Genomic DNA, 115,343 nt, shown 5'->3' with positions numbered 1-115,343 from the left:
CGAAGAGGCCGATGAGTTGGAAGAAGACTATCTTGATAGAGCGTGGGGGCTGGAGCCGACGTCGCGCCTGAGCTGTCAGGCAGTCGTTGGGACTGAAGACCTCACCGTTGAAATTCCGAAATACTCGCTTAACCATGCTGCCGAAGCGCCGCACTGACTGGTAGAACTGTCATGAGTTACGGTTGGAATGATGTACAACGCATTGCTGAAGAACTGGCTGAAGCCAAGCCGGATGTCAGTCCGCTGACGGTCAACTTCGTCGACCTGCAACGATGGATCATGGAACTGCCTGATTTCGACAATACCTCCGGCCGCTGCGGCGAGAAGGTGTTGGAGGCGGTCCAAGCGCTCTGGATCGAAGAAATAGACTGATCATTCCCGCAGGTTAGGCAATACCCAAGAACCCGCGTATAATTCGCGGGTTTAATTTTTCGTAAATTACCGTTTCTGGAGTTACACCATGGCTGTTCAACGTACTTTCTCCATCATCAAGCCTGACGCTGTTGCAAAAAATGTCATCGGCGAGATCACCACTCGTTTCGAAAAAGCCGGCCTGAAGGTTGTAGCTTCGAAACTCAAGCAACTGTCCAAGGCTGAAGCTGAAGGCTTCTACGCTGAGCACAGCGCTCGTGGCTTCTTCGGCGACCTGGTTGCCTTCATGATCTCCGGCCCTGTTGTTGTCCAGGTTCTGGAAGGCGAAAACGCCATCGCTCTGAACCGCGAGCTGATGGGCGCTACCAACCCTAAAGAAGCTGCAGCCGGCACCATCCGTGCTGACTTCGCAGAATCCATCGACGCCAACGCTGTACACGGTTCGGACTCCGAAGCCGCTGCTGCTCGCGAAATCTCGTACTTCTTCGCAGCTACTGAAGTAACCACTCGCTAAGCATTGGCTTAAGAGTGAAGGTGAATCCATGACTACATCGACTGTAAAAACCAACCTGCTGGGTCTGACTCAACAGGAAATGGAAAAATTCTTCGACTCAATCGGGGAGAAGCGTTTCCGTGCCGGTCAGGTAATGAAGTGGATTCACCACTTTGGCGTCGATGATTTCGACGCCATGACGAACGTCAGCAAGGCCCTGCGTGACAAACTCAAGACCATTGCCGAAGTTCGCGGTCCGGAAGTTGTCAGCGAGGACATCTCCAGCGATGGCACCCGTAAGTGGGTGGTGCGCGTGGCGTCCGGCAGTTGCGTCGAGACCGTATACATTCCCCAGGGCAAGCGCGGCACTTTGTGCGTTTCGTCCCAGGCAGGCTGTGCCCTGGATTGCAGTTTCTGCTCCACCGGCAAGCAAGGCTTCAATAGCAACCTCACCGCCGCCGAAGTCATCGGCCAGGTGTGGATTGCCAACAAATCCTTTGGCAGCGTCCCGGCGACCGTCGACCGTGCCATCACCAACGTGGTGATGATGGGCATGGGTGAGCCGCTGCTGAACTTCGACAACGTGGTTGCGGCCATGCACCTGATGATGGACGACCTGGGTTATGGCATCTCCAAGCGCCGTGTGACCCTGTCGACGTCCGGCGTGGTGCCGATGATCGATGAGCTGTCCAAGCACATCGACGTCTCCCTGGCGTTGTCGCTGCACGCACCCAATGACGCATTGCGTAACCAATTGGTGCCGATCAACAAGAAGTATCCGCTTAAGATGTTGCTCGAATCTTGCCAGCGCTACATGTCGTCCCTGGGCGAAAAGCGCGTGCTGACCATCGAGTACACGTTGCTCAAGGACATCAACGACAAGGTTGAACACGCGGTCGAGATGATCGAGTTGCTCAAGAACATCCCGTGCAAGATCAACTTGATTCCGTTTAATCCGTTCCCCCATTCTGGCTACGAGCGACCGAGCAACAACGCCATCCGCCGTTTCCAGGATCAACTGCACCAGGCTGGCTTCAATGTCACCGTCCGCACCACTCGCGGTGAAGATATTGACGCCGCGTGTGGCCAATTGGTGGGACAGGTGCTGGATCGCACCCGTCGTAGCGAACGTTATATCGCCGTGCGCGAATTGAGCGCTGACAGCGATGCGGCGCAGAACGCCGCGACTCGAACCTGAGAGAGGAACTCTATGCCCTTGCGCCTTGCGCCGCTTTTGCTTGTTGCCAGCCTGATGGCTGGCTGTGTTTCATCGGGCGCGGACAGCCCGTTGCAAACCGACAAGGGGCGTGATGAGGCGCGCGCTGCCTATGTGCAGTTGGGGTTGGGTTATCTGCGCCAGGGGCTGAGCGAGCAGGCCAAGGTACCCTTGCAAAAAGCCCTGGCGCTTGACGGCCAGGACGCCGATACCAATGCAGCGTTGGCCCTGGTATTCCAGGCCCAGGCCGAGCCTGAGCTGGCAGAACAGTATTTCCATAAGGCACTGGCCGCGCGGACCCATGATCCACGCCTGCTCAATAATTACGGCAGTTTCCTGTTCGAGCAGGCACGGTATGCCCAAGCATCCGATTATTTTCAGCAGGCTGCGGCCGATACCCTCTATCCTGAGCGTTCTCGGGTTTTCGAGAACCTGGGCGTGACTTCGGTGCGTCTCGGCCAGCGTGAGATCGCTCGCCGGCAACTGGAAAAAGCCTTGCACCTGGACCAGCGCCAGCCCAGAGCCTTGCTCGAAATGGCTGAGTTGTCCTTTGAAGACAGGCATTATGTGCCTGCACGTGACTATTACGAGCGTTTTAGCCTGCTCAGCGGGCAAAATGCACGTAGTCTATTGCTCGGCGTGCGCCTGGCAGTGGTTCATGAAGAGCGCGACAAGGCCGCACGTTTTGGCCAGCAATTAGAGCGACTCTATCCCGGTACGCCGGAATATCAGCAATACCTGTCGGAGCAATGATGAAAGCCGCGCACCCGGAAGTTGTAGCCGCTAATCGTGTTAATCCAGGCGAGACCTTGCGTCAGGCCCGCGAAAGCAATGGCTGGTCGCTGGCCGAAGTGGCCCTCAAGCTCAATTTGACCACTACCTCCCTGGACAATCTGGAAACCGGTGCGTTTGACAAGCTGCCGGGGCACACTTTTGCCCGAGGCTACATCCGTGCCTATGCCAAGTTGCTGGGCATTGACCAGGCGGTTCTGGTCCAGCAGTTCGACCAGTTTACCGGCACCGACTCCCAAGGCAGCAATGTTCACGGCCTGGGTCGTATCGAAGAGCCTGTACGGGTTTCCCACACCATTTTGCGCATCGTCAGCCTGTTGCTGTTGATCGCGGTAATCGGCGGTGGCTTCCTCTGGTGGCAAGATCAGACATCCCTGCGCAGCAAGGATTTGATCAGCAACGCGTTGGAGCATGTCGAGGTCGAAAGCGCTGACGGCACGACCCAGATCCATCCCTTGGACGAGCCGGAAGACCAGGCTGTTGCCCAGGGCCAGGCTGCGCCGCAAGGCCAGAGCCTGGACCTGCAGTCCAGCCAACCGGCTGCCGAGGCTAGCGCCGACCCAGCAGTGACCGCTGCAGTGCCGGCACCTGCCGCTCCGGCTCCTGCTAGCGCTACCCCGGTTGTCCCCACGCCTGTGCCGCCTGCTCCGGTCCAGGCCCCGGTTGCCCCGGCGGCGGCTGCGCCTGCCGTTCAAGCGCCCGTTGCAGCAATGGGTGATGGTCGTATCCAGATTACCTACGTTGCGGACTGCTGGACACAAGTCACCGATGGCAATGGCAAGGTCCTGTTCAGTGGGCTCAAGCGCAAGGGCGATACACTGGATCAGGCCGGCAAGCCTCCTTTGACGCTGCGTCTGGGCTTTGCCCGTGGCGCGCAAGTGGCCTACAACGGCCAGCCTGTGGACGTGGCGCCGTTCACCAGTGGCGAGACAGCTCGCCTGAAGTTGGGACAATAGTCATGCACGGCGAATCTCCAATCAAACGTCGCGTATCGCGCAAGATCTGGGTCGGCTCGGTGCCAGTGGGTGGCGATGCCCCCATCGCGGTACAGAGCATGACCAACAGCGACACCAATGACGTGGCCGCCACCGTTGCCCAGATCAATCGTCTGGAAGCGGCTGGTGTCGACATCGTGCGGATTTCGGTTCCGGATATGGACGCTGCCGAAGCGTTTGGCCGTATCAAGCAGTTGGTAAAGGTGCCATTGGTCGCGGATATCCATTTCGACTACCGGATCGCGTTGCGCGTGGCCGAACTGGGCGTTGATTGCCTGCGGATCAACCCGGGCAATATCGGTCGCGAAGACCGGGTTCGCGCCGTGGTAGATGCCGCCCGTGATCGCGGGATTCCGATCCGCATCGGCGTGAATGCCGGTTCCCTGGAAAAAGACCTGCAAAAGAAATATGGCGAACCGACGCCGGCAGCGTTGGTTGAGTCTGCGTTGCGCCACGTTGAACACCTTGAGCGTCTGAATTTCCAGGACTTCAAGGTCAGCGTAAAGGCTTCCGACGTGTTCATGGCGGTAGAAGCCTACCGCCTGCTGGCCAAGGAAATCGTCCAGCCGCTGCACCTGGGTATCACCGAAGCCGGTGGTTTGCGTTCAGGCACAGTGAAATCTGCGGTGGGTCTCGGTATGCTGCTGGCCGACGGGATTGGCGATACCATTCGCATCTCCCTGGCGGCGGACCCCGTAGAGGAAGTGAAAGTCGGCTACGACATTCTCAAATCCCTGCATTTACGCTCCCGTGGTATCAATTTTATTGCCTGCCCGAGCTGCTCGCGGCAGAACTTCGACGTGGTGAAAACCATGAACGAATTGGAAGTACGCCTTGAAGACCTGCTGGTACCGCTGGATGTCGCGGTGATCGGCTGTGTCGTCAACGGGCCGGGTGAGGCCAAAGAGGCACATATAGGCCTGACTGGCGGTACACCGAACCTGATCTACATCGACGGCAAGCCGTCGCAGAAATTGACGAATGACAACCTGGTGGATCAGTTGGAAAGACTGATACGCGAGAAGGCGGCCGAAAAGGTCGAAGCTGACGCAGCGCTGATCGCGCGCGGCTGATTGAACGAATTTAAGGACTAGATGTGAGCAAGTCTCTGCAAGCCATTCGTGGCATGAACGACATCCTGCCCGAGCAGACGCCGCTGTGGCGCTACTTCGAGAGCACGGTCGCGCGCCTGCTGGATAACTACGGTTACAAGCAGATCCGCATGCCGATCGTCGAGTTCACCGAGCTGTTCAAGCGCTCTATCGGTGAAGTGACCGACATCGTCGAAAAAGAGATGTACACCTTTGACGATCGCAACGGCGACTCCCTGACCCTGCGCCCAGAAGGTACCGCCGCGTGCGTGCGCGCCGTGCTGGAGCATGGTCTCTCCGGTGGTGGCCAACCGCAGAAACTGTGGTACATCGGCCCGATGTTCCGTCACGAGCGTCCGCAGAAGGGGCGTTATCGCCAGTTCCACCAGATCGGCCTGGAAGTCTTCAACCTTGACGGCCCGGACATCGACGCCGAACTGATCGTATTGACCTGGCGCCTCTGGGGCATGTTGGGCATCCGTGATGCGGTCAAGCTCGAGCTTAACAGCCTGGGTACCAGCGAATCCCGTGGCCGCTACCGTGAAGCCCTGGTTGAATTCCTGTCTGCGCGGCTGGACAAGCTGGACGAAGACAGCCAGCGTCGCCTGAAAACCAACCCGCTGCGCGTGCTTGATACCAAGAACGCCGATACCCAGGCTGTACTGGTCGACGCGCCAAAAATGGCCGACTACCTGGATGACGAATCCCGCACGCACTTCGAGGGCCTCAAGGCTCGCCTGGATGCGGCCGGTATTCCTTATGTCATCAATCCCAAGCTGGTGCGCGGCCTCGATTACTACAGCAAGACCGTCTTCGAGTGGGTTACCGACAAGCTCGGCGCCCAGGGCACTGTGTGTGCCGGTGGTCGCTACGACGGCCTGGTCGAGCAAATGGGCGGCAAGCCGACTACGGGCGTGGGTTTTGCCATGGGGATCGAGCGGCTGATCCTGATGCTGGAAACCCTGGAGCAGGTACCCGAAGAAATTTCCCGTCAGGTAGATGTATACCTGTGCGCTTTTGGTGAAGCGGCCGAACTGGCTGGCCTGACCTTGAGCGAAAAACTGCGCGACCAGTTGCCGAACCTGCGCCTGCAAGTCAACGCTGGCGCTGGCAGCTTCAAAAGCCAGTTCAAAAAAGCCGACAAGAGCGGTGCGTTGTTCGCGCTGATCCTGGGCGATGATGAATTGGCCCAGCAAGTGGTAAGTTTCAAGCCCCTGCGTGGCCAGGGTGAACAACAGAGCATTGCCTTTGATGCGCTTGCTGCGCATTTGGCCACCTGCATCGTGCAGGGTTGAAGCTGTCCAACAGCCGAATTTAGCGATTGAGGAGTATTGGGGTGTCGAGTTCTGATGATGATCAACTGGCCGATTTCAAAGACTGGTGGCAGCGTAACGGCAAACCCCTGGTTACTGGCGGCCTGCTGGCGTTAGTTGTGGTGTTCGGTTGGCAGGCGTTCCAGAAGTATCAGGGCAATCAGTCGCAAGGCGCCTCGATACTCTATCAGCAACTGCTGGAAACCACGCTGACCCCAGATGGCAAGCCCGATCCCGCGCAAGTTGCGGACCTGGCAGGCAAACTGAAGAACGAGTTTGGCGGTAGCACCTACGCCCAGTACGGCAGCCTGTTCGTCGCAAAAGTTGCGGTCGACACCGGCAAGCTGGATGACGCGGCTTCCGAGTTGAAAGCCATCGCTGACAAGCCGGCCAACGCAACCCTGGGTGAAATTGCACGTCAGCGCCTGGCTCAGGTTCTGGCCGCACAGAACAAGGCCGACGAAGCACTGAAACTGCTCGACGGCGATGCTGACAAGGCATTCCTGGCTACTCGCGAAGAGCTCAAGGGCGACCTGCTGGTCCAATTGGGTCGTACCGACGAAGCCAATGCTGCGTACCAAAAAGCCAAGGCGGCGCTGTCTGATGAAGCAGCTGTCGGTGGCTTACAAATCAAGCTGGACGACCTGGCCAAAGGGGATGCGTGACGTGATCCGTTGGAAACATGCAGCATTGCTGGCTCTGGCCGTTTTGGCCGCGGGTTGCAGCAGCAACAGCAAAAAAGAACTGCCTCCGGCCGAGCTGACCAGCTTCAAGGAAGAAGTGGTCCTGCAAAAGCAGTGGAGCCGCTCCATCGGCGATGGCCAGGGCGAGACCTACAACATGTTGGTTCCGGCTATCGACGGTGACAACATTGTGGCCGCTGACGTGACCGGCGTGGTGATCTCCATGGATCGCATGAACGGCGACGTCAAGTGGAAGAAAGACCTCGAGCTGCCAGTATCCGGCGCGGTTGGCGTGGGTTATGGCCTGGTGATGATCGGCACGCTCAAGGGCGAAGTCGTGGCACTGGATTCGAGTAGCGGTGAAGAGAAATGGCGCGCTCGCGTGACCAGTGAAGTCCTCGCACCGCCTGCCACCAATGGTGACATCGTGGTCGTGCAAACCCAGGATGACCGCGTAATTGGCCTTGACGCCAACACCGGCGAACAGCGCTGGTTGTACGACAGCACGCCGGCGGTCCTGACCCTGCGCGGTACCAGCGGTCCGGTTGTGACCAATAACCTGGCACTGGCAGGCCTGTCGACCGGTAAAGTGGTCGCCCTGAACACCCAGAATGGCGTGCCAGCCTGGGAATCGCGGGTTGCGATTCCGCAAGGTCGCTCCGAGCTGGACCGCGTAGTGGACATCGATGGCAGCTTGCTGCTGTCGGGTGAAACCCTCTATGTCGCCACTTACCAGGGCCGCGTCGCGGCGCTGGACCTGCAAAGTGGCCGCGTGCTCTGGCAGCGTGATGCTTCCAGCTACGCAGGTGTCGCCCAAGGGTTTGGTAGCGTCTACGTCAGCCTGGCATCTGGCACCGTTGAAAGCGTCGACGAGCGTTCCACCACAGCACTGTGGAGCAATGACTCGCTGGCTCGCCGTCAACTGTCGGCACCTGAGGTGTTCTCCAGCTATGTGGTAGTAGGTGACCTGGAAGGCTACCTGCATCTGTTGAGCCAGGTAGATGGTCGTTTTGTCGGCCGCGAACGTATCGACAGCGATGGCCTGCGTGCCCGTCCGCTGGTCGTAGGCAATATGCTTTATGTTTTTGGTAACAGCGGCAAGCTGGAAGCCCTGACCATCAAGTAACGAACTATGCTTGAGGGCTGGTCCCTCAGGTTGCTGCACCTGCAGGAGCGAGCAAGCTCGCCCCTGCAGTCGAGCACCAGCCGCTGCCTTGCAGCGGCTTTTGTATTTTCTGAAATAACGAAGTGGAGAGCCGCATGGTTCCCGTAATCGCCCTGGTGGGCCGACCTAACGTCGGCAAGTCCACCTTGTTCAACCGCCTGACCAGGACTCGCGACGCCATCGTCGGCGACTTATCCGGTCTGACCCGTGATCGCCAGTACGGTGAGGCAAAGTGGCAAGGGCGCTCCTACATTCTTGTCGACACTGGCGGTATTTCCGGTGACGAGCACGGCATGGACGAAAAGATGGCCGAGCAGTCGCTGCTGGCTATCGAAGAAGCCGATGTCGTGTTGTTCCTGGTGGATGCCCGTGCGGGCTACACCGCTGCTGACCAGATGATCGGCGAGCACCTGCGCAAGCGCAACAAGCGTTCCTATGTGGTGGCCAACAAGATCGACAACATCGATCCTGAGCTGGCGCGTGCCGAATTCAGCCCGATGGGCCTGGGTGACGCGATCCCGATCGCCGGTGCCCATGGTCGTGGCATCACTCAGATGCTGGAAATCTGCCTGCGTGACTTCCCTCGGGATGACATTGAGGAAGAAGAGGGCGAAGGCGAAATCGTCGCCGAAGGCGAGGAAGCCAAGCGCATTCCTGGCCCGAGCGAAAAAGACGGTATCAAGATCGCAATTATCGGTCGCCCCAACGTGGGCAAGTCGACCCTGGTCAACCGCATGCTCGGTGAAGACCGGGTAATCGTATATGACCAGCCCGGCACTACCCGCGACAGCATCTACATCCCGTTCGAGCGTAACGACGAGAAGTACACGCTGATCGACACTGCCGGGGTGCGCAAGCGCGGCAAGATCCACGAGGAAGTTGAAAAGTTCTCGGTGGTCAAAACCCTGCAGGCGATCAAGGACGCCAACGTAGTGATCTTCGTCATGGACGCCCGCGAAGGCGTGGTCGATCACGACCTCAACCTGCTGGGCTTTGCCCTGGAGGCCGGTCGGGCACTGGTGATCGCGATCAACAAGTGGGACGGCATGACCCCAAGCGAGCGCGACTACGTCAAGGTCGAGCTGCAGCGTCGGTTGTTCTTCGTCGACTTCGCGGATATTCACTTTATCTCCGCGCTGCACGGCACCGGTGTAGGCAATCTCTACGCTTCGGTCCAGAACTCCTTCAAGTCTGCGGTCACCCGCTGGCCGACCAACCGCCTGACCCAGATCCTCGAAGATGCGGTGGGCGAGCACGCGCCACCCATGGTCAACAACCGTCGGATCAAGCTGCGGTATGCCCACCTGGGTGGTGCCAACCCGCCGATCATCGTGATCCACGGCAACCAGATCGAGAAGGTGCCGAAGTCCTACGTCCGTTATCTGGAAAACACCTACCGTCGAGTCTTGAAACTGGTCGGTACGCCGATCCGTATCGAGTTCAAGGGTGGCGAGAACCCGTACGAAGGTAATAAAAACAGCCTGACTGACCGCCAAGTGAACAAGAAGCGTCGCTTGATGAGTCACAACAAAAAGGCCGATAAAAAGCGTAAAGATCGGCGGTGACACGGCGGCAAGTTTTAAGCGGCAAGCCGCAAGCAGAAGCAAATTTGCTTGGCTTGCACCTTGAGGCTCATAGCTTGCAACCGCATCGCCAAGCACAAAAAAGGGCTCATCCAGAGCCCTTTTTTGTGCCCGGTGATTGACCCCTTGCAGCTTGCAGCTTAAAACTTGCAGCTCGCCCGGAGGGGGATCCCATGATCACCAGCAAGCTGCCGAATGTCGGCACCACGATTTTTGCCACCATGTCGCAACTCGCCGCCGATACCGGGGCTCTGAATCTGTCCCAGGGGTTCCCCGACTTCAATGGCCCCCAGGCCTTGCTCGATGCAGTGGGTAGACACATCGCCAGTGGCCACAACCAATACGCACCAATGACCGGCTTGCCGGCATTGCGTCAACAGGTGGCGGCCAAGCTTGCCCGCAGCTATGGCGTCACGGTTAATCCCGACAGCGAAGTGACCATCACTCCGGGCGCTACCCAGGCGATTTTCTGTGCAATCCAGACGGTGATCCGCAGTGGTGACGAAGTTATCGTCTTCGACCCTTGCTATGACAGCTACGAACCTTCCGTAGAGCTGGCTGGCGGTCGCTGCGTACACGTGCAGTTGGGGCTGGAGGATTTCAGCCTGGATTTCGAACGGATCAAGGCCGCGCTGTCACCGCGCACGCGCATGATCATTCTCAATACACCGCACAATCCCAGCGGCGCCTTGATCAGCCGGGCCGAACTCGACCAGTTGGCCGAGCTGATCCGTCATCGCGATATCTACCTGGTCAGCGATGAGGTCTACGAACACCTGGTCTTCGACGGTGTGGCCCATGTCAGCGTATTGGCTCATGAGGAGCTGTATCAGCGCGCTTTTGTCGTCAGCTCCTTCGGCAAGACCTATCATGTCACTGGCTGGAAGACCGGGTATGTGATCGCACCACCGGCCCTCAGCACCGAGCTGCGCAAGGTGCACCAGTACGTTAGTTTCTGTGGGGTCACGCCGTTGCAATACGCCCTGGCGGACTACATGGCCGAACATCCGGAACATGTCGAAGCGTTGCCGGCGTTCTATCAGGCCAAGCGCGATCTGTTCTGTGATCTGCTGGCGTCGTCACGTTTCAGTCTTACGCGGGTGACCGGCACCTATTTTCAACTGGTGGACTATTCACAGATTCGCCCAGACCTGGATGACGTTGGCATGTCACTGTGGATGACCCGCGAACATGGTGTGGCTACCATTCCGGTCTCGGTGTTTTACCAGAACCCACCCCAAGGCCAGCGCCTGGTGCGCTTGTGCTTTGCCAAACGCGAGGAGACGCTGCGCCAAGCAGCCGAGAAGCTATGCGTGATCTGAGTGCGTTACCTGATCTGACGATTGCCCTTGTGCAGACGACCCTGGCGTGGCACGACCGACAGGCTAACCTGGAACATTTCGAGTCGTTGCTGGATCAGGCCGGCGGCGCGGATTTAATTGTGCTGCCGGAAATGTTTACCACTGGCTTTTCCATGGAGTCCCAAGCCCTTGCCGAAGCGGAGCGCGGCCCCACCCATGAGTGGCTCAAGATCCAGTCGCATAAACACAATGCTGTGATCACCGGCAGTGTGATCATCCAGGCGGCTGACGGCAGCCACCGCAATCGCCTGTTGTGGGCACGGCCTGATGGCGAGGTGTTGCATTACGATAAGCGTCACTTGTTCCGTATGGCTGGAGAGCACAATCACTACACGCCAGGTGAGTGTCAGGTGCTGTTCGAACTCAAGGGTTGGCGGATTCGACCATTGATCTGTTACGACCTGCGCTTCCCGGTGTGGAGCCGTGATGCCCAGGATACCGACCTGCTGCTATACACCGCGAATTGGCCGGGGGCGCGGCGCCAGCACTGGAACCGCCTGTTGCCGGCGCGGGCCATCGAGAACTTGTGCTATGTGGCGGCGGTAAACCGGGTAGGGACGGACGGCAAGGGGTTTGCTTACACGGGGGGCAGCCAAGTCCTCGACTTCCAGGGCGAGAGCCTGTTGAGTGCAGGGGAGGCGGATGGGGTGTTCCAGGTCTGCCTGGAGGCGGCGCAGTTGGCGGAGTATCGCCAGAGGTTTCCGGCGAATCTCGACGCTGATAGTTTTCAGTTTATTTGACGGATATCCATCGTTCGGGAGATGGCTATCGCGAGCAAGCCCGCGATAGGGCCATCAGCATCGCCCCAGCCCCAAAGTAAAAAGGCCCCTGGATTCGCATCCAGGGGCCTTTGGCTTTTCAGCGGTAAGTTACGCCGCTTTCGCTTCCTGCTGGCTCAACGAGCGGTTCAGTGCGCTGAACACGGCCTTGAAGCTCGCAGTGGTGATGTTTTCATCAATCCCCACGCCATGTACCGGGCGCTCGCCGTTCACCCGCAGTTCGATGTAAGCCGCTGCCTTGGCATTGGTGCCGGCGCCGATAGCATGTTCGTTGTAGTCCATGATCTCGACACCAATCGGCAGGCCGGCGACCAATGCCTCCAGCGCGCCGTTACCCTTGCCATGCCAGCGCAGGTTGGTTTCGCCCTGGCCCTTGCCGGAAACTTCCACTTCCACCGAGCTATTGCCGTTTTCTTCCTGCAAACGATGGCTGACCAACGCGTACGGGGTGTTGGCTTGCAGGTATTCACGCTGCAACAGTGCATAGATCTGTGAAGCGGTCATTTCCAGGCCTACGCGGTCGGTTTCGGCCTGTACTACCTGGCTGAACTCGATCTGCATGCGACGCGGCAAGCTGATGCCGTATTCCTGCTCCAGCAGGTAGGCGATGCCGCCCTTGCCCGATTGACTGTTGACGCGAATCACCGCCTCGTAGCTGCGACCAATGTCGGCCGGGTCGATTGGCAAGTACGGCACTTCCCACAGGGCATCCGGTTTCTGCTGGGTGAAGCCTTTGCGGATCGCGTCCTGGTGGGAGCCCGAGAATGCGGTGTGGACCAGGTCGCCCACATACGGATGACGAGGGTGGACCGGGATCTGGTTGCACTCTTCGACGACTTTGCGCACGCCGTCGATATCCGAGAAGTCCAGTTCTGGGTTGACGCCCTGGGTGTAGAGGTTCAATGCCACGGTCACCAGGTCGACGTTGCCGGTGCGCTCGCCGTTGCCGAACAGGCAACCTTCTACGCGGTCGGCCCCGGCCATCAGGCCCAGTTCAGTGGCTGCAACCCCAGTACCACGGTCGTTGTGGGTGTGCAGGCTGATGATCACGCTGTCACGACGGTTGATGTGGCGGCCGAACCACTCGATCTGGTCGGCATAGATGTTGGGGGTGGCGCATTCGACGGTGGCAGGGAGGTTGAGGATCATTTTGTGCTCGGGTGTCGGGTTCCACACCTCGATCACCGCATCACAGACTTCCTTGGCGAACTCCAGTTCGGTCGCGCTGAAGGTTTCCGGCGAGTACTCGAACGTCCACTGGGTTTCTGGCTGCTGGGCTGCGTATTTGACGAACAGCTTGGCCGCGTCGACCGCGATAGCCTTGATTCCGTCCTTGTCCTGGTTGAAGACAATGCGGCGGAACGATGGCGAGGTCGCGTTATACAAGTGAACGATGGCTTTCTTCGCCCCGCGCAGGGATTCGAAGGTACGGGCGATCAAGTCTTCACGGCCCTGGGTCAGCACCTGGATGGTGGTGTCCTCGGGGATGTGGTTGTCTTCGATCAGGGTGCGCACGAAGTCGAAGTCGGTTTGTGAGGCGGCCGGGAACGAAGCTTCGATTTCCTTGACGCCGACGGCGACCAGGGTCTTCCAGAAACGCAGCTTCTTCACTGCATCCATGGGTTCGATCAGCGATTGGTTGCCGTCGCGCAAGTCGGAACTGCACCAGATCGGCGCGGCGGTAATGGTCTTCGACGGCCAGGTACGGTCCGCAATATCAATGGTCGGGAACGCGCGGTATTTCGAAGATGGGTCTTTGAGCATGCTCATCAGAAAATCCTTGTTGTAGGGCCGAAAAGAGGCGGCCTGCCGTAAAACTGTTGTTGGGGGATAAAACCGGGACGAGGCAGATCGATTCAGCCTGGCAGTCGTGCGCTGACCAGGCACAGGCTGCGGTGCTGACGAAGCTGAATGAGGGTGTGAGAGGTTTTCATAAGCCCAACCCTAACCGCAGGGGTTAAAGATCGCAAGCTGTCGCGAAAAATTGAGATAAGTTCTGCTATTTCTGATGTAAGCGAGATTTTGTGCTTTTAATATTGAATTAAACGAATTTTGTTTGCGCACCCGTTGCAGGGTGCGCAATCCAGCTCATGGGGCGAATGCGCCAATGAAAATCGCCGGATCCACCCGTGCATCGTTCAAGCTGACATTCCAGTGCATATGCGGTCCGGTCGCGCGGCCGGTCGAACCGACTTTCCCTACCACGGCGCCACGCGCCAGTTGCTGGCCCACCTTCACATCGATCTTCGACATGTGGCAAAACATGCTGATAAAGCCCTGGCCGTGGTCGACGAATACGGTGTTGCCATTAAAGAAATAGTTGCCGACCAGGATCACCTTGCCCCGCGCCGGGGTCTTGATCGGCGTGCCTGCCGGTACCGCAAAGTCCAGGCCGGAATGAGGGTTGCGCTCCTCGCCATTAAAGAAACGACGTACACCGAACTTGCTCGACAGCGGGCCGTTTACCGGCTTGTCCAGTATCAGGTTGCTGGGGATGGTCGGGCTGAAGGTGCGGTAAGCCTTGATCTGGATCGCCAGCTCGCTTTCGATGCGTTTGAGCTGCGCAGGCGCCGGGTTGACCTGGCTTTTGTTTTTCAGCGTGATGCGTTGTTCCGGGTACTTCTTGAAGCCCACGATAAAAGGCAGATTGCTGCCGCCGCTGTTGATCTGATGAGTACCCGGCTGTGTGGTCAGTGGGATGCCAACGATGGCAAGCCAATTGTCCTGCTCCTTGACCACCAGTACCGGTTTGCCCTGATAAGTGGCTTTTGGTGCCGCGGCCGCGGCGCCCAGGACAACCACCGCCACACCTCCCGGCACCGGTTTGTTCAGCGCTCGGGTGATAAAGCTGTCGGCATGGGCGGTAAAGGTCAGGCACAACAAGATCAACAAGCTTAAAAAGCGCGGCATGAATCAATCCAGTAATGAGAGGGTGACGGGTGTCAGGTGGTTGTCTTCCACCCGGACCTGTAGTTGGCCTTCGCCCAACCGTGCGGTGAGGCGCTGGCCGGTATGGGTTTGCGCCGCGTTGCGGATCGCCTGGCCGCGTTCGTCCAGAAGAATGCTGTAGCCACGCCCCAGGGTCGCCAGCGGGCTGACCACCTGCAACGTCTGCACCTGGCTTTGCAACTGCAGGCGACGGGCCTTGAGGCCCTCGCGCATGGCGCGTGGCAGGCGTTCGGCAAGGCTGTCCAGACGTTGGCGCAGCATTGCCAGTTGTCGGCCCGGATGCTGGCCGGCCAGGCGCGTTTCCAGGCGGATCAAGCGTTCGCGACGGGTATTGAGGCTGCGCTCGAAAGCACGGCGCAGGCGCATATCCAGATCGTCCAGGCGCTGGGCTTGCTGGCGCAGGCGCTCGCCGGGGTGGCGCAGGCGGCGGGCCATGCCTTCCAGGCGCAGGCGGTCATGCATCAAGCGGTTACGCATGCGCATGATCAGGCGTCGGTGCAGGCTTTCAACCTGGCGCACCAGATCGCTGGCGTCCGGCGCGAGCAGCTCGGCCGCAGCGGAAGGCGTGGGTGCGCGTACGTCGGCCACGAAGTCGCTGATGGACACATCGGTTTCATGGCCGACCGCGCTGACGATGGGCGTCACGCAAGCATCCACGGCCCTGGCCACGGCTTCCTCGTTGAAACACCAGAGGTCTTCCAGCGACCCACCGCCACGGGCCAGGATCAGTGCATCAAAGCCTCGTGCGTCGGCCAGCTTGAGGGCGCGAACAATCTGCGAGACGGCTTCGCGGCCCTGGACGGCGGTGGGGATCAATGTCAGTTGCACCTGCGGAGCACGACGGCGGAATACACTGATGATGTCGCGAATCACTGCGCCAGTCGGTGAACTGATAATGCCGATACGCCGAGGATGGGCCGGCAGCGGCACTTTTCGCTCGGCACTGAACAGGCCTTCGGCGCTCAGCTTCTCTTTCAGGGCATCGAACGCCAGGCGCAAGGCGCCGTCGCCGGCAGGCTCTACAGTGTCGAGAATCAATTGATAGTCGCCACGGCCTTCAAACAGCGAGACCTTGCCCCTTACCTTGACCGCCAGGCCATCTTTCAAGGCTTGGCGCACCCGCGCGGCATTTTGCCGGAACAGCGCGCAACGCACCTGCGCACCGCTGTCCTTGAGGGTGAAATACACGTGGCCGGAGGCCGGGCGGGCGAGGTTGGAGATTTCGCCTTCGACCCAGATATTGGTGAATACGTCTTCCAGCAACACCCGCGCGCGGCCGTTGAGCTGGCTGACAGTCAGGACTTCGCGGTCCAGGCCCAGGCGGGCAAAGGGATCTTTAATCATGGGCGGCAGTTTATAGGCATTCGCCCAGTGTTTGGCAGAATTGCGCGACCAGCGCGCTCGGAGCCTGCGCGCAGGCCATGGCCACGGTGCTGTAGCAATCGGGACCGGCCAGGGGACGGAAGTGAATGTTGGCCGGCGCGATGTCACGCATCGACTCGGGCAACAGCGCAATGCCAAACCCAGCCTGGATCAGTTGCAACTGGGTGGTCTTGCGGGACATCACCCGCGCAGCCTTGGGGAAGAATCCCGCGCGCATGCATAGCTCGGCTGACAGGTAACTCAAGCCGCCGCGCTGCGGGTGGGGGATCGAGATAAAGGCTTCGTTTTGCAATTGCGCCAGTTCAATGGCCGATGAGCTTCTGGCCAAAGGGTGGGCAGGCGGGACTGCCAGCAATAGTGGCTCCTTATATAAAGGCACGATGCGTACCCCTTCGCGCTGGCGCAGAACCGGCAAGCGCAACAGGCCGACTTCCAGCCGACCATCGGCAATGTCTTCCAGCTGCGCTTCAGAGGACAGTTTGATGATATCCATTGACACACCGGGACACTGTTCCAGCCAGGCGCTGATCCCACGCAGTACGCGCCCACTCATCGGCACGGTGCTGGAATGGCTCAGGCGCAGGGTGCCGAGTTGGCCGTGGCCCACCTGGGTCGCCAGTTCACTGGCCTTGTGCAACTCCCCCAGCAGGCTGCGCGCCCTTGGATAAAACGCTTCGCCGGCTGCCGTCAGGCGCGGTTGACGGGCAGTGCGCTCGAACAACGGTGTTTGCAGGAGAATTTCCAGTTCCTTGATCTGCCGGCTGAGGGCCGATTGCGCGACGAATAGCCGTTCGGCGGCGGCGCTGAAGCTGCCGCTCTCGGCGATTTCTACGAAGTAACGCAGTTGTCGGGTGGAAATCACAAGCCATGCCTTTTCGAGATGGGTGGAGGGTATTGAAGATATTAGTCGCAACACATCAGCTTGGCTAAAGTGAGGGCCTTGCTGACAAGGAATATTTCATGAGCCTGGTTGAATTGATGGGGCAGTGGTCGTTTGGAGTACTGGACTGGCTGGTGATCGGCCTGGGGATTGCGCTGGCCTATATCGTGTTTGGCATCGCCGGTTTTGGTACGGCGCTGGTGGCCGGGCCGATCCTGATTCTGTTCATGCCGCTGTCGAAGGTCATCCCGTTGCTGGTGTTGCTTGATTTCGTCGCGGCTTTTGGCAACCTGCTGCAATCACGGCGGGATGTGGTCAAGCCAGAGCTGTTGCGGTTGTTGCCATGCATGGCCATTGGCTGCACCCTCGGTGTGATCTTCCTGCTCAACCTGCATTCGGACCTGCTCCTGCTGTTGATGGGCCTGTTTATCAGTACCTATGCGATCTACAGCCTGGCGGTAAGGGCCAAGCCCACAGCCCTGGCTGCCGGCTGGTCGGTGCCGATGGGCGTGGTGGGCGGGTTGTTTGGTGCCTTGTTCGGCAGCGGCGGTTTTTTGTATGCGATCTACCTCAACAGCCGTTTGCCTAAAGACTCGGCGCGGGCGACCCAAAGTGCGTTGATCAGCGCCAGCACCTTGGTACGCCTAAGTCTGTTTTTGATCGCCGGGGTTTATACCGAACTGCCGTTGCTGATATTGGCGGTGTGCCTGCTGCCGGCGATGGCCCTAGGGTTGTGGGCGGGGCGACGACTGACCCAGCGCATGTCCCGGGAAGCGTTTGTGCGGTTGGTGACCTGGCTGGTGCTGGTCAGCGGCATTGCATTGATTGGACGGTATTTGAGTACTTGACCTGTGTCGGGCAGGGATTAAGCTGCCTGCCTTCAGGGCCTCATCGCGGGCAAGCCCGCTCCCACATTGGAATGCGATCGAATGTGGGAGCGGGCTTGCCCGCTATGGCGCCAGTAGCCACACCGCAGGACTCCCATGAATTCCCAAAGCATCCTTGTCCCGAAAATCTCCACCTTACCCGTGCATGAACCCCGCGCCCGGGCAATCGTGCGCTGGCTGGTGCGCAAGAACATCATCAAGGAAGAGCTGAGCACCTGTGGCCGCACTGGTAATCGCATGGGCTATGCACTGGCCGACGGTGCCCGCGCCGTGGTGCTGCACCCCGAGGCGCTGCCGTTCAACGAGCCGGTCAATGGCCTGGAAATCATCTACAAACGCTGCATCTATACGCCGGCCAAGGGCTTTCTCGAAGAAGCCGGCTGCCCGGAATGTCTTAAAGAAGTCGGGGAGGCGCTGTTCGATAGCCTGGAAGACTGGATGCCCGGCCACACCGATAATTTCACCTGTCCGCTGTGCGGTCATGAAGATGACATCAATGGGTTCCTGTTCTTGCAGGAGTGTGGGTTTTCCAACCTGGGGTTCATCTTCAACAACTGGGCGGAGGCGGGGTTCAAGCAGAGCTTTATCGACGAGTTTGCCGATTGGCTCGACCAGAAGATCAGTTGGGTCAAAGTCGAGCTGTGATTGCCAATACGGTCTTGGGCAGGAGGCCGGTTTATCCTTCTATCAGTATTACCAAGTTTGTCAGAGTTTTACATTGAGCCCGACAGGGTGCATGTATATAATGGCGCGCTTCCATTTTCCCGCTCGGGAGCCCCCGCGATGCTGCGTATCAGCCAAGAAGCTCTGACATTCGACGACATTCTCCTAGTGCCCGGTTATTCCGAGGTGCTTCCTAACGAAGTCAGTCTCAAGACCCGCCTAACCCGTGGCATCGAGCTGAACATTCCCCTGGTTTCTGCCGCCATGGACACCGTCACTGAAGCCCGTCTGGCAATCGCCATGGCTCAGGAAGGTGGCATCGGCATTATCCACAAGAACATGACCATCGAGCAGCAAGCTGCCGAAGTACGCAAGGTCAAGCGTTACGAAGCCGGTGTGGTGAAGGATCCAATCACCATCGAAGCCGACGCCACCGTGCGTGATCTGTTCGACCTGACCCGCATGCACAACATCTCCGGTGTTCCGGTGCTGCACGATGGTGACCTGGTCGGTATCGTCACTTCCCGTGACGTGCGTTTCGAAAACCGCCTTGAAGTCACCGTCCGCGAAGTGATGACGCCCAAAGAACGTCTGGTCACGGTCAAGGAAGGCGCCGACAAGAACGATGTGCGTGAACTGCTGCACAAGCACCGCATCGAGCGCGTGCTGATCGTCGACGACAAGTTCGCCCTCAAGGGCATGATGACCGTCAACGACATCGAAAAAGCCAAGGCTTATCCGCTGGCCAGCAAGGATGACCAGGGTCGTCTGCGCGTTGGCGCGGCTGTTGGTACTGGTAAGGACACTGGCGACCGCGTCTCGGCGCTGGTCGCTGCCGGTGTTGACGTGGTGGTGGTCGACACTGCCCACGGTCACTCCAAAGGCGTGATCGATCGCGTGCGTTGGGTCAAGCAGAACTTCCCTGAGGTCCAGGTGATCGGTGGCAACATTGCTACCGGCGCTGCTGCCAAGGCCCTGGCCGAAGCGGGCGCGGATGCGGTCAAGGTCGGTATCGGCCCAGGCTCGATCTGCACCACCCGTATCGTTGCCGGTGTCGGCGTGCCGCAAATCAGCGCCATCGCCAATGTCGCCGCTGCCCTTGAAGGCACTGGCGTACCGTTGATCGCCGACGGTGGTATCCGTTTCTCCGGTGATCTGTCCAAGGCCATCGTGGCCGGTGCTTCCTGCGTGATGATGGGCTCGATGTTCGCCGGCACCGAAGAGGCGCCGGGCGAGATCGAACTGTTCCAGGGGCGTTCGTACAAGGCTTATCGCGGTATGGGTTCGCTGGGCGCCATGTCCCAGGCTCAGGGCTCTTCCGACCGTTATTTCCAGGACTCCTCGGCAGGCGCCGAGAAGTTGGTTCCGGAAGGTATCGAAGGTCGTGTCCCTTACAAGGGCACCCTGAGCGCCATCATCCATCAACTGATGGGCGGCCTGCGTTCCTCGATGGGCTACACAGGCAGTGCCGATATCGAAGAAATGCGCACCAAGCCAGAGTTCGTGCGGATCACCGGCGCCGGCATGGCTGAGTCCCATGTCCACGATGTGCAGATCACCAAGGAAGCGCCTAACTATCGGGTCGGCTGACGCCGACAGCTAGAAGCCACAAGTTATAAGCTGCAAGCGGGGCTGTGTTGGTGCAGCTTCCGCGCAGCCCCCGATTACTTGCAGCTTGCAGCTTGAAGCTCGCAACTGCTCTTTTAGAGTTTCTTTCATGGCCCTCGACATTCACGCCCACCGCATCCTGATCCTCGATTTCGGTTCCCAATACACTCAACTGATCGCTCGCCGCGTGCGTGAGATCGGCGTGTATTGCGAACTGCATCCGTTCGACATGGATGACGAGGCGATCCGCGAATTCGCTCCAAAAGGCGTCATCCTCGCCGGTGGCCCCGAGTCCGTACACGAAGCCAACAGCCCGCGTTGCCCGCAGGCGGTATTTGACCTCGGCGTACCGGTCTTTGGTATCTGCTACGGCATGCAGACCATGGCCGAGCAACTGGGCGGCAAGGTCGAAGGCTCTGAGCTACGTGAGTTCGGTTATGCCCGTGTCGACGTAGTCGGCAAAAGCCGCCTGCTGGACGGCATCGAAGATCACATCGATGCCGACGGCCTGTTTGGCCTCGACGTGTGGATGAGCCACGGTGACAAGGTCACCAAGATGCCGGAAGACTTCCATATCCTGGCCAGTACCCCGAGCTGCCCGATTGCCGGCATGTTCAGCGACGAACGTCGTTACTACGGCGTGCAGTTCCACCCGGAAGTGACCCACACCAAGCAAGGCGGCCGCATTCTTTCGCGTTTCATTCTCGACATCTGCGAGTGTGAAGCCCTGTGGACTCCGTCGAAAATCGCTGAAGATGCTATTGCCAACGTGCGTGCCCAAGTCGGCACCGACAATGTCCTGCTCGGCCTGTCCGGCGGTGTTGACTCCTCCGTGGTAGCTGCCCTGTTGCACAAGGCCATCGGTGACCAACTGACCTGCGTGTTCGTCGACAACGGCCTGCTGCGCCTGCACGAAGGTGAGCAGGTTATGGCCATGTTCGCCGAGAACATGGGCGTCAAAGTGATCCGCGCCAACGCCGAAGATCAGTTCTTGAACAATCTGGCCGGCGAGTCCGACCCGGAGAAAAAGCGCAAGATTATCGGTCGTACCTTCATCGACGTCTTCGATGCCCAGTCCAACAAACTGGACAACATCAAGTATCTCGCCCAGGGCACGATTTACCCTGACGTGATCGAGTCGGCCGGCGCCAAGAGCGGCAAGGCCCACGTGATCAAGTCCCACCACAACGTGGGTGGTCTGCCTGAGGAAATGAACCTCAAGCTGGTAGAACCGCTGCGCGAACTGTTCAAGGACGAAGTCCGTCGCCTGGGCCTGGAACTGGGCCTGCCGTACGACATGGTCTACCGCCATCCATTCCCGGGCCCGGGTCTGGGCGTGCGGATCCTTGGTGAAGTGAAGAAGGAATACGCCGACCTGCTGCGTCGCGCCGACCACATCTTCATCGAAGAACTGCGCAAGGCCGACTGGTACCACAAGGTGAGCCAGGCTTTCGTGGTGTTCCAGCCGGTGAAATCGGTCGGTGTAGTCGGCGATGGTCGTCGCTACGCCTGGGTCGTGGCCCTGCGTGCGGTAGAAACCATCGACTTCATGACCGCCCGTTGGGCGCACCTGCCATACGAACTGCTGGAAACCGTCAGCGGTCGTATCATCAATGAAATCGAAGGTATTTCGCGCGTGACGTATGACGTGTCGAGCAAACCGCCGGCGACCATTGAGTGGGAATGATCCTGCAATAGCAGGTGAGCGTTGAATAACAAAACCCCGGCCGTTGAGCCGGGGTTTTGTGTTTTGTGACCCCGATAAATCAACTACCGCTGGTCAAAGTGTGGGAGAGAGCTTGCTCGCGATAGCAGAGTGTCAGTCGACAAATTTCGTGCACACGTAGCGCTATCGCGAGCAAACCCACATTTTTTAATCTTCGCTGGGCCTTACCGCCGCGCAATATCCGAAAAGTAGAACTTATCCAACGTATGCCGCGACTCGGTGTATTCGAACTGCCTGCCGTCCTGCAAAAACGTCTGGTTACTGACCACGATCACATGGCTCTGGCCGTCGAGGTCCAGATGTGCCTGGTCGTCCTTGCCTCGGGGCAGGGCTTCGATGGTGCGCTGGGCGTAGCTGATTTGCAGCTGCAACGTCTGTTCGATAAACGCGTAGATCGACTGTTCGGCAATGTCCCGGTCCAGGCCAGGAATCATATCGGCGACGAAGTGGTTGATGTCGAGGATCACCCGTTTGCCACCGATGCGCCGTACTCGCTTGATCCGGGTGATCAGGCTGCCGGGCTCGGCTTCGATATGTTCCAGCAGCGAACCTTCCAGTGGGAACTGGCTGAACTCCACCACTTCGGTGCGCACGTCATCCCCCAGGTCGGCATGGGTTTCAAGAAAGCTGACGATCCCGCCGAGCTGGAATTCGATGGGATTGGGCGATAACACAAAGGTGCCCTTGCCATGGATCTTTTGCGCAAAACCCCGCTCCTGTAACTGCTCGATGGCCCGACGTACCGTGCCACGACTGGCCTGATAGGCGTCCATCAGTTCGGTTTCGGAGGGGAGGCGCGTGCCGCGTTGCAGGCGTTCGGTGGTGATGCTGGCAAGCAGATCGGTATAGATCTGGTTGTATTTGCTCATGGGGAAGGACTCTGTGCAGCGTTTGCATTCAAGGCAGGAACCTTAGTGGCAGAGGTGGGGTTTGTCTATTGGGCCCTTGGGTATCGTCCTGCGAGGCGTGGGAAATCCATGCATTTGTAACTCGTCTGTACGAGTTGTTGCTTTAACTCGTCTGTACGAGTACTTTTGCCCTCGGCGTGCTGCCAATGACTGACCCCAAATAAAAAAATCAAAGTGGAAACCAAGCATGAGCCACGACTATACGAATATTGCCAGCGAGATTCTCGAGCACCTCGGGGGCAGCGATAACCTTGAGCAAGCCGCCCACTGCGTCACCCGCCTGCGCCTGGCGCTCAAGGACCCGAGCCTGGTCAACAACAGTGCGTTGAACCAGGTCGATCTGGTCAAGGGCTCGTTCTTCACCGGTGGCCTGTTCCAGGTAGTGATCGGCCCCGGCGAAGTGGAAAAAGTCTATGCCGCGTTGCGGGCAAAGACCGGCCTGGCGGCATCGACCATCGCCGACGTAAAACAAAAGGGCGCCGACAAAACCAACGCCATGCAGCGCCTGGTGCGGGTTTTCTCGGATGTCTTCATGCCGATCCTGCCAGCGCTGATCATTGCCGGCTTGCTCATGGGGGTGAACAACCTGATGGGTGCCAAGGGCATGTTCATCGAGGGGCAGACGCTGCTGGAGGCCTATCCAAACCTGGATGGCCTGTGGAGCCTGATCAACCTGATGGCCAATACCTCGTTTGTGTTCCTGCCGGCGCTGGTGGGTTGGTCGGCGGCCAAGCGCTTCGGCGGCAGTGAAATCCTCGGCATCGTCCTTGGCCTGATGTTGGTGCATCCGGATCTGCTCAATGCCTGGAACTACGGCAAGGCGGTCGCCGGTCTTGACGGCCAGAGCCTGCCGTATTTCGACATCTTCGGTTGGTTCCAGATCGAAAAGGTCGGCTATCAGGGGCAAATCCTGCCGATCCTGATGGCTGCCTACGTCATGAGCGTCATTGAAAAATGGCTGCGCGCACGCGTACCGAATGCCATTCAGCTGCTAGTGGTGCCTATCACCACCATTGTGGTCACCGGCGTGTTGGCCCTGGCGATTATCGGCCCGGTGACCCGTCACCTAGGCATCCTGATCACCGAAGGTGTGGTCACCCTGTTTGACCTGGCGCCAATGCTCGGCGGGGCGATTTTCGGCCTGCTGTATGCGCCGCTGGTGATCACCGGCATGCACCACATGTTCCTTGCCGTCGACCTGCAGCTTATTTCTACACAGGGCGGCACCTTTATTTGGCCGATGATTGTTATGTCCAACCTGGCCCAAGGCAGCGCTGCGCTCGGCGTGTTCTACATGAGTCGCAATGCCCGGGACAAAAGCATGGCCTCGACTTCAGCGATTTCCGCGTACTTCGGCATTACGGAACCGGCGATGTTCGGCGTCAATCTGCGCTTCAAGTTTCCGTTCTACGCCGCGCTGCTGGGCTCGGCGCTGGGCAGTATTTTCCTGTCGATGAACAAGGTCCAGGCCTCGGCCATCGGTGTGGGCGGCTTGCCGGGTTTTATCTCGGTCGTTCCGCAATCCATTGCGATGTTTGTGATCGGCATGGTCATCGCGATGGTGGTGCCGTTTGTTTTGACCTGTGCGCTGAGCATGAAGATTGTTCGGCCTGGGTATCGGGTCGCCTGATCCATTGCTATCGCGAGCAAGCCCGCTCCCACATTTTGAAATGCGTTCCAACCTGTGGAAGCGGGCTTGCTCGCGAAGGCGCCCTCAAAGCCAGTACACAACTCATTGAAGGAACCCACCATGCAAGACTGGCAACATTCGGTGATCTATCAGATCTACCCAAAAAGCTTCCACAGCCACGCGGGTAACGCCACCGGTGACCTGCTGGGTATCGTGGACAAACTCGATTACCTGAAATGGCTGGGCGTCGATTGCCTGTGGATCACCCCCTTCCTGCGCTCGCCGCAGCGCGACAATGGCTACGACATCAGCGACTACTACGCCATCGACCCCAGCTACGGGACCATGGCCGACTGTGACCTGCTGATCGGCGAAGCCGCCAAGCGCGGGATCAAGCTGATGCTCGACATCGTGGTCAACCACACCTCGGTCGAACATGAGTGGTTCCAGCAGGCCCGTAGCAGCCTCGACAATCCCTATCGCGATTTCTATATCTGGCGTGACCAGCCGAATAACTGGGAGTCCAAGTTCGGCGGCTCGGCCTGGGAATACGAGGCACAAACCGGCCAGTACTTCCTGCACCTGTTCGATCACACCCAGGCCGACCTCAATTGGGACAATCCCAAGGTTCGCGCCGAGGTGTTCAAGATGATGCGCTTCTGGCGTGACAAGGGCGTTGGCGGCTTTCGCCTGGACGTGATCAACCTGATTTCCAAACCCGCGGACTTCCCCGAGGACGCCACCGACGGCCGTCGTTTCTACACCGATGGTCCGAACGTTCACCAGTACCTGCAGCAAATGCACCGCGAAGTATTCGAGGGGCATGACCTGATCAACGTCGGCGAGATGTCGTCCACCAGCCTGGAACACTGCATTCGCTACTCCAATGCACAGTCGAAAGAACTGTCGATGACCTTCAACTTTCATCACCTGAAAGTCGATTACCCGAACCTGCAGAAGTGGGTGCGGGCGGACTTCGACTTCCTGCAGCTCAAGCGGATCTTTTCCGACTGGCAACTGGGCATGCAGGCGGGGGGCGGCTGGAACGCGTTGTTCTGGTGTAACCACGACCAGCCGCGGGTGGTCTCGCGGTTTGGCGATGACGGCGAGCATCGCGTGGTCTCGGCCAAGATGCTTGCTACGGCGCTGCACTTCCTGCAGGGCACGCCTTTTGTTTATCAGGGCGAAGAGTTGGGCATGACCAATCCGGGGTTCGACAGGATCGAGCAGTACCGTGATGTCGAGACCCTGAACATTTATCGCCTCAAGCGCGATGCCGGTGAGTCCGAAGCCCAAAGTATGGCTGCGATCATGCAGAAATCACGGGATAACGGCCGTACCCCTATGCAGTGGAGCGCCGACGAATACGCGGGGTTCAGCCGTGGTGAACCGTGGATCGGCATCCCGGAGAATGCCTCCCAGATCAACGTCGAGGGCCAACTTGATGACCCGCAATCGGTGCTGCATCACTACCGCACCTTGATCGCCTTGCGTCGCCATGAATCGCTGATCCAGGAAGGCGAATATCGCCCGTTGTTGGCGGATCACCTCCAGGTGTGGGTGTACCTGCGCGAAGGGCAGGGTGAGCGCCTGCTGGTGCTGAACAATTTCTACGGCACGCCGTGCGAGATCCAATTGCCCTGCGACGTAATCGCAGAGACCACTGAGCAGCGCCTGCTGATCAGCAACTATCCCGACTGCCCGGCGCGCACGAACACGGTATCGCTGCGCCCTTATGAATCCTTTGTGCTGCACCTCAAGGATTGACCCTCTGGGGATTGGGGAAGGACTTAAAAAACATAATAAAAATATCGGAGCGCTTCATGAAAACAACAATAAAGTTGGGTCTTGTTACCTCGTGCCTGACCCTGCCTCTGGCAGCCCAGGCCCTGGAATTTGCCGGCTATTTGCGTAGCGGCGCGGGGTCGTCGACGGGCAGCGGCCCGCAGCAATGCTTCCAGTTGCCGGGAGCGCAATCCAAGTACCGCCTGGGCAACGAATGCGAGCAATATGCAGAACTCGAGTTGCGCCAGGATTTGTTCACTCTCGACGACGGTTCGGTGTTGAGCGTCGACGCAATGGCCTCGCTGTACAACAAGTACGACCGTGAACTGAAGTTCCAGGGTGAAAATAACGGTTCGGCCCGCATGCCGCAGATGTATGCGCAGTGGTCGAACATGCCCAGCCTCAATGGCGGCTCACTGTGGGCTGGTCGGCGTTACTACAAGCGTAACGACATTCACATCTCTGACTTTTACTACTGGAACCAGAGCGCCACCGGTGGTGGTATCGAAGATGTACTGATCGGCGACCTGAAGTACAGCTACGCGCTGTCGCGTAAGGACAATCTCTACCAGAAGGAATACGCCACCCGTCACGATTTCAATGTGGCCGGTTTCAAGACCAATCCAGGCGGCGAGCTGGAATTGGGCTTGAGCTATATCGAAAAAGCCGGTGGTCGTGAAGCCAATAGCGGCTGGGCGCTTACTGCCCAACACGTACAGACCCCTTTCCTCGGTGGCAAGAACAAGTTTGCCTTGCAGTACGGCGAAGGTCCGGGCACAGGTTTGGGTTATACCGGCAATACGGCGCTGGACAAGAGCAGCAAAAGCTACCGGGCGGTGGAATTTTTCGACTGGCAGGTGACGCCGCGATTTGGTGGCCAGGTCGAGGCGGTGTACCAGAAGGATATCCGCCCCGGCAGCCAGGACCAGACCTGGATTTCTCTCGGTGTGCGCCCGGCTTATGCCCTCACCGAGCAGTTCAAGCTGGTCGCCGAGCTCGGTCACGATCAAGTCGACGCCAGCGACGGCACCCGCAAGTTGAGCAAGTTTACCTTCGCCCCGACCTGGTCACCCAAGGGCCCGGATTTTTGGGCGCGGCCGGAAGTGCGTCTGTACTACACCTACGCCAGCTGGAACAAAGCCGCCCAGCGTGCAGCGAATGAACTGGCATCGGGTTCGGCGTTGTCCGACACCGGCTCCTACGGCGCGGCGCGGCACGGGTCCAATTTTGGCGTGCAGGTCGAATACTGGTGGAAATGAATCCATGGGACTGAACACGGACCAATGTGGGCTTGCTCACGATGGCGGCGTATCCGGCGATGTATTTGTTGGCTGGCCCATCGCAATCGCGAGCAAGCCCCCCGCATTTGGACATTCGTCACCTTGGAATTTGCATCCACCCTATGATTTTTACAGAACCAAACAGCAGGTGATGTCATGACCACAATTCAACCCTTGGAACTGTTGGCGCCCCTGGCTGGGGTGTTGCTACCTCTGGACCTAGTGCCGGACCCGGTATTCTCCAGCCGCTTGATGGGTGATGGCATTTGTATCGATCCGACCTCGCAAACCCTGTGCGCACCGTTGACCGGGATGATCAGCAATATTCAGGACAGTGGGCATGCTGTGAGCGTTACCGATGACAATGGGGTCCAGGTGTTGATGCATATCGGCCTGGACACCGTGAATCTGGCGGGCAAGGGGTTTACCCGATTGGTGAAGGACGGCCAGCGAGTAGTGGCTGGCCAGCCGTTGATCGAGTTTGATGCCGATTTTGTCGCGCTCAATGCCCGCAGCCTGCTGACCTTGATGCTGGTGGTGAGCGGCGAGTCGTTCGACCTGTTGGCCCCGGGCACCGGGCTGGTAGCGACCGGGCAACCGCTGTTGCGTGTGACGGCCGAGCCGCGCATGGCTGTGGAGGAGGTGGAGGAGGGCGAAGCGTTGTTTTCCCGACCGGTGACACTGCCGAATGCCAACGGCCTGCACGCGCGTCCGGCAGCGGTCTTTGCCCAGGCAGCCAAAGGCTTCAACGCGAGTATCTGCCTGCACAAGCAAACCCAGAGTGCCAATGCCAAATCGCTGGTGGCGATCATGGCGTTGCAAACGGTGCAGGGCGATACATTGCAGGTGAGTGCGGTGGGGGACGACGCTGCACCGGCCATCAAGGCACTGGCGGCGTTGCTCGTCGAAGGCTGCGGTGAGGCGATTGCGGTCCAGGCCGAGACACTTGAAGCCGTGGCGCCCGTGTCATCTGCGAGTGTATTGCGCGGCGTTTGTGCCTCACCGGGCTCGGCGTTTGGTCAAGTGGTTCAAGTTGCGGAACCCGAATTGATCGTCATCGAGCTTGGCGGGGGAGAAGTCCTGGAGCGTGCGGCACTGGAGCGCGCCCTGCAGCATGCCGCCGAAGCCCTGATAAGCTTGCAGGCCAGCGTCGGTGGCGTACAAAAAGAGATTTTCCGCGCCCATCAAGAGCTGCTTGAAGATCCGACGCTGCTGGAACATGCCCGTGAGCTGCTGGCCCAGGGCAAGAGCGCGGCGTTCGCCTGGAACCAGGCCACGCTCGCCACGGTCAAGTTGTTTCAGGGGTTGGGCAGTACGCTGCTGGCTGAGCGCGCCGCCGATTTGGCGGATGTCGGTCAGCGGGTACTCAAACTGATTCTCGGCATCAATGACAGTGCCTGGGATTTGCCGGAGCAGGCGATTTTGATCGCCGAGCAACTGACACCCTCCCAAACCGCCAGTCTCGACACCCGCAAGGTGTTGGGCTTCGTCACTGTGGGTGGCGGAGCGACCAGTCATGTTGCAATCCTCGCCCGAGCCATGAGGCTGCCGGCCATCTGCGGTGTGCCCGGGCAAGTATTGCATCTGGCCAACGGCAAGCAGGTGCTGCTGGACGCTGACAAGGGCGAATTGCACCTGGACCCCGATCTGGCGGAAATCGAACACTCAGAGGCTTGCCGTCAACAGCACGCATTACGCCGTCAGCGTGAGGCGGAGCACGCACAGCAGGCCGCTGTCACTCGCGACGGTCATCATGTCGAGGTGACGGCCAACGTTGCCTCGTTGCAAGAAGTAGAGCAGGCCCTGTCTCTGGGCGGCGAGGGGGTCGGCTTGCTGCGGTCGGAGTTCCTTTACCTGGAGCGCAACCGCGCACCGAGTCCAGAGGAGCAGTCCCGGACCTACTGCGCCATCGCCCGCGCGCTCGGCGTGGAGCGCAACCTGGTGGTACGTACCCTGGACGTGGGCGGCGACAAGCCCCTGGCCTACGTGCCGATGGCCAGCGAGACCAACCCGTTTCTTGGCCTGCGCGGGATTCGCCTGTGCCTGGAACGTCCCGAACTGCTGCGCGAGCAGTTCCGGGCAATCCTGGCCAGTGCGGGGCTTGCCCGGCTGCACATCATGTTGCCGATGGTCAGCCTGCTCTCGGAGCTGCGCCAGGCGCGCGAGATCCTGGAAGAGGAAGCGCTGGCTCTGGGGCTTACCGAGCTGCCGAAGCTGGGGATCATGATCGAGGTGCCATCAGCGGCGTTGATGGCGGATGTATTCGCCCCCCATGTGGATTTTTTCTCCATTGGCACCAATGACCTGACTCAATACACCCTGGCCATGGACCGCGACCACCCACGGCTGGCCAGCCAGGCCGACAGCTTTCACCCGGCCGTGCTACGCCTGATTGCCTCCACGGTCAAGGCCGCCCATGCCCATGGCAAGTGGGTGGGGGTGTGCGGTGCGCTGGCATCCGAAACGCTGGCGGTGCCGATGCTGATCGGGCTGGGGGTGGACGAGTTGTCCGTCAGCGTGCCGCTGATCCCCAGTATCAAGGCCACCGTGCGTGAGCTGGACCTGGCCGATTGCCAGATCATCGCCCGCCAGGTCCTGTGCCTGGAAGAAGCCGCCCAAGTGCGCGAGGCCTTGCGCCTTTACCACATGGCGACTGTTGAAACCTTACCTGTTGTGGAGCATTGAGCATGTTCGAGAAATTGCAGCGGGCGTTCTGGAAGGCCCTGACCCCGGACCTAGTGGCCGAAACGGTGATCCCCGAACCTGCGCCTGACGCACGATTGGCACCGGCGGTGCTGAATGCGCTGGGTGGGGCGGTGAATCTGAAGGAGCAACAGCGGGTGGCCTTGACACGGATACGCGTGCAGTTATACGACCCGGCGCTGGTGGATGAAACGGCGCTGAAGGCTGCGGGTATTACAGCGGTGATGGTGTTGGCGGGCGGGGTGGTACATCTGATCCCTGGCCAGTAAGACGTTGCAGCTCAAAATGTGGGCTTGCTCGCGATAGCGGTGTGTCAGTTGAAAAAATCTTACCTGACACACCGCTATCGTGAGCAAGCCCACTCCCACATTGGGTTTGCGGTGTTCGGGATGGATGCTGTTTAGAGTTGCGGGCTGTCTGCGGCAGGCTTGGACTTATCCACCCCCGGCACGTGCAGTTTGCCTTCCACCACCTGGTTGCCTTCCAGTTGTGGCTGGGTCACCCAGGTCAGGATGTCGTAGTACCGACGGATGTTGGCCACGAAATGCACGGGTTCACCGCCTCGGGCATAACCATAGCGGGTTTTGCTGTACCACTGCTTTTGCGACAGGCGGGGCAGCATTTTTTTTACGTCCAGCCACTTGTTCGGGTTCAGGCCTTCTTTTTTCGCCAGTTTGCGGGCGTCATCCAGATGACCTCCGCCGACGTTATAGGCGGCGAGGGCGAACCAGGTGCGGTCGGGTTCGAGAATGGAGTCATCCAGTTCGTTCTTGATCATGGCCAGGTATTTTGCGCCGCCCTTGATACTCTGCCGGGCGTCCAGGCGATTGGACACGCCCATCGCCTGGGCGGTGTTCTGCGTCAACATCATGAGGCCACGCACGCCAGTCTTGGAGGTGACCGTCGGTTGCCAGAGGGATTCTTGATAGCCAATGGCTGCGAGTAACCGCCAGTCGACCTTTTCTTCCTTGGCCGAAGTCTTGAAGAACGTCTCGTATTTGGGCAGCCGCTGTTGCAGGTGTTGGGCGAAAGTGTAGGCGCCGACATAGCCCAAGACATCAACGTGCCCGTAGTAGCGATCTTTCAGACGCTGCAGCGTGCCGTTTTTTTCCACCTTGTCCAGGTAGCTGTTGACCTCGTTGAGCAGGCTGTTGTCTTCGCCAGGAGCTACGGCCCAGCTTTGATTGCTGGTGTCTCCCAGGTCAAAGGCAACCCGCACTTTGGGGAAGTACACCTGGTTCATCGCCACTTCGTTGGAATCTACCAGCGTCAGGTCGATCTGGCCTTCGTCCACCATGCGCAACAGGTCGACTACTTCAACTGCGTCGGACTCTTCATATTCAATGGCGGGGTTTTTCTGTTTCAGCGCGGCCAGTTGCTCGGCGTGGGTGCTGCCCTTGAGCACCATGATCTTCTTGCCTACCAGGTCTGCCGCGCCAGTAGGGCGGGATTGGCCGTTGCGGTAGATGATCTGCGGCGTGACTTCCAGGTACGGATGGGAGAAGCGCACCTGCTGCTGGCGCTGCTCACTGCTGACCAGGCCGGCGGCGGCAAGGACCGGCCCGTTGGGTTTGCCCAGTTGGCTGAACAAGTCGTCGAGGTTGTCGGCGGCCACGATCTCCAGCTTCACTCCCATGTCGTCGGCGAAACGCTTGACCAGTTCGTATTCGAAACCGGTTTCACCGTTACGGTCCTGGAAATAGGTGGCCGGACTGTTGCGTGTGACCACCCGCAATACGCCATCCTCCTTGATTCGCTCCAGCGTGTTGGGTTTATCAACACACGCGCTGAGCATCAGGAAGAGTCCGGTGGCGATGAGCCATTTGGCGCATCGCGGGCGCAAAGCAGTAGGGAAGAACATCTGCGCAGTATACGCAAAGGACCCTCGGCGCCATATCTCGACAGCGAGGGTGTTGTCTGGTAGTGCCCAGAAATCGGGGCGGGAGGCCGTAGAAACGGGGCTTTGGAAAAAATATGACGGTTAAAATAACTGCCCGCCAGACACCAGATAAGCGCCGGATGACCGCGTAATCCAGCCAACTGACGTTCGGCAGCGGCTTGCTTCGCCGTTTCGGGTGCCGTTGGCGATGGTTTACGCTAGAATGCACGGCCTCAAAGCACACCCCTTCCCGAGGCTGTCCCGAAGATGTTGATCCTGCGCGGTGCTCCTGCCCTTTCTGCCTTTCGCCACAGCAAACTCCTTGAGCAACTGAGCCAGAAGGTTCCAGCTGTCACTGGCCTGTATGCTGAATTTGCTCACTTCGCCGACGTTACTGGCGTATTGACCTCCGACGAACAGCGAGTGCTGGCGCGCCTTCTGAAGTACGGTCCCAGTGTGCCTGTTCAAGAGCCCAACGGCCGCTTGTTCCTGGCTCTGCCACGGTTCGGCACCATCTCGCCCTGGTCGAGCAAGGCCAGCGACATCGCCCGCAACTGTGGCCTGGACAAAATCCAGCGCCTGGAGCGCGGTATCGCCTTCTACGTCGCCGGCCAGTTCAGCGACGCTGATGCCGAGCTGATCGCCAGCAGCCTGCATGATCGCATGACCCAGATCATCGTCAGCCAGCTGGAACAGGCTGCCGGCCTGTTCAGCCACGCCGAACCCAAGCCGCTCACCGCGATCGACGTGCTTGGAGGTGGCCGCGCCGCCCTCGAGAAGGCCAATATCGAATTGGGCCTGGCCCTGGCCGACGACGAGATCGACTACCTGGTCAATGCCTTCAACGGCTTGAAGCGCAACCCGCACGACATCGAACTGATGATGTTCGCCCAGGCCAACTCCGAGCACTGCCGTCACAAGATCTTCAACGCCAGTTGGGACATCGACGGCCAAAGCCAGGAAAAAAGCCTGTTCGGCATGATCAAGAACACCTACGTGATGCACAGCGAAGGCGTTCTGTCGGCTTATAAGGACAACGCCTCGGTTATCGTCGGCAGCGTTGCCGGCCGTTTCTTCCCGGACCCTGAGACCCGCCAGTACGGTGCGGTACAGGAGCCGGTGCACATCCTGATGAAGGTCGAGACCCACAACCACCCGACCGCGATTGCCCCGTTCCCGGGCGCTGCCACCGGTTCTGGTGGCGAGATTCGCGACGAAGGTGCAACCGGCCGTGGCGCCAAGCCAAAGGCGGGCCTTACCGGTTTCACCGTGTCCAACCTGCAGATCCCAGGCTTCGAACAGCCGTGGGAAGTGCCGTACGGCAAGCCCGAGCGCATCGTCACCGCGCTGGACATCATGATCGAAGGCCCGCTGGGCGGCGCCGCCTTCAACAACGAATTCGGGCGTCCGGCCCTGACAGGCTATTTCCGTACGTTCGAGCAATCCATCACCACCCCGCGTGGGGATGAAGTGCGCGGCTACCACAAGCCGATCATGTTGGCCGGCGGCATGGGCAACATCCGTGAAGATCATGTGCAAAAAGGCGAGATCCTGGTCGGCTCCAAGCTGATCGTCCTCGGTGGCCCGGCCATGTTGATCGGCCTGGGCGGCGGCGCTGCTTCCTCCATGGCCACCGGTACCAGCTCGGCTGACCTGGATTTCGCTTCCGTACAGCGTGAAAACCCTGAGATGGAGCGCCGTTGCCAGGAAGTCATCGACCGTTGCTGGCAGTTGGGTGACAAGAACCCGATCAGCTTCATCCACGACGTCGGTGCCGGTGGTTTGTCCAACGCATTCCCGGAGCTGGTCAACGATGGCGACCGTGGTGGCCGTTTCGAACTGCGCAACATTCCAAACGATGAGCCGGGCATGGCCCCGCACGAAATCTGGAGCAATGAATCCCAGGAACGTTATGTGCTGGCCGTTGGCCCTGAAGATTTCGCGCGCTTCCAGGCCATCTGCGAACGCGAGCGTTGCCCGTTTGCCGTGGTCGGCGAAGCGACTGCCGAGCCACAGCTTACTGTTACAGATAGCCACTTCGGCAACAGCCCGGTGGACATGCCGTTGGAAGTGCTTCTGGGCAAGGCCCCGCGCATGCACCGTTCGGCGGTACGTGAAGCCGAGTTGGGCGATGATTTCGACCCAAGCAAGCTGGAACTGGCCGATAGCATCGAGCGCGTGCTGCACCACCCGGCCGTGGCGAGCAAGAGCTTCCTGATCACCATCGGCGACCGCACCATCACCGGCCTGGTTGCCCGTGACCAAATGGTCGGCCCATGGCAGGTGCCAGTGGCTGACGTTGCCGTCACCGCCACCAGCTTCGACGTCTACACCGGTGAAGCAATGGCCATGGGCGAGCGTACGCCGCTGGCCTTGCTGGACGCCCCGGCGTCGGGCCGCATGGCCATTGGTGAAGTGCTGACCAACATCGCCGCTTCCCGTATCGGCAAGCTGTCCGACATCAAATTGTCGGCCAACTGGATGTCCGCTGCTGGCCACCCAGGCGAAGACGCCCGTTTGTACGACACCGTGAAAGCCGTCGGTATGGAACTGTGCCCCGAGTTGGGTATCACCATTCCGGTGGGCAAGGACTCCATGTCCATGGCCACCCGCTGGAACGAAGATGGCAGCGACAAGACCGTCACCTCGCCGCTGTCGCTGATCGTCACCGGCTTCGCCCCGGTCACCGATATCCGCCAGACCCTGACCCCGCAACTGCGCATGGACAAGGGCACCACCGATCTGATCCTGATCGACCTGGGCCGTGGCCAGAACCGCATGGGCGCGTCGATCCTGGCCCAGACCCATGGCAAGCTCGGCAAGCAGGCGCCAGACGTCGACGACGCTGAAGACCTGAAGGCCTTCTTCGCCGTGATCCAGGGCCTCAACGCCGATGGCCACCTGCTGGCCTACCATGACCGTTCCGACGGTGGCTTGCTGACCAGCGTCGTGGAAATGGCCTTCGCCGGTCACTGTGGCCTGAACATCGTGCTCGACAGCGTTGCCGAGGATGCAGCCGAGATCAACGGCATCCTGTTCAACGAAGAGTTGGGTGCAGTGATCCAGGTTCGTCAGGATGCTACTCCGGACGTACTCGCACAATTCAGCGCCGCTGGCCTGGACGATTGCGTGGCAGTGATCGGCCAGCCGATCAACAACGGTGAGATCAATATCTCCTTCAATGGCGACACCGTGTTTGCAGGCCAGCGCCGCTTGCTGCAACGCCAGTGGGCCGAGACCAGCTACCAGATCCAGCGCCTGCGCGACAACGTTGACTGCGCCGAGCAGGAATTCGCGGTGATCCTGGAAGAAGACAACCCGGGTCTGAGCGCCAAGCTCAGCTTCGACGTCAACCAGGACATCGCCGCGCCTTACATCAAGAAAGGCATCCGCCCTCAAGTTGCCGTACTGCGTGAGCAGGGCGTCAATGGCCAGGTGGAAATGGCGGCGGCGTTCGACCGTGCCGGCTTCAACGCGATTGATGTGCACATGAGCGACATTCTCGCCGGTCGCGTTGACCTCAATGAGTTCAAGGGCCTGGTGGCCTGCGGCGGGTTCTCCTACGGCGACGTGCTGGGTGCCGGTGAAGGCTGGGCCAAGTCGGCGCTGTTCAACAGCCGTGCGCGTGATGCGTTCCAGGGCTTCTTCGAGCGTAACGACAGTTTCACCCTGGGTGTGTGCAACGGTTGCCAGATGATGTCCAACCTCAGCGAACTGATCCCGGGCAGCGAGTTCTGGCCGCACTTTGTGCGCAACCGTTCCGAGCAGTTCGAGGCCCGTGTCGCCATGGTTCAGGTGCAGGAGTCCAACTCGATCTTCCTGCAGGGCATGGCCGGTTCGCGCATGCCAATCGCCATCGCTCACGGTGAAGGCCATGCCGAGTTCGAAAGCGAAGAAGCGTTGCTGGAAGCCGACCTGTCCGGCACCGTCGCCCTGCGTTTCGTCGACAACCACGGCAAGGTCACCGAGACCTACCCGGCCAACCCGAACGGCTCGCCGCGCGGGATCACCGGGCTTACCAGCCGCGACGGCCGCGTGACCATCATGATGCCGCACCCGGAGCGCGTGTTCCGCGCCGTGCAGAACTCATGGCGCCCGGAAGAGTGGAACGAAGACGGCGCGTGGATGCGCATGTTCCGCAACGCTCGCGTGTGGGTGAACTAAGACGGTGTACAAGCTTGCCTTCTTTGTGCCCGGCAGCCATGTGGAGACGGTGAAAACCGCCGTCTTCGCAGCGGGTGGCGGGCGCATCGGCGCCTACGACAACTGTGCCTGGCAAGTGCTGGGCCAGGGCCAATTCCGCGCATTGGATGGCAGCCAGCCGTTTATCGGGCAGGTGGGCCAGGTTGAAGTGGTTGAAGAGTGGAAGGTTGAGCTGGTGGTGGCGGATGAATTGATCGTGGCTGTTGTGGCTGCGCTCAAACTCAGCCACCCGTATGAGACTCCGGCGTATGAGGTGTGGCAGTTGGCGGATTTTTGATTCGTTGGCTGCATAAACAAGAAACCCGCTGGGCCAGTTTGGTCAGCGGGTTTTTTGTTGAATGTGAGGACCTATCGTGAGCAGCCGTTACAACTCTAAACCCCGCCGCCGGCCTCACGGCCACTGACCAACTGCTCCAATGCTTCCCTCAATCCCGCAGCCTTGTCACCAATCAATAGGTGCCAACCCCCGCTTTCCAGTTGGCTGGCCCCTTGGCAGCCGAGCGCCGTAAGTTCAGTTTCGGATAACACCGACTCATCACCCAACTCCACCCGCAACCGGTTCATCGCCATTGCTCCCAACTGGCGCGCATTCCTTGAACCGAGAAATGGCTTGCACCGTTTATCGGAATCACCTCTGAACCTGTCATGTTTGACAGTAGACGTAGTGCTGGAAGGCAATTGAAATGGGCTTTCAATAGGTACTCAAGAAGGAGCAGGAATCATGGACAACGATGAGTTGACGGTAGATCTCGCTGTGACGTCAGACGGCGTTGAAATCCCGGATGGCGGCACTACTTCTGAAACCACGCTGACTTTTAAAGGGCGTTCGTCGGGGACTATCAACACCAGGTTGCTCTTGGACGACAGGTTTTATGAGCCAGCCTTTTTTCCAGCGAATGACGTTTGGGAGTTTCGGGTCGACGACATAGCAAAAGGCGGTCACGAAGTTTTTCTCATTCAGGTAAAAATTCCCCCTCCTGATCTCAGATCCAATGTATTCAAATTTACAGTGACTTGAGGGAACTGGTGATTTAGATCGCTCCCACGCTCTTGCGTGGGAGCGGCCCGTCAAACGTTGATCGGGCGGGTTATCAACTGCTCCAATGCTTTGCCCAATCCCGCAGCCTTTTCACCAATGAGCAAGTGCCAGACACCGCTGTCGAGTTGGCTTATACCCTGGCATCCAAGTGCGGTGAGCTCTGCGTCGGACAACACTGAATCATCCCCCAGCTCCACCCGCAACCGCGTCATGGCCACCGCTTCCATCTGGCGCACATTTGCACGGCCACCCAAGGCGCTCAGCCATTTTTCGGCCTCCTGCAGGTTCACCGTCACCGCCTTCTCTACAGGCTCTACCGTGACAGGTGCGCTGGCGACAAACGACGGCATTGCCAAGCGAATTTCATCGGCAATGCTGTCTGCCATCGGCCCGACCACCACCTGCAGACTCCCGCCATTACCAGGCCGCACAACGGCCATGGCGCCCAGGGCCTTGAGCTCTGCATCTACGGCCTTGTTGCGGTCGCGCATGTCCAGGCGCAGGCGTGTAGTGCAGGCGCCGACACTCAGCAGGTTGTCCGCGCCGCCCAGTGCGCGGATGTAGGCAGAGGCGCGCTGGTTGTCGGTCATGGCTTCTGCTTGCACCACTTGAACGTCTTCACGCCCCGGTGTTTTCAAGTTGAAGCGACGGATACAGAAATCAAATACGGCATAGTAGATAACGGCGTAAGCCAACCCCACCGGCACCACCAGCCAGCCATTGGTGGACTTGCCCCAACCCAGCACCATGTCGATAAAACCACCGGAGAAGGTAAAGCCCAGGTGGATGTCGAGCAGATTGGTGACGGCCATCGATAAGCCGGTCAACAGTGCGTGCAGCAAATACAGGAACGGCGCGAGGAACATGAAGGCAAATTCGATGGGCTCGGTGACCCCAGTGAGGAACGACGTCAGGGCCATCGACAGGAAGATCCCGCCCATGATCTTGCGCCGCTCCGGCAAGGCATTGCGGTACATCGCCAGGCACGCTGCTGGCAAGCCGAACAACATCACCGGGAACATGCCGGTCATGAACTGGCCACCGTTGGGGTCGCCTGCAAAGTAGCGGGTCAGATCGCCGGTCACCACTGCGCCGGTCAAGGGGTCAGTAAACGTGCCGAATACAAACCACGCCATGTTGTTGAGGATGTGGTGCAGGCCGGTGACGATCAGCAGGCGGTTGAACACGCCAAACACGAACGCGCCCAAGCTGCCGCTTTCCATCAGTAACACGCCAAAGCCGTTGATGCCGTGTTGAATCGGCGGCCAGATCAGGCCAAAGACTACCCCCAGCCCGACGGCGCTGAACCCGGTGATGATCGGCACAAACCGTCGTCCACCAAAGAACGCCAGGTATTCCGGCAACTTGATGTCTTTGAAGCGGTTGTACAACGCACCGGCCATCAAGCCGCTGACGATCCCCGCAAGCATGCCCATGTTGATGGTGCTGTCCATCACCTTGAGCGTGGAGATCATCACCAGGTAGCCAATGGCACCGGCCAGGCCTGCGGTGCCGTTGTTGTCGCGGGCGAATCCCACGGCGATACCAATGGCGAAAATCAGCGCCAGGTTGGCGAAGATCGCCTGCCCGGCATCGTGCATCACGGCGATGTTCAGCAGGTCGGTGTCGCCCAGGCGCAGCAAGAGGCCGGCGATCGGCAGGATCGCAATCGGTAGCATCAGCGCGCGGCCCAGGCGTTGCAGACCTTCGATAAAGTGTTGGTACATGGCGAGTCTCCTTTTTTCTTGTTGTTGTCAGCTCAGCGGCCAATGGTGATGGCAGGCCTGGCGCACGGCCTTGGCGCTGCTCAGGTTGAGCAGGCCTTGGCTCAGTTGCCGGCATTGCGCGGCGTCCAGATGGCGCACGCGGTCTTTGATTTCGGCGACTTGCGGCGGGCTGACGGACAGCTCTCTGATCCCCAGGCCAATCAGTACGGGTGTGGCTAATGGGTCAGACGCCAGCGCGCCGCAGACACCGACCCAGCGCCGGTGTTTCGCGGCACCGCTACAGGTCTGGGCAATCAGCCGCAGCAGCGCCGGATGCAGCGCATCGACTCGCGCGGCGAGGCCTGCGTGATCGCGGTCCATGGCCAGGGTGTACTGGGACAGATCGTTGGTGCCGATGGACAGGAAGTCGGCATGTTCGGCCAGTTGTTCGGCCATCAGCGCCGCGGCGGGAACTTCGATCATTACCCCAAGTTCCGGGCGTTGGCTCAATTGCAGTTCGCTGCACAACGCGTCCAGGCGCTGGCGGATATGCAGTAATTCGTCGACTTCGCTGACCATCGGCAACAGGATCCGGCAACGTTGCAACGGGCTGACCTGGAGCAGGGCGCGCAGTTGCTGGTCGAGCAACTCCGGGCGCACCTGGGCCATGCGAATGCCGCGCAGGCCCAGCACCGGGTTGGCTTCCACCGGCAACGGCAAGTAGTCCAGTTGTTTGTCGCCACCGACGTCGATGGTGCGGATGATGACCGGCTTGTCGCCCATGGCATCGAGCACTGCCTGATAGGCCTGGCGTTGTTCCTGCTCATCGGGAGCGGTACGACGGTCGACGAATAAAAACTCGGTGCGCAACAGACCGACGCCATCGGCGCCGTTTGCAAAGGCGAGTTGTGCTTCGCTGCTGGAGGCAACGTTGGCGGCCACTTCAATGCCCACGCCGTCGAAGGTCCGAGCCGGCGCCTGGGCTTCGGCCTGTTGCTGCTGGCGCTTGAGTTTTTGTGCGCTGCGGATCTGGTGGACTTCGGCGTGGCGCGCATCGTCGGGTGTCAGTTCCAGGCGACCGTTGCCAGCGTCCAGCACCACGCGCTGGCCTTGCGGGACTTCCAGTACTTCACTGCCCAGCGCAACCACACACGGCAAACCCTTGCCGCGGGCGAGAATCGCCACATGGGATGTCGCGCCACCTTCGGCCATGCAGATACCGGCTGCCCGTTGCTCGCTCAGTTGCAGTAAGTCGGAGGGGGTCAACTCATGGGCAACGACAATGGCGCCCGCCGGCAATTTGTAGTGCCAGGCCTCACCCAACAGTGCCCGCAGTACCCGTTGTTGCAGGTCCCGCAGGTCGTTGGCGCGCTCGGCAAACAACGGCTTGCCCAAGCCCAGCAACACCGCGCATTGGGCCTGGATCGCGTCACGCCAGGCATGGGTAGCGGCACTGCCTTGTTCGATGGCGCAGGTGGCGCTTTCCAGCAACGCGGGATCTTCCAGCAGCGCCAGGTGCGCGGCGAAGATCTCTTGTTCCTCGACATCCTTGCTTCGACGGGCCTGGTCCAGCGTGTCGCGGATTTCGCTGCGGACCTGCTCCAGGGCGCTGTGCAGATGTTGCAACTGTTCGTCGACTGCATGGTTGCGCGGGTCGGCTGGCAATTCGATCCCGTTGAGTCGGAACAAAGGTCCGCAGACCAGTCCTGGCGCAGCGCAGACACCCTGCAATACGCCAGCTTCGGCAGCGGCGCGGCGTGGGGCGACGACCACTGGAGTGGGAACTTCGTGATGGACAGGCACCGACAATGCAGCAAGCAGGGCTTGCAATGCCGCTTCGCAATCCTTGCCTCGGCAACTGACCTGTACTTCGTCCTGCTCGCCGATACCCAGCCCCATCAGGCCGATCAGGCTGTCACACCCGGCTGACTTGCCGGCAAAGTGCAGATGTGACTGGCTGCTGAAACCTTGCGCCGTCTTGCGAATCAGCGCGGCGGGACGTGCATGCAGGCCACCACGGTGAGTGATGCGAATGCTGGCACTGGCTTCGCTGCTGGCCTCGTCGGCAGGCAGCGCGTGCGTGGTCGATGTACTGCGCGGTGAGACGTGAAACAGCGGCTCACCGACTTTTACCGTTTGCGCATTGACCGGCTGCAGTTCGAAATGATCACTGTTGGTCAGGATGATCAGGCTGATCAGGCTTTTGCACTGACGGGCGACGCGATCCAGATCAAAACGGATCAAGGCCTGGCCGTCGCTGACCCGCGCCCCCTCCTTGACCAGCAACGCAAACCCTTCGCCGTTCAATTCGACGGTATCGATACCCACGTGCAGCAGGATTTCGGCGCCGTTATCGGCGCGAATGGTCAACGCGTGCCCGGTGCGCGCGACATGCATCACCACCCCGGCGCATGGCGCATGCAGGCAATCACCAAGCGGGTCGATGGCAATGCCATCGCCCATGGCGCCGCTGGCGAAGACGTCGTCGGGGACGTTGCCCAGGCTCAGCACCGGCCCATTCAGGGGGGCGCAGACAGTCAGGTCATTTTTATTGTTCGGCATGGGCACGGTACTCATCAGGAAATCGCTGCAGTCCACTCAGTGGGTACGGGTCACTTTGCTCAGGTGACGGGGTTGGTCCGGATCCATTCCCCTGGCATGTGCCAGGCCTGCGGCCATCACATAGAAGCTCTGGATCGCCAGGATCGGGTCCAGTGCCGGGTGTTCGGCGCAGCTCAAGGTCAGGTCGCGTTCGGCAACATCATCGGGTGCGGCCAGCAGTACACGGGCGCCACGCTGGCGCATATCCTGGGCCAGCGTGAGCAGGCCAGCCTGTTCGGCACCGCGTGGGGCGAAGACCAACAGCGGGTAGTTCGCGTCGATCAAGGCCATCGGCCCGTGGCGTACTTCGGCGCTGCTGAAGGCTTCGGCCTGGATCGCCGAGGTTTCCTTGAGCTTGAGCGCGGCCTCCTGGGCGATGGCGAAACCGGCGCCCCGGCCAATCACCATCAGGCGTTGGCAATCGCGCAGGGCGTCGATGGCTGGGCTCCAGTCCTGGGTTGCCGCTTCACGCAGGCCGGCGGGCAAGTCCTGGCAGGCTTGCAGCAGCACGTCGTCCTGGTTCCAGTGGCCGACCAGCAGGGCACTGGCACTCAAAGTGGCGATAAAGCTTTTGGTGGCGGCGACACTGCGCTCCGGTCCGGCATACAGCGGCACGTGGAATTCGCATGCAGCTTCCAGGGGCGAGTCCTCGGCATTCACCAGGGATACGCTCAACGCCCCACGCTTGCGTAATACACGCAGGCTGTTGACCAGATCGGGGCTCTGTCCCGACTGGGAAAAACCAAAGACTACCTGGCCGCTGACTTTCAGCGGCGACTGCGACAGGGTCACTACCGACATCGGCAACGACGCCACCGGGATCCCGACATGCTGCATGGCCAGATACGCGAAATAGCTGGCGGCGTGGTCCGAACTGCCACGGGCGACGGTCATCGCCACTTGTGGCGGCTGGCGACGCAGGCGGCCGGCGACTTCAGCAAGTATCGGTTCCAGGCGTTGCAGTTGGGTTTCGACGGCTTCGCAGGAGGCCTGCGCCTCTTCAAGCATTTTTGAAGTCAATGGTTTCTCCTTCGACCATTACGTCGGTGATGTTCAGGGAGCGGTCCAGGCGCACGCAGTCGGCAAAGCTGCCGGGTTGCAGGCGGCCGCGTTCTTCCAGGCCCAGGTAGTCCGCAGGAAACTGCGACAAGCGTTGTGAGGCTTCACTGATAGGCAAGCCGATTTTCACCAGGTTGCGCAGGGCCTGGTCCATGGTCAGGGTGCTGCCGGCCAGGGTGCCGTCGGCCAGGCGCACACCGCCCAGGCACTTGGTCACGGTATGGCTGCCCAGCTTGTATTCGCCGTCGGGCATACCGGCGGCGGCGGTGGAATCGGTGACGCAGTACAGGCAGGGAATCGCGCGCAGGGCCACACGCATGGCGCCGGGGTGGACGTGCAGCAGATCCGGGATCAATTCGGCATATTTGGCATGCGCCAGCGCTGCGCCGACGATGCCCGGTTCGCGGTGATGCAGCGGGCTCATGGCGTTGTACAGGTGGGTGAAGCTGGTGGCGCCGGCGGCAAGGGCGGCTACGCCTTCTTCATAGCTGCCCAGGGTGTGTCCGATCTGCATACGAACGCCGCGCTCGCTGAGGGCGCGGATCAAAGCGTCGTGTCCGGCGATTTCCGGGGCGATGGTAATCACTCGGATCGGCGCCAGGCGTAGGTATTCCTCAACCTCGGCCATCAAGGCGGTGTGGGCGAAGTTGGGTTGGGCGCCGAGTTTTCCCGGATTGATGTAGGGGCCTTCCAGATGCACCCCAAGCACCCGCGCGCTGCCGAAAGGGCGCTGCTTGCAGAAGACGCCGAGCTGGCCGAGTACGCTGGAGATCTCTGCAACGGGCGCAGTCATGGTGGTGGCCAGCAACGACGTGGTGCCAAAACGTACGTGGGTGCGGGTAATGGTCTCGAAGGCTGCGGTGCCTTCCATGATGTCTTTGCCGCCGCCGCCGTGTACGTGCAAGTCGATGAAACCCGGCAGCAGGTAGGGCAGGTCGTTGTCGGCCGGATCGCAGGGCACGCCTTCGACGGCGGTGACCTTGCCGTGCTGGTGCACCAGGCGGCCGCGCATCCAGCCGTGGGGCGTGAGGATATTGTCTTCGGACATGGGCAGGTCTCTAAGGCCGCAACTCGGCGGCAAAGTCGTATCGACGCAGTTCGGCTACGAAGTCGTAGTAATCGTTGCGGCAATAGGTGTCGGTGATTTCGATGGGCGTGTTGTCGGCGGTGTAGCCAACCCGGGTCATCAGCAGCATGGCGGTGCCGGGGGCGATGCCCACCAGCTCGGCGAACTCGTCCGAGGCGTTGATTGCCTGGATATGTTGCAGGGCGCGGACGACGGGCTTGCCAATGGCTTCCAGGTGTTCGTAGAGCGAACAGCCGATGGCCTGGGGGTTGGGGATGATCGACGCGGGCAGGGCGCTCATTTCGACCGCCATCACCGTGTCATCGGCTTTGCGCAGGCGCTTGAGCCGCGCCACCTTGTCGGTGGGCGACAGGCACAAGCGGATCAGTTCTTCATGGGTGGGCGGGGTGATTTCACGTTCCAGCCATTGGGAACCGGGCACGAAGCCTTTAAGGCGCAGCATCTCGCTGAACCCCGACAGGCGCGACAGCGGTTGCTCCAGGCGAGGCGTGATAAAAGTGCCAGAGCCCTGGCTACGACGGATCAGGCCTTGGGCAAACAATACTTCCAACGCTTTGCGAGCGGTCACCCGGGAAATACTCAACTGTTCGCTGAGGACGCGTTCGGAGGGCAAGGCCTGCTCGGATTTCCATTCGCCGGAATGGATCGCGGCTGCCAATTTGCGAGCCAGTTGCAGGTACAGGGGGGTGGATTGTTTGTCGTCGGGGCGCAAGGCCTGGATGGGATTCATCAGTAAGGTTTCCGATGCGGTTATTGGAGTGTTGTCGCCCGGTAGTGAGCGGAAAATTAATACCACTTAAATACCATGTCAATCCTGCCAAATGCGTGAAAATCCACGTTTACAGGCATGTTTAGGGCATCTGGTATGAAGTGGTATTGGAGAGGTCTTTATTGCGCCCAGAGGCGCACACGCCCGCAAGGCGAACTGGTATTCACCGGGCGCGGGCCGTGGGAGGGAGGTTTTTTTTCGAATTATTTTACGAACGGTCGAAAATCAGGGGCGAATCTCGATCATTGTGCCGTCCTTGACGAGACTCCAGACTTCGCGCATGTCGACGTTGCGCATGCCGATGCAGCCGTCGGTCCAGTCGAGGGTATGGAACCACTGTTCCGGGTATTCCTCGGTGTCAGGCGTGCCGTGGATCATGATCATGCTGCCCGGTTTGACTCCTTCGCGCCTGGCGCGTGCGGCGTCACTGATGTTCGGGTAGGAGATGTGCATGGACAGGTTGAAGCGATCGCTGGTCTTGCGCCAGTCGATCCAGTACAAACCTTCCGGAGTGCGGCGGTCACCTTCGACGAGTTTGTGGCCCTTGGGGTTCTTGCCCAGGGAAATGCGGTAGGTCTTGAAGGGCTTGCCGTCGTTGATCAGTTGCAACTGATGGGCAGACTTGAGCACCAGGATCTTGTCGACCGGCTTGCCGCCCAAGGTGACCAGAGTGGAGGCCGACGACAGCATGGCAAACGAGAGACAGAACAGAGCAAGCAACCAACGCATTGAAACAGCATCCCTTTGAAGTCGGCCCTTGGAGGGTTATTTTGCCGGTTGAGTCAGCGGCGGCACCGATTCGCTGCGCACTGGAAAAACCTGTTGCCGACGGTCGGCGAAAAAGCATTCTAGAGTACGCCCGACGGTGCGGAAAGCCAGCTCTGACCAGGGGATGTCGGCTTCACTGAACAACTGTACTTCCAGGCTCTCTATACCCGGCTGGAAATCCAGGTCGATCAGTTCGGCGCGGTAGAAAATATGCACCTGGCTGATGTGCGGCACGTCGATCAACGTGTAGATATTCAGGTCGCGGACCCTGGCGCAGGCCTCTTCCAGGGTTTCGCGCATCGCCGCTTGCTCCACGGTCTCACCGTTCTCCATGAAACCGGCGGGCAGGGTCCAGTAGCCCAGGCGCGGCTCGATGGCGCGCCGGCACAGCAGCACTTGGTCACCCCAGACTGGCACGGTGCCAGCGACGATATTGGGGTTCTGATAGTGAATGGTCTGACAGTGGTCACAGACATGACGCAGGCGTGCGTCGCCTTCGGGAATGCGCTGGGTGACCGGTTTACCGCATTGGCTGCAGAAGTTCATGCTGGGGTTCCTGGGGACTGCGCCTATCTTGGCGTGCAGGGCATTGCCCTGCAAGTTGTCGTTTCGCGACACAGCCCGGGTTTTGGGCTTGGGCGCCCGCACGCTTTGGTGCATGATGCAAGATAGCCAACAGACCGAGATGACTCATGCTGGACGAGCTACTTCGCCGGGTAAGCAATCACACGCCACGCACGCTGGAAACCGACGGCCGTTTCCCCGAGGCTGCGGTGCTGGTGCCGATTACCCGCAGTGACGAACCTGAGCTGATCCTGACCCTGCGCGCCAGCGGCCTGTCGACCCATGGCGGTGAAGTGGCGTTTCCCGGCGGTCGCCGCGACCCCGAGGACCCTGATCTGATCTTTACCGCGCTGCGTGAAGCTGAAGAGGAAATCGGCCTGCCACCGGGCCTGGTGGAAGTGATCGGCCCCCTGAGCCCACTGGTTTCCCTGCACGGCATCCGCGTTACCCCGTATGTGGGTGTCATCCCCGATTATGTCGAGTACCTGGCCAACGATGCGGAAATTGCTGCCGTGTTCAGCGTCCCGCTGGAGTTTTTCCGCCAGGACCCGCGTGAGCATACCCATCGTATCGATTACCAGGGGCGCAGTTGGTACGTACCCAGTTATCGCTTCGGTGAATACAAAATCTGGGGCCTGACGGCGATCATGATTGTGGAGCTGATCAACCTGCTCTATGACGATGCTGACATCAGCCTGCATCGCCCGCCGAAAGCCTTTATCAATACATAAGCCATCGTTTCGTATGGCAAGCCGTGAGGAATGCACCATGAAATATCGCCTGGGCGACGCCTGCGTCGAGATCCATCCACAAAGCTGGGTGGCCCCCAATGCCACGCTGGTGGGTAAGGTCAAGCTGGAGGAGGGTGCCAACGTCTGGTTCAACGCGGTATTGCGTGGCGACAACGAACTGATCCTGATCGGCAAGAACAGCAATGTTCAGGATGGCACTGTAATGCACACCGACATGGGCTACCCGCTGACCCTGGGGACTGGTGTGACCATCGGCCATAACGCGATGCTTCATGGCTGCACCGTCGGCGACTACAGCCTGATCGGCATTAACGCCGTGATCCTCAATGGCGCAAAAATCGGCAAGCACTGCATCATTGGCGCCAACTCGCTGATCGGCGAGGGCAAGGAGATTCCGGATGGCTCATTAGTGATGGGCTCGCCTGGCAAAGTAGTGCGCGAATTGACTGAACAGCAGAAAAGAATGCTGGAGGCCAGCGCCGCGCACTATGTGCATAACTCCCAGCGCTATGCGCGTGACCTGGCCGAGCAGGAAAAATGAGTCCGATCGAACGCCCTGTCGCTTCGCCATGCGTGAGCATTTGTGCGCTGGATGACAACGATATCTGCACCGGCTGCCAGCGCACCGCCGCTGAAATCACCCGTTGGGGCCGCATGGACAATGCCGAGCGCCGGGTGGTGCTGGGCTTGTGTCATGAGCGGGCGGTGGCGAGTGGGGTGGTGTTTATGGTGTCTGGGCTATCTGGCGCCTGAATTACCGCTTTCGCGGGCTTGCTCGCGCAGAGGCCCTCCCAGACGACATATTTCAAAATGTGAAGTACCCTGTGCCCCTTGCTCACAGGTCCCTCGCCCCATGCTCTTCCTGATTGCCTACATCAGTAGCGTCGTGCTGATCAACTTCGCCTTTTCCACTGCCCCTCACCTGGATGTCATCTGGTCCGCCTGGGGTGGTCTGGTGTTTATCCTGCGGGACATGGTGCAGACCCGCTTCGGCCACGGTGCAATTATCGCCATGCTGGCGGCGCTGGTGCTCTCCTATATCACCTCAGATCCGTCCATCGCCCTGGCCAGCGCCACGGCGTTCGCTGTGTCCGAGTGCATTGACTGGCTGGTGTTCAGCATCACCAGGCGCCCGTTGCACGACCGGCTGTGGATCAGTTCGGCGCTGAGTATTCCCCTCGATACCTTCATTTTTTTCGGCCTGATCGGTGCCCTGACGCCGGCAGTGGTCGGCACAGCGCTGGCCTCGAAATTTGCCGGGGTGACCGTAGTGTGGCTGGTGATGGCATGGCGGTTGCGCCGCCAGCATGCCGGCAACTGAAGCCAATGGCTGCGGTTCATGTAAAATGCCGGCCTTTCTCCCCCCTGATCCGCTCCCCTGAGGACCTGTGATGACCCGAATCGGAACTCCATTGTCGCCAACCGCGACCCGCGTATTGATGTGTGGCTGCGGTGAACTGGGCAAGGAAGTGGTAATTGAGCTACAGCGCCTGGGCGTTGAAGTGATTGCCGTGGATCGTTACGCCAACGCGCCGGCCATGCAGGTTGCTCATCGCAGCCACGTGATCAACATGCTTGACGGCGCCGCCCTGCGCGCAGTGATCGAAGCCGAAAAGCCGGATTTTATCGTCCCGGAAATCGAAGCGATTGCCACCGCCACCCTGGTGGAGCTGGAGTCTGAAGGCTTCACGGTGATCCCCACCGCTCGCGCGGCGCAGTTGACCATGAACCGCGAAGGCATCCGCCGCCTGGCCGCTGAAGAGCTGGACCTGCCGACCTCGCCGTATCACTTCGCGGACACCGTCGAGGATTACCGCAAGGCGGTCGAGGATCTGGGCTTCCCGTGCGTGGTCAAGCCGGTGATGAGTTCGTCGGGCAAAGGCCAGAGCCTGTTGCGCAGCGCCGATGACGTGCAGCAAGCCTGGGATTACGCCCAGGAAGGTGGTCGTGCCGGCAAGGGCCGGGTGATCATCGAAGGCTTTATCGACTTCGACTACGAAATCACCTTGCTGACCGTGCGTCACATTGGCGGCACCACGTTCTGCGCGCCTGTCGGGCATCGTCAGGAGAAGGGCGACTATCAGGAGTCCTGGCAGCCACAGGCCATGAGCCCGGTTGCGTTGGCAGAGTCCGAACGCGTTGCCAAAGCCGTGACCGAAGCACTGGGTGGTCGCGGCCTGTTTGGGGTGGAGTTGTTCATCAAGGGCGATCAAGTGTGGTTCAGCGAGGTTTCGCCGCGCCCGCACGACACTGGCCTGGTGACCTTGATCTCTCAGGATTTGTCGCAGTTTGCCCTGCATGCGCGGGCCATCCTGGGCTTGCCGATCCCGTTGATCCGTCAGTTCGGGCCATCGGCTTCGTCGGTGATCCTGGTGGAAGGGCAGTCGACCCAGACCGCGTTCGCCAATCTCGGTGCTGCACTGAGCGAGCCGGATACGGCGTTGCGTCTGTTTGGCAAGCCAGAAGTCAATGGCCAGCGTCGCATGGGCGTGGCATTGGCACGGGATGAGTCGATTGAAGCGGCGCGGGCTAAAGCGACCCGTGCTTCGCAAGCTGTGGTTGTAGAACTCTAAAAGCATCGTGAGCAAGCGCGCTCCCACATTTTGAATTGTGAACACGTTCGAATGTGGGAGCGCACTTGCTCGCGATGGAGGTCTATCAGGCGACGCGATTCAAATCATTATCCCGCGTCTCTTTCAGGCACAGCACAGCAATCAAGCTGAGCAACGCTGCCGCCGACACATACCCACCGACATAACTCAGCCCACCCATCGCCACCAGTTTGGTCGCGAAAAACGGTGCGGCCGAGGCGCCGACGATCCCACCCAGGTTATACGCCGCTGAAGCGCCGGTATAACGCACGCGTGTCGGGAACAATTCGGGCAGCAGCGCACCCATCGGGGCGAAGGTAACGCCCATCAGAAACAGCTCCAGGCACAGGAACAGCGCCACAGCCCAGGTCGAACCGTGGGTCAGCAGCGGTTCCATGGTAAAGCCCGAGAGGATTGCCAGCACTGCGCCAACAATCAATACCGGCTTGCGTCCGTAACGGTCGCTGGCCCAGGCCGCCAAAGGCGTCGCCGCACCCATGAACAGCACGGCAAAGCACAGCAGGCCGAGGAAGGTTTCGCGGCTATAGCCCAGGGTTGTCACGCCGTAGCTCAGGGAAAATGCGGTGGTGATATAAAACAGGGCATAACACACCACCATCGCCGCCGAGCCCAGCAGTACTGGCATCCAATGTTGACTGAACAGCTCCACCAGCGGCACTTTTACCGGTTTCTCTTTGGCGGCGGCGTTGGCGAATACCGGGGTTTCGTGCAGTTTCAAGCGCGCATACAGGCCGACCATCACCAATGCGGCACTGAGCAGGAACGGAATGCGCCAGCCCCAGCTGCGAAATTGCTCGTCGCTCAGGTTCATGGCCAGAATCAGAAACAGCCCGTTAGCCGCCAGAAATCCAATGGATGGCCCCAACTGCGGGAACATGCCGAACCAGGCGCGTTTTCCCTTCGGTGCGTTCTCGGTGGCCAGCAAGGCTGCGCCGCCCCATTCACCGCCCAGCCCCAGGCCCTGGCCAAAGCGCAGTACGCAGAGCAGGATCGGTGCCCAGGCGCCGATGGTGTCGTAGCCGGGCAGCAAGCCGATCAGCGTGGTGCAGATGCCCATCAGCAGCAAAGAAGCCACCAGGGTCGACTTGCGCCCAATACGGTCACCGAAGTGGCCGAACAGCGCGGAACCCAAAGGTCGGGCGATAAAGGCGATGCCGAAGGTCAGGAACGAGGCAAGCATCTGCGCCGTGCCGGACGTCTGCGGGAAAAACACCGGGCCGATCACCAGGGCGGCGGCCGTGGCGTAGATATAGAAGTCGTAGAACTCGATGGCGGTGCCGACGATGCTCGCGGTGGCAACCCGGGCTGTCGAGTTGGTTGGCGCGGTGCTCGCGGCCTCGTTATAGGTGGTGCTCATTGACGTATCCCTGATGGTCGTTGCGCGCTTGGCGCGGATTATTATTGGTCGAACACCCATGGATCAGGGTAGTGCGCGGGGCGGCTCGGGATGGGAGCGCGTACCGGTCAGACACGGTAAAGCGGTGCCTGGACGCGCTCAGTGCGGGTAGCACACGGTCGGGCGGGGGCTTGTGTAAGCCTGCGGGATTATAGAAAGGGCGCCGAAGATCAAACAAGTGCCCAGGCGAGGATCTTTGGTCTAGGCAGCCATTGGCACGGTGCCGGTGTGCCAGATCAGCACCTTGCTTACCCGGTTGTCCTCGGTTTCGAGGATTTCCAGGCGATAGCGGCCTATCTTCACGCATACCGCACTGTCCGGAATGGTCTCCAGCGCTTCGGTCGCCAGGCCATTGAGGGTCTTTGGGCCGTCGCTGGGCAGATGCCAGCCCAGGCATTTGTTCAGTTCGCGAATGGATACGGCACCGTCGATCACGTAACGGCCATCCGGCTGCGGCTGGATGAGCGGGTTGTCCAGGCTCTGCTCGCTTTCGAACTCGCCGACGATCTCTTCCAGAATATCTTCCAGGGTCACGATACCCAGCACCTCGCCGTATTCGTCCACCACCATGCCCAGGCGTCGCTGCTGTTTATGAAAGTTCAGCAATTGCAGTTGCAGCGGGGTGCTTTCCGGGACGAAGTACGGTTCATGGCAGGCCGCGAGCAGTGCTTCCTTGGTCAGGCTGGCATCCGGTAGCAAGTGCTGGATCTGTCGGGTGTTGAGCACCGCTTCGACCTGGTTGATGTCGCTGCGGAACACCGGCAGCCGGGTGCGCTGGTTGTTGCGCAACTGCTCAGTGATGTTTTCGACCGCGTCGTCCAAGTTGATGCCGTCCACTTCACTGCGGGGGACCAGGATGTCATTGACGGTGATGTTGTCCAGGGCATGGATGCCCGGCATGCCTTGCAGGCGGTCCTCGGCGGCGTCCGCAGCTTGTTCGTCAGCATGATCGGGCCGCGGCTCGTCACTTTGCTTGACGATCCCGGACTTGCGGGAAAAGGGGCGCAACAGTAGCAGGCTGATACCGTTGAGCAGCCAGGCCAGCGGATACAGGATCTTCAGTGGCACTGCCAGCAGCGTATTGCCAAAGCCCAGTACCGCCTGGGGATATCGGGTGGCGAGGGTGCGAGGCAGATAGTCGGCCAGTATCAGCAAGGTAGCGCTGGAGATCAGCCAGCCCAGCCACGGACCGTTCTCGGCCCAGGCGTAGATCGCCAGCAAGGTGCAGAGAATCACCACCACGGCGCGGCATAGCGTGTTGCACAGGATCAGGCTGTTGCGTGGGAAGCTCAGCCGCGCTGCGGCTTTGTCGCCCTGGCGGGTGCCGGGGCGCAGCGCCAGCAGGTGGTGTTGGGCGGCTTCGATGGCGGTAAACAGCGCTGACCATAAAACCAGCAGGGCCACTACCGCGAGCATCGGCTCCAGGGGCAAGTTGTCCATGATCGCAACCCGTCAGATGTGCAGGATGAATTCGCGGACCAGCTTGCTGCCGAAATACGCCAACATCAGCAAGCAGAAACCGGCCAGGGTCCAGCGGATTGCTTTGTGTCCACGCCAGCCAAGGCGGTTGCGGCCCCACAGCAGGACGCTGAAGACTATCCAGGCCAGGCATGCCAGCAGCGTCTTGTGGACCAGGTGTTGGGCGAACAGGTTCTCGACGAACAGCCAGCCGGAGATCAGCGACAGCGACAGCAACGTCCAGCCGGCCCAGAGGAAGCTGAACAGCAGGCTTTCCATGGTCTGCAGCGGGGGGAAGTTCTTGATCAGCCCGGAGGGGTGCTTGTGCTTGAGCTGGTGATCCTGCAGCAGCAACAGCAAGGCCTGGAACACTGCAATGGTGAACATGCCGTAGGCCAGGATCGATAACAGGATATGCGCCAGGATGCCCGGCTCTTCATCGATCACCTGGACCGTGCCGCTGGGAGCGAATTGCGCCAGCAGCACCGTCAGCATGCCCAGGGGGAAAAGCAGCAGCAGCAGGTTTTCTACCGGGATGCGCGTGCAGGCCAGCAGCGTCAGGGCGATGACGGCGGCGGCAATCAAGCTGGCGGCGCTGAAAAAATCCAGGCCCAGCCCAACTGGCGTCATCAGGTGAGTGAACAGGCTGGCGGCATGTGCTATCAGGGCGAGCACGCCAAGCCCGGCCAGCAGGCGTTTGTCCGCTCTGGTGCGTTGGGCAAGACGAGTGCCCTGATAGAGGGTCGCAGCGGCATACAAGAGGGCGGCGGCGAGACTGGGTAACAAACTGGGTGGCAAAGGGAGCATAAATCCTGTTAGGCAAGCCCGAAAGCCGTTGAGTTTGGCATACACCTGCGCTCCACGAAAGACCACCGGGCCAGACAGCGGGTGTGCATGACGGCAGTCTTCGCTATAATCCGCGACCTGCCCACGCCGCAGGCTCGCCAAGCGCTGTTTTTAATAGCGATTTATCACAGCCTGGGCCGCCATTACCTCGGTCTACCATTGCATTTCGATGAATAGGGCCTGAAAGGATCGCGCATGTTTGAAAATCTGACTGACCGTCTCTCGCAGACGCTGCGCCATGTCACTGGCAAGGCCAAGCTGACCGAGGACAATATTAAAGACACTCTGCGCGAAGTGCGCATGGCGTTGCTGGAAGCCGACGTTGCCTTGCCTGTGGTCAAGGACTTCGTCAATTCGGTCAAGGAACGTGCGGTTGGCACCGAAGTGTCCCGCAGCCTGACGCCGGGCCAGGCCTTTGTGAAGGTCGTCCAGGCCGAGCTTGAAAGCTTGATGGGCGCTGCCAACGAAGACTTGAACCTCAGCGCCGTGCCGCCGGCCGTTGTGTTGATGGCAGGTTTGCAGGGTGCAGGTAAAACCACCACCGTCGGCAAACTGGCGCGCTTCCTTAAAGAGCGCAAGAAGAAGTCCGTGATGGTGGTGTCGGCTGACGTTTATCGTCCGGCTGCGATCAAACAGCTGGAAATGCTCGCCGGCGAAGTCGGCGTGACGTTCTTCCCGTCCGACCTGAGCCAGAAGCCGGTCGACATCGCCAACGCTGCCATTAAGGAAGCCAGGCTCAAATTCATCGACGTGGTGATCGTCGATACCGCCGGTCGCCTGCACATCGACGAAGAGATGATGGGCGAGATCAAGGCGCTGCATGCCGCGATCAATCCGGTCGAGACGCTGTTCGTGGTCGATGCCATGACCGGCCAGGATGCAGCCAACACTGCCAAGGCATTTGGTGATGCACTGCCGCTGACGGGCGTGATCCTGACCAAGGTCGACGGTGATGCGCGTGGCGGTGCTGCGTTGTCGGTCCGCGCGATCACCGGCAAGCCGATCAAGTTCATCGGTATGGGTGAGAAGAGCGAAGCGCTCGAGCCGTTCCACCCCGAGCGGATCGCCTCGCGGATCCTTGGCATGGGCGACGTGCTCAGCCTGATCGAGCAGGCCGAGCAGACCCTCGACAAAGACAAGGCCGACAAACTGGCCAAGAAGCTGAAGAAGGGCAAGGGCTTCGACCTCGAAGACTTCCGTGATCAGTTGCAACAAATGAAGAACATGGGCGGTCTCGGCGGCTTGATGGACAAGCTGCCGAACATCGGCGGTGTGAACCTGGCGCAGATGGGCAATGCCCAGGGCGCGGCAGAGAAGCAGTTCAAGCAGATGGAAGCCATCATCAACTCCATGACGCCGGCCGAGCGCCGTGACCCTGAGCTGATCAGTGGTTCGCGCAAGCGTCGGATCGCCATGGGGTCCGGCACTCAGGTGCAGGACATCGGTCGCTTGATCAAGCAGCACAAGCAGATGCAGAAGATGATGAAGAAGTTCTCTGCCAAAGGCGGCATGGCCAAGATGATGCGTGGCATGGGCGGAATGATGCCCGGTCGCGGCATGCCGAAGATGTAAAGAATTCGCGCAGGAGTTCGCTCTTGCGCAGGCCCACATGGACGTGGGATCTCCAGCAAACCCGCCTTTGGCGGGAGCTGACTCGCCGTTTTAACCGACGGCTCTATAGCAGATCTGAATGGCCCGCTGATAGGCGCCAGAAAAAGACATTTGCAAAAGTCCGGATATTCCTTAGAATATGCGGCCTTTCGGGCACCTATGCCCGCTGTGCATTTAGATTTGCAGCACCGACTACAGGAACGATGTTCACATGCTAACAATCCGTCTTGCCCTTGGCGGCTCCAAAAAGCGCCCGTTTTACCACTTGACCGTAACCGACAGCCGCAACCCGCGCGACGGTTCGCACAAGGAACAGGTTGGTTTCTTCAACCCTGTTGCTCGTGGTCAAGAAGTTCGTCTGTCCGTGAACCAAGAGCGCGTAGCCTACTGGCTGAGCGTTGGTGCACAGCCTTCCGAGCGTGTTGCCAAGTTGTTGAAGGACTCGGCTAAGGCCGCAGCCTGAGCAATATGAACGCGACGCCAGCTGTTGCTGATGATTTGATCGTTATCGGCAAGATTTATTCTGTTCATGGCGTTCGCGGCGAAGTGAAGGTGTACTCCTTTACTGATCCGACTGAAAACCTGTTGCAGTACAAAACCTGGACGCTCAAGCGCGAAGGTAGTGTGAAACAGGTCGAGCTGGTCAGCGGACGCGGGAGCGATAAGTTCCTGGTCGCAAAGCTCAAGGGTCTTGATGATCGTGAAGAAGCTCGTCTTCTGGCTGGTTATGAGATCTGCGTGCCGCGCAACCTGTTCCCTGAATTGACCGACGGCGAGTACTACTGGTACCAGCTGGAAGGTCTGAAGGTTATTGATCACCTCGGGCAATTGCTCGGGAAGATCGACCATCTTCTGGAAACCGGCGCCAATGATGTAATGGTGGTCAAGCCTTGCGCTGACAGCCTGGATGATCGCGAGCGCTTGTTGCCCTATACCGGGCAATGCGTGTTGGCTGTCGACCTGGCCGCAGGCGAGATGAAGGTGGAATGGGATGCGGACTTCTAAGCGTGGCTAATATGCGCGTAGAAGTGATCAGTTTGTTTCCCGAGATGTTCTCCGCCATCAGCGAGTACGGCATCACCAGTCGGGCGGTGAAACAAGGGCTCTTGCAGCTTACTTGTTGGAATCCGCGAGACTACACGACAGATCGACATCACACTGTGGACGATCGCCCATTTGGCGGTGGCCCGGGCATGGTGATGAAGATCAAGCCCCTGGAAGATGCATTGGTTCAGGCCAAGGCAGCAGCCGGGGAGAAGGCGAAGGTAATTTACCTGTCCCCTCAAGGCCGTCAGCTGAATCAGTCGGCGGTACGCGAGTTGGCGAATGAGGACAGTTTGATCCTGATTGCCGGTCGCTATGAAGGCATTGACGAGCGTTTTATTGAAGCTCATGTCGATGAAGAGTGGTCGATTGGGGACTATGTCCTGTCTGGCGGCGAGCTGCCGGCGATGGTCCTGATAGATGCGGTTACACGACTGCTGCCTGGAGCTTTAGGGCATGTGGACTCCGCGGAGGAAGATTCCTTCACGGATGGTTTGCTGGATTGCCCGCACTACACCCGACCGGAGGTGTATGCGGATCAGCGTGTTCCCGACGTATTGCTAAGTGGCAATCACGCACACATCCGGCGTTGGCGTTTACAGCAGTCCCTTGGTCGGACCTATGAACGACGCGCCGATCTTCTGGAAAGCCGCTCGCTTTCTGGAGAAGAGAAGAAGCTGCTCGAGGAATACATCCTCGCGCGGGACGATAGTTAACAACGTATCGATGGTAGGTCCGATGACTTACCTTAGGAGCACAGCATGACTAACAAAATCATCCTTGCACTCGAAGCAGAGCAGATGACCAAAGAGATCCCTACCTTTGCCCCGGGCGACACTATTGTCGTTCAGGTGAAAGTGAAGGAAGGCGACCGTTCGCGTCTGCAGGCGTTCGAAGGCGTAGTAATTGCCAAGCGTAACCGTGGTGTGAACAGTGCTTTCACTGTTCGTAAAATCTCCAACGGTGTCGGCGTAGAGCGTACTTTCCAGACCTACAGCCCGCAAATCGACAGCATGGCAGTTAAACGTCGCGGTGACGTACGTAAAGCCAAGCTGTACTACCTGCGTGACCTGTCTGGTAAAGCAGCTCGCATCAAGGAAAAACTGGCTTAAGTCCAGCTTCCCGATGCAGAAAAAAGCAGCCTTCGGGCTGCTTTTTTGTTGCCTGCGATATGCCAAAACAGTGGCGAGCATTGACGAATTCAAATGTGGGAGCTGTCGAGCGTTAGCGAGGCTGCGATGGCGGCGGCACTGCAAACATTGATGTCGCCTGAACCACCGCTATCGCAGCCTCGCTAACGCTCGACAGCTCCTACAAGGGTTCACCTCTTTTCATCCCGCCAGGGTTATCCCGGTTGAATCACCGCCAGCAACGTCCATCCCGGCCCCGGCTTGAAGCTGCTCTGCGGCGTCACTACATGCACCCAGCCACTGGCGTCCCGGGCGAACAGCAAGATAGCGCGCTCACCGTGCAGCGCCTGGTAGTCGTCCCAGCCAAACCCGTCCGTCAGGTTGGTACTGTATAGCTCGGCTCCTTGTCCCAGCAGACTGGCTATTTTGGTATAGCTCATTGGCTGACTGCCGAGCAGATGCCCACGATGTTCACCACTGGCCCGGTGTTTGTCGGTGCGCCGGTTTTCCTGGCTGCTGGCCAGGGCAAACAGCCGGTGGCCGAAGTCATGGCGAAAACGCATGGCGGCCAACATGTTCAGCTCGCCTGATGGTGAAAGCGCCAGCAGATGTCCCAAGCCCACCAGGTCCAGATGGGACTCGGCATGCTGCGATGCCGGGTTGCCGAAGTAAGTGGGCAGGCCCTCCATGCGACTGGCGCGGATGTTCTCCCAGCTTGAGTCGGTCAGTAGCACTCGGCAGCCCAGCTGTTGGAGGGCCTTGGCCAGTACGCGTGCGGGGGCATTGGCGCCGACAATCAGAAAGCCGCTGGGCGCCGGTTCTGCGACTTTCAGCAGGCGGGCCAATGGGCGCGCGGTGGCGCTTTGCAGGATCACCGTGCCGATAATCACCGCAAAGGTCAGCGGCACCAGCAGCAGTGCGCCTTCATGGCCGGCCTCATCCAGGCGAATCGCGAAAATCGCTGACACGGCGGCGGCCACAATCCCCCTTGGGGCAATCCACGCCAGTAGCGCGCGTTCGCGCCAGTTCAGGTTAGACCCGAAGGTCGACAGCGCGACATTCAAAGGGCGGGCGATAAACTGAATGATCAGCAGCAGGATCAACACGAATGGTCCCAGGGCAATCATCGCGTTGAGGTCCAGGCGTGCTGCCAACAGGATAAACAGGCCGGAAATCAGCAACACGCTGAGGTTTTCCTTGAAGTGCAGGATATGCCGTACGTCAACGCCCTTCATATTGGCCATCCACATGCCCATCAACGTCACCGCCAGCAGGCCGGACTCATGCATTGCCTGATTGGAGGCAATGAATATGCCCAGTACCGCCGCCAGGGTCGCCAGGTTATGCAGGTATTCCGGTAGCCATTGCCGGCGCATGATCTGCCCCAACACCCAGCCGCCGGCAATTCCGAACAGGCTGCCGCACACAATTACCCCGCCGAAGGTCAGCAGGCTCTGGCTCAGGCCGTCGCCCGAGGCGCGGGCGATGATGAAGCTGTAGACCACCACCGCCAGCAACGCACCAATCGGGTCGATGACGATGCCTTCCCAGCGCAAAATGTTAGCAATCGAGGCTTTGGGACGTACCACTCGCAACATGGGTACGATCACCGTCGGCCCGGTCACCAGGGTCAAGGTGCCGAACAGCAGCGCCAGCATCCAGTCGAAGCCCAGCAACCAATGGGTCGCGAGGGTGATCACCGCCCAGGTCGAGATGGCACCGATGGTCACCAACCGGTGGACCACGCTGCCGATTTCCTTCCATTCCGAGAGATGCAGCGTCAGGCTGCCTTCAAACAGAATCAGCGCCACCGCCAGGGATACCAGCGGCATCAGCAACGGGCCGAACATTTCTTGAGGGTCAAGCCAGCCCAGTATCGGGCCGAGTAGAATCCCGCTCAGCAGCAAAAATAGGATTGCCGGCAGTTTCAGCCGCCAGGCCAGCCACTGGCAGCCGAGCGCGGCCACGCCGATACCGCCAAATGCCAACAGAATCTGTTGTTCGTTCATCGAAGTTCCCTGTTCCTTGAAATAGCGGGCTATGAAAGACTAGTGGGCCTTGTAACAGTTCACTACTAATTTGCGCGAAGCCCCGTGCCAGCGCTGCTTGAGTACACATGCCCGCTATCGACCATCCGCTGATAGACCGTTTCCTCGACGCCCTCTGGCTGGAAAAAGGCCTGTCGGACAACACGCGCCAGTCGTATCGCAGCGACCTGGCCCTGTTCAACGGCTGGCTTCAGGAAAAGAACCTCGAACTGATCAATGCCGGGCGCGAGTTGATCCTCGACCACCTGGCATGGCGTTTGGAGCAAAACTACAAGCCGCGCTCCACGGCAAGATTTCTCTCGGGCGTTCGTGGCTTTTATCGCTATTTGCTGCGTGAAAAATTGATTGCAGTCGATCCAACCCTGCAAGTGGACATGCCACAACTGGGCCGACCCTTGCCTAAATCCCTATCGGAAGCTGACGTCGAAGCTTTGCTGGCAGCTCCCGACTTGAGCGAAGCCATTGGTCAGCGCGACCGCGCCATGCTCGAAGTCCTGTATGCCTGTGGCTTGCGGGTGACCGAACTGATCAGCCTGACCCTGGAACAGGTCAATCTGCGCCAGGGTGTGCTGCGGGTGATGGGCAAGGGCAGCAAGGAGCGGCTGGTGCCCATGGGCGAAGAGGCGATTGTCTGGGTAGAGCGCTACATGCGCGACGCGCGCGGCGAATTGCTGGGGGGGCGCCCCAGTGATGTGTTGTTTCCCAGCCAGCGTGGCGAGCAGATGACCCGCCAGACCTTTTGGCACCGTATCAAGCACCAGGCCAAGGTTGCCGGGATCGGCAAGTCGCTTTCGCCCCATACCTTGCGCCACGCGTTTGCCACGCATCTGCTCAACCACGGCGCAGATCTGCGGGTGGTGCAGATGCTATTGGGGCACAGTGATCTGTCCACTACCCAAATTTATACCCATGTGGCGCGTGCGCGCTTGCAGGAGATGCATGCCGAGCATCACCCCAGGGGCTGAGGCGTTCCAATTTCCCCGTCGGCGTCTGCCCTGGCGCCCAACTGTGGTAGGCTTTGTCGGTTTGTAAAGGGGGCGTCGCCAAGCCGTGTTTCCCGATCGGTATCCTGGCCTTCGTCCCTGCATCTGCCTTCAGGAGTTTCCATGCGCTTGACCCAGATTTTTGCCGCCGCAGCCATTGCGTTGGTCTCAACCCTTGCCGTCGCCGATGACGCTGCCGAGAAGATGATTCGTAAGAGCCTGGAAAGCCTTGCGCTCGAAACACCGGTAGAAAGCATCAGCGCCAGTCCCATGGCCGGCCTGTATGAAGTCAAGCTCAAGGGCAGCCGCGTGCTGTACGCCAGCGCCGACGGCCAGTACATCGTTCAGGGCTACCTGTTCCAGTTGAAAGACGGCAAGCCGGTCAACCTCACCGAGAAAGCCGAGCGCCTGGGTGTATCCAAACTGATCAACGGCATTCCGGTTGCAGAAACCGTGGTGTACCCGGCCATTGGTGAGACCAAGACCCATATCACCGTCTTCACCGATACCACCTGCCCGTACTGCCACAAGTTGCACGCCGAAGTGCCCGAACTGAACAAGATGGGCGTCGAGGTGCGTTACGTGGCCTTCCCGCGCCAGGGCCTGGGGTCGCCGGGTGACGAGCAGTTGCAGGCCGTCTGGTGTGCAGCCGACAAAAAGGCGGCGATGGACAAGATGGTCGATGGCAAGGAAATCAAGTCTGCCAAATGCGCCAACCCAGTGTCCAAGCAGTTCGCCCTGGGCCAGTCCATCGGTGTGAACGGTACGCCGGCCATCGTTTTGGCGGATGGCCAGGTCATTCCGGGCTACCAGCCTGCACCACAAGTTGCCAAACTGGCGCTGGGTGCCAAATAAACAGTATCGTCGAGCCTTGACGATCATGATCCGCCGACAGGTCGGCGGATCACCAATAGCGAACCGCAGTTGTGCGGTTGTTTTTCACGGCCGACCTTGAGTCGGCCGTTTCATGGGGAGCTCTTCAGTGAAACCGGTCAAAGTAGGCATCTGTGGGTTAGGGACCGTCGGTGGCGGAACCTTCAACGTACTTCAGCGTAACGCCGAGGAAATCTCGCGCCGTGCAGGTCGCGAAATTGAAGTGGCACAAATTGCCATGCGTACGCCAAAGCCTCAGTTCCAGACGACCGGTATTACGATTACCAACGATGTCTTCGACGTTGCCACCAACCCTGAAATCGATATTGTCATCGAGCTGGTCGGTGGCTATACCGTTGCCCGTGAACTGGTGCTCAAGGCCATCGAAAACGGCAAGCACGTGGTCACCGCCAACAAGGCGCTGATCGCGGTACATGGCAATGAAATCTTCGCCAGGGCCCGCGAGAAGGGGGTGATCGTTGCGTTCGAAGCTGCTGTTGCCGGCGGCATTCCGGTGATCAAGGCGATTCGTGAAGGCTTGTCGGCCAACCGCATCAACTGGGTCGCCGGCATCATCAACGGCACTGGCAACTTTATCCTCACCGAAATGCGCGAGAAGGGCCGTACTTTCGAAGACGTACTGGCCGAAGCCCAGGCCCTGGGATACGCCGAAGCCGATCCGACTTTTGACGTCGAAGGCATCGATGCCGCGCACAAACTGACCATCCTGGCGTCCATCGCCTTCGGTATCCCGCTGCAGTTCGACAAGGCCTACACCGAAGGCATCACCAAGCTGACCACCGCTGACGTGAACTACGCCGAGGCCCTGGGCTACCGGATCAAGCACTTGGGCGTGGCCCGCAGCACTGCCAGCGGCATCGAACTGCGCGTACACCCCACGCTGATCCCGGCCGACCGCTTGCTGGCCAACGTCAATGGCGTGATGAACGCGGTGATGGTCAATGGTGACGCCGCCGGTTCGACCTTGTTCTACGGTGCCGGCGCTGGCATGGAGCCCACCGCTTCGTCGGTGATCGCCGACCTGGTGGACGTGGTCCGCGCCATGACCAGCGACCCGGAAAACCGCGTGCCGCACCTGGCGTTCCAGCCCGATTCGCTGTCGGCTCACCCGATCCTGCCGATCGAGGCCTGCGAAAGCTCCTACTACCTGCGCATCCAGGCCAAGGATCATCCAGGCGTCCTGGCCCAGGTCGCCAGCATCCTCTCGGAACGCGGTATCAACATTGAGTCGATCATGCAGAAGGAAGTCGAGGAACATGACGGCCTGGTGCCGATGATCCTGCTGACCCATCGCGTGCTCGAGCAGCACATGAATGATGCGATCCGGGCCCTCGAAGCTCTTCAGGGCGTGGTTGGACCAGTCGTCCGTATTCGCGTGGAACACTTGAATTAATTCAGCGGCGGGTTTCAAGCTGCAAGCTGCAAGTAAAAGCCGACCCGCTTTGACTTGTAGCTTGTCACTTGAAGCTTGCAGCTCAAACCAAAGGTTTGCCCCTATGCGTTATATCAGCACCCGCGGCCAGGCACCGGCCCTGAATTTCGAAGACGTCCTGCTGGCAGGCCTTGCCACGGACGGCGGCCTGTATGTGCCGGAAAACCTACCACGCTTCAGCCACGAAGAAATCGCCTCCTGGGCCGGCCTGCCATACCACGAGCTGGCGTTCCGGGTCATGCGCCCGTTCGTTGCCGGCAGCATTCCGGATGCAGATTTCAAGAAGATTCTGGAAGAAACATACGGCGTGTTTTCCCACAGTGCCATCGCACCGTTGCGTCAGTTGAACGGTAACGAGTGGGTCATGGAGCTGTTCCACGGCCCGACCCTGGCATTCAAGGACTTTGCCCTGCAGTTGCTTGGCCGTCTGCTCGACTACGTGTTGGAGAAGCGCGGCGAGCGCGTGGTGATCATCGGTGCCACCTCCGGTGATACCGGTTCGGCAGCCATTGAAGGTTGCAAGCACTGCGAAAACGTCGACATCTTTATCCTGCACCCGCACAACCGAGTATCGGAAGTGCAGCGTCGGCAGATGACCACCATCTTTGGCGAGAACATCCACAACATCGCCGTCGAAGGCAACTTCGATGACTGCCAGGAAATGGTCAAGGCCAGCTTTGCCGACCAGAGCTTCCTCAAGGGCACACGCCTGGTGGCAGTGAACTCGATCAACTGGGCGCGGATCATGGCCCAGATCGTCTACTACTTCCACGCAGCCCTGCAGTTGGGCGGCCCGGCGCGCTCGGTGTCGTTCTCGGTGCCGACCGGCAACTTCGGTGACATCTTCGCCGGCTACCTGGCGCGCAACATGGGGCTACCGATCAATCAGTTGATCGTGGCCACCAACCGCAATGACATCCTGCACCGCTTTATGAGTGGCAACCAGTACGTCAAGGAAACCCTGCACGCCACGCTGTCGCCTTCGATGGACATCATGGTTTCGTCGAACTTCGAACGCCTGTTGTTCGACATGCACGGACGTAACGGCGCGGCCCTGGCAGGCTTGATGGACAGCTTCAAGCAAGGTGGCGGCTTCAGTGTCGAACAAGACCGCTGGACCGAAACCCGCAAGTTGTTCGACTCCCTGGCCGTGGATGACACCCAGACCTGCGAAACCATCGCTGAAGTCTTTGCCCAGACCGGCGAGCTGCTGGACCCGCACACCGCGATCGGCGTCAAGGCCGCGCGCGAATGCCGCCGCAGCCTGGATATTCCGATGGTGATCCTCGGCACTGCGCACCCGGTCAAGTTCCCGGAAGCGGTGGAAAAAGCCGGTGTCGGCAAAGCCCTGGAACTGCCGCCGCACCTGGCTGACCTGTTCGAGCGTCCAGAGCGTTGCACGGTCCTGGCCAATGACCTCAAAACCATCCAGGCGTTTGTCAGCCAACACGGTAATCGTGGCAAACCGCTCTAAGCCAAGCTCTCTGCGCTGCACAAGGCTGTCCTTAGTCAGCTAAGAAGCGCAAGTCCCAAGAGTGCAGCAAAACCAGTGTGGGAGCTGGCCTGCCTGCGATAGCGATGGTAAATCCAACATCGCTAGCGCAGGCAGGCCAGCTCCCACATTTGGTTTGCGCCATCTTGAGCATCGCGTTCGCTTAATTGAACAGCCTAACGAAAACAAGGAAACCGAAACGGTGTGGTTATCGACCCGATGGCGTCTGTGGCTGATGTGCGTGCTGTTCTGGCACACGTCTCCGAGCCTGGCTGCCGTTAGCCTGCCCTTCAAGTTGGTACCGGCGTTTATCCCGCTGGCGCCCATGCCCTTGGCTGCCACGGAGCAGCAATGGCTGGCGGCTCATCGGACGCTGAGAGTGGGGATTTCCATTGATGATTACCAACCGATTGATATCACCCGCGACCGCAATCGCTACCAGGGCATCAGTGCCGACTACCTGAGCCTGGTGGGCGCGCGCCTGGGTGTGTCGATGCAGGTGTTGGGTTTTTCCGAGCGTGCTCAGGCAGTGGAGGCGTTGCGCGAAGGCAGCATCGATATTCTTACCAGCGCCAATGGCTACGAGCGCGACGTGCCCGGCCTGGCGTTTACCCCGGACTACATGCCCGACCGTTCGGTGGTGGTCGTGCGTCGTGATGACACCACGCAAGACGATGACCTCAAGGACAAGAAGGTGGTGTTACTTGAGGGTTACGCCAATGTCAAAAACGTGCACGCGGCCTATCCCGACAGCCACATCATGTTGGCCCCCAACCTCTACAGTGGCCTGGAAGCCCTGAAGCAGGGCGATGTAGATGCCTTTATCGGCAATGAAGTGATTGTGCGTGCGTACAAATCCCTGCGTCCCTACCTGGGCTTGCAGATCCGGGAGCAGAGCCGCCTGGCGCCCATCGGCTTTGCCTTTGCAACGCGCCAGGCCGATCCCTTGTTGGGCGCGATGATGAAACGTGCGCTGGGGAGCATCGATGATTCAATCCAGCGGGAGATCCTTGCGCGCTGGACCACAGGCCTGGGAGTGGACATCGTCGGTGAGCACATTGCCTTGTCGGCCGCCGAGCAAGCCTGGGTGCTGCAGCATCCTCACGTTGTGGTGGCGTCCCAGCAATTATCTCCTTATGTGTTCAAGGACAAGGATGGGCGCTGGGTTGGGCTGAATGTCGATTTGCTCAACCGCATCTCACGGATGACTGGCTTGCAGTTTGTCATGGAAGAGGTTTTTTCCACCACGCACACCCTTGAACTGCTGGAGGCCGGCCGGGCCGATATGAACACTACGCTGGTGCCGAACACTGAGCGCCAGGAGTTCCTCGAGTTCAGCCATGGCATTGGCGGGTCTGGCTGGGTTTTTGTCGAACGTCTCGATACACCGCCAGTGTCCAGTTTGAGTCAGCTCTCTGGCAAAGTCCTGGCGCTTCCGGCACGTCACGTCCTGGAAAGCTATATCCGTCGCGAGTATCCCGCTATCAAGCTGCAAACCGTGGAGAACTATGCTGCGGCCCGTGCCCAGGTAATCCGGGGTGAAGCGGTGGCGACCGTGCAAAGCGAAGTGGAAGTGCAAAGCTACCCGGCCGACGAATTGCGCGTCGGTCGCAGTGTCGATGGCAAGTGGTCGGTCAACAGCTTGTCGGTACGCAAGGACCTGCCCGAACTGCTGAGTATTTTGAACAAGGCGCTTGAAGCGATGCCGGTGGCCGAGTTGAGTGCCTTGCGTCTGCGTTGGCTGGGAGCGGTGAACATTCCGGTTCCGGCCTGGCAGCGGGTACCGGCATGGGCCTACTGGACGGTCGCCACGGCGATTTTACTGGTGTTGCTGTCGGTGGTCTGGAACAGCCGGCTCAAGCGCCAGATTCACCAGCGCATGGAGGCCCAACAGCGCCTCAACGACCAATTGGCGTTCAAGCGTGCCTTGCTCGATGGCATCCCCAACCCGGTGTTTGTCCGTGACCTCGCTGGCCGGCTGGTGACCTGCAACAAAAGTTATGAGTTGCAACTGGGCACCCGGCTCGAGCTGATCCAGGGCCAGACGCTGATGGAAAGCGCCGTGCTGCCTGCGGCCACCGCAGCGCGCTTGCACGCCGGCCATATGGAGCAACTGGACACGCAACAGTCGCTGTTTGTAGATCGGCAGTTGGAGTTCAACGGCGGCGTTTTGCATGTCTATCAATGGACCGTGCCGTTCTTCGATGCCCAAGGCCAGTTGCAGGGGCTGCTGGGCGGCTGGATTGACATCAACGAGCGCAAGATCCTGGAAACCCAGTTGATGGATGCGCGTCAGGCTGCCGAAGAAGCGAACTACGCTAAAAGCGCTTTTCTGTCGAACCTCAGCCACGAGATTCGCACGCCCATGAACGCCATTATCGGCCTGCTTGAATTGGAACAGGAGCGTGCCTCGGCCTCAGGCCAACCGGCTTCTGAAGCGCTACGCGTGGCCCATCGTTCGGCTCGGGAACTGATCGCCTTGATGGGCGATAGTCTGGACTTGGCCAAGATTGAAGCAGGTCATCTGCAACTGGCGCCGCAGGCTACCGACCTGAAGGTTTTTTTCGAAGGCATTCTGCAGCTGTTTGCAGCCACGGCACAGAAAAAGCGCCTGCAGTTGACGCTGGTTTTCGATCCGCAGGCGCAAGGTCGGTACTGGTTTGACCCGCTGCGCTTGCGCCAGGTCATGCATAACCTGCTGGGCAACGCATTGAAGTTCACCGAACAGGGCGAGGTTCGCCTCAGCGTTGCCAGCAAGGTGGACGAGGCGGGCGATGAGTATCTGCAGCTGTGCGTCGAAGACAGCGGCCCCGGTATCGGGACCGAGCAACAGTCCCGGGTCTTCAAACCGTTTATTCAGGTCAGTCCGTTGACGGCTGCCGAGCATGGCGGGACGGGGCTGGGCTTGAGTATTTGCCAGCAACTGGTGGAGCTGATGGGTGGGAATATCACTTTGCGCAGTGTCGTGAATGAAGGCACCACGGTGTGCATCGACCTGCACCTGGAGCGGGTGAGCAATGATGAGGTACCCGCTGCAGCCGGTTCGGCGCAGCAACCTGCCGAGCGCACCTTATCGGTGTTGATTGTCGATGACCTGCCAGCCAATCGCATGGTGCTGGAACAGCAGTTGCGGTTTCTGGGCCACCAAGTCGTCGCCCTCGAGTGCGCCGAGGCTGCGTTGCAGCGTTGGCGCGTCGAGGGGTTCGACCTGCTGGTGACTGACTGCAACATGCCGGGAATGTCGGGTTATGCCTTGAGCCAGGCGATTCGCCAGGTCGAAGCTCAAGAGCTACGTCCACGCTGTGCGCTGGTGGGATGTACGGCCGATGCCCAGGAGCATGCACAACAGCGGGCTCGTCAGGCGGGGATGGATGAGTTGTTGGTCAAACCCGTGACCCTGGAGCAATGGAGCCAAGTGCTGGCGCGCGTGCTGGCTGCGCGCTCTTTTGATATCAACACCCTGCGCACGATGACCCGGGCTGATGCGCCTGTGCTCCAACGCATGTTGCAGGAGTTGGCGGTGAGCCTCGGGCACGAGCACAGCGCACTGTCAGAGGCGATGGCCGAGCACGACCTTGGACGGCTCAGGGCTTGCCTGCATCGCCTCAAGGGTATCTGTTGCCTGGTGGATGCACTGCCAGTGGCCAAGGCCTGCGTCGCACTTGAAGTGAGTGTGCGTGAGCAGCGCGCCAGTGAATGGCCGGCGTTGTGGTTGCTAGTATCCCAAGCGCTGACCGATCTGCAGCGAGACGTTGGGTCTTATCTTGAGACGCGTATTTAGGAGCAACCCTTTCAAGGCCTGATCGAAAATATGGGAGCGGGCTTTTTGCCTGAGTGGCCAGCTTTCGCCGTACTGAGTTGTTGTTTCAGAAACCCTGAAAAAGCTGACATTTAGGACGCGTCCTATGGGGTGTTGCACCGGTATTGGCTAGTGTGGGTCACTTCGTTCGTGCCCACAGAGTTTTCCATGCGCTCACTTAAAGTCCTGATCCTCGAAGACAATCCGTTCCAGTTGATGGCCCTGCACCAGATGCTCAATGCCAACGGCGTGTTTAACGTGTTGACTGCCGAGAGTGTCGAGGCGGCCCGTCAATCACTGGCGAGCAAGGGCGCGGTGGATATCGCCATCTGTGATCTGTACCTGGAGCAGGGCGATGCCCTAGGGTTGATCCGTGAGTTGGCCGAGCGTTGTCAGGCTCAGGTGCTGATTCTGTTGAGTAATGCTGAGCCCGATGTGCTGGAGGGGGTCGCGACCATGGCGCGTCAGGCGGGCCTCAATGTGTTGGGATGCATGCCCAAGCCGGCTTCGGCAGCATTGGTCGGGCAACTGCTGACGGCTTGCCAGGAGCGCTTGCGGCCCAGTGCGCCGACCACGTCCTGGGAGCGGGTGTGCCAACTGTTGGGAGCTACCGAAAGCGAGGTGCAACGGGCGTTGCCCGTGGCCGGCCAGGCGGCCATCGAGCGTTGTGCCAGCACCTGGTTCCAGCCCATTGTCAGCCAGGCTGGAGAACTGCAAGGCGTGGAGGCGCTGGCGCGCTGGCAAGACCCTGAACGTGGCCTGTTGTTGCCTGACGAATTTTTACCGCTATTGGAGTTTGCCGGCCTGGAAGAAGCTTTTACCTGGCATGTGCTGGAGGATGCATTGCGGCTCAGCAGTCGAATGATGCAGGACACAGGAAAGGTGTTGCCGGTGGCCGTCAACATCCCCGGGCGGATGCTTGAGCACGAGCACTTTCCCCAGGCCTTGCAAGGGTTGCTGCAACGCTTCGCCGTACCCGCCCACTGCCTGACCCTGGAACTGGTCGAAACCTGCCGCTTGAAAACCGACAGTACACATGTCACCGGTTTGCTGCGTCTGCGGATGATCGGCTGCAAGTTGTCCATCGGTGACTTCGGCGTCGGCGGTACAAGTTTGCAGCGTCTGCTGGCGTTGCCGTTCACTGAACTGAAGGTTCCGCCGACGTTTGCCAGTGGCATGGCCGGTGACGAGCGCAAAACCGCTGTGGTCGCGGGTGCCATGAGCATGGCCGGGCACCTGGGCGTGCGCGTGGTGGTAACCGGTATTGAAACGACAGCCGACCGGGATGCCGTGGCGGCGCTGGGACCGGCCTGGCTGCAGGGCTGCTTTATCGCTCGCCCCATGAGCGCATATGCATTGGCGCCGTGGATTGCGCAGCGTGCGCAGCTTTCGGCTTAGGCCAGCCCGTGCTCCTGCCCATAGATGAACAAGGCTGCGTCGTTGGCGAGACCCAGCTTGCGCATGGCACTGACCTTCTGCGTGCTGACGGTCTGCTTGCTTCGATTGAGGTGCGTAGCGATTTCGCCCACCGTCATCCCGGCGGCCAATAGGCGAATGACTTCCAGCTCCCGGGGCGACAATTGCTCCTGGGAACACAGCCGATCAGGGCCCACCTGACCTGCAAGGCTCAGGGCCTGGCGAATAGCTTGTGCCACATAGGGCTGCTGTTGGCGCACCTGCCGGATCGCCTGGGGCAGTTCCTCGGCCAGGCTGGCCTTGCTCAGCAGGCCCATCACCCCCAGCTCCAGGATGGAGTGAGACAGCCCCGCGTGGTTGAGCATGGTCACTACCACGACGGGTAGCGTCGGGTAGCGACGGCGCAACTGTTCAATCAGGCGCAGACCATCGGCGCGAGGCTCGGCGGGCATCATGAAGTCGGTGATCAACACATCGCAGGCACAGTACTGCAGCAAGGTCATGAGGGCTTGGGGCGAGTTGGCTTCACCGACGATGCTTACATGCTCGTCGCGCTCCAGCACGGCCCGCAGGCCAATTAGAAAAATCGGATGGTCGTCGGCAAGGATGATGCGCATGGGCTGTTCAGACGCTGCTCTCAAGGTGGACTCCCGCAATAATCAGGGGATTCTAGCCTGCCGGCGGCTGTTTTCTCTCTGTCATCTTTGCCATGCATGCTCGATTGGCTCAGGCGGTAGCCCTTGCAAGGCGAACTTTCTGCTATGCGCGAAGGTCACTTGAATGTCTACCTTGGCAACTTTTTTGTTTTCCAATGATTGAGTGGTGATCGAGATGGAAAGTATCAGCCTATTGCTCAGTGAAGCGCTGAGCCCTTATGAGGTTACGCTGACCAGCTCTGGTGTGCAGGGCGAGTGCCTGGTGACGGTGAAGAGTCCGACTGGCGCTATTGTTGTCGAACGGGAAGTCAATCGTGCGCAATTGATCGACAAACGCGAGTGGGTCGACGTGGTGGATTGCCTGCACCGTGATCTGAAAATCGCCGAAGGACGCCTGGAACCATCGGTCATCGCGGCATTGCGTAGCGCGGCCCAGACCCGTGTCGGCGTCCTGGCATGAAATTATTTTTATTTGGAAACTTCCTACAATGAGGTGAGTCAGATTTTTTACAGCAAGATCAAGCATTGTGCTCCGGTGCTTGTAGCTTGTTGTACTGGTCTTTGTAGGCCACGTTTAACCCCGAGTTGTCTCCCCACTGCTCGGGGTTTCTTTTTGTCCGGGTTTTTACTGCTCGGGTGCGTTATCGAAAAACAGCGGGTTGTCCTTCAGGTATTGCTGGCCAAGCGCCGGGTCGAGCCAGGAGGCATAGGATTGCAACAAGGGGGCCGTGGGAATGTCTTGCAACGCCTGGTCGATGTGCGCAATCGCCTCCCGTCCCTGGGCCGTGTCGGAGCAGCCGATATGGATTCGCTGGTAGCGCGGCGCCCCGCTGACCGGGTAGAAAACCAGCTCGTCAGGGTCGATGTCCTGTTGTTGCGCGTGATAACGGACCTCCGTCAAATACCCCAATACCGCTTCCAGTCGCCCCATGCGTTGCATCTGCAGCAGGCTGCCCAGCGCATCGTTGCCATGATGAGGCGACAGCTTGTGTGGGGGAGCATGACTCAAGTGCTCATCAATAGCGGATCCGTAACTACGCTCGGCGACGACGCCAAGGCGCGTTTGTTCGGCGTGCAGGAACTTTTCCAGATCAAATGTCCCTTCCAACACAAACTGTGCCAGGGCCTCCTGCTGTTTTTGGCGAATCGTCACGCCGTTGCTGAGTACCGCGAACGTCTGCCTGGAAAACACAATCGACTTGGCGCGGGTAGGCGTCCACACCAGGGAAGGATCACAAGTGAAGGTGGGCGAGGTCAGCATTTGCATGCTTCGGGCGCGGTTGAGGTGGAGCGTCTGGTGGCGGTATTGCGGCAGGCGCTCGATCAGCAAGGGCAGTAATTGATCGATTGTGCCGCGGTTCTTTTGTGAGCCTTCGAAAATGGTCATCGGTGGCAGGTCACGCACCACCCAGGTCAACATCTCTTCGGCCTGGCTCACTGGCGCAAGCGCGCCAAGCAGCACGGCAATGCAGCCCCGGTGGGCGAGTCGCTTCTTGAAGCTGCGTACCATTATTGAGAGTTTTGTCCTGAAAGCCGCATCAGATCGCGCCCTCCTTGCGCAAGCGGTTGATGGCCACATTGTTGTAGCCCAGTGAATCGAGGATGCTGGCGTTGTGCTCTCCCAATTGGGGGCCGACCCACTCGCAACTGCCGGGAGTGTCCGACAGTTTTGGCACAATACCGGGCATCTTGAAGTCTTTGCCATCGGGCAATTGCGCCTTGAGGAACATTTCCCGGGCGAGGAATTGCGGATCGCCGAGCATGTCCTCTGCGCTGTAGATCCGGCTGGCGGGCACTTCGGCCTGGTTCAACTGTTGCATCACTTGTGCAAGCTCCAGTGAGCTGACCCAGCGATCAATCACGCCATACAGTTCGTCACGACGGCTGTCGCGACCATCGTTACTGGCCAGCACTGGGTCGTTGGCCAAGTCTTCACGGCCGATCGCCAACATGAAGCGCTTGAAGATCGCATCGCCATTGGCCCCGATCTGTACGTGCTTGCCGTCGGCGCTGGTATGGATCGAGGACGGGGTAATCCCCGGCATGATGTTACCGGTACGCTCACGGATAAACCCGAAGACGTCGAATTCGGGAATCATGCTCTCCATCATGGCAAAGATGGCTTCATAGAGCGCCACATCCACCACCTGGCCCTGGCCACCGTTGACCTCTCGGTGACGCAAGGCCATCAATGCACCGATCACTGCCCACAACGCGGCAATCGAGTCGCCGATGGAAATGCCGGTACGCACCGGTGGACGGTCTTCGAAGCCGGTGATATAGCGCAGGCCACCCATGGATTCACCCACCGCGCCGAAGCCGGGTTGCTCCTTCATCGGGCCGGTCTGGCCAAATCCGGAGAGACGCACCATCACTAGCTTGGGATTGAGGGCGTGCAAGGTGTCCCAGTCCAGGCCGAGTTTTTCGAGCACGCCAGGGCGGAAATTTTCGATCAGGATGTCTGCATCCGCCAGCAACTGCTTGAGGATTGCCAGGCCTTCAGGGTGCTTGAGGTTCAGGGTCAATGATTTCTTGTTGCGTGCCTGGACGAACCACCACAGGGATGTACCTTCATACAGCTTGCGCCATTTGCGCAGCGGGTCGCCGCCGTCCGGGGATTCGACCTTGATGACTTCACCGCCGAACTCGGCGCAGATGCGCGAGGCAAACGGGCCCGCGATCAAGGTCCCCAGTTCGATGATTTTCAGGCCGGCGAGCGGTTTGGCGTTGAGCGACATAAGGTTCCTTACAAGCGTAGGGCAGGTATGTATTGCCTTTTAACATAGGCGAGCGATGCAGCGACAACCCTGATGCAGCCCAGGATTCGTTGAATGACCCGCCATCGGTTAGACTGGCCGCCTTTTCCTGTCTCTAGAAGCCCGTTCATGGCCCAGCCGTCCACGACCTACAAGTTTGAACTCAACCTCACCGACCTTGATCGTTCGGTGTACGAGAGCGTCAAGCAAACCATCGCCCGTCACCCGTCGGAAACCGAAGAGCGCATGACTGTGCGTCTGCTGGCCTACGCCCTTTGGTACAACGAGCAATTGTCGTTTGGTCGCGGGCTGTCAGATGTAGACGAACCTGCCCTGTGGGAAAAAAGCCTGGATGATCGGGTGTTGCACTGGATCGAAGTCGGTCAGCCTGATGCCGATCGCCTGACCTGGTGTTCGCGCCGCACCGAGCGAACCAGCTTGCTGGCTTATGGCAGCCTGCGCGTATGGGAAGGCAAAGTGGTTCCGGTGGCCAATAACCTGAAGAACGTACACATCGCGGCCGTGCCTCAGGAGATCCTCGAAACCTTGGCCAAGGACATGCCGCGCGTGATCAAGTGGGATGTGATGATCAGCGAAGGTACGATCTTTGTGACCGATGATCGGGGCCAGCACGAAGTTCAGCTTCAGTGGCTGGTGGGCGAGCGCGGCTGATATACAACACGCCCTCTGTAGGAGCGAGCTTGCTCGCGAAGATCGTTAACGATAACGCCGGCAGTCTGACCCCCTGAGGCGTTCTCTGGTTTTCCGCAAGCAAGCCCGCTCCTGCAGGGGGCAAACATTTATTTTGTACTTAAGAGAATTCCCCTGCACCCCATGCGTATCGATCCCCGCCCGTTGCCCGCCGTCCTGCCATTTCTTGGTGAACTGCCACCGCTGTTGACTCGTCTTTACGCCGCTCGCGGCGTGGCGTCGCAGGCTGAATTGGACAAAAGCCTGGCGCGGCTGATTCCCTTTCAGCAGCTCAAGGGGATCGATGCCGCAGTGGATTTGCTGGTGACGGCCCTGGAACAACGCCAGCGGATTCTGATCGTCGGTGACTTCGATGCCGACGGTGCTACCGCCAGCACCGTGGGCACCCTGGGCCTGCGTTTGCTCGGTGCGGCACACGTCGACTACCTGGTGCCCAACCGCTTTGAGTATGGCTATGGACTGACCCCGGAAATTGTCGCCGTGGCGTTGCAGCGCGAGCCGCAGTTGCTGATCACCGTGGATAACGGCATCTCCAGCGTCGAAGGCGTGGCAGCGGCCAAGGCCGCCGGGCTCAAGGTGTTGGTCACCGACCACCACTTGCCGGGTGATGAGTTGCCGGCGGCGGATGCCATCGTCAATCCAAACCAGCCCGGCTGTGGATTTGCAAGTAAGGCACTGGCCGGCGTCGGGGTGATCTTTTATGTGCTGATGGCCTTGCGTGCGCGATTGCGCAGTCTGGGCTGGTACGACAACACACCACAGCCGAATATCGGTGAACTGTTGGACCTGGTGGCTTTGGGCAGCGTGGCCGACGTGGTGCCTCTGGATGCCAATAACCGCATCCTGGTGCACCAGGGCCTGGAGCGGATTCGCGCCGGTCGCGCCCGGCCGGGGATCAAGGCGATCCTGGAAGTTGCCAGGCGTGATCACGCGCGCATCACCTCGACCGACCTTGGCTTTATCCTCGGTCCCAGGCTCAATGCTGCCGGGCGCCTGGATGACATGAGTCTGGGCATCGAATGCCTGCTCACCGGCGACTTGGCCATGGCGCGGGAAATGGCCGCGCAACTGGACGGCATGAACCAGGACCGCAAATCCATCGAGCAGGGCATGCAGCGCGAAGCCCTGGCCCAACTCAAGGATTTGCCAGTGGAGTCGATGCCGTTCGGTTTGTGCCTGTTCGACCCGCAGTGGCACCAGGGAGTGATCGGGATCCTGGCGTCGCGTATGAAAGAGCGTTACTTCCGCCCGACCATTGCCTTCGCCGATGCCGGTGACGGGCTGCTCAAGGGGTCCGGGCGCTCGGTGCCGGGCTTTCACATCCGCGACGCCCTGGCCGTGGTGGCAAGCCAGCATCCGAACCTGATCGCCAAGTATGGTGGCCACGCCATGGCCGCGGGCCTGACCTTGCCTGAAGCCAACTTCCCGTTGTTCGCCGAAGCCTTCGACGCCGAAGTGCGCCGGCAATTGCGTGAAGAAGACCTCACCGGGCGCCTGCTGTCCGACGGCACCCTGGCGGTGGAAGAGTTTCACTTGGACCTGGCCCGTGCCCTGCGCAACGCTGGCCCTTGGGGACAGCACTTTCCCGAGCCCTTGTTTCACGGTGTGTTTCAGTTGGTGGAGCAACGCGTTGTGGGTGAGCGTCACCTCAAAGTGGTGCTCAAGAGCGAATGTGGTTCGGTGAAACTCGATGGCATTGCCTTTGGTATCGACCGGGAAATCTGGCCGAACCCGACCATTCGCTGGGTGGAACTGGCCTACAAGCTTGATGTGAACGAGTTCCGTGGCCAGGAAACCGTGCAACTGATGATCGCCCACATCGAACCACGCTGAACCCTGTGCAACCCCGGGTTGTCGACTAGTCTCTAAGCACTGTGTGATTGGTCTTGTGACCTTGTCTTTTTTCTGCCCGCAGGGGACGGGCGTTTCTTCTTCTTGTCACGGGGATTGGTCAGACAGAACCCTGGAGCCTATGCCCACCGGATATGAGAAGAGGTGCCCCATGAGTATGTTGCTTGAACCTTATACCCTGCGCCAATTGACCCTGCTCAACCGTATTGCCGTGTCACCGATGTGTCAGTACTCGGCCGTTGACGGCCTGGCCAATGACTGGCACTTGGTCCACCTTGGCAGTCGAGCCGTGGGCGGCGCCGGATTGGTTTTTACCGAAGCCACGGCAGTCACCGCCGATGGCCGTATCACCGCCCAGGACCTGGGGCTGTGGAACGATGAACAAATCGAACCCCTGCAGCGCATCACACGTTTCATCAGTGCCCAGGGCGCGGTGGCAGGCATTCAACTGGCTCATGCAGGGCGCAAGGCCAGCACCCATCGACCTTGGCTGGGCAAGCATGGCAGCGTTAAGGCCGAGGAGGGCGGCTGGGTCCCGGTGGGTCCATCGCCGATTGCCTTCGACCCGCAGCATACGGCTCCCAGACAACTGGATGAAGGGCAAATCCGGGCGGTAATCGGCGATTTTGTCGCCGCCGCCAAGCGCGCGTTGGCCGCCGGCTTCAAGGTAGTAGAGGTCCACGCGGCGCATGGCTATCTGTTGCATCAATTTCTTTCGCCCCTGAGCAATCAGCGGCAGGACCAGTACGGCGGCTCCTTTGAAAACCGTATCCGCCTGGTGCTGCAAGTCACCGAGGCAGTGCGTGAGGCGTGGCCGCAGGAGCTGCCTGTGTTTGTGCGGGTGTCGGCCACCGACTGGGTCGAAGACGGTTGGAACCCGGACGAAACTGTGGAGTTGGCGCGCCGGCTGAAAGCGTTGGGAGTCGATCTGATCGACGTGTCGTCCGGCGGCACCGCGGCCAACGCGGAGATTCCCACAGGCCCTGGTTATCAAACCCGCTTTGCCGAGCGCGTGCGCAAGGAGTCAGGCATGGCCACTGGCACCGTGGGAATGATTACCGAACCGGCCCAGGCCGAGCACATTCTGCGTACGTGCCAGGCGGATATCATCTTCCTCGCCCGTGAACTGCTACGTGACCCGTACTGGCCTTTGCACGCCGATGATGACCTGGGCGGGCACAAGGCAATCTGGCCGGCGCAATATCAGCGAGCCACGCACCGCGACCAGCCCATTCACGAGTCGGATTTGCGCGACTGATTTCATTTTGCGAGTCCTTGAAACCCACCACTGTCCGGTGGGTTTTTTGTCTCTAGCCGGTGCGACGCCAGCTCGGCCAGGCCAGCAGCGTTACCGCCCGCAACAGCCACTCCAAGGGTCCATAAGGGTGCCGGTGTAGCCAGTATGCACTCAACCCCATCTGCAGCAGGAAGATGGCGGCGACCATGGGCAGCAGTAGCAGCGGCTCGATTCGGTTGATCCAACCGGCGCCGTAGCCGGTAAACAGCAACCCAAGCACCGCAGACTGCATGAGGTAGTTGCTCAGGGCCATTTTGCCCAGTGGCGCCAGCAATGCGCACAACCTTGTGCCGACAGTGCTATTGAACAATACGAGCATCAATACGCCGTAAGTGATCGTCAGCAACGGCGCTGTCAGTTGGCCGATGCCGAAAGCGAAGGTTTCCAGGCCGCCGCCTGGCGCGTAGGCGGCGGTCAATGCGTAGCCAAAGGCGCCGAGCAGGCCAAGGGGCGCGGTCCATAGCAGCAGCTGCCACACGCGCTTGTCCCAGGCCCATGGCGACGCCAGCCATTGCTGTCGCCCGGCGGCGTAGCCAAACAGAAACATCGCCAGTGCGCTCGGCCCTTGCAGTATCCATAACGCCGGTAACGTGCGGGCCAGTTGTTGGCTATGGAAGTGCAAAGTCTGTAGCGCGCTGCCGGAAAACGCCGTGAGCTTTTGCGCCGCATCGTGGTTGATGGCGCCGATCCACGTACCTTCAAGCCCTTGCAGCAGGCCCAGCACCATCCACATCGAACAGGTGACCACCACCAGCCCGATTGCCCACCGCCCGGCGCGGGCAGGTGACAGGTTGCGAGCGGCCAGCAGCACCAGGCCGAGCAACGCATAGGTCGAGAGAATTTCCCCGTAGTACAGCAAGGCACCGTGGACCAGCCCCAAAGCCAGCAGTGCCACTTGCCGGCGCACCATTCGTGGTACGAAGGCGGCCTCGGCGCGTTCGGCGGCTGCCATTTGCAGGGTGAAGCTGTAACCAAACAAGAACGAGAACAGCAGGTAGAACTTGGTTTCGAACAGCAGTGCGATCAGCAGGCGAATCAAGTGGTCGAGCGCACCGGCATAGGCTGGGTTGCTGGTGGTTGAAGCGTAATAGGGGTCGGCAAAGGCCCAGATATTCACGCTGAGAATGCCCAGCAGGGCGAATCCACGTAACGCATCGACTTGTACCAGACGAGTATTGGCCGCCGAAGTCATGTTCAGCGTCCCTGCAGCAGATGAACCACCAGGCTTTGCAATACCTCGGTTTGCTGATCCGGGTGAAAGTCCGGGTCGGCAGCTACACGGGCAAACATGCCGTCGATCAAGGTTGCCAGCCAGTTTGCTGCCTCGGGTGCACTCAGTACGGTGTGCAATTGCCCAGCTTGATCGGCCGCCCGTACCAGTGCTTCGAGGCCGTCGCGCAACACTCGATCATTGGCTTTCACCAGCCGTGCCACGGCTTCGTCGCGATGGCCCAGGGCCGAAATTTCCAGCGCCAGGCCGGCGTAATGGCGGTCGCAGGCCAGTTGGCAGATGTGATCCAGAAACGCCAGCAGTTCGGCCATAGGGTCTGCCGCTTGAGCCAATGGAGCCATGGCCTGTTGGATCTGTTCGCCTTCACGGGCCACCAGTGCCAGCAACACCTCATGCTTGCTGGCGAAGTAGTGAAACAGGTTGCCGGCGCTCATGCCGGCCTTGGCACAGATATCAGCCGTACGCGTGGCCACAAAGCCTGACTCGGCAAAACAGTGGGACGCGGCGTCCAGGAGGGCCATGCGCTTGGTTTCGCGTTGCTGGGGATCGACGGTTCGCATGTTTTCTATTCATTAATTGAGTGGTCACTCAATTTATGCGGCGTAAGAAGTTTCTGCAAGGCTTTTGGCTCAAGGTATTTTTTTAAGTGAATACTCTAAAAAATTCTCACAAATGCCGGAGGAGTTTCTACGCTTGAGGTAAGACGGGCTTATAACCTGGGAAACCAGCCAGTCCGTTGACCCGGGTAGACCTTGCGTTTCGCCGGACGCGCGTATGGGCATCAGGAATTACTGTTTATTGCACGGAGAACCATTCCATGGCCAAGTCCATTGGTATCGCAGGTGTTTTGGCGTTTTTCTTCAATCGCAACTGGTCGTTGGAAAGGCGAGGATTGAGTTCGGACGAGGTGAAGTTACTGGAGCATTATCGCGCTTTGAGCGAACACGATCGGGTGGCAATGCGTTACCTGGTTGACGCGATGAGGAACGTGTCGCGGTTCTAGTGCCGTGGTGGCGTTCCCACGCGGTAATGAGCGTGGGAACGCTTTACATCAGGTGTATTTACGCTTGTCCGCTGCCGGTGGGAAGTACTGGTACAACCACGTTTCACTCAAGGTGCGATCGTTGGTACGAATGAACAGGCGCATCTCTACCGGGGCTGCGCTGTCGCTGGTCGGGTACCAATCGAAGAGGATTCGGTAGCCCTTGATGTCATCGAGTACCAGCACGCTGAAGTCTTTTACTTCGCCGTGGGAGCAGGTGACCACCGGTTCGATCCCGGTGCCTTCGGGCAAGCGGTCGAGGCCGCCGCCCTTGAAGTCCACCGCAAAGCGACGGGCCCACACCGGTGGGTAATGTTCGCCCGGTGCCCAGCCTTCGGTGAAACCGCCCATGCCCGAGCGGGTGGCGTGGACCTGTGCCAACGGCGTGCTGACCGGAGGCAGGGCGCTCCAGTACAGTTTGTAGCCAAAGGTCAGGGAGTCACCGGCGGCGACTGGTTTTTTCGGGGTCCAGAAGGCGACGATGTTGTCCATGGTCTCGCCGGTGGTGGGGATTTCCAGCAGGTCGATAGAGCCTTCGCCCCATGCTGTGGTCGGTTCTACCCACAGGCTCGGGCGCTTGCTGTACCAATCGACCGTGTCCTGGTAGCTGGCGAACTCGTGATCGGTCTGCACCAGGCCGAAACCTTTCGGATCGTTATCGGCGAAGGTATTGAATTGCAGGGTCGCCGGGTTATTCAGCGGGCGGCAGATCCACTCGCCATTGCCGCGCCACATCGCCAGGCGGTCCGAATCATGAATCTGCGGGTGGATGGTGTCGCACATGCGCCGTTCGTGCGTCCCGCAACTGAACATGCTGGTCATTGGCGCAATGCCCATTTGCTGGATCGCAGTCCGGGCGTTGATGTGGGCATCGATGGCCATCACCACCTGGGTGGCCTGGCAGTCGATGTCGAAGCGATAGGCGCCCGTGGCACTCGGCGAATCCAGCAGGGCATAGACTACAAAGCGGGTGCTGTCCTTGGACGGCGTCTCGAACCAGAACTGGGTGAAGTCAGGGAACTCCTCGCGTTTGTCCGCGTAGGTATCAATGGCCAGACCGCGTGCAGAAAGGCCGTACTGACCGGTGTTATCCACCGCGCGGAAATAGCTGGCGCCGAGGAAAGACACCACGTCGTGGCGGTCGAGTTCCGGGGCCTTGAACAGCTTGAATCCGGAAAAGCCAAGGTCGCCCTTGAGTTGCTGGGTATCGACTGTGGTTTTCTCATAGTTGAACAGTGATGGCCGAAAGTGAACCTCCCTTGCCAGGCGGGTCTTGGGGTCGACGCTGTGCATGCGAACCGGGGTCTTGAAACCCATGCCGACGTGGAAAAACTGCACGTCCAACTGGCCGTTCAAGTCTTTCCATAGCGAATGATTACCGTCGTAGCCGATTGCGTTGAAGTTCTGCGGGGTCATGGTTGCGAGTGTCGGTGGCAGCACCTGTCTGGTGTCCTGATACTGCTTGCCGGACAGTTGCTTGGCATGGGCCTTGAGCCAGTCGAAGTCGAATGCCTTGGCATCGCCATCGGCTGCACGATCCCCGGCCCAGGCCTGGGCAGCCAACAGGCCGCTGGCCGACAGCCCGGTGTAGGCTGCGATGGCCATGGATGCTTTGAGCAAATTCCTGCGGTGCATAAATACAACCTGTCGTGAGCAATCCTGTGCCGTTCCTGGCACGTTTCGGATCGAAAGTAACGGTTCGGACATGCCTTCGGCCAAACGCAATGGATATTGAACAGATGCCAGATAGCTTAATCCGTTCGGTTCTGGAGGAAAATTGGTTGATGGCTAGGTGATGGCTTTGTATGTGAAACAAGACGTGTCAGCGGGGCTGACTAGTGAGTGGAGTGGGGTGTGTACATCCGTTACCGCAGCAACGGATATGTACCCCCAACCCAACAAAGCTATATAGACATTTAACCCCCGGCTAAACTTCAACAAGCCCCGATTCGTCCTCCATAAACGTCGCGTTACATCTGGAAGCACTCTGGCTCAAGGTTTTTTGGCACTTAGCTTTACGCTGGCGGCCTATGGTCCTATCAACACACATCTGTGGAGACTACGAATGAATACCCGTGGATTGCTCGACCAATTGCTCAGATCGGGCCAGGACATGTTGCAAAACAAGGCTGGTGGCCAACGCAAAGGCGATGAAAAAGGCGCGCTCGGTGGTTTGCTCGGTGGTGGAGGCCTTGGCAGTCTGCTCGGCGGGGCCGGTGGTGGTGCGCTGGCGGCCGGGGCCATGGGGCTGCTGATGGGCAACAAGAAAGCCCGCAAGTTTGGCGGAAAAGCCTTGACCTATGGTGGGCTCGCCGCGCTGGGTGTGATTGCCTACAAGGCTTATGGCAACTGGCAGGCGCAGCAGGCCAGCGCGCCGCAGCACGAACCGCAAACCTTGGATCGCCTGCCACCTGCCCAGGTCGAACTGCATAGCCAGGCCATCCTCAAGGCCCTGGTGGCGGCGGCCAAGGCCGACGGCCATGTCGATGAGCGCGAAAGGGCGTTGATCGAAGGCGAGTTCACCAAGCTGGACAACGACCAGGAACTGCAACACTGGCTGCATGCAGAACTCAACAAACCCCTGGACCCAACCGATGTGGCCCGCGCCGCCAGCACTCCGGAAATGGCGGCCGAGATGTACATCGCCAGTGTGATGCTGGTGGATGAGGAAAACTTCATGGAAAAGTCTTACCTGGACGAACTGGCCCGCCAGCTCAAACTGGAGCCTGGCCTGAAGGTCGAGCTGGAAAAACAGGTGCGCCAAGCCACGGTCTGAATCCAGTACCGTTACCCCGACACCCCGGATGCGTCTTCGCTGCGGGGTGTTTTTGTGTTCCTTGAGACGTGGCCCACAACCCGTTGATAAATGATGGCACTGCCTCAGCTATACTCTTCGCCATTTGATCGGCCCTCGAGGAAATACTGTGAAGAACTGGACCTTGCGCCAACGCATTTTGGCGAGCTTTGCGGTCATTATTGCGATCATGCTATTGATGGTCGTGGTCTCGTACTCACGGTTGATGAAGATCGAGGAGAATGAGAATTCGGTCAAGGACGATGCCGTCCCCGGGCTCTTTTTCAGTTCGATGATCCGTAGCGCATGGGTCGATAGTTACCTGCACACCCAGGAGTTGATCGGGTTGCGGGAAAACCAGGGCGTTTCTGCCGCCGACAGGCAGAAGTTCAAGTCTTTCGAGACGCTTCTTGCGCAGTATATTGCCAGCTACGTAAGTACCATCAATGGGGTTCGGGACCAGACTCAGTTCGATGCTTTTGTAGCCCTGCACCAAAACTACAACAAGGTGCTCGCTCAGGTCCTGGAGCTGCATGCGGCCAATAAAGAGGCCGAAGCCATCAAGGTTTTCGACGAGCAACTGACGCCGGCCTGGACCGCAGGGCGCATGAAACTCAACGCCATCATCAACGACAACAAGCAGGTGGCCGACAACGCCACTACGGCCATCGACGATGCGGTGCAAGCTGCCAAAGTCAGCATGGGCATTTCGCTGCTGCTGGCGATCCTCGCCGCTGGCCTGTGCGGCCTGTTGCTGATGCGCGCGATCATGGCGCCGATGAAGCGTATCGTCGATATCCTGGAAACCATGCGTACGGGCGATCTGAGCAAACGCCTGAATCTGGATCGCAAGGATGAGTTCGGTGCGGTCGAAACCGGCTTCAACGACATGATGACCGAACTCACCGCTCTGGTTTCCCAGGCCCAGCGTTCGTCGGTACAGGTCACTACTTCGGTGACCGAGATCGCCGCCACGTCCAAGCAGCAGCAAGCCACGGCCACCGAGACTGCCGCGACCACCACAGAGATTGGTGCCACTTCCCGTGAAATTGCGGCTACGTCCAAGGATCTGGTGCGCACCATGACCGAAGTCTCCACCGCCGCCGATCAAGCGTCGGTGGCCGCTGGCTCGGGTCAGCAAGGCCTGGCCCGCATGGAAGAAACCATGCATTCGGTAATGGGAGCTGCCGATCTAGTCAACGCCAAGCTGGCGATCCTTAACGAGAAGGCCGGCAACATCAACCAAGTGGTAGTGACCATCGTCAAGGTTGCCGATCAGACCAACCTGCTGTCGCTCAATGCGGCTATCGAAGCCGAAAAGGCCGGGGAATACGGTCGCGGGTTTGCCGTGGTCGCCACTGAAGTGCGGCGCCTTGCCGACCAGACCGCCGTGGCGACCTACGATATCGAACAGATGGTGCGTGAAATCCAGTCGGCGGTGTCGGCGGGTGTGATGGGCATGGACAAGTTTTCTGAAGAAGTCCGCCGCGGCATGTTCGAAGTGCAGCAAGTGGGCGAACAACTGTCGCAGATTATCCATCAGGTCCAGGCCCTGGCACCTCGCGTGCTGATGGTTAACGAAGGCATGCAGGCCCAGGCCACGGGCGCCGAGCAGATCAACCATGCCTTGGTGCAATTGGGCGATGCCAGCAGCCAGACCGTGGAGTCCCTGCGCCAGGCCAGCTTTGCCATTGATGAGTTGAGCCAGGTTGCGGTGGGTTTGCGCAGCGGCGTGTCGCGATTCAAAGTCTGATGAGCGAACTGGCGGCTAAACGCGGTGTTGTTATGGTCGCGAAAAAAGCACTGTTTCTGGTGTTCTGCATTGGTAACGAGCGCTATGCCCTCAAGGCTACGGAAGTGGCCGAGGTGTTGCCGCGCCTGCCATTGAAACCGATTGCCCACGCACCCGCCTGGGTCGCCGGGATCTTTGCCCATCGCGGCATCATGGTGCCGGTCATCGACCTCAGCGCCCTGACCTTTGGCCTGATGGCCCAGGCTCGTACCAGCACGCGCCTGGTGTTGGTCAACTACCAGCCCGAACCTGCGCTGGAGCCTCGCTGGCTGGGGTTGATCCTCGAACAGGCGACTGACACCCTGCGCTGCGATCCTGAGGATTTCCAACCCTACGGACTGGACAATCGCCAGGCCCCCTATCTGGGCCCGGTGCGTGAAGACGAGAGGGGATTGATGCAGTGGATCGGCGTCGCCGATCTATTGACGGCAGAGGTCCGTGCCTTGCTGTTTGCGCCCGACCTGATCGTTGGGGAGGCGTGATGAGCAGTGACCAACGCTTCTTCGACTTTCTAAAAGAGCGTATCGGCCTCGACGTTGCCTCGGTAGGAGAGGCCATCATCGAGCGTGCCGTGCGCCAGCGCAGCCTGGCCTTGGATGGTTTGTCGGCCGATGCGTACTGGCAGCACCTGCAGGGCAGCCGCGACGAACAACAAGCGCTGATCGAGGCGGTGATCGTCCCCGAGACCTGGTTTTTTCGCTATCCCGAATCATTCGCCACTCTGGCCCGGCTTGCGCTCGCGCGCCTGGCTGAGATCAAGCACCTGCGCGCCTTGCGTATCCTCAGCCTGCCGTGTTCCACAGGTGAGGAACCTTATTCGATTGCCATGGCCTTGCTCGATGCCGGCCTTGCGCCGCATCAGTTCAAGGTCCAGGGCATGGACGTCAGTCCGCTTTCGGTAGAGCGCGCGCGGCGCGGAGTGTATGGCAAGAATTCATTTCGCGGCCAGGACATCGGGTTTCGCGAGCGCCATTTCAGTGCTCAGGATGATGGCTACCGCATTGCAGATCGGATACGTGAGCAGGTGTTCCTGCAGGTCGGCAACCTGCTGGACCCGCAACTACTGGCCAATGAGCCGACCTATGATTTTGTGTTTTGTCGCAACCTGTTGATCTACTTCGACCAACCGACCCAGAAGCAGGTCTTCGAAGTACTCAAAGGTCTGACCCATGTCGATGGCGTGCTGTTTATCGGCCCGGCCGAGGGCAGTCTGCTAGGGCGCCTGGGTATGCGTTCGATCGGTGTCCCGCAATCCTTTGCTTTCAGCCGTTACGCTGAAGTTGCAGGGGCGTCAGCGCCTGTCTTTGCGCCAGTGCCGGCGCCCGTGCCACAGCGCAATGCGGCGCCGGTTGTCGTCAAGCCTCGGCCATTCAGTGCCTTTGCCGCGCCGGTGGTATCTATCAAGCCTGCACTGGTGCAGTCGGATGCTGTCGGCCTGCTTGGCCAGATCGCAACCCTGGCCAATGAAGGCAAAAGCCTTGAGGCTCGTGCCGCCTGTGAACGTTACTTGCAAAGTCACCCGCCATCGGCCCAGGTGTTCTATTGGCTGGGGCTGCTCAGTGACGTGGCCGGCAGCCCGCTGGAAGCCCAGAGTTTCTATCGAAAGGCGTTGTACCTCGAGCCCCAGCACCAACAGGCCTTGATGCACCTGGCCACGCTGCTGGAGTCCCAAGGCGACACGGCGGGCGCCCGGCGCCTGCAAGCCCGTGCCGCACGCAGCGAACGAGTGTCTGACAGTGAGCGTAAACGATGAGTAGCTCTGACTCTTTGGACACAGGCCTGGCGCTGGGCGATTCCCGGGCTATCGACGATTGTTGGAACCGTATCGGTATCCACGGTGACAAATCCTGCCCGCTGCTGGCTGACCATATTCATTGTCGCAACTGCTCGGTGTATTCCGCCGCCGCTACCCGTCTGCTGGATCGTTATGCGTTGCAGCAGGAAGACCTGCACGGAATCGCGCCGGCGCAGGCGCAGGCAGATGTGGTCACCCGTTCGTTGTTGATGTTTCGCCTGGGCGAGGAGTGGCTTGGCATTGCGACCCGCTGTCTGGTGGAGGTCACGCCGATGCAGCCGATCCATTCCTTGCCCCATCAGCGTTCTCGTGCATTGCTTGGCGTTGCCAATGTGCGCGGTGCCCTGGTGGCTTGCTTGTCGCTCGTGGAGTTGTTGGGGCTGGACAGCACCGGCAGCAGTTCGAGTGGTGCGCGAGTAATGCCACGCATGTTGATTATCGCGGCGCAAGACGGCCCGGTGGTGGTGCCGGTGGATGAAGTGGACGGTATCCACGCCATTGATGAGCGTACTTTAAAGGCAGCCTCGACTTCCGGAACCCAGGCCAGCGCCCGTTACACTCAGGGCGTCCTGCAATTCAAAGGTCGCAGCCTGCGCTGGCTGGACGAGGCCCAACTGCTGTCTGCCGTGACCCGGAGCCTCACATGACCCCCGACCAGATGCGCGATGCCTCGCTGCTGGAGCTATTCAGCCTGGAAGCCGAGGCCCAGACCCAGGTACTCAGCGCCGGTCTGCTGGCGTTGGAGCGCAACCCGACCCAGGCTGATCAGCTTGAAGCGTGTATGCGCGCCGCCCACTCCCTCAAGGGTGCTGCGCGGATTGTCGGGGTGGATGCGGGTGTCAGCGTGGCTCATGTCATGGAAGATTGCCTGGTCAGCGCCCAGGAAAATCGACTCTACCTGCAACCCGAACATATCGACGCTTTGTTGCAGGGCACCGACTTGCTGCTGCGTATTGCCACGCCAGGCAATACAGTCGGCCCTGTAGACATCGAGTCTTACGTTGCACTGATGGAGCGATTGATCGATCCGTCGCAACCCGTTGCCAAGGCGACGGTGTCAGCACCGACGCCGCAACCGGTCCCGGAGCAGGTGCCAGCGTTAGAAGAGTCGGTGTTGCTGCCGCCAGAGCCCGCTGTGCCTGCCAGTAGCGACGTGCCGCCGCAGAATAAACGCATGACCGAAGGTGGAGAACGGGTTCTGCGGGTTACGGCAGAGCGCCTGAACAGCCTGCTGGATCTGTCCAGCAAATCCTTGGTAGAAACCCAGCGTCTCAAGCCTTATCTGGCTAGCCTGCAACGTCTCAAGCGGGTTCAAAGCAACAGTGCCCGTGCCTTGGACAACCTGGATGGGCACCTCAAGAGCCTCGACTTGAGCCTGGAAGCCCAGGAAGCGTTGGCCGATACCCGTCGCCTGTTGGGCGAAGCCCAGTTGTTGCTGGCCGAAAAAACCGCCGAGCTCGATGAGTTCGGCTGGCAGGCCGGGCAGCGGGCGCAGGTCCTTTATGACACGGCGTTGGCCTGCCGCATGCGCCCGTTTGCCGATGTGCTGGCCGGGCAGGCCCGGATGGTCCGCGATCTGGGGCGCAGCCTGGGCAAACAGGTACGCCTGGAAATTGAAGGGGAAAAGACTCAGGTCGACCGCGACGTGCTGGAAAAGCTCGAAGCGCCACTGACCCACTTATTGCGCAATGCCGTCGATCACGGTATCGAAATTCCCGAACAGCGCTTGCTGGCGGGCAAGCCGGCCGAAGGTGTGATTCGCCTGCGAGCCTCCCATCAGGCCGGCCTGCTGGTACTGGAATTGAGCGATGACGGCAACGGTGTCGACCTTGAACGGCTGCGCGGCACCATCGTCGATCGCAACCTGTCACCGCTGGAAACCGCCCTGCGCCTGAGCGAGGAAGAGCTGCTGACGTTCCTGTTCCTGCCAGGTTTCAGCCTGCGCGACAAAGTCACCGAGGTTTCCGGGCGTGGTGTTGGCCTGGATGCGGTACAGCACATGGTTCGCCAGTTGCGCGGCGCGGTGGTGCTGGAGCAAACGCCGGGGCAGGGCAGCCGCTTCCATCTGGAAGTGCCGTTGACCCTGTCGGTGGTTCGCAGCCTGGTGGTGGATGTGGGCGAAGAGGCCTATGCCTTTCCCTTGGCCCACATCGAGCGCATGTGTGACCTTGCTCCCGACGATATCGTGCAACTGGAAGGGCGCCAGCACTTCTGGTACGAGGGCCGGCATGTCGGCTTGGTGGCGGCCAACCAACTGCTGCAACGCCCGCCGGGACAAACCAGCGAAGACACCCTCAAAGTGGTGGTTATTCGTGAGCGGGACATGGTGTACGGCATCGCCGTCGAGCGCTTTATCGGTGAACGCACGCTGGTGGTATTGCCCCTGGATGATCGCCTGGGCAAGGTGCAGGACATCTCTGCCGGTGCGCTGCTCGATGACGGTTCGGTGGTGTTGATCGTTGATGTCGAGGACATGCTGCGCTCGGTGGATAAACTGCTCAACAGCGGCCGCCTGGAGCGTATCGCCCGTCGCGCCCAGCAAACCGCCGAAGTGGCACGCAAGCGAATTCTGGTGGTAGATGACTCGCTCACCGTGCGCGAATTGCAGCGCAAGCTATTACTTAACCGTGGGTATGACGTAGCCGTCGCCGTCGACGGCATGGATGGCTGGAATGCCCTGCGATCCGAAGACTTCGACCTGCTGATTACTGACATTGATATGCCTCGTATGGACGGTATCGAATTGGTCACACTGTTACGCCGTGACACCCGCTTGCAGTCGCTGCCGGTGATGGTGGTGTCCTACAAGGATCGCGAGGAGGACCGGCGTCGTGGCCTGGATGCCGGCGCCGATTATTATCTGGCCAAGGCCAGTTTCCATGACGACGCCCTGCTGGATGCGGTCGTGGAACTGATCGGAGGCGCCAGGGCATGAGGATCGCTATCGTCAATGACATGCCGCTGGCGGTCGAGGCGTTACGCCGGGCCTTGAGTTTCGAGCCGTCCCATGAAGTGGTCTGGGTGGCCAGCGACGGTCTGGAGGCGGTGCAGCGTTGTGCCGAGCTGACACCGGATCTGATCCTGATGGACTTGATCATGCCGGTGATGGATGGTGTGGAGGCCACTCGCAAGATCATGGCCGAGACACCCTGCGCCATCGTGATTGTCACGGTGGATCGGCAGCAGAACGTCAGTCGCGTGTTCGAGGCTATGGGCTATGGCGCCCTGGATGTAGTGGACACACCGGCGTTGGGCGTCGGGGATGCCAAGGACGCGGCGGCACCGTTGCTGCGCAAGATCCTCAATATCGGCTGGCTGATCGGCCAGCGTGGCAGTCGGGTACGCGCCGAAACGCCGACCCAGCGCGCTACCGGCAAGCGCCAGCGTCTGGTGGCCATTGGCTCCTCGGCGGGCGGGCCAGCCGCGCTGGAGATCCTGCTCAAGGGATTGCCTCAGGACTTCCCGGCGGCCATTGTACTGGTACAACATGTGGACCAGGTATTTGCCGCTGGCATGGCCGAATGGCTGAGCAGCGCCTCGGGCTTGCCGGTACGACTGGCCCGCGAGGGTGAGCCGCCACAAAACGGCGTGGTGCTGCTGGCTGGCACCAATCATCACATCCGACTGTTGAAAAACGGCACGCTGGTCTATACAGCGGAGCCGGTGAACGAGATTTACCGACCGTCCATCGACGTCTTTTTCGAAAGCGTCGCCAGCCACTGGAATGGCGATGCCGTCGGCGTATTGCTGACCGGCATGGGGCGCGACGGCGCCCAGGGACTCAAATTGATGCGTCAGCAGGGCTATCTGACCATCGCTCAAGACCAGCACAGCTCCGCGGTTTACGGCATGCCCAAAGCGGCTGCAGCCATCGATGCCGCTGTTGAAATTCGCCCATTGGACAGAATTGCGCCACGATTGCTGGAGGTATTCGCAAAATGACCGATATAGCTCGCTGTCCTGGCTTGCAGATAGTGATTCAGGTGATCGCAAATGAATGATTTACAGCTCGACGACTTCAAGACCGACGAAAACTCCGCCATGGTGTTACTGGTCGACGACCAGGCGATGATCGGCGAAGCCGTGCGGCGCGGGCTGGCCCACGAAGACAATATCGACTTCCACTTCTGTGCCGATCCGCACCAGGCCATCGCCCAGGCGATCCGTATCAAGCCGACAGTGATCCTTCAGGATCTGGTGATGCCCGGCCTCGATGGCCTGACGCTGGTGCGCGAATACCGTAACCACCCGGCGACGCAGAATATTCCGATCATCGTCCTTTCCACCAAGGAAGATCCTTTGATCAAAAGCGCGGCGTTTGCCGCTGGCGCCAACGATTACCTGGTGAAGCTGCCGGACAACATCGAATTGGTGGCGCGTATCCGCTACCACTCACGCTCCTACATGACCCTGTTGCAGCGTGATGCTGCCTACCGGGCGCTGCGAGTCAGCCAACAGCAATTGCTGGACACCAATCTGGTCTTGCAACGGTTGATGAACTCCGATGGTTTGACCGGGTTGTCCAACCGTCGGCACTTCGATGAATACCTGGAACTGGAATGGCGTCGCGCCATGCGTGATCAGACACAATTGTCGTTGCTGATGATCGATGTGGATTTCTTCAAGACCTACAACGATAGCTTCGGCCACCTGGAAGGCGACGAAGCCCTGCGCAAGGTGGCCGAGACCATCCGCGATGCGAGCAGCCGCCCTTCGGACCTGCCGGCGCGTTACGGCGGTGAGGAGTTCGCGCTGGTCCTGCCCAACACGTCGCCGGGCGGGGCGCGGCTGGTGGCCGAGAAGCTGCGCCAGGCCGTCGCTGCCTTGAAAATCCCGCATATCGCCCCAACTGATGGCGCGAGCCTGACCATCAGCATCGGCCTGGCGACCATGACCCCGTTGCAGGGTACCGATTGCCGGCAACTGATTTCAGCAGCGGACAAGGGGTTGTACCTGGCCAAGAACAATGGGCGTAACCAGGTGGGCATCGAGTAACCTGAAGAGCCCCATGAATCCATGTAGGAGCTGGCTTGCCTGCGAAGCTGTACTGACTGGCATATTGTTATTGTCGGCAAGCCAGCTCCCACATCTGATCCTCATCGACCTCTAGATAGCGCACAAACCCAGGCTTTTCGGCCAAGCGGACTGCCGTTTGCGGCCGATTACCGTTATACTCGCCGGCTTTCAAAAGTTCGCCAACGAGTGCTGCCCGCCATGGAAATCAACCCGATCCTTAACAGTATCAAGGACCTGTCCGAGCGCTCCGAAACTATTCGGGGGTATCTTTGACTACGATCAAAAGCATGAGCGCCTGACCGAAGTCAATCGCGAGCTTGAAGATCCGGCTGTCTGGAACAACCCAACCTACGCCCAGGAATTGGGGCGCGAGCGCTCCCTGCTGGCGCAGATCGTAGAAACCCTCGACGAGATGCACTCAGGCCTGGCCGATGCCAAGGACCTGCTGCTGATGTCCGCCGAGGAAGAAGACCAGGCCGCCGTCGATGACGTGGCCGCCGAGGTCGAGCGCCTGCGCGAGTCCCTGGAAAAACTTGAATTTCGCCGTATGTTCAGCGGCGAGATGGATGCCAACAATGCCTACCTGGATATCCAGGCCGGCTCCGGTGGCACCGAGGCCCAGGACTGGGCCAACATCCTGCTGCGCATGTACTTGCGCTGGGCCGACAAACGCGGTTTCGACGCGACCATCATGGAACTGTCCGCCGGTGAAGTCGCCGGGATCAAGGGCGCGACCGTGCATATCAAGGGTGAATACGCCTTTGGCTGGCTGCGTACCGAGATCGGCGTACACCGTCTGGTGCGCAAGAGTCCGTTCGACTCCGGCAACCGTCGCCACACCTCGTTCTCGGCGGTATTCGTGTCGCCGGAAATCGACGACAACATCGAAATCGATATCAACCCGTCGGACCTGCGTATCGACACCTACCGCTCCTCGGGCGCCGGTGGCCAGCACGTAAACACCACTGACTCGGCCGTACGTATCACCCACGTACCGACCAACACCGTGGTCAGTTGCCAGAACGAACGTTCCCAGCATGCGAACAAAGACACCGCGATGAAAATGTTGCGGGCGCGGTTGTATGAGCAGGAAGTGCAGAAGCGCAATGCCGCGTCCCAGGCCCTGGAAGACACCAAGTCCGATATCGGCTGGGGTCATCAGATTCGCTCCTACGTGCTTGACGCGTCGCGAATCAAGGACTTGCGCACCAACATCGAACGCAGCGACTGCGACAAGGTGCTCGACGGCGATATCGACGAATACCTGGTAGCGAGCCTCAAACAGGGCTTGTAAACACTCCTGTAGGAGCGGGGGGACGCCCAGTCCTTGCCCGCGATCCCCAGTCGAAGGCTGGGGAAAACGTATCTGTGATGGAATTTCAAAAGACATGAGCGACCAACAACTCGACCAGGCCCTGCAACAGGAAGAAAACTCCCTGATCGCCCAGCGCAAGGAAAAGCTTGCGGCCGAGCGCGCCAAGGGCAATGCCTTCCCCAACGACTTCCGTCGTGACGCCTACTGCGAAGACTTGCAGAAACAGTACGCCGACAAGACCAAGGAAGAGCTGGCAGAGGCTGCGATCCCGGTCAAGGTGGCAGGTCGCATCATGCTCAACCGTGGTTCGTTCCTGGTGATCCAGGACATGTCCGGTCGCATCCAGGTCTACGTCAATCGCAAAACCTTGTCTGAAGAAACCCTGGCCGCCGTGAAAACCTGGGACCTGGGCGACATTATCGCGGCCGAAGGCACCCTGGCTCGCTCCGGCAAGGGCGACCTGTACGTTGAGATGACCAACGTGCGCCTGCTTACCAAGTCCCTGCGCCCGCTGCCGGACAAGCACCACGGCCTGTCCGATACCGAACAGCGCTACCGCCAGCGTTATGTTGACCTGATCGTCAACGACGACGTGCGCCAGACCTTTCGCGTGCGTTCGCAGGTCATTGCCCACATTCGCAGCTTCCTGATGCAGCGTGACTTCCTGGAAGTGGAGACGCCAATGCTGCAGACCATCCCCGGTGGTGCCGCAGCCAAGCCGTTCGAAACCCACCACAACGCGCTGGACATGGAAATGTTCCTGCGCATCGCGCCTGAGCTGTACCTCAAGCGCCTGGTTGTCGGTGGTTTCGAGAAAGTGTTCGAGATCAACCGCAACTTCCGTAACGAAGGTGTCTCGACGCGTCACAACCCTGAATTCACCATGTTGGAGTTCTACCAGGCCTACGCCGACTACGAAGACAACATGGACCTGACCGAAGAACTGTTCCGCGAGCTGGCGCAGTTGGTTCTGGGGACCACCGACGTGCCGTACGGCGACAAGGTATTCCACTTTGGCGAACCGTTCGTGCGTTTGTCGGTGTTCGATTCGATCCTCAAGTACAACCCAGAGCTGACGGCCGATGACCTGAACGACATCGACAAGGCCCGTGCCATTGCCAAGAAAGCCGGTGCCAAAGTGCTGGGCTTTGAAGGCCTGGGCAAGCTGCAAGTGATGATTTTCGAAGAGTTGGTGGAGCATAAGCTGGAACAGCCGCACTTCATTACCCAGTACCCGTTCGAAGTCTCGCCGCTGGCCCGTCGCAATGACGACAATCCAAGCGTTACCGACCGCTTCGAGCTGTTCATCGGTGGTCGTGAAATCGCCAACGCCTATTCCGAGCTCAATGACGCGCAGGACCAGGCCGAGCGTTTCATGGCCCAGGTAGCGGACAAGGATGCGGGCGACGACGAAGCCATGCACTACGATGCCGACTTCGTGCGTGCCCTGGAGTACGGCATGCCGCCGACGGCCGGTGAAGGCATTGGTATCGATCGCCTGGTAATGTTGTTGACCAACTCGCCTTCGATTCGTGATGTCATCTTGTTCCCGCACATGCGGCCGCAAGCGTAACCGTAGCGAAATCCGAAGCCGCCTTCTTATAAGGCGGCTTTTTTATGTGGCGTATATAAGCGTCAAGCGAACAGCGCCAGGTTTTTGATCATTTCAAGGATGTGTATCGTGAACCGCGTAATGCCTAAAAAAGGTGCCGCCGGCATTGCCGCTGCCGTGGCTGAAAGTGTCCAATACCAGGGTCGCAAGGCCAGCCGCCAAGGCAGTGAGCAGCGCCGGCAAGACATTCTCGACGCCGCCATGCGCATTGTCGTGCGCGATGGGGTGCGGGCCGTGCGCCATCGCGCGGTCGCGGCAGAGGCTGGGGTGCCGTTGTCGGCCACCACGTATTACTTCAAGGATATCGATGACCTGCTCACCGATACCTTTGCCCAGTACGTCGAGCGCAGCGCGGCCTTTATGGGCAAGTTGTGGGCGCGCAATGAAGGCTTGCTGCGGGAAATGGTTGCCTATGGCGATGGCAGCGCCGAATCGCGCTCGCAACTGGCCGATGATATTGCGAAATTGACCGCCGACTATGTGCTGCGCCAACTGCTTACCCGTCGCGAGTACTTGATGGCCGAGCAGGCATTCCGCCAGGAAGCCTTGTTGAATCCGCGCCTGGCCGATCTGGTACGTTCCCACCAGCAGATTCTATTGCAAGGCACCGGGCAGTTTTTCCAGGTATTGGGCTCCCGCGAGCCGGAGCAGGATGCCAAAGTGTTGACGGCGATTATCAGTCGGATGGAATATCAGGGCCTGCTGTTCGAGCCCGAGTCGCTGACCGGCGAAGAAATGCTTGAGATTCTCAAGCGTTACATGCATTTGGTGTTGGCTTCGGTGTAATCACTACCCTGTAGGAGATCACCTTTTAATGAAAGCCTGGCGTGTCGTTGTGATCGCGTTGTCGTTCCTGCTGCTCAGCGGCTGCCTGGTGACCTTCAAGGATCCGCTGCCGGACCGCGAAGCGGCGCCCGCCGGCCTGCTTGGCAAATGGTCGAGCAAGAATGCCTGGGGCGAGCCGCTCAATCTGCAGATCAGCTACGTCGGCGAGCATCGCTACAAGGCCGTGAGCTACCCCAAGGCCAAGCCGGGCCAGCGCGATGAGTACCTGTTCACCGTGTCTAATCATGGGGGGCGCTGGTACCTGTCGGCGCCATTGCCCAAAGACTTTGGCGGTCATTTCCTGTTGGCAGGCTTTGAATTCAGCGAAAAACACGAGTTGGTGGTCTACAACCTCGATCTTGAGCAGGTCGACCAGGCCATCGCGCAGAAGGCCTTGAACGGGCGCACGGTTGAAACGGTCGAAGGCGACGCGACCTTGATCGACAGTCCCATGGCCCAGGTCTTTGCTTATCTGGATGACCCGGCCAACACTGATGTCTTTGTCGAAGCCGTGCGCTATCAACGCGTTGCTCAATAATGTTTAAAGAGGAAGTACCGGGTGGACGATTACCAGCAGACGATACGCACCTTGTCCGATCGAATCGTGCTGGCGCAAACACCGATTCGCGTCCTCGACGCCGTGAAGTGGGACGACAATATTCGCCAGGGGTTCCTCAAGGCCAAGGGCAAGGAAATGCCGGCGGTGAACCGTGACTATTACCTGAACCGGCCTTTGTCGTTCGATTCCAGTGCGGTAAAGCTGGAGTTCCAGAACATCGAGCGCGACATCACCCGCCAGTTGGGCCAGTTCAACCCGGTCGGGCAGATCATGCGCCGCATGTGCAAGGAATACCGCATGGTGGTACGCATGCTTGAGGCGCGGGGCACCGATGACTTCGGGTTGATCTCCCAGGAACTCTACGGCGCGGCTTCCGATGCTTTCCACGCTGGCGATCCGACGCTGGCTGACCTGGGCCTGATGCTGTCCGATTACCTGAACAATATCGATGGCCGTGGCGATCTCAAGGACGAAGCCAAGACCTTGACCGCCAAGGATGCCGTCAGCCTGCTGCAAAGTCGCCTGAACAAGGTATTTGGCGAGGCCGAGGAAACGATCCGGGTGTTCGAGTCCGATGGCATTGTCGCCGACGCGGCGGCGGGGGCGGACTACATCAAGATCCGCGCCGATGCGATGTTCAACGACCGCGACGTACGCGCCCTGGAAGTCCACGAAGGGCTGGTACATGTGGGCACCACGCTCAATGGCCAGAACCAGCCAATCTGCACTTTTCTCTCCAAGGGCCCGCCGTCGTCCACCGTGACCCAGGAAGGCCTGGCGATCCTGATGGAGATCATCACGTTTGCCTCTTATCCCAGTCGCTTGCGCAAGCTGACCAACCGCACCCGGGCGATTCACATGGTGGAGGAGGGCGCCGACTTCCTGCAGGTATTCGAGTTTTTCCGCGAGCAGGGTTTTGAAATGGCCGAAAGCTATGGCAACGCCAGCCGGGTGTTTCGCGGCTCGACGCCGACGGGGTTGCCGTTTACCAAGGATTTGTCCTATCTCAAGGGCTTTATCATGGTCTACAACTACATCCAGCTGGCCGTGCGCAAAGGCAAGCTGGAGCAGGTGCCGCTGTTGTTCTGCGGCAAGACCACCCTGGAAGACATGCGCACCTTGCGCCAACTGGTGGATGAAGGCCTGGTGGTGCCACCCAAATACTTGCCCGAGCAGTTCCGCGACATGAATGCATTGGCAGCGTGGATGTGTTTCTCCAACTTCCTCAATCACTTGAGCCTGGACCGGATCGAGGCGGACTACTCCAACATCCTTTAACCCCGCTCGAACTTGCCCGCGAAGGTCGCTGACGATAACGCGTCCATCTGGATAAACGCTGCGCCAGGGATCTTCGCAAGCAAGGGGCGTAGCTATTCAGGTTCAATCATGAGGTTTCAACGGATGAGAATCCTCGGCATTCTTTGCCTGCTACTGACCTTGGGCGGCTGCAGTTCGCTACTGTTCTATCCCGAACCCGGCCTGCCATTCACACCTGAGCAGGCCCGTCTGCAATACCGCGACGTCACCCTCACCAGCGCCGACGGTATCAAACTTCACGCCTGGTGGCTGCCAGCCAAGCCAGGTGTACCGCTCAAAGGCACGGTGCTGCACCTGCACGGTAACGGTGGCAACCTGTCCTGGCACTTGGGTGGCAGTTGGTGGCTGCCGCAGCAGGGGTATCAGGTGCTGTTGCTGGACTATCGCGGTTATGGCTTATCCGAAGGCAAGCCCTCGCTGCCGGCGATTTACCAGGACCTGGACGCCGCCTTCCAGTGGCTCGACCAGGCGCCCGAGACCCAGGGCCAGCCACTGGTGGTGCTCGGCCAAAGCCTGGGCGGCGCGTTGGCGGTGCACTATCTGGTGGAGCATCCCGAACGCCAGCATCGCCTCAAGGCGCTGGTGTTGGACGGAGTCCCCGCCAGTTATCGTGATGTAGGGCAATTTGCCTTGAGCACATCCTGGCTAACATGGCCGTTCCAGGTGCCGTTGTCGTGGCTGGTGCCCGACAGCGACAGTGCGATCCAGTCCATGGCACAACTGGGCGGCGTGCCGAAACTGTTGTTCCATAGCCTGGATGATCCGATCGTGCCGCTTTCCAACGGCATCCGTCTGTATCAAGCTGCGCCCCCACCGAGGGTGCTGCAATTGACCCGGGGTGGGCATGTGCAGACCTTCGCCGACAAGACTTGGCAAACGGTGATGCTGCGTTACCTTGACGACCCGCAGCACTTCAATGGCCTGCGCCGCCTGGGGGAAATTCCCAATTACCCGGTGGCGCCGAACTCCAGAACAGCACCATCAGAGAGCCCGCAATGAGCGAAGAACGCAATATGATCCCCCTGATTCTTACCGGTATCGGCACCATCATCGGCACCGTTGGCTGCCTGTGGTATTACGGCTACCTGCACTTTGCCAAGCCGCAGGATGCGCTGTTGCTCAGCGATTTCACCATGCTCAAGACCATTCCGGGCGAGGACTACAAAGTTTCCCTGACCCCGGCAGCGCAAGTGGCGCAGTGTATTGATGGCGTGCTGGTGATGTTCGACACCGAACAAAAAGGCTTGAGTGGCGTGCTGGTAAACAACAAGAAACAAGCGGTGCGCTGCATGGGCCAGGAGACTCCGCAACTAGAGCCATAAGCTGCGTTTCAAGCGCAACCTTCACGGTGCACGGCAGCAAGGGCGACAATGCGCTCATGGCGCACAGTGCTGCCGACGCAAAGGCCGGCGTAAAAACCCCTAGGCTGAAATTTCCTATCAATAGTGATCAGGGTTTCCTGCTGCTGAGTATCCCTTGCCTTTCTGTCATTCGGAAACGTGGAACCATTATTTGTAGGACGCCACATACCTGTCATCAGCATTGCTGCTGATTTTTTAACAGCTGACTGTGGAGTATGACTATGGGTATTGGTGCTCTTGGAAACGTGGGCGGTATAGGCAACATGATGTCTGGCCAGGGCGCACAGCAGGTCGGCCAGCAACAGCAAGGTGTCGGCCAGCAACAGCAAGGCGGACTTGATCCGGAAATGCTCAAGAAGCTTCTGGAGCTGATTATGGGCGGCGGTCAGGGCGCCCAAGGCGGTGGCGGTTCAGGTGGCGCCAATGGGGGGCAAGATATCGGGCAAATGCTTCAACAAATGATGAGTGGCCAGAAAGGCATGCAGGGGCAGCAAGGCCAAGGCCAGCCAAGCATGCATTCGATGATGCCTGCGGAAAACCCTAATAAAATCGGCGTTTAAAACATAAAAAGGGCCAGCTTGCTCTGGCAAGGTGGCCCTTTTCAAGACAGCCCCGTCTGCAAAAACGGGGCTTTTTCATGCAGCGTCAGGCAAGTTACCGAACCGACGAGCGTGGCTTGACCGGCTGGTTGTCGTTGGAAATGGTCACTTCAACGCGGCGGTTCATGGCACGGCCCGATACGCTGGAGTTATCGGCAACCGCGTAGGCTTTGCCGTAGCCGGCGGTCACGATGCGACTTGGGTTCACGCCCATCTTGATCAGTGCAACCTGTACCGAAGTGGCTCGACGCTCAGACAGGGCCTGGTTGTAGGCATCGCTGCCGGTGCTGTCGGTGTAACCTTCAACGATCACTTTGCGGTCTGGGTTTTCCTGAAGGAATTGCGCCAGTTTGTTGATGTTTACCAGGCCGCTGGATTTCAGGTCGGCCTTGTTGGTCGCGAACAGCACGTCGCCAAAGGTCACCAGGGTGCCGCGATCAGTCTGCTTGGCATTCAAGCTGTTTTGCAGCTGCTTGATCTGCGCGTCACGGGCTTCCAGCAGGGCGCGGGCGCGTGCATCGCCAGCGTTTTTCAGTTTGCCCTCGGACTCACGCAGGGCGATGGTGTCCTTGGCCACTTCAACGCGCTGGTTGGTCAGGTAGGCCAGTTGGTCGACTTTCTTCTCGTCTTCGTTGTTTCGGTAGGCTTTATCGGCCTTGTCCAGCCATTCGCCGGCGTCCTTGGTTTCCAGGGCGGCAATTTTAGTTGCCTGCGGGTTGGATTGCAGGGCCGAGAAGTTGGTCCGCGCATTTTCCAGGTTCGCGTTCGGCGGGGTGGAGCAAGCCGCCAGTGCAACGCTCATCGCCAGCAGGGCAGGGATCATCAATTGTTTACGCATGGTGGTGTCGTCCTTTCAATTCGATTTCAGGTGCAGTGCGATCAGAGGTAGCGCTTACTTGTGCTGGATAGCAGCAGGGCGCATGCCTTCCCGACGCAGTTCCTCAACAGCCTTCTGGGAATCCTTCACAGCCAGTTCAGCCTTGGCGGCCTGGGCCTTGCGCTCTGCAACGCGAGCATCCCATTCGGCTTGTTCGGCCAGGCGACGCGCTTGTTCGTAATTCTTGTCATGCATGGCCAGTTCGGCTTGCTTGAGCTTGTCCTGGGCCGCTTTCATTTCCACTGCGGCGAATTCGGTGCCGCCAGCGCTCACGGCGCTGTTCACCGCCGATTGGGTTACAGCGTACTGCTCGGTCGGCGGGTTGCCGGCACAGCCAGCCAGGACGAAGCTGGTACCGATTGCCAGCGCGGCCAATTTGAGCCCGCGCAGGTGGTTAAACGAGGATTTGGCAGTGCTGGTCTTCATTGTCTTCAACTCCATTGGATAATTCCTGAAAAAACATCAAATCCATCTGCCGTGGTCAGCGTCTGCAGTTCCGGCTGTAGCGCTCAGAATGTGTTTTCAAACGGCTGTTCCAGTGATGGCGTACTGGCTGTGACCCGAGGCTTTTTTGAATAGTTCAGCAAAGATGGCGATTTGCCCGAAAATAAATTCTGAAGAAATCTGACTGGGCGGTTAGCGCATGGCGACCAGCCCCGTTGGCGTACGAACAGGGTTCCCGGACTCTGGGGGAGTCCGGAAATCCCGGGGGAAGGTGTTTCTACGGGAATTTATCGGTGTTGCTGATTGTCGGGCAGCGATGACAGATCCTGCAGATAACGGCGCGAAAGCGACAGGAATCGTGGCGTAAGTCCTACATCTTCATACAGCGGGTCACCCTCTTCATCAGTGGCAACCACGTGCTTGCCCTTGATGTAGGGAAAGCTCGCTTCCAGCTCTTCGAGCGCCGCGCCGATCAGTTCACCGAGCAATTCCTCGGTATGACGTTTAGGGTACATCTCGCTGAGGGCGGCCAGTCTGGCGGCAGACTCCACGTCCAGGTGGATGGCATATTCGGTTTTGGTCAGGCGACCCTTGGCATTTTCTTCCCAATGTTGGGCCAGTTCTCGGATTTTCATGGCAACCTCAATGAAGCCCACGGTTGGCGGGCGGTGATGAGTGACCTGTGGCGAGGGGCTTTCCCCCCCCGATGGCCTGGCCGGGGGTTATTTGCATATCCCGGCACTGTTGAGACTAGCTGCATGCCGCAAGGTTTAAAGTCGATTGCACGGGTCCTTGTCAGACGCGGGCGTCGGCGGCACTCTTGTGGATCGAGGCGCCCCCGGATTTCTGGCTGGAGATTGGTTGATGAGCGATATCGATGCACGCTTGCGTGAAGATGTTCACCTGCTGGGTGAACTGTTGGGCAATACGATTCGAGAGCAATATGGCGACGAATTTCTCGACAAGATCGAGCAGATTCGCAAAGGCGCCAAGGCCGATCGCCGTGGCGCAGCCCCGGACCAGGCGGCCGGCGAAGAGCTGAGCGCCAGCCTCAATCAATTGCAGGAGGACGAGTTGCTGCCGGTGGCGCGGGCCTTCAACCAGTTCCTCAACCTGGCCAACATTGCCGAGCAATACCAACTGATCCACCGCCGCGATGAGTCCCGGCCAGCGCCTTTCGAGTCGCGGGTGTTGCCGCAGTTGCTGGCGCGTCTGCAGCGTGAAGGCCACAGTGGCGAATCCCTGGCCCGGCAGTTGGCGCGCCTGGATATCGAACTGGTCCTTACGGCGCACCCGACCGAAGTGGCACGCCGCACCCTGATCCAGAAATATGATGCGATTGCCGCGCAACTGGCCCTGCAGGACCATCGCGACCTGACCGGCGCCGAGCGCGAGCAGATCCGCCAGCGCCTGCAACGATTGATCGCCGAAGCCTGGCACACCGAAGAGATCCGCCGCATCCGGCCCACGCCGGTAGACGAAGCCAAGTGGGGCTTTGCGGTGATCGAGCACTCGTTGTGGCACGCGATCCCCAATTACCTTCGCAAGGCAGATCAGGCCCTGCACGCCGCCACCGGCCTGCGCTTGCCCCTGGAGGCGGCACCGATCCGTTTTGCTTCATGGATGGGCGGCGATCGCGACGGCAATCCCAATGTCACCGCCCCCGTGACCCGCGAAGTACTGCTTCTGGCGCGCTGGATGGCGGCCGACCTGTATTTGCGCGACATCGATCACCTGGCGTCCGAACTGTCCATGCAGCGCGCCAGCCCAGAGTTGCAGGCCAGGGTCGGTGACAGCGTCGAACCCTATCGGGCCTTGCTCAAGCAACTGCGCGAGCGTCTGCGCGCGACACGCAATTGGGCGCACGCCTCGTTGACTGCCATCACCCCGGCACCCGTCGAAGTGCTGCAAAACAACCGCGACCTGCTGGAGCCGCTGCAGCTGTGCTACCAATCCCTGCATGAGTGCGGGATGGGGGTGATTGCCGACGGACCGTTGCTTGATTGCCTGCGCCGCGCCGTGACGTTTGGCCTGTTCCTGGTACGCCTGGATGTGCGTCAGGATTCCAGTCGGCATTCGGCGGCCATGACCGAGATTACTGACTACCTGGGCCTGGGTCGTTATGAGGATTGGGACGAGGACGCGCGGATTGCCTTCCTCATGCAAGAGCTGGCCAACCGTCGCCCGTTGCTGCCCGGTTACTTCAAGCCATCGGCAGACACCGCCGAGGTACTCAATACCTGCAAGGAAATTGCTGCGGCGCCTGAGGCGTCCCTTGGTTCCTACGTCATCTCCATGGCGGGCGCGGCATCTGATGTACTGGCGGTGCAACTGTTGCTCAAAGAGTCCGGCGTACAGCGCCCGATGCGCGTGGTGCCGTTGTTCGAGACCCTTGCGGACCTGGACAACGCCGGCCCGGTGATCGAGCGTCTATTGCTGCTGCCGGGCTATCGCTCGCGGTTGCAAGGGCCGCAGGAAGTGATGATCGGCTATTCGGACTCGGCCAAGGACGCGGGCACCACCGCGGCGGCTTGGGCGCAATACCGTGCCCAGGAGCGCCTGGTGGAGATCTGTCGCGAGCAGCAAGTGGAACTGTTGTTGTTCCACGGTCGCGGTGGCACTGTCGGTCGCGGCGGCGGTCCGGCTCACGCGGCGATCCTGTCGCAACCGCCGGGGTCGGTGGCCGGGCGCTTCCGTACCACCGAACAGGGCGAAATGATCCGCTTCAAGTTCGGCCTGCCAGACATCGCCGAGCAAAACCTCAACCTCTACCTGGCAGCAGTACTGGAGGCGACGTTGCTGCCTCCGCCACCTCCGCAGCCGGCGTGGCGTAACTTGATGGATCAATTGGCAGCGGATGGCGTCAATGCCTACCGCGCCGTCGTGCGGGAGAATCCGCAGTTCGTCGAGTATTTCCGCCAATCCACCCCAGAACAGGAACTGGGCCGTTTGCCACTGGGCAGCCGCCCGGCCAAGCGCCGCGCCGGAGGCATCGAGAGCTTGCGCGCGATTCCGTGGATCTTCGGCTGGACACAGACCCGCCTGATGTTGCCGGCCTGGTTGGGCTGGGAAGCGGCGTTGAGCAAGGCGCTGGCGCGCGGCGAAGGTCAGTTGTTGGGGCAGATGCGCGAGCAATGGCCATTCTTCCGAACTCGTATCGATATGCTGGAAATGGTCCTGGCCAAGGCGGATGCCGATATTGCCCGGCTGTATGACGAGCGCCTGGTGCAGGACGACCTGCGGCCATTGGGCGCGCACTTACGCGACCTATTGTCGCAGGCGTGCGAGGTGGTGTTGGGCCTGACCGGCCAGTCGCAGTTGCTCGCCCACAGCCCAGACACCCTGGAGTTCATCCGCCTGCGCAACACCTACCTTGACCCGTTGCACCTGTTACAGGCCGAACTCCTGGCGCGGTCTCGCAAGCAGGAAGCGGCACAGGACAGCCCTCTGGAACAGGCGCTGCTGGTGTCTGTGGCCGGAATTGCGGCGGGGTTGCGTAACACCGGCTGACATTTTCAATGTGTTCTCAAGGGCTTGCAGATAAAATCGCCGGTTGCCCCTGAAGGAGGGCGCCGGCGGTTTTGTGTCGGGGTTGCGCCAAGGGATACCTCGACTAAAAGGCTTGCCCGACGCGGGTTCTTCCGACTTTTGGCGGCTTGTGTGGTTAGGGCCTGCTGTGTATCTTGATCAGCCTTTGGCCGTTTGGGCGGCCTGGACCCGTATTTTTACGAGCATATTTCTACGAGATTGGCCCCAAGCGGCGAATCCGAGCGTCATCTCTATAAAAAATTGAGGAGCACATCGATGCGCGTCATTCTGCTGGGAGCTCCCGGGGCCGGTAAAGGTACTCAGGCAAAGTTCATCACTGAAAAATTCGGCATTCCACAAATCTCCACCGGCGACATGCTGCGTGCGGCCGTCAAGGCTGGCACCGAGCTGGGCCTGATCGCCAAGAGCGTGATGGACAGCGGTGGCCTGGTCTCCGACGACCTGATCATCAACCTGGTCAAGGAGCGCATCAGCCAGGACGACTGCAAGAACGGTTTCCTGTTCGACGGCTTCCCACGCACCATTCCCCAGGCTGAAGCCCTGGTGAAGGCCGGCGTAGAACTGGATGCCGTGGTCGAGATCGCCGTCGAAGACGAAGAGATCGTCCAGCGCATTGCCGGTCGCCGTGTCCACGAAGCCTCGGGTCGCGTTTATCACACTGTCTACAACCCACCCAAGGTTGAAGGCAAGGACGATGTCACTGGCGAAGATCTGGTACAGCGTAAAGACGACACCGAAGAGACTGTGCGTCATCGCCTGTCGGTCTACCACTCACAGACCAAGCCGCTGGTGGATTTCTACCAGAAGCTGTCGGCAGCTCAAGGCAAGCCGAAGTACAGCCATATCCCAGGCGTTGGCTCGGTTGAAGCGATCACCGCCAAGGTGATGCAAGCGCTAAGCTGATCCAGCGATTGGCTTGACGTTCAACGGCCCGCTTGCGGGCCGTTGTTGTTTATACTGGCGCACTTTCTTCAAATTTGGACGCAAACACCGATGAGCACCTTGCTGGCCCTGGACACCGCGACTGAAGCTTGCTCCGTTGCCTTGCTGCACGATGGCAAGGTAACGAGCCATTACGAGGTGATTCCGCGCCTGCACGCGCAAAAGCTGCTGCCAATGATCAAGCAATTGCTGCTCGATGCAGGCACGACGTTGTCGGCGGTGGACGCTATCGCCTTTGGTCGTGGACCGGGGGCGTTCACTGGCGTGCGCATCGCCATTGGTGTGGTGCAGGGCCTGGCCTTTGCACTGGAGCGGCCGGTGTTGCCGGTGTCCAACCTGGCGGTACTGGCGCAGCGGGCGTTGCGCGAACATGGTGCACGCCAGGTGGCGGCCGCCATTGATGCGCGCATGGATGAAGTCTATTGGGGTTGCTACCGTGAAACCGCTGGCGAGATGCGGCTGGTGGGTGTCGAAGCGGTGCAGCCGCCTGAAATGGCAGCCTTGCCTGGGGATGCCAGTGGCGACTGGTTTGGTGCGGGCACCGGTTGGGGTTATGCGCAGCGGATCGCCGTGCAGCCCGAAGGCCAGGATCGCACCATGTTGCCTCACGCCGAAGACCTGCTGGCCCTGGCGCGGTTTGCCTGGGAGCGGGGCGAGGCGATCCCGGCAGATCAGGCGCAACCGGTATATCTGCGCGATAAGGTGGCGGCGACCAAGGCTGAGCGTCAGGCTGCAAAGTAGTCATTGTGATCGCGGCGAATCACCGCCAATCGTCAGAAACCGTGCCCCTGTTTAAACCTTTACGTATTTATATGTTCTAGTGATCACCAGAGCATTTGCGCGCCATGGAAAGGCTCGCTAAATTGCCATCACTGATACCGAGTCTGCATCATGCGTATAGACGGCTTCTCATCCCAGTCCTACCCACTCAAGCGCAAGCCACGCAAGGCAACCGTGACGGTAGGCGAGTCCGTCGAAGACTCTCCCGATTTCATTGAAGTCCACTCTGAAATATCCCCGGGCCCTGCCGGCTCCGCCAATGGCGCGCGTGTCGGTGGTGTGCCTGCGCGTCAGCAAGACATGCTGTTCCCGCGCTCGATGAGCAAAAGCGTGGCCACGGCCCTGGCCAGCTACCTGACCACTGCCGGCTTTGTCGAATGGGATATGGAAGTGCTGGGCCTTGATATCTACATCTGATGTTGCTGCCGTACTACCTCGGTTGCCCGTCCTGGAGTGAGAACGCCTGGCGTGAGTACCTGTATCCGCAGGACGCGCGCGCCAATGAGTTTCTCGGGCTTTACTCCCAAGTCTTCAATGCCGTAGAGGGCAATACCACGTTCTATGCGCGGCCCTCGGTGGCCACGGTGCAACGCTGGGCCGAGATCATGCCCGCGCACTTCCGGTTCACTGCCAAGTTTCCCGGTGACATCAGCCACAGTGGTGACTTGCTCGCGCAGTTGCCGGCAGCGGAAAGTTTTCTTGGCTTGATGAACCCGCTGGGGGAGCGAATTTCTCCGCTGTGGTTGCAACTGCCCGCCACCTTTACCCCGCAGCGCCTGGGCGAGCTGGCGGGCTTTATCGACGGCCTGGAGCACCCGTTGGCAGTGGAAGTGCGCCATGACGCATTCTTCGACAAGGGCGATTCCGAACGTATGCTCAATCGTCTGTTGCGTGACCGTGGCGTGGAACGCATCTGCCTTGATCCGCGCGCGTTGTTCAGTTGCACCTCGACCTCAGCCGCAGTGCTGCATGCTCAATCCAAAAAGCCCAAGGTGCCACCCCGTCCGGCGGCGTTGACGCAATTCCCCCAAGTGCGCTTTATCGGCCATCCAGAACTGGAGGCCAATGATCCCTTCCTGGTGCCGTGGATTGAAAAAGTCGCCGGCTGGATCGAAGAAGGTCGCACTCCTTACGTATTCCTGCATACCTCCGACAATCGCCTGGCGGCTCAACTGGCCATGCGCTTTCATGAAAAACTGATGGTGCGGTTGCCCGGCTTGCCGGCCCTGGCGCAACTACATCGTGAACCTGCGATGGAGCAACTGGGGTTACTCTAGGGGCGTTATCAATCTTTCTCGCCAGGAGTCAGTCATGGATGCTCAAGCCCTTCGCGCCGAAACCTTCAAGTCCCTGCACGAGCGTGATCGTGCATTCGTAATGCCCAATCCGTGGGACGCCGGCTCGGCCAAAATGCTTGCCAGTCTCGGTTTTGAAGCCTTGGCCACCACCAGTGCCGGCTTTGCGTTCAGCCTTGGGCGTCCGGATGCCGAAGGGGCGCTGTCGTTGGAAGACACGCTGGGCAATGCCGCGATGATTGCCCAGGCCACCACGCTGCCCGTGGCCGCTGACCTGGAGAACGGTTTCAGCGATACGCCACAGGGCTGTGCCCAAACGATTCTACGGGTGGCCGCTACCGGCATAATCGCAGGCTCCATCGAAGATGCCACCGGGATTACGGTCGATCCTATCTACTCCTTTGACCTGTCCGTAGAGCGCATCGAGGCCGCCGTCGCCGCCGCGCGCAGCTTGCCGTTTGCGTTCATGTTGACTGCCCGCGCGGAAAACCTCCTGCATGGCCGGCTGGATTTGCCAGACACCATCCGCCGCTTGCAGGCCTACGCCGAAGCGGGTGCCGACGTGCTTTACGCCCCCGGTTTGCGCAGTGCCGAAGAGGTGCTGGCGGTGGTGCGCGCCGTGGCGCCAAAACCTGTGAATGTATTGATGTCCGGTGGCCTCAAACTGTCGGTGGCGCAGTTGAGCGAGATGGGGGTCAAGCGCATCAGCGTCGGCTCGGCCATGGCGTTGGCAGCGTATGGCGAGTTCTTCCGGGCCGCCCGGGAGATTCACGAAACGGGCACCTTCGCCTTTACCGAGCGCTCGATGCCGTTCAGTCAGGCCAATCAATTGTTCAAGGGTTGATCCATGCGCTTGTTCAAAGTGCTTGGCCTGCTGCTGGTGTTGGGTGCTGGTTTGCTGCTGGGGGTATGGCGCGGCTGGGTGCCGCTGGATGCCAAATGGAACCCCTGGGCGCCGCTGGATGTGCGTGCGACCCCCGGCCCGCTGACGCGCTTCAAGCTGGGGCGTTTGCAAAACGATCCACTGCTTTGTGATCAAGTGCTTAAAACTTCCGGGCTGCGGGTCAGCCATCAAGCCGATAGCCCTGCTGACGCGGCTTGCCCGCTGCGTAACACGCTACGGGTTCAGGGCGCTGATGTGGGCCTGAGCAGCAGTTTTCTGGCCAGTTGCCCGCTGGCGGTAGCGTTTGCCTTGTTCGAGCGTCACAGCTTGCAGCCGGCGGCCCAGGCCGTGTTTGGCCAGGCGGTGACGCGGGTCGATCATCTGGGCAGTTTCGCCTGTCGCAATATGTACAACCGCGCTGAAGGGCGTCTAAGCCAGCACGCGTCGGCCAATGCCCTGGATATCGCCGGGTTCCGCCTGGCGGATGGCCGTAGCGTAAATGTACTGAAGGATTGGCCGGGAGACGGCGCCAAGGCGCGCTTCCTGCGTCAGGTTCGCGACAGTGCCTGCAGTGATTTCAATGTGGTGTTGAGCCCGGACTACAACGCTGCCCATCGCAACCACTTCCATCTGGACATGGGGCCGTGGTGGGTCTGTCGCTGAAGGTCAGGCCGCCAGCCGCAGGTTGTGGAGAATCAGCGGGCGAGCCCAGCCGCAATCGAAGTCCAGGGCTTTTTGCTGTGCCACCTGTTCTTCAATCGGGAACGGCTCGGCGGGGGGCGGTAACAGCGCCAGTTCGAATTCGGCGATCGGCAGGAACAGCGGCTTGGGCTGCGGCGCCGGGCCCGGATCGGGCAACGGCTGACCGGCGTTCAGCACGATCGGTCGTACCCAGCCGCTTTCAAAATCCTGTTGGCGTTGCTGCGCGACGAGCTCTTCGTCCGGGAACGGTGTGGCAGCGGGTGGCAGCAAGTCCATTTCGAATTCGGCAATCGGCAGGAATAGCGGTTCAGGCGGCGCGATTTCCGTATCCTGCACATCGCAATGGCGCTGGGTCACGATCTGGCTCAGCAGGTCGCTGCCCGCACTGGGTTCTACCGAGGCATCCGCCGGTTGCGTATCTTCGGCCAATGCCGTGCCAGGCGCCTGGCCAAGCTGCTCGGCCAACGCCCGGGCGAAGAAGTCCTGCCACACGTGACTGACGCCGGCCAGCGCTTGGGTATTGCGCAGGCCGTAGTGGTTGTGGGTCGGCAGTACACCGGTGAATAACGAATGAATGTCTGACATTTCTCTCGGTCGACGCTCAGCTCTGGCAAAATGCCTGATACTTTTTTATCGGCCGTTATTGGCCGATCCTTAATATTTTTGAGCGTGGCGACAGATGAGTGAGCAACCCGCGGCCAGCCGCATCCGGGTCGAGGCCTTGGCCGATAGTTTCCAGGACCGTGCCCAGCAGTGGGCCGAGCAGCTTGGATTGCCTTTGCAACTGGCCGCAGCGGATTTTTCCCTGCAGGTGGGTGAGCACGGCTTACAGTTGCAGCAACTGGGGCCTGACGCGCCGGGGCCGGTTCGGGTGGATTTCGTCGAGGGTGGGGCGGCTCATCGCCGGCTCTACGGCGGTGGCAGTGGGCAGATGATCGCCAAGGCGGTGGGCGTGGCCCAAGGTGTGCGGCCACGGGTGCTGGATGCCACGGCCGGATTGGGCAAGGATGCATTCGTACTGGCCAGCCTCGGCTGCGAGATGAGCTTGATCGAGCGCCAGCCGTTGATTGGCGCCTTGCTGGAAGATGGCCTGGCGCGCGGGGCGGATGATTTTGAAGTGGCGCCGATTGTGGCGCGGATGACCTTGCTCAAGGGCAATTCCATCGAAGTGATGCGCGACTGGCAAGGCGAGCCGCCCCAGGTGATCTACCTCGACCCGATGTTTCCTCACCGTGAGAAAACCGCCCTGGTGAAGAAGGAAATGCGCTTGTTCCGACCGCTGGTGGGCGATGATCCGGATGCGCCGGCGCTGCTGGCAGCGGCGTTGGCCCTGGCCAGCCATCGGGTAGTAGTCAAGCGTCCACGCAAGGCGCCCTGTATTGAAGGGCCCAAGCCGAGCCATGCGCTGGATGGCAAATCCAGTCGCTATGACATTTATCCCAAGAAGGCGCTCAAGGTTTAAGGTTTAAGCTGCAAGCGGTTAGCTGCAAGCGATCCCTTCTTGCCGCTTGTAGCTAACCGCTTGCAACTGCGCAAGCCCCATACGCCCGCATAAACAGTTCCACCACTTCCTGTACATGCTCTTCGGCGGCGGCATCGCTCAGCCGTTCGCCGCAGCCGTACAGCAGGCAGAAGTTGGCCGTGCCCTTGAGCAGGCAAAAGAAATGCTCGGCCGCCTTGAACGGCTTATCGATGCGCAGTGCGCCATGCTGGTCGATCTTGCCCAGCAAGCGTTCCATGCCCTGCAACATGCGCATGGGGCCGGCTTCAAAAAAAATCTGCGACAGTTTCGAGTCCTGGTTGCCCGACGTCATCATCAGGCGGTGCAGGTTCACTGACTCGTCGCTGTTGATCAGTTGATGAAAGCCACGGGCGATGTTCAGCAGCACCGTCTCTACAGACACGCCTTCGGGTAGCTCGAAATACATCACCGGCAATTGTTCTTCGCACTTGGCCACTACAGCTGCGGTGAACAGGGTTTCCTTGTCAGTGAAGTGGCTATAGACGGTCAGTTTTGACACGCCGGCCTCCAGCGCCACGGCATCCATGCTGGTGCTTGCATAGCCATTGCTCAAAAACAGGATTTTTGCTGCATCGAGGATGGCATGGCGTTTTGCCATGTCCTTGGGACGCCCGGGACTATTGGTGTTTACAGGATTGTCGGACATTTTCACTTTAATACTGGACTGGTGAGTTTGGTATTAATAACATACCGGCCAGTATAATTATTCCTAGCACCATTAGCGAAAGGTCCTTCAGCATGCGCAGCACTTTCCTGCTTCTCGCGTTGCCAGCCAGCCTGCTTTTCCTGTTGGCTGCCTGCGGCCATGAAGAAGCGGCCCAAACCACGGTGCGCCCGGCCATGGTGGTGCAGCCAGAGCCTTCGGCTCAGGCGGTGGACAGTTATCCCGGTGAGGTGCGTGCCCGTTATGAGCCGGACCTGGCCTTTCGCATTGGTGGCAAAGTCAGTCGCCGAATGGTGGAGGAGGGCGAGCGGGTCAAGGCGAACCAGCCGCTGGCAGAACTCGATCCCCAGGATGTGCGCCTGCAATTGGAAGCAACCCGCGCCCAGGTTGCGGCGGCCGAGGCCAACCTGAGCCTGGTGCGGGCCGAGCGGGATCGCTACAAGACCCTGATGGATCGTCAGATGGTTAGCCGCTCCCAGTACGACAATTCCGAAAACCTGTACCGTTCAGGCTTGGCACGTCTCAAGCAGATCAAAGCTGAATTTGACGTAGCGAGTAACCAGGCCGGCTATGCCGTGTTGCGCGCGCCTCAGGACGGGGTCGTGGCCAGGCGCGCGGTGGAAGTCGGTCAAGTTGTATCTGCCGGGCAGACGGTTTTCACCTTGGCCACCGATGGTGAGCGCGAGGTGCTGATCAGCTTTCCGGAACAGGCGTTCGGTCGTTTCAAGATAGATCAGCCCGTGTCCGTTGAATTGTGGAGCCAACCGGGCCAACGCTTTGCGGGTCGTATTCGCGAACTGTCCCCGGCGGCAGATCCCAAGTCGCGCACCTTCGCTGCGCGTGTCGCGTTCACCGCAGGCAAAGTCCCGGCAGAACTGGGGCAGAGCGCTCGTGTATTCATACAAACCGACGGTGTCATTGCGCTGTCAGTACCGCTTTCTGCCCTCAGTGCAGAGAATGGGGCGTCCTACGTCTGGTTGGTAAAAACCGATAACACCCTCAAGCGCATGCCCGTACGAATCGGTGCTTTTGGCGAGAACGGCGTACCGGTATTGGAAGGCCTGAACCCCTCTGACTGGGTGGTCGCCGCAGGTGTCCACGTGCTTCATGAGGGCCAGCAGGTGCGCCCGGTGGATCGCTCCAATCGGGTAGTGAATCTGGCGGCCAACAAGGAGTAGTCCCCGATGGGTTTCAATCTTTCCGAATGGGCGTTGCGCAATCGCCAGATCGTCCTGTTCCTGATGCTGTTGCTGGCAGTCGTCGGTACGTTGTCCTACACCAAGCTGGGGCAAAGTGAAGATCCTCCTTTCACATTCAAGGCCATGGTGATCAAGACCAACTGGCCAGGCGCCACGGCCCAGGAAGTCTCGCGCCAGGTGACCGAGCGTATTGAAAAAAAACTGATGGAAACCGGCGAGTACGAGCGCATTGTGTCGTTCTCTCGCCCCGGTGAATCCCAGGTCACTTTCATGGCTCGCGATTCGATGCATTCTGCGCAGATTCCCGAGCTGTGGTACCAGGTACGCAAGAAAATCAGCGACATCCGCCAAACCTTGCCGCCGGATATCCAGGGCCCGTTTTTTAATGATGAGTTCGGCACCACCTTCGGCAACATCTACGCATTGACGGGCGAGGGGTTCGACTACGCCGTGCTCAAGGACTACGCCGACCGCATCCAGATCCAGCTGCAACGGGTGCCGGATGTAGGCAAGGTTGAGCTGCTGGGCTTGCAGGACGAGAAGATCTGGATCGAGCTGTCCAACCTCAAACTCGCCACCCTGGGCCTACCCCTGGCGGCGGTGCAACAGGCGTTGCAGGAACAGAACGCTGTTTCAACCGCAGGTTTTTTTGAAACCCCGAGCGAGCGCGTGCAACTGCGGGTATCGGGTAACTTCAAGACGGTCGAACAAATCCGCAATTTTCCGATTCGCGTGGCCGACCGCACTTTTCGCATCGGTGATGTAGCCGAGGTTCATCGCGGTTTCAACGATCCGCCGGCGCCGCGTATGCGCTACATGGGTGATGACGCGATCGGCCTGGCCGTGGCCATGCGCGATGGCGGTGACATCCTGGTATTGGGCAAGGCCCTGGAAGGCGAATTCGCCCGTTTGCAGAAGAACCTTCCGGCAGGCATGGAGTTGCGCAAGGTGTCTGACCAGCCGGCCGCGGTGAAAACCAGTGTCGGTGAGTTCGTCCAGGTGCTGGCCGAGGCGCTGGCGATTGTGCTGCTGGTGAGCTTTTTCTCCCTTGGCGTGCGCACGGGCATGGTGGTGGCGCTGGCGATTCCGCTGGTGCTGGCGATGACCTTTGCGTCCATGTATTACTTGGGTATCGGTCTGCACAAGATATCCCTGGGCGCATTGGTGCTGGCCCTGGGCTTGTTGGTGGACGACGCGATCATTGCCGTGGAAATGATGGCGATCAAAATGGAGCAGGGTTACGACCGGCTCAAGGCTGCAAGCTTTGCCTGGACCAGCACTGCGTTTCCAATGCTCACCGGTACGTTGATCACGGCGGCCGGCTTTTTGCCGATTGCCACCGCGCAATCGAGTACTGGCGAATACACGCGGTCGATCTTCCAGGTGGTAACCATTGCGCTGCTGGCTTCCTGGGTCGCTGCGGTGGTGTTTGTACCGTATCTGGGCGAAAAGCTGCTGCCAGACCTGGCGAAGATTCATGCGGCCAAACATGGCGCCGATGGCCCGGACCCTTACGGCACGCCGTTTTATCTGCGAGTCAGACGTTGGGTGGAGTGGTGCGTGCGCCGCCGCAAGACGGTGATCGTACTGACTCTGCTGCTGTTTATCGGTTCGGTGGCACTGTTCCGTTTTGTCCCGCAGCAATTCTTTCCGGCCTCCGGGCGGCTGGAACTGATGGTCGACCTGAAGCTGGCCGAAGGCGCGTCCCTGAGTAATTCCGCCGAGCAGGTCAAGCGATTGGAGGCGTTGCTCAAGGAGCATGCAGGTATCGACAACTACGTGGCCTACATCGGCACCGGTTCGCCGCGCTTCTACCTGCCGCTTGACCAGCAATTGCCCGCGGCCAGCTTTGCCCAGTTTGTGGTACTGGCCAAGACCATCGAGGAGCGGGAGAACCTGCGAACCTGGCTGATCGAGACCCTCAACGAGCAATTTCCGGCGCTGCGCTCACGGGTCACACGTCTGGAAAACGGTCCACCTGTGGGCTATCCGGTGCAGTTTCGGGTGACTGGCGAACACATCGAAGAGGTGCGGGCGCTGGCGCGTAAAGTTGCGGCCAAGGTGCGTGAAAACACGCATGTGGTCAACGTGCATCTGGACTGGGAAGAACCCAGCAAGGTCGTTTACCTCAATGTCGATCAGGACCGTGCGCGAGCCTTGGGCGTGAGCACCGCCAATCTGTCGAAATTCCTCCAGAGTTCCCTGACCGGTTCCAGCGTCAGCCAATACCGGGAGGACAACGAGTTGATCGAAATCCTCCTGCGCGGCACCGTGCACGAGCGCACTGAACTGTCGCTGCTGCCGAGCCTGGCGGTGCCGACGGATAATGGAAAAAGTATTGCGTTGTCGCAGATTGCGACCCTCGAATACGGCTTTGAGGAAGGCATCATCTGGCACCGTAATCGCCTGCCGACGGTGACCGTGCGTGCTGATATCTACGGCAAGGAACAACCGGCGACCCTGGTTCAGCAGATCCTGCCGACACTGGAAGGTGTACGCGCCGAACTGCCGGATGGCTACTTGCTGGATGTAGGCGGTACCGTGGAGGACTCAGCCCGCGGGCAGGATTCGGTCAAGGCCGGCGTACCGCTGTTTATAGTAGTGGTGCTGACGTTGTTGATGCTGCAACTGCGCAGCTTCTCGCGCACGATCATGGTGTTCCTGACAGCGCCATTGGGCTTGATCGGCGTGACCCTGTTCCTGTTGATATTCCGTCAGCCTTTCGGCTTTGTCGCGATGCTGGGGACCATCGCGCTGTCGGGGATGATCATGCGTAACTCGGTGATTTTGGTGGACCAGATCGAGCAGGATATCAAGGCTGGGCTTGCACCCTGGGAGGCAATTATCGAAGCGACGGTGCGGCGCTTCCGGCCTATCGTACTGACCGCGTTAGCAGCGGTGTTGGCGATGATCCCGTTGTCGCGCAGTGTGTTCTTTGGGCCGATGGCCGTGGCGATCATGGGCGGGTTGATTGTGGCGACGGCGTTGACGCTGCTGTTTTTGCCGGCGTTGTATGCCGCGTGGTTCCGCGTCAGGAAGGACAGTGCCAGATAGGCCTGGCCACAATTGCTGCGGCCCGTTCCTGCACCCCAGCAACACCTTGCGCTTGCGCCTCGGGTGTCGTTGGGGGTTACGCAGGTTGGCAGATGACACCTCTGAGCAAGTCACGGGCGTCATCTGCGGGGATTACAACGCGCCGAATACCTTCTTCGCCAGGCTGGTCGCGGCAGCCGCTGGGTTCTGGCGAATGGTTGCTTCTTGCTTGGCAATCATCTCGAACAGGCCATCGAGCGCTTTCTCGGTGACGTAGTTCTCGACGTTGGCGCTCTTGGCATCCAATGCGCCGAAGGCAGCGGCCTTGCCAGCAAGGGTATTGTATTGCTGGGCCACGCCTACCTTGTCTGTGGCGGCCTTGACGATCGGCAGGAACTTGGCGCGGATCTCTTCACGGCTGCTTTTGTTCAGGTATTGGGTCGCCGAGTCCTGGCCGCCGCCGAGGATATCCTTGGCGTCGGTCACGCTCATGTTTTTCACCGCGTTGACCAAAATCGGCTGAGCCTGGGTCACTGCGGTCTCGGCGGCCTTGTTCATGCTGGTTTCCAGCTGAGTCACCTGATCACCCATGCCGAACATTTTCAGCTTGTCGGCAACTTTGCCCAGCTTGCCCGGCAAGCCGATTTTTACATCCGGGTTATTGCTGAAACCACCTGGAGCCCCCAGTTGCTTGACGGCGATCTGTGCGCCCTGGGTCAATGCGTCCTTGAGGCCGCCAGTGGCGTCACCCTGGGACAGATCGCCGAGGGACAGGGCCATGGCGTTGGCACCGAGCAGCAGGCCGGCGCACAGGGCGGTGAGGCGAAGAGAGTTACGGAGCATGGGCGCTTCCTTTTGGATTACGGGATCAGTGGGCTACGGCATCAACGCGCAGGCGAAGCGGTTGTGGGTCCTGGCCGTTCAACTGCACCGAATGGCGCTCGGTGGTAATGAACATTAGCTTGCCATCCAGTTCGATGCGAGCGCTGACCGAGTAGGTGTGGCCTGGCTTGACCTGGGCCGGGTCGTAGCTGAGGTGAAACGGCAGCGGCACCTGGCCTTTGACTGGACCTTTCTGCTCGGCTAGGGTCACGGCTGGGGCGTCCATCAGCGACACGTCCTGCAGGCTGACACTCAAGGTGGCGCTCGGCGGTAGTGCGATACGTTGCAGGTAGAACACTTCGCCATCAAGGCTGGCTTTTGGTGTGGGTTGCATGGAATGGCAGGCTCCCAGCAGGGCAGTCAGGCCCAGGAGAATGATTTTTTTCATGGTGCAGCTCCTTGTCAGTGGCGCCGGAAACACCCCGGTGCCTCAGTAAATCTAGCGGGTTTCCTCAGATGGGGCCGGTTGCTCGACCGCACCATCAACCCGGTGCAGGGCCACCTGGCGAATCGACAGGCGGATATCGGCCGGCAGTACGCGCTTGGCGGCGCCTTCGGCGAGTTCGCCGAGCAGGTCGTGATAACTCAATTTGCCGGCCTCGTCGCGACGCAGCACATCTTGCTCCAGCAGAGTCTGGATAAAATGTCGGAAAAGGCTCTTGTCGAAAAACTCCGGGGCGTTGAGGCCATGCAGGATCGACAGGCGCTGGGCCATGATCGTGCACAGGTCTTCCAGTTCTTCGGCGCTGATACTGTTCTGACCGCTGTTGAGCAACAGCGAAATCGCCATGTAGAAGCGTTGCAAGGTCTGGGCGATGCTCTTGGACAGTAGCGTCAACAGCACAAAATGCCGTGAGCTCGGCGCCGGGCGCAGGAACACGTCCTTTTCGAAGCGCAGCAAGCCTTGTTCGACGAAGGCCTCCAGCCATTGGTCGATGACCGTGTCCAGCTCCTCCAGCGACCAGCGGATGAACAGCTCCGATTGCAGATAGGGGTAGAGCGCGTGGGTGTAGCGCAGGATCAGCTCGCGGCTCATGCGCGAGCTGCTTTGGAAGAAGCTGGCCAGCAGCGCCGGCAGGGCGAAGATATGCAGCACGTTGTTGCGGTAGTAGGTCATCAGGACAGCGTTCTGCTCGTCCAGGTACAGAATCTTGCCCAAGGCGTCGTTCTGCTCCGACAGCAGGTCCATGTCCTTGACGTGCTTGATCA

At 59.8% G+C, this 115,343-nt stretch carries 103 protein-coding genes and 1 pseudogene (2 of these 104 only partly in view); 72 read left to right on the top strand and 32 right to left on the bottom strand.

The genetic code is table 11. The annotated features are described in order from the left end of the window. From fdx to OQ460_RS19180, 13 genes are all read left to right on the top strand, one after another. Positions 1-157: the 3' portion of an ISC system 2Fe-2S type ferredoxin gene (gene fdx, locus OQ460_RS19240; protein ID WP_410018957.1), read on the top strand. 185 nt of this gene lie to the left of the window's left edge; the window shows 157 of its 342 coding nt (coding positions 186-342); its start codon lies off the left edge, out of view; its stop codon occupies positions 155-157. Between the two features lie 14 nt (positions 158-171). Continuing rightward, positions 172-372 carry a Fe-S cluster assembly protein IscX gene (gene iscX, locus OQ460_RS19235; protein WP_155581720.1) on the top strand — a complete coding sequence of 67 codons (201 nt, stop codon included), beginning with the start codon at positions 172-174 and terminating at the stop codon, positions 370-372. Positions 373-460: 88 nt separating this feature from the next. Then, complete coding sequence (ndk, locus tag OQ460_RS19230; RefSeq protein WP_003443361.1) at positions 461-886, top strand: nucleoside-diphosphate kinase; 426 nt, start codon at positions 461-463, stop codon at positions 884-886. A 28-nt stretch (positions 887-914) separates the two neighbouring features. Next, positions 915-2,063 (top strand): 23S rRNA (adenine(2503)-C(2))-methyltransferase RlmN, encoded by a 1,149-nt coding sequence (gene rlmN, locus OQ460_RS19225; RefSeq protein WP_410018956.1) that lies wholly within the window; start codon positions 915-917, stop codon positions 2,061-2,063. A 12-nt stretch (positions 2,064-2,075) separates the two neighbouring features. Beyond that, the gene (gene pilW / locus OQ460_RS19220) at positions 2,076-2,834 is read left to right on the top strand and encodes a type IV pilus biogenesis/stability protein PilW (protein ID WP_410018955.1); all 759 of its coding nucleotides are present in this window, start codon (positions 2,076-2,078) and stop codon (positions 2,832-2,834) included. Next, positions 2,834-3,829 (top strand): RodZ domain-containing protein, encoded by a 996-nt coding sequence (locus tag OQ460_RS19215; protein WP_410018954.1) that lies wholly within the window; start codon positions 2,834-2,836, stop codon positions 3,827-3,829. The genes pilW and OQ460_RS19215 overlap by 1 nt, the downstream gene beginning before the upstream one ends. Before the next feature lie 2 nt (positions 3,830-3,831). Beyond that, entirely contained in the window at positions 3,832-4,941 is a 1,110-nt protein-coding gene (gene ispG, locus OQ460_RS19210; protein ID WP_410018953.1) for a flavodoxin-dependent (E)-4-hydroxy-3-methylbut-2-enyl-diphosphate synthase, read from the top strand. Between the two features lie 23 nt (positions 4,942-4,964). After that, positions 4,965-6,254, top strand: coding sequence for a histidine--tRNA ligase (gene hisS, locus OQ460_RS19205; RefSeq protein WP_410018952.1), 1,290 nt, complete (start codon positions 4,965-4,967; stop codon positions 6,252-6,254). Between the two features lie 41 nt (positions 6,255-6,295). Further along, positions 6,296-6,937, top strand: coding sequence for a YfgM family protein (locus OQ460_RS19200; RefSeq protein ID WP_410018951.1), 642 nt, complete (start codon positions 6,296-6,298; stop codon positions 6,935-6,937). Further along, positions 6,930-8,081, top strand: coding sequence for an outer membrane protein assembly factor BamB (gene bamB, locus OQ460_RS19195; protein ID WP_410018950.1), 1,152 nt, complete (start codon positions 6,930-6,932; stop codon positions 8,079-8,081). The genes OQ460_RS19200 and bamB overlap by 8 nt, the downstream gene beginning before the upstream one ends. A 134-nt stretch (positions 8,082-8,215) precedes the next feature. Next, positions 8,216-9,685 carry a ribosome biogenesis GTPase Der gene (gene der, locus OQ460_RS19190; RefSeq protein ID WP_410018949.1) on the top strand — a complete coding sequence of 490 codons (1,470 nt, stop codon included), beginning with the start codon at positions 8,216-8,218 and terminating at the stop codon, positions 9,683-9,685. 191 nt (positions 9,686-9,876) lie between these two features. Next, positions 9,877-11,025, top strand: a complete 1,149-nt coding sequence (locus OQ460_RS19185) for a pyridoxal phosphate-dependent aminotransferase (protein ID WP_410018948.1) — start codon at positions 9,877-9,879, stop codon at positions 11,023-11,025. Then, positions 11,013-11,804 (top strand): amidohydrolase, encoded by a 792-nt coding sequence (locus tag OQ460_RS19180; RefSeq protein ID WP_410018947.1) that lies wholly within the window; start codon positions 11,013-11,015, stop codon positions 11,802-11,804. Before OQ460_RS19185 ends, OQ460_RS19180 begins: the two co-directional genes overlap by 13 nt. 129 nt (positions 11,805-11,933) lie before the next feature. Here OQ460_RS19180 and leuA read toward each other — a convergent pair whose 3' ends face one another. The 4 genes from leuA to OQ460_RS19160 form a co-directional block, all read right to left on the bottom strand. Beyond that, entirely contained in the window at positions 11,934-13,613 is a 1,680-nt protein-coding gene (gene leuA, locus OQ460_RS19175; RefSeq protein WP_410018946.1) for a 2-isopropylmalate synthase, read from the bottom strand. 318 nt (positions 13,614-13,931) lie between these two features. Beyond that, on the bottom strand, positions 13,932-14,753 hold the full coding sequence (locus OQ460_RS19170) for a peptidoglycan DD-metalloendopeptidase family protein (RefSeq protein WP_410018945.1): 822 nt from the start codon (positions 14,751-14,753) through the stop codon (positions 13,932-13,934). 3 nt (positions 14,754-14,756) lie between these two features. After that, a complete protein-coding gene (gene xseA / locus OQ460_RS19165) occupies positions 14,757-16,136 on the bottom strand; it encodes an exodeoxyribonuclease VII large subunit (RefSeq protein WP_410018944.1) in 1,380 nt (459 codons plus the stop codon). Between the two features lie 10 nt (positions 16,137-16,146). Continuing rightward, positions 16,147-17,037 (bottom strand): LysR family transcriptional regulator, encoded by an 891-nt coding sequence (locus OQ460_RS19160; protein WP_410018943.1) that lies wholly within the window; start codon positions 17,035-17,037, stop codon positions 16,147-16,149. A gap of 98 nt (positions 17,038-17,135) precedes the next feature. Between OQ460_RS19160 and OQ460_RS19155 the strand changes: the two genes are divergently transcribed. The 4 genes from OQ460_RS19155 (at position 17,136) to guaA (ending at position 21,900) form a co-directional block, all read left to right on the top strand. Next, entirely contained in the window at positions 17,136-17,903 is a 768-nt protein-coding gene (locus OQ460_RS19155; RefSeq protein ID WP_410018942.1) for a sulfite exporter TauE/SafE family protein, read from the top strand. Between the two features lie 135 nt (positions 17,904-18,038). Continuing rightward, complete coding sequence (locus OQ460_RS19150) at positions 18,039-18,587, top strand: sugar ABC transporter ATPase (protein ID WP_410018941.1); 549 nt, start codon at positions 18,039-18,041, stop codon at positions 18,585-18,587. A gap of 138 nt (positions 18,588-18,725) precedes the next feature. After that, a complete protein-coding gene (gene guaB / locus OQ460_RS19145) occupies positions 18,726-20,195 on the top strand; it encodes an IMP dehydrogenase (RefSeq protein ID WP_410018940.1) in 1,470 nt (489 codons plus the stop codon). 127 nt (positions 20,196-20,322) lie between these two features. After that, positions 20,323-21,900, top strand: a complete 1,578-nt coding sequence (gene guaA / locus OQ460_RS19140) for a glutamine-hydrolyzing GMP synthase (protein WP_250947274.1) — start codon at positions 20,323-20,325, stop codon at positions 21,898-21,900. Positions 21,901-22,103: 203 nt separating this feature from the next. Here guaA and treR read toward each other — a convergent pair whose 3' ends face one another. Beyond that, positions 22,104-22,808 (bottom strand): trehalose operon repressor, encoded by a 705-nt coding sequence (treR, locus tag OQ460_RS19135; RefSeq protein WP_410018939.1) that lies wholly within the window; start codon positions 22,806-22,808, stop codon positions 22,104-22,106. A 226-nt stretch (positions 22,809-23,034) separates the two neighbouring features. On the opposite strand from treR, the gene treP reads away from it, so the two are divergent. The 5 genes from treP (at position 23,035) to OQ460_RS19110 (ending at position 30,514) form a co-directional block, all read left to right on the top strand. Continuing rightward, on the top strand, positions 23,035-24,477 hold the full coding sequence (gene treP / locus OQ460_RS19130) for a PTS system trehalose-specific EIIBC component (protein ID WP_410018938.1): 1,443 nt from the start codon (positions 23,035-23,037) through the stop codon (positions 24,475-24,477). Positions 24,478-24,597: 120 nt separating this feature from the next. Further along, entirely contained in the window at positions 24,598-26,244 is a 1,647-nt protein-coding gene (gene treC, locus OQ460_RS19125) for an alpha,alpha-phosphotrehalase (protein WP_410018937.1), read from the top strand. Between the two features lie 56 nt (positions 26,245-26,300). Next, a complete protein-coding gene (locus OQ460_RS19120; RefSeq protein ID WP_410018936.1) occupies positions 26,301-27,521 on the top strand; it encodes a maltoporin in 1,221 nt (406 codons plus the stop codon). Between the two features lie 177 nt (positions 27,522-27,698). Further along, complete coding sequence (gene ptsP / locus OQ460_RS19115) at positions 27,699-30,227, top strand: phosphoenolpyruvate--protein phosphotransferase (RefSeq protein WP_410018935.1); 2,529 nt, start codon at positions 27,699-27,701, stop codon at positions 30,225-30,227. A 2-nt stretch (positions 30,228-30,229) separates the two neighbouring features. Continuing rightward, positions 30,230-30,514: a PTS glucose transporter subunit IIB gene (locus OQ460_RS19110; RefSeq protein ID WP_410018934.1), complete on the top strand. Its 285-nt coding sequence runs from the start codon at positions 30,230-30,232 to the stop codon at positions 30,512-30,514. Positions 30,515-30,645: 131 nt separating this feature from the next. On the opposite strand, the gene mltF is transcribed toward OQ460_RS19110, so the two are convergent. Then, positions 30,646-32,106 (bottom strand): membrane-bound lytic murein transglycosylase MltF, encoded by a 1,461-nt coding sequence (mltF, locus tag OQ460_RS19105; RefSeq protein ID WP_410018933.1) that lies wholly within the window; start codon positions 32,104-32,106, stop codon positions 30,646-30,648. Positions 32,107-32,391: 285 nt separating this feature from the next. On the opposite strand from mltF, the gene purL reads away from it, so the two are divergent. Both purL and OQ460_RS19095 read left to right on the top strand, forming a co-directional pair. Further along, positions 32,392-36,288 (top strand): phosphoribosylformylglycinamidine synthase, encoded by a 3,897-nt coding sequence (purL, locus tag OQ460_RS19100; RefSeq protein WP_410018932.1) that lies wholly within the window; start codon positions 32,392-32,394, stop codon positions 36,286-36,288. 4 nt (positions 36,289-36,292) lie between these two features. After that, positions 36,293-36,604, top strand: coding sequence for an NGG1p interacting factor NIF3 (locus OQ460_RS19095; protein ID WP_410018931.1), 312 nt, complete (start codon positions 36,293-36,295; stop codon positions 36,602-36,604). 95 nt (positions 36,605-36,699) lie between these two features. Here OQ460_RS19095 and OQ460_RS19090 read toward each other — a convergent pair. Further along, positions 36,700-36,921, bottom strand: a pseudogene (locus tag OQ460_RS19090) (PTS N-acetyl-D-glucosamine transporter); the annotation flags it as partial. 127 nt (positions 36,922-37,048) lie between these two features. On the opposite strand from OQ460_RS19090, the gene OQ460_RS19085 reads away from it, so the two are divergent. After that, on the top strand, positions 37,049-37,345 hold the full coding sequence (locus OQ460_RS19085; protein ID WP_410018930.1) for a hypothetical protein: 297 nt from the start codon (positions 37,049-37,051) through the stop codon (positions 37,343-37,345). A gap of 50 nt (positions 37,346-37,395) precedes the next feature. On the opposite strand, the gene nagE is transcribed toward OQ460_RS19085, so the two are convergent. The 7 genes from nagE to OQ460_RS19050 form a co-directional block, all read right to left on the bottom strand. Then, positions 37,396-39,093, bottom strand: coding sequence for an N-acetylglucosamine-specific PTS transporter subunit IIBC (gene nagE, locus OQ460_RS19080; protein ID WP_410018929.1), 1,698 nt, complete (start codon positions 39,091-39,093; stop codon positions 37,396-37,398). A gap of 27 nt (positions 39,094-39,120) precedes the next feature. Next, positions 39,121-41,634, bottom strand: coding sequence for a phosphoenolpyruvate--protein phosphotransferase (gene ptsP, locus OQ460_RS19075; protein WP_410018928.1), 2,514 nt, complete (start codon positions 41,632-41,634; stop codon positions 39,121-39,123). A 36-nt stretch (positions 41,635-41,670) separates the two neighbouring features. Continuing rightward, complete coding sequence (locus tag OQ460_RS19070) at positions 41,671-42,681, bottom strand: SIS domain-containing protein (RefSeq protein ID WP_410022055.1); 1,011 nt, start codon at positions 42,679-42,681, stop codon at positions 41,671-41,673. Next, a complete protein-coding gene (gene nagA, locus OQ460_RS19065) occupies positions 42,674-43,780 on the bottom strand; it encodes an N-acetylglucosamine-6-phosphate deacetylase (protein WP_410018927.1) in 1,107 nt (368 codons plus the stop codon). The genes OQ460_RS19070 and nagA overlap by 8 nt, the downstream gene beginning before the upstream one ends. Before the next feature lie 10 nt (positions 43,781-43,790). Continuing rightward, entirely contained in the window at positions 43,791-44,549 is a 759-nt protein-coding gene (locus OQ460_RS19060; protein ID WP_410018926.1) for a GntR family transcriptional regulator, read from the bottom strand. Positions 44,550-44,813: 264 nt separating this feature from the next. Then, positions 44,814-45,317, bottom strand: coding sequence for a L,D-transpeptidase family protein (locus OQ460_RS19055; RefSeq protein WP_410018925.1), 504 nt, complete (start codon positions 45,315-45,317; stop codon positions 44,814-44,816). Positions 45,318-45,353: 36 nt separating this feature from the next. Then, positions 45,354-45,902 (bottom strand): NUDIX hydrolase, encoded by a 549-nt coding sequence (locus tag OQ460_RS19050; RefSeq protein WP_410018924.1) that lies wholly within the window; start codon positions 45,900-45,902, stop codon positions 45,354-45,356. A gap of 146 nt (positions 45,903-46,048) precedes the next feature. On the opposite strand from OQ460_RS19050, the gene OQ460_RS19045 reads away from it, so the two are divergent. The 5 genes from OQ460_RS19045 (at position 46,049) to purT (ending at position 49,245) form a co-directional block, all read left to right on the top strand. Then, complete coding sequence (locus OQ460_RS19045; protein WP_410018923.1) at positions 46,049-46,651, top strand: CoA pyrophosphatase; 603 nt, start codon at positions 46,049-46,051, stop codon at positions 46,649-46,651. Between the two features lie 37 nt (positions 46,652-46,688). After that, complete coding sequence (locus OQ460_RS19040; RefSeq protein ID WP_410018922.1) at positions 46,689-47,213, top strand: gamma carbonic anhydrase family protein; 525 nt, start codon at positions 46,689-46,691, stop codon at positions 47,211-47,213. Further along, positions 47,210-47,425, top strand: a complete 216-nt coding sequence (locus tag OQ460_RS19035) for a DUF1289 domain-containing protein (RefSeq protein WP_410018921.1) — start codon at positions 47,210-47,212, stop codon at positions 47,423-47,425. Before OQ460_RS19040 ends, OQ460_RS19035 begins: the two co-directional genes overlap by 4 nt. Positions 47,426-47,525: 100 nt before the next feature. Next, positions 47,526-47,993: a preQ0 transporter gene (locus OQ460_RS19030; RefSeq protein ID WP_410018920.1), complete on the top strand. Its 468-nt coding sequence runs from the start codon at positions 47,526-47,528 to the stop codon at positions 47,991-47,993. 70 nt (positions 47,994-48,063) lie between these two features. Beyond that, positions 48,064-49,245, top strand: coding sequence for a formate-dependent phosphoribosylglycinamide formyltransferase (gene purT / locus OQ460_RS19025; RefSeq protein ID WP_410018919.1), 1,182 nt, complete (start codon positions 48,064-48,066; stop codon positions 49,243-49,245). An 85-nt stretch (positions 49,246-49,330) separates the two neighbouring features. Here the strand turns inward: purT and OQ460_RS19020 are convergent, their stop codons facing one another. The 3 genes from OQ460_RS19020 to OQ460_RS19010 all read right to left on the bottom strand — a co-directional run bounded on the left by OQ460_RS19020 (position 49,331) and on the right by OQ460_RS19010 (position 52,945). Further along, positions 49,331-50,641 (bottom strand): MFS transporter, encoded by a 1,311-nt coding sequence (locus OQ460_RS19020; RefSeq protein WP_410018918.1) that lies wholly within the window; start codon positions 50,639-50,641, stop codon positions 49,331-49,333. Between the two features lie 240 nt (positions 50,642-50,881). Further along, positions 50,882-52,120: a transporter associated domain-containing protein gene (locus OQ460_RS19015; RefSeq protein ID WP_410018917.1), complete on the bottom strand. Its 1,239-nt coding sequence runs from the start codon at positions 52,118-52,120 to the stop codon at positions 50,882-50,884. 12 nt (positions 52,121-52,132) lie between these two features. Next, the gene (locus OQ460_RS19010; RefSeq protein ID WP_410018916.1) at positions 52,133-52,945 is read right to left on the bottom strand and encodes a cytochrome C assembly family protein; all 813 of its coding nucleotides are present in this window, start codon (positions 52,943-52,945) and stop codon (positions 52,133-52,135) included. 234 nt (positions 52,946-53,179) lie between these two features. On the opposite strand from OQ460_RS19010, the gene ffh reads away from it, so the two are divergent. The 5 genes from ffh (at position 53,180) to rplS (ending at position 56,751) form a co-directional block, all read left to right on the top strand. Further along, complete coding sequence (gene ffh, locus OQ460_RS19005; protein ID WP_410018915.1) at positions 53,180-54,556, top strand: signal recognition particle protein; 1,377 nt, start codon at positions 53,180-53,182, stop codon at positions 54,554-54,556. Between the two features lie 250 nt (positions 54,557-54,806). Beyond that, positions 54,807-55,058 (top strand): 30S ribosomal protein S16, encoded by a 252-nt coding sequence (rpsP, locus tag OQ460_RS19000; protein ID WP_003175899.1) that lies wholly within the window; start codon positions 54,807-54,809, stop codon positions 55,056-55,058. Between the two features lie 5 nt (positions 55,059-55,063). Continuing rightward, on the top strand, positions 55,064-55,600 hold the full coding sequence (gene rimM / locus OQ460_RS18995; protein WP_410018914.1) for a ribosome maturation factor RimM: 537 nt from the start codon (positions 55,064-55,066) through the stop codon (positions 55,598-55,600). Next, entirely contained in the window at positions 55,582-56,355 is a 774-nt protein-coding gene (gene trmD, locus OQ460_RS18990) for a tRNA (guanosine(37)-N1)-methyltransferase TrmD (protein WP_410018913.1), read from the top strand. Before rimM ends, trmD begins: the two co-directional genes overlap by 19 nt. 45 nt (positions 56,356-56,400) lie before the next feature. Continuing rightward, positions 56,401-56,751: a 50S ribosomal protein L19 gene (gene rplS, locus OQ460_RS18985; protein ID WP_003175895.1), complete on the top strand. Its 351-nt coding sequence runs from the start codon at positions 56,401-56,403 to the stop codon at positions 56,749-56,751. Between the two features lie 233 nt (positions 56,752-56,984). On the opposite strand, the gene OQ460_RS18980 is transcribed toward rplS, so the two are convergent. Beyond that, on the bottom strand, positions 56,985-58,778 hold the full coding sequence (locus OQ460_RS18980; RefSeq protein ID WP_410018912.1) for a cation:proton antiporter: 1,794 nt from the start codon (positions 58,776-58,778) through the stop codon (positions 56,985-56,987). 107 nt (positions 58,779-58,885) lie between these two features. On the opposite strand from OQ460_RS18980, the gene xerD reads away from it, so the two are divergent. From xerD to OQ460_RS18950, 6 genes are all read left to right on the top strand, one after another. Then, positions 58,886-59,782 (top strand): site-specific tyrosine recombinase XerD, encoded by an 897-nt coding sequence (xerD, locus tag OQ460_RS18975; RefSeq protein WP_410018911.1) that lies wholly within the window; start codon positions 58,886-58,888, stop codon positions 59,780-59,782. 141 nt (positions 59,783-59,923) lie between these two features. After that, complete coding sequence (locus tag OQ460_RS18970; RefSeq protein WP_410018910.1) at positions 59,924-60,655, top strand: thioredoxin fold domain-containing protein; 732 nt, start codon at positions 59,924-59,926, stop codon at positions 60,653-60,655. Between the two features lie 127 nt (positions 60,656-60,782). After that, positions 60,783-62,087, top strand: a complete 1,305-nt coding sequence (locus tag OQ460_RS18965; RefSeq protein ID WP_410018909.1) for a homoserine dehydrogenase — start codon at positions 60,783-60,785, stop codon at positions 62,085-62,087. A gap of 103 nt (positions 62,088-62,190) precedes the next feature. After that, positions 62,191-63,600, top strand: a complete 1,410-nt coding sequence (gene thrC, locus OQ460_RS18960; protein ID WP_410018908.1) for a threonine synthase — start codon at positions 62,191-62,193, stop codon at positions 63,598-63,600. Positions 63,601-63,853: 253 nt separating this feature from the next. Next, positions 63,854-67,399 (top strand): transporter substrate-binding domain-containing protein, encoded by a 3,546-nt coding sequence (locus OQ460_RS18955; RefSeq protein ID WP_410022054.1) that lies wholly within the window; start codon positions 63,854-63,856, stop codon positions 67,397-67,399. A gap of 186 nt (positions 67,400-67,585) precedes the next feature. After that, positions 67,586-68,815, top strand: a complete 1,230-nt coding sequence (locus tag OQ460_RS18950; RefSeq protein WP_410018907.1) for an EAL domain-containing response regulator — start codon at positions 67,586-67,588, stop codon at positions 68,813-68,815. Here OQ460_RS18950 and OQ460_RS18945 read toward each other — a convergent pair. Continuing rightward, on the bottom strand, positions 68,812-69,450 hold the full coding sequence (locus tag OQ460_RS18945) for a response regulator (protein ID WP_410022053.1): 639 nt from the start codon (positions 69,448-69,450) through the stop codon (positions 68,812-68,814). The genes OQ460_RS18950 and OQ460_RS18945 overlap by 4 nt on opposite strands. 214 nt (positions 69,451-69,664) lie before the next feature. On the opposite strand from OQ460_RS18945, the gene OQ460_RS18940 reads away from it, so the two are divergent. Beyond that, positions 69,665-69,949, top strand: a complete 285-nt coding sequence (locus OQ460_RS18940; protein ID WP_410018906.1) for a DUF3509 domain-containing protein — start codon at positions 69,665-69,667, stop codon at positions 69,947-69,949. 165 nt (positions 69,950-70,114) lie between these two features. Here OQ460_RS18940 and OQ460_RS18935 read toward each other — a convergent pair whose 3' ends face one another. Beyond that, on the bottom strand, positions 70,115-70,999 hold the full coding sequence (locus OQ460_RS18935) for a TIGR02285 family protein (RefSeq protein WP_410018905.1): 885 nt from the start codon (positions 70,997-70,999) through the stop codon (positions 70,115-70,117). A 28-nt stretch (positions 71,000-71,027) separates the two neighbouring features. Beyond that, on the bottom strand, positions 71,028-72,227 hold the full coding sequence (locus OQ460_RS18930; RefSeq protein ID WP_410018904.1) for a CaiB/BaiF CoA transferase family protein: 1,200 nt from the start codon (positions 72,225-72,227) through the stop codon (positions 71,028-71,030). A 147-nt stretch (positions 72,228-72,374) separates the two neighbouring features. Here OQ460_RS18930 and OQ460_RS18925 point away from each other — a divergent pair, with 147 nt between their 5' ends. The 3 genes from OQ460_RS18925 to OQ460_RS18915 all read left to right on the top strand — a co-directional run bounded on the left by OQ460_RS18925 (position 72,375) and on the right by OQ460_RS18915 (position 76,065). After that, entirely contained in the window at positions 72,375-72,917 is a 543-nt protein-coding gene (locus tag OQ460_RS18925) for a YaeQ family protein (RefSeq protein ID WP_057438005.1), read from the top strand. A gap of 162 nt (positions 72,918-73,079) precedes the next feature. Then, on the top strand, positions 73,080-74,789 hold the full coding sequence (gene recJ / locus OQ460_RS18920) for a single-stranded-DNA-specific exonuclease RecJ (protein ID WP_410018903.1): 1,710 nt from the start codon (positions 73,080-73,082) through the stop codon (positions 74,787-74,789). A gap of 169 nt (positions 74,790-74,958) precedes the next feature. Next, positions 74,959-76,065 carry an NADH:flavin oxidoreductase/NADH oxidase gene (locus OQ460_RS18915; protein WP_410018902.1) on the top strand — a complete coding sequence of 369 codons (1,107 nt, stop codon included), beginning with the start codon at positions 74,959-74,961 and terminating at the stop codon, positions 76,063-76,065. 52 nt (positions 76,066-76,117) lie between these two features. Here OQ460_RS18915 and OQ460_RS18910 read toward each other — a convergent pair whose 3' ends face one another. Together OQ460_RS18910 and OQ460_RS18905 are read right to left on the bottom strand one after the other, a co-directional pair. Then, positions 76,118-77,296 carry a DUF418 domain-containing protein gene (locus tag OQ460_RS18910; protein WP_410018901.1) on the bottom strand — a complete coding sequence of 393 codons (1,179 nt, stop codon included), beginning with the start codon at positions 77,294-77,296 and terminating at the stop codon, positions 76,118-76,120. A gap of 2 nt (positions 77,297-77,298) precedes the next feature. Beyond that, positions 77,299-77,895 carry a TetR/AcrR family transcriptional regulator gene (locus OQ460_RS18905; RefSeq protein ID WP_410018900.1) on the bottom strand — a complete coding sequence of 199 codons (597 nt, stop codon included), beginning with the start codon at positions 77,893-77,895 and terminating at the stop codon, positions 77,299-77,301. Between the two features lie 257 nt (positions 77,896-78,152). Here OQ460_RS18905 and OQ460_RS18900 point away from each other — a divergent pair, with 257 nt between their 5' ends. Next, entirely contained in the window at positions 78,153-78,338 is a 186-nt protein-coding gene (locus OQ460_RS18900; RefSeq protein ID WP_410018899.1) for a hypothetical protein, read from the top strand. Positions 78,339-78,386: 48 nt separating this feature from the next. Here the strand turns inward: OQ460_RS18900 and OQ460_RS18895 are convergent, their stop codons facing one another. Next, positions 78,387-80,012 carry a glucan biosynthesis protein D gene (locus OQ460_RS18895; protein WP_410018898.1) on the bottom strand — a complete coding sequence of 542 codons (1,626 nt, stop codon included), beginning with the start codon at positions 80,010-80,012 and terminating at the stop codon, positions 78,387-78,389. Positions 80,013-80,442: 430 nt separating this feature from the next. Here OQ460_RS18895 and OQ460_RS18890 point away from each other — a divergent pair, with 430 nt between their 5' ends. The 16 genes from OQ460_RS18890 (at position 80,443) to OQ460_RS18815 (ending at position 97,323) form a co-directional block, all read left to right on the top strand. Further along, complete coding sequence (locus tag OQ460_RS18890) at positions 80,443-81,153, top strand: tellurite resistance TerB family protein (protein WP_410018897.1); 711 nt, start codon at positions 80,443-80,445, stop codon at positions 81,151-81,153. 148 nt (positions 81,154-81,301) lie between these two features. Then, positions 81,302-82,924 (top strand): methyl-accepting chemotaxis protein, encoded by a 1,623-nt coding sequence (locus OQ460_RS18885; protein WP_410018896.1) that lies wholly within the window; start codon positions 81,302-81,304, stop codon positions 82,922-82,924. Further along, complete coding sequence (locus tag OQ460_RS18880) at positions 82,924-83,445, top strand: chemotaxis protein CheW (RefSeq protein WP_410018895.1); 522 nt, start codon at positions 82,924-82,926, stop codon at positions 83,443-83,445. The genes OQ460_RS18885 and OQ460_RS18880 overlap by 1 nt, the downstream gene beginning before the upstream one ends. After that, entirely contained in the window at positions 83,445-84,716 is a 1,272-nt protein-coding gene (locus OQ460_RS18875; RefSeq protein ID WP_410018894.1) for a CheR family methyltransferase, read from the top strand. Before OQ460_RS18880 ends, OQ460_RS18875 begins: the two co-directional genes overlap by 1 nt. Continuing rightward, positions 84,713-85,405 (top strand): chemotaxis protein CheW, encoded by a 693-nt coding sequence (locus OQ460_RS18870; protein WP_410018893.1) that lies wholly within the window; start codon positions 84,713-84,715, stop codon positions 85,403-85,405. Before OQ460_RS18875 ends, OQ460_RS18870 begins: the two co-directional genes overlap by 4 nt. Beyond that, positions 85,402-87,693: a hybrid sensor histidine kinase/response regulator gene (locus tag OQ460_RS18865; protein ID WP_410018892.1), complete on the top strand. Its 2,292-nt coding sequence runs from the start codon at positions 85,402-85,404 to the stop codon at positions 87,691-87,693. The genes OQ460_RS18870 and OQ460_RS18865 overlap by 4 nt, the downstream gene beginning before the upstream one ends. Further along, positions 87,690-88,700, top strand: a complete 1,011-nt coding sequence (locus tag OQ460_RS18860; RefSeq protein WP_410018891.1) for a chemotaxis response regulator protein-glutamate methylesterase — start codon at positions 87,690-87,692, stop codon at positions 88,698-88,700. Before OQ460_RS18865 ends, OQ460_RS18860 begins: the two co-directional genes overlap by 4 nt. 51 nt (positions 88,701-88,751) lie before the next feature. Next, on the top strand, positions 88,752-89,753 hold the full coding sequence (locus tag OQ460_RS18855) for a diguanylate cyclase domain-containing protein (RefSeq protein ID WP_410018890.1): 1,002 nt from the start codon (positions 88,752-88,754) through the stop codon (positions 89,751-89,753). Between the two features lie 219 nt (positions 89,754-89,972). Beyond that, positions 89,973-91,068 (top strand): peptide chain release factor 2 gene (gene prfB, locus OQ460_RS18850; RefSeq protein WP_410018889.1). Its coding sequence is split into 2 segments (ribosomal slippage): positions 89,973-90,044 and positions 90,046-91,068, totalling 1,095 coding nucleotides; the frame shifts between segments, so codons are not numbered across the junction. Between the two features lie 94 nt (positions 91,069-91,162). After that, entirely contained in the window at positions 91,163-92,662 is a 1,500-nt protein-coding gene (gene lysS, locus OQ460_RS18845; RefSeq protein WP_410018888.1) for a lysine--tRNA ligase, read from the top strand. Positions 92,663-92,782: 120 nt separating this feature from the next. Further along, the gene (locus OQ460_RS18840) at positions 92,783-93,487 is read left to right on the top strand and encodes a TetR/AcrR family transcriptional regulator (protein WP_410022052.1); all 705 of its coding nucleotides are present in this window, start codon (positions 92,783-92,785) and stop codon (positions 93,485-93,487) included. A 28-nt stretch (positions 93,488-93,515) separates the two neighbouring features. Then, on the top strand, positions 93,516-94,064 hold the full coding sequence (locus tag OQ460_RS18835) for a hypothetical protein (protein WP_410018887.1): 549 nt from the start codon (positions 93,516-93,518) through the stop codon (positions 94,062-94,064). A 21-nt stretch (positions 94,065-94,085) separates the two neighbouring features. Then, entirely contained in the window at positions 94,086-95,363 is a 1,278-nt protein-coding gene (locus OQ460_RS18830) for a flavohemoglobin expression-modulating QEGLA motif protein (protein ID WP_410018886.1), read from the top strand. A 123-nt stretch (positions 95,364-95,486) separates the two neighbouring features. After that, the gene (locus OQ460_RS18825; RefSeq protein ID WP_410022051.1) at positions 95,487-96,401 is read left to right on the top strand and encodes an alpha/beta hydrolase; all 915 of its coding nucleotides are present in this window, start codon (positions 95,487-95,489) and stop codon (positions 96,399-96,401) included. Then, entirely contained in the window at positions 96,398-96,724 is a 327-nt protein-coding gene (locus OQ460_RS18820; protein WP_410018885.1) for a hypothetical protein, read from the top strand. The genes OQ460_RS18825 and OQ460_RS18820 overlap by 4 nt, the downstream gene beginning before the upstream one ends. A 260-nt stretch (positions 96,725-96,984) precedes the next feature. Then, positions 96,985-97,323, top strand: coding sequence for a hypothetical protein (locus tag OQ460_RS18815; RefSeq protein ID WP_410018884.1), 339 nt, complete (start codon positions 96,985-96,987; stop codon positions 97,321-97,323). 94 nt (positions 97,324-97,417) lie between these two features. On the opposite strand, the gene OQ460_RS18810 is transcribed toward OQ460_RS18815, so the two are convergent. The 3 genes from OQ460_RS18810 to OQ460_RS18800 form a co-directional block, all read right to left on the bottom strand. Then, positions 97,418-98,200: an OmpA family protein gene (locus tag OQ460_RS18810; protein WP_410018883.1), complete on the bottom strand. Its 783-nt coding sequence runs from the start codon at positions 98,198-98,200 to the stop codon at positions 97,418-97,420. Positions 98,201-98,254: 54 nt separating this feature from the next. Beyond that, complete coding sequence (locus OQ460_RS18805) at positions 98,255-98,680, bottom strand: DUF4398 domain-containing protein (RefSeq protein WP_410018882.1); 426 nt, start codon at positions 98,678-98,680, stop codon at positions 98,255-98,257. 290 nt (positions 98,681-98,970) lie between these two features. After that, a complete protein-coding gene (locus OQ460_RS18800) occupies positions 98,971-99,318 on the bottom strand; it encodes a pilin assembly protein (RefSeq protein ID WP_410018881.1) in 348 nt (115 codons plus the stop codon). Positions 99,319-99,547: 229 nt separating this feature from the next. Here OQ460_RS18800 and ppc point away from each other — a divergent pair, with 229 nt between their 5' ends. The 7 genes from ppc (at position 99,548) to OQ460_RS18765 (ending at position 106,795) form a co-directional block, all read left to right on the top strand. Further along, the gene (gene ppc, locus OQ460_RS18795; RefSeq protein WP_410018880.1) at positions 99,548-102,193 is read left to right on the top strand and encodes a phosphoenolpyruvate carboxylase; all 2,646 of its coding nucleotides are present in this window, start codon (positions 99,548-99,550) and stop codon (positions 102,191-102,193) included. A 294-nt stretch (positions 102,194-102,487) separates the two neighbouring features. Beyond that, entirely contained in the window at positions 102,488-103,135 is a 648-nt protein-coding gene (gene adk, locus OQ460_RS18790) for an adenylate kinase (RefSeq protein WP_410018879.1), read from the top strand. Between the two features lie 90 nt (positions 103,136-103,225). Continuing rightward, positions 103,226-103,915, top strand: coding sequence for a tRNA (adenosine(37)-N6)-threonylcarbamoyltransferase complex dimerization subunit type 1 TsaB (gene tsaB, locus OQ460_RS18785; RefSeq protein ID WP_410018878.1), 690 nt, complete (start codon positions 103,226-103,228; stop codon positions 103,913-103,915). Between the two features lie 150 nt (positions 103,916-104,065). Continuing rightward, positions 104,066-104,371 carry a hypothetical protein gene (locus tag OQ460_RS18780; protein ID WP_410018877.1) on the top strand — a complete coding sequence of 102 codons (306 nt, stop codon included), beginning with the start codon at positions 104,066-104,068 and terminating at the stop codon, positions 104,369-104,371. Then, entirely contained in the window at positions 104,371-105,231 is an 861-nt protein-coding gene (locus OQ460_RS18775) for a DUF72 domain-containing protein (protein WP_410018876.1), read from the top strand. Before OQ460_RS18780 ends, OQ460_RS18775 begins: the two co-directional genes overlap by 1 nt. A gap of 34 nt (positions 105,232-105,265) precedes the next feature. Beyond that, entirely contained in the window at positions 105,266-106,093 is an 828-nt protein-coding gene (locus OQ460_RS18770; RefSeq protein WP_410018875.1) for an isocitrate lyase/PEP mutase family protein, read from the top strand. 3 nt (positions 106,094-106,096) lie between these two features. Next, complete coding sequence (locus tag OQ460_RS18765) at positions 106,097-106,795, top strand: extensin family protein (RefSeq protein ID WP_410018874.1); 699 nt, start codon at positions 106,097-106,099, stop codon at positions 106,793-106,795. A 3-nt stretch (positions 106,796-106,798) separates the two neighbouring features. Here OQ460_RS18765 and OQ460_RS18760 read toward each other — a convergent pair whose 3' ends face one another. After that, a complete protein-coding gene (locus OQ460_RS18760) occupies positions 106,799-107,419 on the bottom strand; it encodes an energy transducer TonB (RefSeq protein WP_410018873.1) in 621 nt (206 codons plus the stop codon). A gap of 94 nt (positions 107,420-107,513) precedes the next feature. On the opposite strand from OQ460_RS18760, the gene OQ460_RS18755 reads away from it, so the two are divergent. Beyond that, a complete protein-coding gene (locus OQ460_RS18755) occupies positions 107,514-108,296 on the top strand; it encodes a class I SAM-dependent methyltransferase (protein ID WP_410018872.1) in 783 nt (260 codons plus the stop codon). A 52-nt stretch (positions 108,297-108,348) separates the two neighbouring features. Here the strand turns inward: OQ460_RS18755 and OQ460_RS18750 are convergent, their stop codons facing one another. Next, positions 108,349-109,002, bottom strand: coding sequence for a TetR/AcrR family transcriptional regulator (locus OQ460_RS18750; protein WP_410018871.1), 654 nt, complete (start codon positions 109,000-109,002; stop codon positions 108,349-108,351). 92 nt (positions 109,003-109,094) lie between these two features. Between OQ460_RS18750 and OQ460_RS18745 the strand changes: the two genes are divergently transcribed. Together OQ460_RS18745 and OQ460_RS18740 are read left to right on the top strand one after the other, a co-directional pair. Continuing rightward, on the top strand, positions 109,095-110,198 hold the full coding sequence (locus OQ460_RS18745; RefSeq protein ID WP_410018870.1) for an efflux RND transporter periplasmic adaptor subunit: 1,104 nt from the start codon (positions 109,095-109,097) through the stop codon (positions 110,196-110,198). Positions 110,199-110,204: 6 nt separating this feature from the next. Continuing rightward, the gene (locus tag OQ460_RS18740; protein ID WP_410018869.1) at positions 110,205-113,273 is read left to right on the top strand and encodes an efflux RND transporter permease subunit; all 3,069 of its coding nucleotides are present in this window, start codon (positions 110,205-110,207) and stop codon (positions 113,271-113,273) included. A gap of 132 nt (positions 113,274-113,405) precedes the next feature. Here OQ460_RS18740 and OQ460_RS18735 read toward each other — a convergent pair whose 3' ends face one another. The 3 genes in view from OQ460_RS18735 to plsB are tightly spaced (at most 51 nt apart) and all read right to left on the bottom strand, a layout consistent with a single transcriptional unit that may run on beyond the window. Beyond that, positions 113,406-114,095, bottom strand: coding sequence for a DUF4197 domain-containing protein (locus tag OQ460_RS18735; RefSeq protein WP_410018868.1), 690 nt, complete (start codon positions 114,093-114,095; stop codon positions 113,406-113,408). A 25-nt stretch (positions 114,096-114,120) separates the two neighbouring features. Next, positions 114,121-114,522 carry a YbaY family lipoprotein gene (locus OQ460_RS18730; RefSeq protein ID WP_410018867.1) on the bottom strand — a complete coding sequence of 134 codons (402 nt, stop codon included), beginning with the start codon at positions 114,520-114,522 and terminating at the stop codon, positions 114,121-114,123. A gap of 51 nt (positions 114,523-114,573) precedes the next feature. Next, positions 114,574-115,343 carry the 3' portion of a glycerol-3-phosphate 1-O-acyltransferase PlsB gene (gene plsB, locus OQ460_RS18725; protein ID WP_410018866.1) on the bottom strand. Its footprint extends 1,735 nt past the window's final position, so the window shows 770 of its 2,505 coding nt (coding positions 1,736-2,505); its start codon lies beyond the right edge, outside the window; its stop codon occupies positions 114,574-114,576.

The sequence above is a fragment of the Pseudomonas imrae genome, assembly GCF_046352735.2.
GTDB lineage: Bacteria > Pseudomonadota > Gammaproteobacteria > Pseudomonadales > Pseudomonadaceae > Aquipseudomonas > Aquipseudomonas imrae.
Note: the sequence above shows the minus strand (reverse complement) of the source record. Positions and strands in the feature narration are given on the sequence as shown.

Bases quoted from the DNA above. Each gene is read 5' to 3' on its own strand.
- iscX (WP_155581720.1), top strand. From the start codon at position 172: ATGAGTTACGGTTGGAATGATGTACAACGCATTGCTGAAGAACTGGCT.
- ndk (WP_003443361.1), top strand. From the start codon at position 461: ATGGCTGTTCAACGTACTTTCTCCATCATCAAGCCTGACGCTGTTGCA.
- rlmN (WP_410018956.1), top strand. From the start codon at position 915: ATGACTACATCGACTGTAAAAACCAACCTGCTGGGTCTGACTCAACAG.
- pilW (WP_410018955.1), top strand. From the start codon at position 2,076: ATGCCCTTGCGCCTTGCGCCGCTTTTGCTTGTTGCCAGCCTGATGGCT.
- OQ460_RS19215 (WP_410018954.1), top strand. From the start codon at position 2,834: ATGAAAGCCGCGCACCCGGAAGTTGTAGCCGCTAATCGTGTTAATCCA.
- ispG (WP_410018953.1), top strand. From the start codon at position 3,832: ATGCACGGCGAATCTCCAATCAAACGTCGCGTATCGCGCAAGATCTGG.
- bamB (WP_410018950.1), top strand. From the start codon at position 6,930: ATGCGTGACGTGATCCGTTGGAAACATGCAGCATTGCTGGCTCTGGCC.
- der (WP_410018949.1), top strand. From the start codon at position 8,216: ATGGTTCCCGTAATCGCCCTGGTGGGCCGACCTAACGTCGGCAAGTCC.
- OQ460_RS19185 (WP_410018948.1), top strand. From the start codon at position 9,877: ATGATCACCAGCAAGCTGCCGAATGTCGGCACCACGATTTTTGCCACC.
- OQ460_RS19180 (WP_410018947.1), top strand. From the start codon at position 11,013: ATGCGTGATCTGAGTGCGTTACCTGATCTGACGATTGCCCTTGTGCAG.
- leuA (WP_410018946.1), bottom strand. From the start codon at position 13,613: ATGAGCATGCTCAAAGACCCATCTTCGAAATACCGCGCGTTCCCGACC.
- OQ460_RS19170 (WP_410018945.1), bottom strand. From the start codon at position 14,753: ATGCCGCGCTTTTTAAGCTTGTTGATCTTGTTGTGCCTGACCTTTACC.
- xseA (WP_410018944.1), bottom strand. From the start codon at position 16,136: ATGATTAAAGATCCCTTTGCCCGCCTGGGCCTGGACCGCGAAGTCCTG.
- OQ460_RS19155 (WP_410018942.1), top strand. From the start codon at position 17,136: ATGAGCCTGGTTGAATTGATGGGGCAGTGGTCGTTTGGAGTACTGGAC.
- OQ460_RS19150 (WP_410018941.1), top strand. From the start codon at position 18,039: ATGAATTCCCAAAGCATCCTTGTCCCGAAAATCTCCACCTTACCCGTG.
- guaB (WP_410018940.1), top strand. From the start codon at position 18,726: ATGCTGCGTATCAGCCAAGAAGCTCTGACATTCGACGACATTCTCCTA.
- guaA (WP_250947274.1), top strand. From the start codon at position 20,323: ATGGCCCTCGACATTCACGCCCACCGCATCCTGATCCTCGATTTCGGT.
- treR (WP_410018939.1), bottom strand. From the start codon at position 22,808: ATGAGCAAATACAACCAGATCTATACCGATCTGCTTGCCAGCATCACC.
- treP (WP_410018938.1), top strand. From the start codon at position 23,035: ATGAGCCACGACTATACGAATATTGCCAGCGAGATTCTCGAGCACCTC.
- treC (WP_410018937.1), top strand. From the start codon at position 24,598: ATGCAAGACTGGCAACATTCGGTGATCTATCAGATCTACCCAAAAAGC.
- OQ460_RS19120 (WP_410018936.1), top strand. From the start codon at position 26,301: ATGAAAACAACAATAAAGTTGGGTCTTGTTACCTCGTGCCTGACCCTG.
- ptsP (WP_410018935.1), top strand. From the start codon at position 27,699: ATGACCACAATTCAACCCTTGGAACTGTTGGCGCCCCTGGCTGGGGTG.
- OQ460_RS19110 (WP_410018934.1), top strand. From the start codon at position 30,230: ATGTTCGAGAAATTGCAGCGGGCGTTCTGGAAGGCCCTGACCCCGGAC.
- mltF (WP_410018933.1), bottom strand. From the start codon at position 32,106: ATGTTCTTCCCTACTGCTTTGCGCCCGCGATGCGCCAAATGGCTCATC.
- purL (WP_410018932.1), top strand. From the start codon at position 32,392: ATGTTGATCCTGCGCGGTGCTCCTGCCCTTTCTGCCTTTCGCCACAGC.
- OQ460_RS19085 (WP_410018930.1), top strand. From the start codon at position 37,049: ATGGACAACGATGAGTTGACGGTAGATCTCGCTGTGACGTCAGACGGC.
- nagE (WP_410018929.1), bottom strand. From the start codon at position 39,093: ATGTACCAACACTTTATCGAAGGTCTGCAACGCCTGGGCCGCGCGCTG.
- ptsP (WP_410018928.1), bottom strand. From the start codon at position 41,634: ATGCCGAACAATAAAAATGACCTGACTGTCTGCGCCCCCCTGAATGGG.
- OQ460_RS19070 (WP_410022055.1), bottom strand. From the start codon at position 42,681: ATGCTTGAAGAGGCGCAGGCCTCCTGCGAAGCCGTCGAAACCCAACTG.
- nagA (WP_410018927.1), bottom strand. From the start codon at position 43,780: ATGTCCGAAGACAATATCCTCACGCCCCACGGCTGGATGCGCGGCCGC.
- OQ460_RS19060 (WP_410018926.1), bottom strand. From the start codon at position 44,549: ATGAATCCCATCCAGGCCTTGCGCCCCGACGACAAACAATCCACCCCC.
- OQ460_RS19055 (WP_410018925.1), bottom strand. From the start codon at position 45,317: ATGCGTTGGTTGCTTGCTCTGTTCTGTCTCTCGTTTGCCATGCTGTCG.
- OQ460_RS19050 (WP_410018924.1), bottom strand. From the start codon at position 45,902: ATGAACTTCTGCAGCCAATGCGGTAAACCGGTCACCCAGCGCATTCCC.
- OQ460_RS19045 (WP_410018923.1), top strand. From the start codon at position 46,049: ATGCTGGACGAGCTACTTCGCCGGGTAAGCAATCACACGCCACGCACG.
- OQ460_RS19040 (WP_410018922.1), top strand. From the start codon at position 46,689: ATGAAATATCGCCTGGGCGACGCCTGCGTCGAGATCCATCCACAAAGC.
- OQ460_RS19035 (WP_410018921.1), top strand. From the start codon at position 47,210: ATGAGTCCGATCGAACGCCCTGTCGCTTCGCCATGCGTGAGCATTTGT.
- OQ460_RS19030 (WP_410018920.1), top strand. From the start codon at position 47,526: ATGCTCTTCCTGATTGCCTACATCAGTAGCGTCGTGCTGATCAACTTC.
- purT (WP_410018919.1), top strand. From the start codon at position 48,064: ATGACCCGAATCGGAACTCCATTGTCGCCAACCGCGACCCGCGTATTG.
- OQ460_RS19020 (WP_410018918.1), bottom strand. From the start codon at position 50,641: ATGAGCACCACCTATAACGAGGCCGCGAGCACCGCGCCAACCAACTCG.
- OQ460_RS19015 (WP_410018917.1), bottom strand. From the start codon at position 52,120: ATGGACAACTTGCCCCTGGAGCCGATGCTCGCGGTAGTGGCCCTGCTG.
- OQ460_RS19010 (WP_410018916.1), bottom strand. From the start codon at position 52,945: ATGCTCCCTTTGCCACCCAGTTTGTTACCCAGTCTCGCCGCCGCCCTC.
- ffh (WP_410018915.1), top strand. From the start codon at position 53,180: ATGTTTGAAAATCTGACTGACCGTCTCTCGCAGACGCTGCGCCATGTC.
- rpsP (WP_003175899.1), top strand. From the start codon at position 54,807: ATGCTAACAATCCGTCTTGCCCTTGGCGGCTCCAAAAAGCGCCCGTTT.
- rimM (WP_410018914.1), top strand. From the start codon at position 55,064: ATGAACGCGACGCCAGCTGTTGCTGATGATTTGATCGTTATCGGCAAG.
- trmD (WP_410018913.1), top strand. From the start codon at position 55,582: ATGGGATGCGGACTTCTAAGCGTGGCTAATATGCGCGTAGAAGTGATC.
- rplS (WP_003175895.1), top strand. From the start codon at position 56,401: ATGACTAACAAAATCATCCTTGCACTCGAAGCAGAGCAGATGACCAAA.
- OQ460_RS18980 (WP_410018912.1), bottom strand. From the start codon at position 58,778: ATGAACGAACAACAGATTCTGTTGGCATTTGGCGGTATCGGCGTGGCC.
- xerD (WP_410018911.1), top strand. From the start codon at position 58,886: ATGCCCGCTATCGACCATCCGCTGATAGACCGTTTCCTCGACGCCCTC.
- OQ460_RS18970 (WP_410018910.1), top strand. From the start codon at position 59,924: ATGCGCTTGACCCAGATTTTTGCCGCCGCAGCCATTGCGTTGGTCTCA.
- thrC (WP_410018908.1), top strand. From the start codon at position 62,191: ATGCGTTATATCAGCACCCGCGGCCAGGCACCGGCCCTGAATTTCGAA.
- OQ460_RS18955 (WP_410022054.1), top strand. From the start codon at position 63,854: ATGTGCGTGCTGTTCTGGCACACGTCTCCGAGCCTGGCTGCCGTTAGC.
- OQ460_RS18950 (WP_410018907.1), top strand. From the start codon at position 67,586: ATGCGCTCACTTAAAGTCCTGATCCTCGAAGACAATCCGTTCCAGTTG.
- OQ460_RS18945 (WP_410022053.1), bottom strand. From the start codon at position 69,450: ATGCGCATCATCCTTGCCGACGACCATCCGATTTTTCTAATTGGCCTG.
- OQ460_RS18940 (WP_410018906.1), top strand. From the start codon at position 69,665: ATGGAAAGTATCAGCCTATTGCTCAGTGAAGCGCTGAGCCCTTATGAG.
- OQ460_RS18935 (WP_410018905.1), bottom strand. From the start codon at position 70,999: ATGGTACGCAGCTTCAAGAAGCGACTCGCCCACCGGGGCTGCATTGCC.
- OQ460_RS18930 (WP_410018904.1), bottom strand. From the start codon at position 72,227: ATGTCGCTCAACGCCAAACCGCTCGCCGGCCTGAAAATCATCGAACTG.
- OQ460_RS18925 (WP_057438005.1), top strand. From the start codon at position 72,375: ATGGCCCAGCCGTCCACGACCTACAAGTTTGAACTCAACCTCACCGAC.
- recJ (WP_410018903.1), top strand. From the start codon at position 73,080: ATGCGTATCGATCCCCGCCCGTTGCCCGCCGTCCTGCCATTTCTTGGT.
- OQ460_RS18915 (WP_410018902.1), top strand. From the start codon at position 74,959: ATGAGTATGTTGCTTGAACCTTATACCCTGCGCCAATTGACCCTGCTC.
- OQ460_RS18910 (WP_410018901.1), bottom strand. From the start codon at position 77,296: ATGACTTCGGCGGCCAATACTCGTCTGGTACAAGTCGATGCGTTACGT.
- OQ460_RS18905 (WP_410018900.1), bottom strand. From the start codon at position 77,895: ATGCGAACCGTCGATCCCCAGCAACGCGAAACCAAGCGCATGGCCCTC.
- OQ460_RS18900 (WP_410018899.1), top strand. From the start codon at position 78,153: ATGGCCAAGTCCATTGGTATCGCAGGTGTTTTGGCGTTTTTCTTCAAT.
- OQ460_RS18895 (WP_410018898.1), bottom strand. From the start codon at position 80,012: ATGCACCGCAGGAATTTGCTCAAAGCATCCATGGCCATCGCAGCCTAC.
- OQ460_RS18890 (WP_410018897.1), top strand. From the start codon at position 80,443: ATGAATACCCGTGGATTGCTCGACCAATTGCTCAGATCGGGCCAGGAC.
- OQ460_RS18880 (WP_410018895.1), top strand. From the start codon at position 82,924: ATGAGCGAACTGGCGGCTAAACGCGGTGTTGTTATGGTCGCGAAAAAA.
- OQ460_RS18875 (WP_410018894.1), top strand. From the start codon at position 83,445: ATGAGCAGTGACCAACGCTTCTTCGACTTTCTAAAAGAGCGTATCGGC.
- OQ460_RS18870 (WP_410018893.1), top strand. From the start codon at position 84,713: ATGAGTAGCTCTGACTCTTTGGACACAGGCCTGGCGCTGGGCGATTCC.
- OQ460_RS18865 (WP_410018892.1), top strand. From the start codon at position 85,402: ATGACCCCCGACCAGATGCGCGATGCCTCGCTGCTGGAGCTATTCAGC.
- OQ460_RS18860 (WP_410018891.1), top strand. From the start codon at position 87,690: ATGAGGATCGCTATCGTCAATGACATGCCGCTGGCGGTCGAGGCGTTA.
- OQ460_RS18855 (WP_410018890.1), top strand. From the start codon at position 88,752: ATGAATGATTTACAGCTCGACGACTTCAAGACCGACGAAAACTCCGCC.
- lysS (WP_410018888.1), top strand. From the start codon at position 91,163: ATGAGCGACCAACAACTCGACCAGGCCCTGCAACAGGAAGAAAACTCC.
- OQ460_RS18840 (WP_410022052.1), top strand. From the start codon at position 92,783: ATGCCTAAAAAAGGTGCCGCCGGCATTGCCGCTGCCGTGGCTGAAAGT.
- OQ460_RS18835 (WP_410018887.1), top strand. From the start codon at position 93,516: ATGAAAGCCTGGCGTGTCGTTGTGATCGCGTTGTCGTTCCTGCTGCTC.
- OQ460_RS18825 (WP_410022051.1), top strand. From the start codon at position 95,487: ATGAGAATCCTCGGCATTCTTTGCCTGCTACTGACCTTGGGCGGCTGC.
- OQ460_RS18820 (WP_410018885.1), top strand. From the start codon at position 96,398: ATGAGCGAAGAACGCAATATGATCCCCCTGATTCTTACCGGTATCGGC.
- OQ460_RS18815 (WP_410018884.1), top strand. From the start codon at position 96,985: ATGGGTATTGGTGCTCTTGGAAACGTGGGCGGTATAGGCAACATGATG.
- OQ460_RS18810 (WP_410018883.1), bottom strand. From the start codon at position 98,200: ATGCGTAAACAATTGATGATCCCTGCCCTGCTGGCGATGAGCGTTGCA.
- OQ460_RS18805 (WP_410018882.1), bottom strand. From the start codon at position 98,680: ATGGAGTTGAAGACAATGAAGACCAGCACTGCCAAATCCTCGTTTAAC.
- OQ460_RS18800 (WP_410018881.1), bottom strand. From the start codon at position 99,318: ATGAAAATCCGAGAACTGGCCCAACATTGGGAAGAAAATGCCAAGGGT.
- ppc (WP_410018880.1), top strand. From the start codon at position 99,548: ATGAGCGATATCGATGCACGCTTGCGTGAAGATGTTCACCTGCTGGGT.
- adk (WP_410018879.1), top strand. From the start codon at position 102,488: ATGCGCGTCATTCTGCTGGGAGCTCCCGGGGCCGGTAAAGGTACTCAG.
- tsaB (WP_410018878.1), top strand. From the start codon at position 103,226: ATGAGCACCTTGCTGGCCCTGGACACCGCGACTGAAGCTTGCTCCGTT.
- OQ460_RS18780 (WP_410018877.1), top strand. From the start codon at position 104,066: ATGCGTATAGACGGCTTCTCATCCCAGTCCTACCCACTCAAGCGCAAG.
- OQ460_RS18775 (WP_410018876.1), top strand. From the start codon at position 104,371: ATGTTGCTGCCGTACTACCTCGGTTGCCCGTCCTGGAGTGAGAACGCC.
- OQ460_RS18770 (WP_410018875.1), top strand. From the start codon at position 105,266: ATGGATGCTCAAGCCCTTCGCGCCGAAACCTTCAAGTCCCTGCACGAG.
- OQ460_RS18765 (WP_410018874.1), top strand. From the start codon at position 106,097: ATGCGCTTGTTCAAAGTGCTTGGCCTGCTGCTGGTGTTGGGTGCTGGT.
- OQ460_RS18760 (WP_410018873.1), bottom strand. From the start codon at position 107,419: ATGTCAGACATTCATTCGTTATTCACCGGTGTACTGCCGACCCACAAC.
- OQ460_RS18755 (WP_410018872.1), top strand. From the start codon at position 107,514: ATGAGTGAGCAACCCGCGGCCAGCCGCATCCGGGTCGAGGCCTTGGCC.
- OQ460_RS18750 (WP_410018871.1), bottom strand. From the start codon at position 109,002: ATGTCCGACAATCCTGTAAACACCAATAGTCCCGGGCGTCCCAAGGAC.
- OQ460_RS18745 (WP_410018870.1), top strand. From the start codon at position 109,095: ATGCGCAGCACTTTCCTGCTTCTCGCGTTGCCAGCCAGCCTGCTTTTC.
- OQ460_RS18740 (WP_410018869.1), top strand. From the start codon at position 110,205: ATGGGTTTCAATCTTTCCGAATGGGCGTTGCGCAATCGCCAGATCGTC.
- OQ460_RS18735 (WP_410018868.1), bottom strand. From the start codon at position 114,095: ATGCTCCGTAACTCTCTTCGCCTCACCGCCCTGTGCGCCGGCCTGCTG.
- OQ460_RS18730 (WP_410018867.1), bottom strand. From the start codon at position 114,522: ATGAAAAAAATCATTCTCCTGGGCCTGACTGCCCTGCTGGGAGCCTGC.